We start from the raw sequence: 114,966 nt of genomic DNA on the forward strand, positions 1-114,966 counted from the left end.
GTGGCCGGAGATCCCGACCTGGGTCACGGCGGCGGGCTTCTTCCTGCTCATCAACTTCATCAACCTGATGAACGTGAAAGTCTTCGGTGAAGCCGAATTCTGGTTCGCCATCATCAAGGTGGCGGCCATTGTCGGCATGATCGGCCTGGGTGCCTACCTGCTGACCAGCGGCAACGGCGGCCCGGATGCATCGGTGACCAACCTGTGGTCGCATGGCGGCTTCTTCCCGAACGGCGTCAGCGGGCTGGTGATGGCCCTGGCCTTCATCATGTTCTCCTTCGGTGGCCTGGAAATGCTCGGTTTTACCGCAGCCGAGGCCGACAAGCCGAAAACCGTGATCCCCAAGGCGATCAACCAGGTGATCTACCGCATCCTGATCTTCTACATCGGCGCGCTGGTCGTGCTGCTGTCGCTGACCCCGTGGGACAACCTGGTCGCCAGCATCGATGCTTCGGGTGGCAGCTACGGCAGCAGCCCGTTCGTGCAGGTGTTCTCGCTGCTGGGCAGCGATGTGGCCGCGCACTTGCTGAACTTCGTGGTGTTGACCGCGGCGCTGTCGGTGTACAACAGCGGCACCTACTGCAACGCCCGCATGCTGCTGGGCATGGCCGAGCAGGGTGATGCGCCGGCGGCGCTGGCCAAGGTCGACAAGCGTGGCGTGCCGGTGCGCTCGATCCTGGTGTCGGCAGCGGTGACCGTGATTGCCGTGCTGCTGAACTACTTCATCCCGCACGATGCGCTGGAGCTGCTCATGTCGCTGGTGGTGGCGACCCTGGTGATCAACTGGGCGATGATCAGCTACTCGCACCTGAAGTTCCGCCAGCACCTGGACCAGACTGGCCAGAAGCCGCTGTTCAAGGCGCTGTGGTACCCCTATGGCAACTACCTGTGCCTGGCCTTCGTGGTGCTGATTCTGGGCATCATGCTGATGATTCCGGGCATTCAGGTGTCGGTGTATGCGATCCCGGTTTGGTTGGCGGTGATGTTCGTGGCGTATGTGCTGAAAGGGCGCCGTCGTCCGCTGGCCAAGGATGTTGTGGCCAGGTAATTTGCGAAGCCTGTGCCGGCCCTATCGCGGATAAATCCGCTCCTACACGCCCCCTGTAGGAGCGGATTTATCCGCGATGAGGCCGGCACAGGCTTAAATTTGCTCCAGCAACCACCCCCGAAACGCCCGCAATGACGGCAGCGCCTCATTCCTCGGCGGATAGATCAGGTAGTAACTCCGCTGGCTGGCAAACGCCTCGCCTGGGCTGAACAACTCCCCCTTGGCCAGCTCTTCCTCTACCAGAATGCGCGGCACCAGCCCGATCCCGATGCCGGCGCGCACCGCCTGAATCAGGTGCGAAGTCAATTCGAAGCTTGGCCCCAGGCGCATCGCCCGATGCGGCAAACCCTGGTGCGAAAACCACTCGCCCCACGCGTGCGGGTTGTTGGCCACATTCAACAACACCTCTTCACTGATCCGCGTCGGCGGCCAGCCGTGCGCATCGCTGCCCGCTTCCGATGGCAGGATCACCACCAGTTCCTCGGCATGCAGGCGATGGCAGACCAGCCCCGGCAGGTCATGGCTGGCCACGCCGATGGCGGCATCGATCTCGCTGGCGTCGAAGTTGATCGCTTCGATGCGTGAATGAATGTGCACCAGCATGCCGGGGTGGGCGCTGTAGAACGCGTTCAGCCGGGGCAGCAGCCATTTGGAACCGAACGTAGGCAACGTTGCCAGGCGCAGGGTGCCGACGCCGGACTGGTAGGCCAGCGCCTGCAGGGTGGCACTGCGTATGCGCCCCAGGGCTTCGCTCAACTCGCGCTGGTACAGCCTGCCGACATCGGTCAGTTGTACCTGCCGGCCCTCGCGGCGGAACAAGGTCAGGCCCAACTGCTGCTCCAGCGCTTGCACCTGCCGGCTGACCGCACTCTGGGTCAACGACAGTTCGGCAGCGGCGCGTGTGTAGCTTTCATGCCGGGCCGCAGCTTCGAAGGCCAGTAGCAGCGACATGGACGGGGTCAGATGGCGATAATTCATTCATAAAAGTCATTGATAGCGGCAGGATTATCCGTTTGCCCCTGAAGCGAAACTACAGGAACATTGGCCTGTACGTCATCCCCGCATGCTTAGACACATGCGGCGAAGACAGCAATCCCGTGAATTAGCCCATATCAAGAGGCCATCCTTCGATGATCGCCCAGCTGCCGACCCGTGCGCCTGACGCCAACTACCCCGAATTCCTTGAAGCCCTGCGCAACAGCGGCTTCCGTGGCCAGATCAGCGCCGACTACGGCACCCGTACGGTGCTGGCCACCGACAACTCGATTTACCAGCGCTTGCCCCAGGCGGCAGTGTTCCCGCTGGATGCCGACGATGTGGCGCGCGTGGCCGCGCTGATGGGGGAGGCGCGTTTCCAGCAGGTCAAGCTGACGCCGCGCGGCGGTGGTACCGGCACCAACGGCCAGTCGCTGACCGACGGTATCGTCGTCGACCTGTCGCGGCACATGAACACCATCCTCGAAATCAACGTCGAGGAGCGCTGGGTGCGTGTGCAGGCCGGTGTGGTCAAAGACCAGCTCAACGCCGCACTCAAGCCCCACGGGCTGTTCTTCGCCCCGGAGCTGTCCACCTCCAACCGCGCCACCGTTGGCGGCATGATCAACACCGATGCCAGCGGGCAGGGCAGCTGCACCTACGGCAAAACCCGTGACCACGTGCTTGAACTGCACAGCGTGCTGCTGGGTGGCGAGCGCCTGCACAGCCTGCCGCTCGACGATGCCGCGCTGGAGCAGGCCTGCGCCGCGCCAGGCAGGGTGGGCGAGGTGTACCGCATGGCGCGGGAGATTCAGGAAACCCAGGCCGACCTGATCGAAAGTACTTTCCCCAAGCTCAACCGCTGCCTGACTGGTTACGACCTGGCTCACCTGCGTGACGAGCAAGGCCGCTTCAACCTCAACAGCGTGCTGTGCGGTGCCGAGGGGTCGCTGGGTTATGTGGTCGAAGCCAAGCTCAACGTGCTGCCGATTCCGAAGTACGCCGTGCTGGTCAACGTGCGCTACACCAGCTTCATGGATGCCCTGCGCGATGCCAATGCGCTGATGGCGCTCAAGCCGCTGTCGATCGAGACAGTGGACTCCAAGGTGTTGATGCTGGCGATGAAGGACATCGTGTGGCACAGCGTCGCCGAATACTTCCCGGCCGACCCCGAGCGCCCGACGCTGGGCATCAACCTGGTGGAGTTCTGCGGTGATGAGCCGGCCGAGGTCAGCGCACGGGTCGAGGCCTTCATCCAGCACCTGCAAACCGACACCAGCGTCGAGCGCCTGGGCCATACCCTGGCGGAAGGTGCCGAGGCGGTGACCCGCGTTTACACCATGCGCAAGCGCTCGGTGGGGCTGCTGGGCAACGTTGAAGGCGAAGTGCGCCCGCAGCCGTTCGTAGAAGACACTGCCGTGCCGCCAGAGCAACTGGCCGACTACATCGCCGACTTCCGCGCGCTGCTCGACGGGTATGGCCTGGCCTACGGCATGTTCGGCCACGTCGATGCCGGCGTGTTGCACGTACGCCCGGCGCTGGACATGAAAGACCCGGCCCAGGCCGCATTGGTCAAGCCGATTTCCGATGCTGTGGCGGCGTTGACCAAAAGCTACGGCGGCCTGCTGTGGGGTGAGCACGGCAAAGGCTTGCGTTCGGAATACGTGCCGGAGTATTTCGGCGAGCTGTACCCAGCGCTGCAGCGTCTGAAGGGCGCGTTCGACCCGAACAACCAGCTCAACCCCGGCAAGATCTGTACGCCGCCCGATAGCGTCGAAGGCCTGACCAAGGTCGATGGCGTGACCCTGCGCGGCGACCTGGATCGAACCATCAATGAGCGCGTGTGGCAGGACTTCCCCAGCGCCGTGCACTGCAATGGCAACGGTGCCTGCTACAACTACGACCCCAACGACGCCATGTGCCCGTCGTGGAAGGCCACCCGCGAGCGCCAGCATTCGCCCAAGGGCCGCGCCTCGCTGATGCGCGAATGGCTGCGCCTGCAAGGCGAGGCAGACATCGACGTGCTGGCGGCGGCGCGCAACAAGGTGTCCTGGCTCAAAGGCTTGCCGGCTCGCCTGCGCAACAACCGTGCGCGCCAGCAGGGGCAGGAGGACTTTTCCCATGAAGTCTATGACGCCATGGCCGGCTGCCTGGCGTGCAAGTCGTGCGCTGGCCAGTGCCCGATCAAGGTCAACGTGCCGGATTTCCGCTCGCGCTTCCTCGAGCTGTACCACGGCCGCTACCAGCGCCCACTGCGTGATTACCTGATTGGTTCGCTGGAATTCACCATCCCGTACCTGGCCCACGCGCCGGGGCTGTACAACGCGGTGATGGGCTCGAAGTGGGTAAGCAAGCTGCTGGCCAACCAGGTGGGCATGGTCGATAGCCCGCTGATCAGCCGCTACAACTTCCAGGCCACGCTAACCCGCTGCCGCGTCGGCGTGGCCAGCGTGCCGGCGCTGCGCGAGCTGACCCCGGCCCAGCGCGAGCGCAGCATCGTGGTGGTGCAGGATGCCTTCACCCGCTACTTCGAGACACCATTGCTGGCTGCGTTCATCGAGCTCGCCCACCGCCTTGGCCATCGTGTATTCCTGGCGCCGTACAGCGCCAACGGCAAGCCGCTGCATGTGCAAGGCTTCCTGGGGGCGTTCGCCAAGGCGGCCATTCGCAATGCCACCCAGCTCAAGGCCCTGGCCGACTGCGGTGTGCCACTGGTAGGCCTGGACCCTGCGATGACGCTGGTGTATCGCCAGGAATACCAGAAGGTGCCGGGCCTTGAGGAATGCCCCAAGGTGCTGTTGCCGCAAGAGTGGTTGATGGACGTGCTGCCGGAGCAGGCGCCGACCGCGCCGGGCAATTTCCGCCTGATGGCGCATTGCACCGAGAAGACCAACGTGCCGGCCAGCACCAAGCAATGGGAACAGGTGTTTGCGCGGCTGGGGCTGAAGCTGGTGACCGAGGCCACTGGTTGCTGTGGCATGTCGGGTACTTATGGGCACGAAGCGCGTAACCAGGAAACGTCCCGGACCATCTTCGAGCAGTCGTGGGCGACCAAGCTGGACAAGGAGGGCGAGGCGCTGGCGACCGGTTACTCGTGCCGCAGCCAGGTCAAGCGCATGACCGAGCGGCAGATGCGCCACCCGTTGGAAGTGGTGTTGCAGTACGCGCAGCGTTAGGCTTGAGATCTTTGGGGCTGCTTTGCAGCCCTATCGCGACACAAGGCCGCTCCCACACCGAGATCGCATTTCCCTGTGGGAGCAACTGTCTTGTGCAAAACCTGAAGACTGGCGCGATCATTGTGAGAGCGGCCTTGTGTCGCGAAAGGGGCGCAAAGCGCCCCCAGTCCTCAGTCACCCCTGCCAAGGCGCGCCTGCCTGTACAAATACAAACTCAACACCAATCCACAACACGATGCCGCAGCAGCAAACAAAAACATCGAAGCAAACCCGAACCCCGACGCCACCGCGCCCACCAGCGGCCCGGTAATCCCCAGCGACAAATCAATGAACAGCGAATACGCGCCCACCGCGGCCCCGCGGTTGGCCGCCGACACCTGGTTCACCGCCTCCACGCCCAATGCCGGGAACACCAGCGAAAACCCGAAACCGCTCAACGCCGCGCCGGCCAGGGCCATTTCCGCGCTGGGCGCCAGCCAGAGCATCAGCAGGCCCAAGGTTTCCACCGTCAAGCAGGCGATCGCCACGCGGAACCCGCCAATGCGGTTGATCAGGTTGCCGAACAACAAGCGCGCACTGATGAAGCTGGCACCGAACAGGCTCAGGGTCAGCGCTGCGTTGGCCCAGCCCTGGCTGGCGTAATACAGGGTGATGAAGGTGGCGATGGTGCCGAAGCCAATCGAGCCCAGTGCCAGCCCGGAGCCATGCGGGAACACTTTACCCAGCACCTGCATGAACGGCAGGCGCACGCCACTGACAATCGGCGCTGCCCGTTTCGGCCAAGCCAGCAGCAGGCCGACCCCACATAGCAGGATGATGCTCGCACCCATGCTCCACAGCCCGAGGTGCTTGACCATCAACACGCCCAGTGGCGCGCCGACGGCCAGCGCACCATAGCTAGCGATGCCATTCCATGAGATGACCTTGGCGGTGTTCTCGGCGCCGACCCGCCCAATGCCCCAGCCAATCGAGCCCGAGCCCACCAGGCTTTCGGCACTGCCCAGCACCAGGCGCCCGACAAACAGGCACGCCAGGCTTGCCCACGGCAGGTGGGTGAGAAACGCACAGGCCAGCATGAACACGCCGCTCAGGCCGCAGCCGAACAGGCCGTACATGACCGCCTTCTTGCTGCCCAGGTTGTCGATGATGCGGCTGGCAGTGGGGCGGCTGAGCAGGGTGGCCAGGTACTGCACGCTGATCACCAGGCCCGCGATCACGGCGCTGAAGCCCAGGTCGTTGTGTACATAGCCGGGCAGCACGGCCAGGGGGATGCCGATGTTCAGGTAGCCGATGAAGGTGAAGAGGACGATGGAAACAACTTGCAGGGTGACCGCAAGGGGGCGCGGTGAGTCGGGCATGGGGGCCTTCATGGCAAAGAGTCAGGACGGTGTGAAAACGTGTTGACGGGAGGTGGGCCGCAGGTCAGCCGTTTTCACACTGTCGGAGGGGTGCGCGGTTAATCCTGGTCAGCGCTGGAGGTGTCGTCGCTGTCCTCGACGGCAGGCGTCGGTTCGGAGTGGGCAGCTACGGTGGGCTCTTCGGGGTTCAGGCTTGGGAAGGGAAGATTCGGGATTTCGTGCATCTCGTCGTTCCTCGCAAGTGTGAGTGAAAAGACTGCGCCAGGCGCGTTTGGAGCTTCGCAAAGCTGGGGCAGGATACACAAGTCTGGATGACAGTTTGGATTTTTTAGCGGTCGCTGGTCGGTTTTGCGGGCGGATACCGGACAACATGTGGGGTGTAGGAGCGGATTTATCCGCGATGCAGCCAGCGCGGTGGATGGCACCGGCTAGGCTGGTGATCGCGGCTGGAGCCGCTCCTACAAGGGTTGTGTTTACTTGCGGCCTTCGGCGGTTTTGGCAACTTTGTCGGTGCGCGCACACATGATGAAATCGTTGCGGTGCAGCCCTTTGATCGAGTGGCTCCACCAGGTCACGGTCACTTTGCCCCACTCGGTCAGCAGGCCCGGGTGGTGGCCTTCGGCTTCGGCAATTTCGCCCACGGCATTGGTGAAGGCCAGGGCGTGCTTGAAGTTTTTGAACAGGAACACGCGCTCCAGCTCCATGTGGCCGTCGCGTGTTTCGATGTTCCATTCCGGGATTTCGCGGATCAGCGTGGCCAGCTCTTCGTCGGTGACTTTCGGCGCGTCGGCGCGGCAGGCTTCGCAATGGGCTTGGTTCAAGGCGGTCATGGGTGTTTTCCGGTTGGAGTTGTTATCGGCAAGGCGGCTCAGGCGGCCGCCTTGGGTGGAAATTTCGGTGCATGCAGCCCCAGCTGCATGGCCTGCTGGACCATGCCCATGATGTCTTCGTGGGCCAGATCGAACAGGCGCTTGAGGTTGGGCAGCACGAAATACAGTGGCTGCAGGATGTCGATGCGGTACGGGGTGCGCATGGCTTCGATCGGGTCGAAGGCTTGGTGCTCCGGCTCGCCAGACAAACTGTAGACGGTCTCCTTCGGCGAGGAGAGGATGCCGCCGCCATAGATCTTGCGACCTTGCGGGGTCTCCATCAGGCCGAACTCGATGGTCATCCAGTACAGGCGGGCCAGGTAAACCCGTTGTTCCTTGGTCGCTGCCAGGCCGAGTTTGCCGTAAGTGTGGGTAAATTCGGCGAACCACGGGTTGGTCAGCAGTGGGCAGTGGCCGAAGATCTCGTGGAAGATGTCCGGCTCTTGCAGGTAGTCCAGTTCTTCCGGGGTGCGGATGAAGGTGGCGACCGGGAAGCGCTTGCTGGCCAGTAATTCAAAGAAGGTCTGGAAGGGGATCAGCGCCGGCACTCGGGCGACTTGCCAGCCGGTGGTGGCGCCCAGCACTTTGTTGATTTCGCCCAGTTGCGGAATGCGGTCATGGGGCAGCTTGAGCTGGTCGATGCCGTCGAGATATTCCTGGCAGGCGCGGCCTTCAACCACTTTCAACTGGCGGGTGATCAGGGTGTTCCAAACCGCATGCTCTTGCTGCGGGTAGTCGATAAAACCATGCGCATCGGGCTCGCGTGCCACGTAGTGCGTCTGTTTCATGTGGCTCTCCTGGTGAGGGCTTTCTTGTTATGTCCACGACATGAACAAGAAATATCCCGCCTCTTGCCGGTTTGCACGGGGTAAGCGGGCCGCTTGAATGGCTTCTGATCATGGCTTTGTAACGATAGTTTTACAAAATGACTCGCGTGCCGGAAAATCTGGGTGTTTCGGCTGGCCTTGCACCGCGCTTTGTCAGCTTTTCTTTACGACTTTTCCGCGCGGATTTGAAAAACTTCGCGTCTCGAGAGCTCACATGCGCATCAAAGTCCATTGCCAGAACCGCATCGGCATTCTTCGCGACATCCTCAACTTGCTGGTGGAGTACGGCATCAACGTGCTGCGCGGCGAGGTGGGTGGCGACCATGGCAATGCCATCTACCTGCACTGCCCTAACCTGGTGAACCTGCAATTTCAGGCGTTGCGGCCGAAATTCGAGTCGATTGCCGGGGTGTTCGGGGTCAAGCGGGTTGGCCTGATGCCCAGCGAGCGGCGGCACATGGAGCTCAATGCCCTGCTGGGGGCGCTGGACTTTCCGGTGTTATCGGTGGACATGGGCGGTAGCATCGTCGCGGCCAACCGCACGGCGGCGCAGCTGCTCGGGGTGCGGGTCGATGAGGTGCCTGGCATGCCGCTGGCGCGTTATGTGGAGGATTTTGACCTGCCGGAGCTGGTGCGAGCCAACAAGTCGCGCATCAACGGCTTGCGGGTAAAGGTCAGGGGCGATGTGTTCCTGGCCGATATTGCGCCGCTGCAGTCCGAGCACGATGACAGCGAGGCGCTGGCTGGTGCTGTGCTGACCTTGCATCGCGCCGATCGTATCGGTGAGCGCATCTACAACGTACGCAAGCAGGAGCTGCGCGGTTTTGACAGCATCTTCCAGAGTTCGCGGGTGATGGCGGCGGTGGTGCGCGAGGCGCGGCGCATGGCGCCGCTGGATGCGCCGCTGTTGATCGAGGGTGAAACCGGCACCGGCAAGGAGTTGCTGGCCCGGGCCTGCCACCTGGCGAGCCCGCGTGGCCAGGCACCGCTGATGGCGCTCAACTGTGCCGGCCTGCCGGAGTCCATGGCGGAAACCGAACTGTTCGGCTATGGCCCCGGGGCATTCGAAGGCGCGCGGGCCGAAGGCAAGCTGGGCCTGCTGGAGCTGACCGCTGGCGGTACCTTGTTCCTGGACGGGGTGGGGGAGATGAGCCCGCGCCTGCAGGTGAAGCTGCTGCGCTTTTTGCAGGACGGTTGCTTCCGCCGCGTGGGTAGCGATGAAGAGGTTTATCTGGACGTGCGTGTGATTTGCGCCACGCAGGTGGATTTGTCGGAGCTGTGCGCCCGTGGCGAGTTCCGCCAGGACCTGTATCACCGGCTCAACGTGCTGTCGCTGCACATTCCGCCTTTGCGTGAGTGCATGGATGGCCTGGAAGGGTTGGTTCAGCACTTTCTCGATCAGGCCAGTCGCCAGATTGGCTGCGCCTTGCCACGGTTGGCGCCGGCGGCGATGGATAAACTCGCACACTATCACTGGCCGGGTAATGTGCGGCAACTGGAGAACGTGTTGTTCCAGGCCGTATCGTTGTGTGAGGGTGGGGTAGTTAAAGGCGAACATATACGTTTGCCAGATTATGGTGTGCGCCAGCCATTGGGTGAGTTTTCGCTGGAAGGCGAACTTTCGGATATTGTCGGGCGGTTTGAAAAGGCGGTGCTGGAAAGTTTGATGGGGGAATACACCAGCAGTCGCGCATTAGGCAAAAGATTGGGTGTTTCGCATACTACGATTGCCAATAAGTTGCGTGACTATTCGCTTGGGAAGTCGGTGGAATGATTCAAGGGGCCTCTGTAGGAGCGGCCTTGCCGGGACGCCGGACCGGTCGGAAAGGGCCCCGGCGGGGCCCCGAACGATCACCCGTTGGAGCAGCCGTTCCCCATCACGCGGTATTCGAGAATGTGCCGTTGGCCCTTGGAGTCTTCATAGGTCATGCGGGCAGGCACTACTTCGCACACGTTGGGCACTTCGCTCATGGAGATGACGCGGGCAATGTCCAGGTGCTGCGAGTAGCTGTACTGTTCAACCGGAATCTGCCCGGCATCGTTTGCCTCGCCGGCAAGTGCCGCACCGCAAACACTGCCAAGTACCAATACCAGTAACGCTTTCATTTTCTATTTACCTGTCTAAGGTCGTGAGGGGGCACGCGGCGCTCGTGGCGCCGCGAGTACAGCCTAAGTTCAACTATCGGGATTAGAGGGGGATTAACGTGTTGCCTTCGTGGGGGCTGTTACTGTTACCAGTTGTTAATCGCCTTGCCGTTGTTGGCGGAATGAATTTTAGGCCTCGGTAATTAAGGGAAACAGGGGGTGTTTTGATAAAGTTTTTTCGCCTTTTGACAGAATCTGTAACAATCCCCCGGCAAAATCCCCTGCATTTTCCCTTCGCCAGGCCGCCGGCCGCGGGCTAGAGCCTTCCCCGCGAAATTCGCCAAGTCTGGCTGGCTGCGCTACTACCATCGTCGTATGGTTTTTGCCGCTCTGGTACAGTTACAAACGGTTCCATACAAAAACAACTATTACACCGAGGTAACACAGATGAGTGCGGCTCCACTGTATCCCGTTCGTCCCGAGGTTGCGGCCACTACCCTGACCGACGAGGCCACCTACAAGGCCATGTACCAGCAATCGGTGATCAACCCGGACGGCTTCTGGCGCGAGCAGGCCCAGCGTATCGACTGGATAAAGCCGTTCACCAAGGTCAAACAGACTTCATTTGATGACCATCACGTCGACATCAAGTGGTTTGCCGACGGCACTCTGAACGTTTCCTCCAACTGCCTGGACCGCCACCTTGAAGAGCGCGGTGACCAACTGGCAATCATCTGGGAGGGCGATGACCCTTCCGAGCACCGCAACATCACCTACCGTGAGCTGCACGAACAAGTGTGCAAGTTCGCCAACGCCCTGCGTGGCCAGGACGTGCACCGCGGCGATGTGGTGACCATCTACATGCCAATGATCCCGGAGGCCGTGGTGGCCATGCTGGCCTGTGCCCGCATCGGCGCCATTCACTCCGTGGTATTCGGTGGTTTCTCGCCGGAGGCTTTGGCTGGCCGCATCATCGACTGCAAGTCCAAGGTAGTGATCACCGCCGACGAGGGCGTGCGTGGTGGCCGTCGTACACCACTCAAGGCCAACGTCGACCTGGCGCTGACCAACCCGGAAACCAACAGCGTACAGAAGATCATCGTGTGCAAGCGCACCGGTGGCGACATCGCCTGGCACCAGCACCGCGACATCTGGTACGAGGACCTGATGAAGGTCGCCTCCAGCCACTGCGCGCCAAAAGAGATGGGCGCTGAAGAGGCGCTGTTCATCCTTTATACCTCCGGCTCCACCGGCAAGCCCAAGGGCGTATTGCACACCACCGGCGGTTATCTGGTGTATGCCGCGCTCACCCACGAGCGTGTATTCGACTACCGCCCGGGCGAAGTGTACTGGTGCACCGCCGACGTGGGCTGGGTCACCGGCCACAGCTACATCGTCTACGGCCCGCTGGCCAATGGCGCTACCACGCTGCTGTTCGAAGGCGTGCCGAACTACCCGGACATCACCCGCGTGTCGAAGATCGTCGACAAGCACAAGGTCAACATTCTTTACACCGCCCCGACCGCCATCCGCGCCATGATGGCCGAAGGGCAGGCGGCGGTTGCCGGTGCCGACGGCTCCAGCCTGCGCTTGCTGGGCTCGGTAGGCGAGCCGATCAACCCGGAAGCCTGGAACTGGTACTACAAGACTGTGGGCAAAGAGCGTTGCCCGATTGTTGACACCTGGTGGCAGACCGAAACCGGCGGCATCCTGATCAGCCCGCTGCCAGGCGCCACCGGCCTCAAGCCGGGTTCGGCAACCCGCCCGTTCTTCGGTGTGGTGCCGGCGTTGGTGGACAACCTGGGCAACCTGATCGAAGGCGCGGCCGAAGGCAACCTGGTCATTCTGGATTCCTGGCCGGGGCAGTCGCGCTCGCTGTATGGCGACCACGACCGCTTTGTCGATACCTACTTCAAGACCTTCCGTGGCATGTACTTCACCGGTGACGGCGCGCGCCGGGATGAGGATGGTTACTTCTGGATCACCGGCCGCGTGGACGACGTGCTGAACGTGTCCGGGCACCGCATGGGCACTGCCGAAATCGAAAGCGCCATGGTCGCCCACGCAAAAGTGGCCGAGGCAGCGGTGGTGGGTGTGCCGCATGACATCAAAGGGCAGGGCATCTATGTGTATGTCACCCTCAATGCGGGTGTTGAAGCCAGTGAGCAGCTGCGCCTGGAGCTGAAAAACTGGGTGCGCAAGGAAATTGGCCCGATTGCCTCGCCGGATGTCATCCAGTGGGCGCCAGGCCTGCCGAAGACGCGCTCGGGCAAGATCATGCGGCGGATCCTGCGCAAGATCGCTACCGCCGAGTACGATGCGCTGGGTGACATTTCCACCTTGGCCGACCCAGGCGTGGTGCAGCACCTGATCGATACGCACAAGGCGATGCACCTGGCATCTGCCTGACGATTGCGGCCTGCCGGCCTGATTGAAACCCCGCCCGGGCAACCCGGCGGGGTTTTTGCTTTACTGTTACCCGACATTCATCCGTAACTGATGTGCTACCGGGCGTGCACCGGGGCGGGGCAGAAAGAAACGTTTTTGTGCGTTACTGGTGCGATTTTGTTGGCATTTTTTGCAAGGCAGCACGCTGCGCTTGCCGTATTACAAGGGTTTGCCAATAATAGGCCCGCTAATTGCTAGTTCAATAGGTTCTATTCCTTGCGCTTTTGCATATTTTGCATTGGCTGTCAACATTGCCCGTTGCCGTTTCAAGCGCTTCTGTAAGTAGTTGTCGCTTTGAAGAAATATCGACTACCGGGCTGTCGTTAAAATGCCACTCACTCGCTCGTGGTCTGCGACCTAGGTCGAACCCTGCGCGGCTCGCGTTGTACCCATTCGCATATCGGGCAGTTGTTACCCCTGCCTTGTATTGCCCCGTACCGATGGAGTTACCTGATGAAGAAGCTCGCACTGCTTGGCGCCCTGGCGCTTTCCGTGTTTTCCCTGGTGTCGCAGGCCGATGAAAAACCGTTGAAAATCGGTATCGAAGCCGCCTACCCACCCTTCGCCTTCAAGCAGCCTGACGGCAGCATCGCCGGTTTCGACTACGACATCGGCAATGCCCTGTGTGAAGAAATGAAAGCCAAGTGCACCTGGGTCGAGCAGGAATTCGATGGCCTGATCCCGGCGCTGAAAGTGCGCAAGATCGACGCCATCCTGTCGTCGATGTCCATCACCGAAGACCGCAAGAAGTCCGTCGACTTCACCAAGCGCTACTACCTGACCCCTGCCCGCCTGGTCATGAAGGAAGGCACCGCCGTCTCCGAAAGCCTGGATGAACTCAAAGGCAAGAAGATCGGCGTGCAGCGCGGCTCGATCCACGACCGCTTCGCCAAGGAAGTGCTGGCACCGAAAGGCGCCACCGTCGTGCCATACGGCACCCAGAACGAAATCTACCTGGACGTCGCCGCCGGCCGCCTGGACGGCACCGTTGCCGACGCCACGCTGCTGGAAGACGGCTTCCTGAAAACCGACGCCGGCAAGGGCTTCGCCTTCGTTGGCCCATCGTTCACCGACGTGAAGTACTTCGGTGACGGCGTGGGCATTGCCGTACGTAAAGGCGACAAGGCCAACGCCGACCGCATCAACGCGGCCATCGACGCCATTCGCGCCAACGGCAAGTACAAGCAAATTCAAGACAAGTACTTCAATTTCGACATCTACGGTCCAGACTCGAAGTAAGACGTCGAGTTTCACCTGTGCAATGGTGCAAACAGCAGAGGCTCTGAGGTTTGCACCATTTTTCATTCTCTAGGTCGAGGACCTCATCATGTTGAAAGGCTACGGGGCAGTCATCCTCGACGGGGCGTGGCTGACGCTGCAGCTCGCCCTGTCGTCGATGGCCCTGGCCATCGTGCTCGGCCTGATCGGTGTGGCGCTGCGCTTGTCGCCGGTGCGCTGGCTGGCCTGGCTGGGCGATATGTATTCCACCGTGATCCGCGGCATTCCGGACCTGGTGCTGATCCTGCTGATCTTCTACGGCGGCCAGGACATCATCAACCGTGTGGCCCCGCTGGTGGGCTATGACGACTACATCGACCTGAACCCACTGGCTGCCGGTATCGGCACCCTGGGCTTCATCTTTGGCGCCTACCTGTCGGAAACCTTCCGCGGCGCCTTCCTCGGTATTCCCAAGGGCCAGGCCGAAGCCGGCGTGGCCTATGGCATGAGCAACCGCCAGGTATTCTTCCGCATCCAGGTGCCGCAGATGATTCGCCTGGCGATCCCGGGCTTCACCAACAACTGGCTGGTGCTGACCAAGGCCACGGCACTGATTTCGGTGGTGGGCCTGCAGGACATGATGTTCAAGGCCAAGCAGGCGGCAGACGCCACCCGCGAACCCTTTACCTTCTTCCTGGCGGTGGCGGCGTTGTACCTGGTGCTGACCAGTGTCTCGCTGCTGGCCCTGAAGTATCTCGAAAGGCGCTACTCGGTGGGCGTGAAGGTGGCTGAACTATGATTTTCGACTACAACGTCGTCTGGGAGGCCATGCCGCTTTACATCGGCGGCCTGCTGACCACCCTCAAGTTGCTGGCGATTTCGCTGTTCTTTGGCCTGCTCGCGGCGATTCCGCTGGCGCTGATGCGGGTGTCGAAACAGCCGGTGGTTAACATGGCTGCGTGGCTGTACACCTACGTCATCCGTGGCACGCCGATGCTGGTGCAGCTGTTTCTGATCTACTACGGCCTGGCGCAGTTCGAGGCGGTGCGCGAGAGCATCTTCTGGCCATGGCTGTCCAGTGCCACCTTCTGTGCGTGCCTGGCGTTTGGCATCAATACCAGCGCCTATACCGCAGAGATCATCGCCGGCAGCCTCAAGGCCACGCCTCATGGCGAGATCGAGGCGGCCAAGGCCATGGGCATGTCGCGCGCGAAAATGTACCGCCGCATCCTGCTGCCATCGGCCATGCGCCGGGCGCTGCCGCAGTACAGCAACGAAGTGATCATGATGCTGCAGACCACCAGTCTGGCCTCGATCGTGACCCTGATCGACATCACCGGTGCCGCGCGCACGGTCAATGCCCAGTATTACCTGCCTTTCGAGGCCTACATCACGGCGGGCGTGTTCTACCTGTGCCTGACCTTCATTCTGGTGCGCCTGTTCAAGTTGGCCGAACGCCGCTGGCTCGGCTACCTGGCGCCGCGCAAGCACTGAACGCTCTGTGAGAACCGACAGCATGTACAAACTCGAAGTCCAAGACCTGCACAAGCGCTACGGCAGCCATGAAGTGCTCAAGGGCGTGTCCCTGGCGGCGAAAGCGGGCGATGTGATCAGCATCATCGGCTCCAGCGGCTCGGGCAAGTCCACCTTCCTGCGCTGCATCAACCTGCTTGAACAGCCGCACGCGGGCAAGATCCTGCTCAACAACGAAGAGCTCAAGTTGCAGCCCGGCAAGGACGGCGCGCTCAAGGCTGCCGACCCGCGCCAGTTGCAGCGCATGCGTTCGCGCTTGTCGATGGTGTTCCAGCACTTCAACCTGTGGTCGCACATGACCGCGCTGGAAAACATCATCGAAGCCCCGGTGCACGTGCTGGGCGTGAACAGGAAAGAAGCCCTGGAAAAGGCCGAGCATTACCTGGCCAAGGTGGGCGTGGCTCATCGCAAGGATGCTTTCCCCGGCCACATGTCCGGTGGTGAGCAACAACGTGTGGCAATTGCCCGGGCCCTGGCCATGGAGCCGGAGGTTATGCTGTTCGACGAACCCACCTCGGCGCTCGACCCCGAGCTGGTGGGCGATGTGCTCAAGGTGATGCAGGCGCTGGCCCAGGAAGGCCGGACCATGGTGGTGGTAACCCACGAAATGGGCTTCGCCCGCGAGGTATCCAACCAACTGGTATTCCTGCACAAAGGCCTGGTGGAAGAAACCGGCTGCCCACGCGAAGTGCTGGCCAACCCGCAATCGGAGCGGCTCAAGCAGTTTCTCTCGGGCAGCCTGAAGTAAAAGGCTGCACCTTTGCACCAGAATAGGGCATGCTGCGTTACGCGCGGGGTGCCCTGGCGCCACAGACTCGAACGACCTCAGGTTTCGGACCGCACTTTATGACCACCCAGCGAATCGGTTTTCTCATCTGGCCCAGCACCAAGCCATTGACTTTGGCGCTGGCGGAGGAAGTGTTGCAGGTGGCCCAGCGGGTGCATCCGGATGTGGTCTACGAGCTGTCGTTTCTGCAGGCTGAGCCTGCTGAAGAAGGTAGCTGGCGCCTGCCAGGCGAGCCGTGGAATGGTCGCCTCGAAGGCTGCCACAAACTGTTTTTGTTGGCGGATGACTTGCCACAGGCGATCGGTTCGGCGCTGTCGGCTGCGCTCAAGCAGCTGGCTCGCAGTGGTTGCATGATTGGCGGGCTTTCGGCGGGCGTGTACCCGTTGGCCATGCTGGGTTTGCTGGATGGCTACCGCGCCGCGGTGCATTGGCGCTGGCAGGATGATTTTGCCGAGCGCTTCCCCAAGGTAATTGCCACCAGCCACCTGTTCGATTGGGACCGTGACCGCCTGACGGCCTGTGGCGGCATGGCGGTGACCGACTTGCTGCTTGCGGTGCTGGCCCGTGATCACGGGGCGGAGCTGGCTGGGGCGGTGTCAGAGGAATTGGTGGTGGAGCGCATTCGCGAGGGTGGCGAGCGCCAGCGCATTCCGCTGCAGAACCGCCTGGGTTCGAGCCACCCCAAGTTGACCCAGGCTGTGTTGCTGATGGAAGCCAACATTGAAGAGCCGCTGACCACCGACGAAATCGCCCAGCACGTGTGCGTGTCGCGTCGGCAGTTGGAGCGGATCTTCAAGCAGTACCTCAACCGTGTGCCGAGCCAGTATTACCTGGAGCTGCGCCTGAACAAGGCGCGGCAGATGCTGATGCAGACCAGCAAGTCGATCATCCAGATCGGGTTGTCGTGCGGGTTCAGCTCGGGGCCGCATTTTTCCAGTGCGTATCGTAATTTCTTTGGTGCGACGCCACGGGAAGACCGGAACCAGCGGCGTAGCAGCAGCCCGTTCGAGTTGAGTTCGGCGCCGGCTGAGAAGGGCTGAGGTTCGCGTGAGAATTGAGGTGTGGCTGAGGTCGAGCGCCGCCCTTGCGGCGCATCGCGGATAAATCCGCTCCTACAACGGCCGCGTAGGAGCGGATTTATCCGCGATGCGCCGCAAGAGCGGCGCTCGATTTGCGCCACACTGCAAAAACATCGCCCTACATTCACCCAGCCCCCTCTCTCCCGTACACTGCGCGATTGCGACAGTGTTTGTCGCATTGCCGTAAGCCCGGCCAAAACCGGGTTTTGCGCTGTAACAAGTTGTCGCTTGGCCGCAAGGACAGGCGCGGATCAGTCCTTACAATCCCCCAATCGCTCGCCACTTCCAGGCCAGCGTTCCTCTTCAGGAGACTCAGATGTCCGTTGAGCAAGCCCCGGTGCAACGTGCCGATTTCGACCAGGTCATGGTCCCCAACTATTCTCCGGCGGCCTTCATTCCTGTGCGAGGCGAGGGTTCCCGCGTGTGGGACCAGTCCGGACGCGAGCTCATTGACTTTGCAGGCGGTATTGCGGTGAACGCCCTGGGCCACTGCCACCCGGCACTGGTCAAGGCCCTGACCGAACAGGCCAACACCCTCTGGCACGTATCCAACGTCTTCACCAACGAGCCGGCCCTGCGCCTGGCCCACAAGCTGGTCGACGCCACCTTTGCCGACCGTGCGTTTTTCTGCAACTCCGGCGCCGAGTCCAACGAGGCCGCCTTCAAACTGGCACGCCGTGTTGCCCATGACCGCTTCGGCCCCGAGAAGCACGAAATCATCGCTACCGTGAACAGCTTCCACGGTCGCACCCTGTTCACCGTCAGCGTGGGTGGCCAGCCGAAGTACTCCGATGGCTTTGGCCCGAAGATCACCGGCATCAGCCATGTACCGTACAACGACCTGGAAGCGCTGAAGGCTCAGATTTCCGACAAAACCTGCGCCGTGGTGATCGAGCCGATCCAGGGCGAGAGCGGTGTGGTGCCGGCCGACAAGGCCTACCTGGAAGGCGCGCGCAAGCTGTGTGACGAGCACAACGCCCTGCTGATCTTCGACGAAGTGCAAACCGGCGTCGGCCGTACCGGTTCGCTGTACGCCTACCAGCACTACGGCGTGACCCCGGACATCCTCACCAGCGCCAAGAGCCTGGGCGGCGGCTTCCCGATCGGCGCCATGCTGACCACCAGCGAAATCGCCAAGCACCTGGCCGTTGGCACCCACGGCACCACCTACGGCGGCAACCCGCTGGGCTGCGCCGTTGCCTGCGCCGTGCTGGACGTGGTCAACACCCCGGAAACCCTGGCGGGCATCAAGGCCAAGCATGAGCGTTTCAAAACCCGCCTGGAACAAATCGGCAACGACACTGGCCTGTTCACCCAGGTGCGTGGTGTTGGCCTGTTGATCGGCTGCGTGCTGAGCGATGCCTGGAAGGGCAAGGCCAAGGACATCCTCAATGCCGCCGAGAAGGAAGGCGTGATGGTGCTGCAGGCCGGCCCGGACGTGGTGCGTTTTGCCCCAAGCCTGGTGGTGGAAGACGCCGACATCGACGAAGGCCTGGCCCGCTTCGAGCGTGGTGTTGCGCAACTGATCAAGGGCTGATTCGCCTGCGACCCTTTCGCCGGCCCGAGGGTGGGCCGGCGAAACCTGATTACAAGCGCGGGCGCGTGATTGCAGGCGCCCGCCGTTTTTTCGTGCCGTCGTGTACGGCCAGTATTCCAAAGGAGTGACACCATGCTGGTGATGCGCCCCGCGCAAATGGCTGATCTGAACGAAGTGCAGCGCATGGCTGCAGACAGCCCCGTTGGTGTCACCTCGCTGCCGGATGACAGCGCCCGCCTGGGCGACAAGATTGCCGCCTCGGAAACCTCGTTTGCCGCTGAGGTGAGCTTCAACGGTGAAGAGAGCTACTTCTTCGTGCTGGAAGACAGCCAGACCGGCAAGCTGGCTGGCTGCTCGGCCATCGTCGCGTCGGCAGGGTATTCCGAGCCGTTTTACAGCTTTCGTAACGAGACCTTCGTGCATGCCTCGCGCGAGCTGAAAATTCACAACAAGATTCACGTGCTGTCGCTGTGCCACGACCTCACCGGCAATAGCCTGCTAACCAGCTTCTATGTGCTGCCTGAGCTGGTCAACAGCGGCTGGGCCGAGCTCAATTCCCGGGGGCGGCTGCTGTTCATGGCCTCGCACCCGGAGCGCTTTGCCGATTCGGTGGTGACCGAAATTGTCGGCCACAGCGACGAGCAGGGCGAATCGCCGTTCTGGGATGCCATCGGGCGCAATTTCTTCGACCTCAACTATGCCGAAGCCGAGCGCCTGTGCGGCCTGAAGAGCCGGACCTTTTTGGCCGAGCTGATGCCGCATTACCCCATCTACGTGCCGCTGCTGCCTGACGAGGCTCAGGAGGCCATGGGCCAGGTGCACCCGCGCGCGCAGATCACCTTCGACATCCTCATGCGCGAAGGCTTCGAAACCGAGCACTACATCGACATCTTCGACGGTGGCCCGACCCTGCATGCGCGCACCTCGGGCATCCGCTCGATTGCCCAGAGCCGCGTGGTGCCGGTGAAGCTGGAAGACGCACCAGCCAAAGGCGGGCGCCCCTACCTGGTGTGCAATGGCCAGTTGCAGGATTACCGCGCCGTACTGCTGGAGCTGGACTGGGTGCCGGGCAAGCCCGTTGGCCTGAGTGCCGAGGCGGCGGACGCCTTGGGTGTGGGTGAGGGTGCCAGCGTGCGCCTGGTTGCAGTCTGAAGCCTCGGCATAGCGAGTTTCGTGGCGGCCACAGCCGCCACACAAGGAGATAGCATGATCGTTCGTCCTGTACGCAGCAGCGATTTACCCGCGCTGATCGAACTGGCCCGCAGCACCGGCACCACCGGGCTGACCACGTTGCCGGCCAACGAGGAGCGCCTTGGCCACCGCGTGGGCTGGGCTGAAAAAAGCTTCCGTGGCGAAGCCGAGCGTGGCGACACCGACTACCTGTTCGTGCTGGAAAACGATGAAGGCCTGGTGGTTGGCATCAGTGCCATCGCCGGTGCCGTCGGCCTGCGCGAACCCTGGTACAACTACCGGGTCGGCCTGACGGTCAGCGCCTCTCAGGAACTGAACATCTACCGGGAAATCCCCACCCTGTTCCTGGCCAACGACCTGACCGGCAACTCCGAACTGTGCTCGTTGTTCCTGCGCAGTGACCACCGCTCTGGCCTTAATGGCCGCCTGCTGTCGCGGGCGCGCATGTTGTTTATCGCCGAGTTCCCGGAGCTGTTCGGCAAGAAAATCATCGCCGAGATGCGCGGCATGTCCGACGAACATGGCCGTTCGCCGTTCTGGGAATGCCTGGGCCGGCACTTCTTCAAGATGGAGTTCAGCCAGGCGGACTACCTGACCGGCGTGGGCAACAAGTCGTTCATCGCCGAGCTGATGCCCAAGTTCCCCTTGTACACCTGCTTCCTGTCCGAAGCGGCGCGCAGCGTGATCGGCCGTGTACACACCGACACCGAGCCTGCGCTGGCCATGCTCAAGCAGGAAGGCTTCAACTATCAGGGTTATGTCGACATCTTCGACGCAGGCCCGGCCATCGAGTGTGAAACCTCGAAAATCCGCGCCGTGCGCGAAAGCCAGACGCTGGTTTTGGCCGTGGGCACACCGGGCGATGACGCCACCCCTTACATCATCCACAACCGCAAGCGCGACGATTGCCGCATCACCGCCGCGCCAGCGCGCCTGGCCGCCGGCACGCTGGTGGTCGACCCCATGACCGCCAAGCGCTTGCGCATGGGCGCGGGCGACAACGTGCGTGCGGTGCCGTTGTCGGCAAGCCGGGAGGCCCAGTAAATGACTACGCATTACATCGCAGGCAACTGGCAGGCTGGCCAGGGTGATGCCCTCAAATCGCTGAACCCGGTCACGCAGGCCGTGGTATGGGAAGGGCAGGGTGCCGATGCTACCCAGGTGGAGGCTGCCGTGAAGGCGGCGCGTCAGGCGTTTCCTGCCTGGGCGCAATTGAGCCTTGAGGCGCGCATTGATGTGCTGGAGAAATTCGCCGAGCAATTGAAGCTGCACGCCGAAGCACTGGCGCACTGCATTGGCGAAGAAACCGGCAAGCCGCTGTGGGAATCGGCAACAGAAGTGACCAGCATGGTCAACAAAGTGGCGATCTCGGTGCAGAGCTACCGCGAACGTACCGGCGAAAAAAGCGGCCCTCTGGCCGACGCCACCGCCGTGCTGCGGCACAAGCCCCATGGCGTGGTAGCCGTGTTTGGCCCGTACAACTTCCCCGGCCACCTGCCTAACGGGCATATTGTCCCGGCATTGCTGGCAGGTAACTGCGTGGTGTTCAAGCCCAGCGAGCTGACCCCCAAGGTGGCCGAGCTGACGGTTAACTGCTGGGTTGCCGCGGGCTTGCCGGCCGGCGTGCTCAACCTGGTGCAGGGTGCCCGTGAAACGGGTGTGGCCCTGGCGGCCAACCCAGGCATCGACGGCCTGTTCTTCACCGGCTCCAGCCGCACCGGCAACCTGCTGCATCAGCAGTTCGCCGGGCGCCCGGACAAGATTCTGGCCCTGGAAATGGGCGGTAACAATCCACTGGTGGTGGACGAGGTCAAGGACCTGGATGCCGCTGTGTACACCATCATCCAGTCGGCCTTCATTTCCGCCGGCCAACGCTGCACCTGTGCCCGCCGCCTGCTGGTGCCGCAAGGCGCGTGGGGCGATGCGCTGATTGCCCGGCTGGTTGAAGTGTGCAAAAGCATCACGGTCGGCGCGTTCGACCAGCAGCCAGCCCCGTTCATGGGGTCGGTGATTTCGCTGCAGGCTGCCCAGGCACTGATGGCGGCGCAAGCCGAGTTGGCAGGCAAGGGCGCCGTGAAACTGCTGGCAATGACCCAGCCGCAAGCCGACGCCGCGTTGCTCACCCCTGGCATTCTGGATGTCACAGCGGTGGCCAATCGCCCGGACGAGGAGTTCTTCGGCCCATTGCTGCAGGTGATCCGCTACGCCGACTTCGATGCCGCCATCGACGAGGCCAACAACACCCAGTACGGCCTGGCCGCCGGCCTGCTGTCTGATTCGCGCGCACGTTACCAGTACTTCTGGCTGCGCAGCCGCGCCGGTATCGTCAACTGGAACAAGCAGCTCACCGGCGCCGCCAGCAGTGCACCGTTCGGCGGCGTGGGCGCCAGTGGCAACCACCGTGCCAGCGCCTATTACGCAGCCGATTACTGCGCTTACCCCGTGGCTTCGCTGGAGACCGCCAGCCTTGCCTTGCCGGCCACCCTGACGCCGGGCGTCACCCTATAACAACAGGTCACGGAGTTAGCCGATGAAATCCTATGAAGTGAATTTTGATGGCCTGGTGGGGCCTACCCACAACTACGGCGGCCTGTCGTACGGCAACGTGGCTTCGCAGAGCAACAGCCAGCAGGCGTCCAACCCTCGTGAAGCGGCGCGTCAGGGCCTGGCCAAGATGAAAGCGCTGGCCGACATGGGCTTCAAGCAGGGCGTGCTGGCGCCACAGGAGCGCCCGGACGTGGCGGCGCTGCGGCGCTTGGGTTTCACCGGTAGTGATGCCGAGGTGATCCAGCGCGCCGCCAAAGAGGCCATGCCGCTGCTGGTTGCCAGTTGCTCGGCTTCGAGCATGTGGGTGGCCAACGCTGCCACTGTCAGCCCCAGCGCCGACACCGCTGACGGGCGTGTGCATTTCACCGCCGCCAACCTGAACTGCAAGTACCACCGCAGCATCGAGCACCCGACCACCAGCCGTGTGCTGGGCGCGATGTTCGCTGACGAAAAACACTTTGCTCACCACGCCGCGCTGCCGGCAGTGACGCAGTTTGGTGACGAAGGCGCGGCCAACCACACGCGCTTCTGCCACAGCTACGGTGAAGCGGGTGTCGAGTTCTTCGTCTATGGGCGCAGCGCTTTCGACAGCCGTTACCCGGCGCCGCAAAAGTACCCGGCCCGCCAGACCCTCGAAGCGTCCCAAGCGGTTGCCAGGCTGCACGGCCTGAGCGACGACGGCGTGGTCTACGCTCAACAGAACCCTGCCGTGATCGACCAAGGTGTGTTCCACAACGACGTGATTTCGGTGGGCAATGGCGAAGTGCTGTTCTACCACGAAGACGCCTTTCTGGAGACGGACGCGGTACTTGGCCAACTGCAGGCTAAACTGGCCAGCAAGGGCGGCAACTTCCAGGCCATCCGTGTGCCACGTGCGGCAGTGACGGTAGAGGACGCGGTGCGTTCTTACCTGTTCAACAGCCAGTTGCTGAGCCGTGAAGATGGTTCGATGCTGCTGGTGGTGCCGGAAGAGTGCCGTAACAATGAGCGGGTCTGGGCTTACCTCAGCCAGCTGACCACTCAGAGCGGCGCGGTGAAGGAGGTCAAGGTGTTTGACCTCAAGCAGAGCATGCAGAATGGCGGCGGCCCCGCTTGCCTGCGCTTGCGCGTGGCACTGAAAGAATCGGAACTGATGGCGGTCAACCAAGGCGTTATCATGACCCCGTCGCTGTACGACACCTTGGTGCAGTGGGTCGACAAGCACTACCGCGATCGCCTGGGCGAAGCGGACCTTGCCGACCCGCAATTGCTGGTCGAGTGCCGTACGGCGCTGGATGAGCTGACCCAAATCCTGAAGTTGGGTTCGGTCTACCCGTTCCAACGCCAACCTTGAAGAGAGAATTTGCAATGACCGATGCCCTGCGCCTGATCCTGGAAGATGAAGACGGCACCCAGCTGGAAACCTCCTGCACCCGTTTTGCCGTGGTTTGGCAAGGCAAGGAAGTGTGGATCCAGCAGGATGGCCGTGGCCAGTTGCTGATCGGTGTGGATGTCGACGAAAACGACACCGAGTACGCCAACCTGCTGCTGCGCCCGATGGCCACCAACCTGGTCAGCCTGCAGCTGGAAATGGAGCCGGCGGAAGTTGGCGAAGATGACGATCACGTGCATGGCCCGGATTGCGGCCACCACCACTAAGGAAGCGCCCATGCTCGCCCTTGGCAAACTGCTTGAGCTGACCCTGACCGATCACGAACCGGCCGAGAAGACCCAAGTGACACCCAAGGGCGCACGTTTGCGCTGGCTGGGGGAGGGCGCGCTTGAAGTGCGCCCGCCCGAGGCCGAGGATTGCGGGCTGGACTTGCTGTTGTCGGCAGGCATCCATGGCAACGAAACCGCACCGATCGAATTGCTCGAACGGCTGCTGCATGGCGTGGCCAATGGCAAGATCAAGCCACGTGCGCGGGTGCTGTTCCTGTTTGGTAACCCGGTGGCGATCCGCAAGGGCGAACGCTTCGTCGAACAGGACATCAACCGGCTGTTCAATGGTCGGCATGAACTTTCCAGTGGTTTTGAGGCATTGCGCGCCGCCGAGCTGGAACAGTTTGCGCGGGTTTTCTTCAGCAAGCCTGAGCGCAACCGCTTGCATTACGACCTGCACACGGCGATCCGTGGCTCGAAGATCGAGCAGTTTGCGCTTTACCCTTATAAAGAAGGGCGCAAGCACTCTCGCCGCGAGCTGGCACGGCTGGCCGCTGCCGGCATGGAAGCGGTGCTGCTGCAAAGCAAGTCATCCATCACCTTCAGCGCTTTCACCTATGAGCAACTCGAAGCCGAGGCGTTTACGCTGGAGCTGGGCAAGGCGCGGCCGTTCGGCCAGAACGAACAGGTCAATCTCGACAAGCTTGAAGAGCGGCTGATCCAGATTATCGAGAACGCCGAGCCGCAAACCCCTGAATCGCTGGACGGGCTTAAGCTTTTCAGTGTGTCCCGCGAAATCATCAAACACAGCGACAGCTTCCACCTGCACTTGCCGGCGGACATCGAGAACTTCTCCGAGTTGACCAAGGGCTATCTGCTGGCCGAAGACCTGGCGGAAACGCGCTGGGTGGTCGAAGAGGAAGGCGCGCGGATCATTTTCCCCAACCCCAAGGTCAAGAACGGCCTGCGGGCGGGGATTCTGATCGTGCCGGATTCCGGGCAACGCCTGGGTTGAGGTTGCACATTCCCTTGTAGGAGCGGCCTTTTGTGGGAGCGGCCTTGTGTCGCGAAAGGGCTGTGTAGCAGACCCGGGATTTATGTTGCTTCAAAGATTTTGGGGCCGCTGCGCGACCCTTTCGCGACACAAGGCCGCTCCTACAAAGGCCGGTTGTCGCTGAAAATTGTCCATGAAAACCATTTAATTCACCGCCTGTTCCATTTTCCCTTCCCTTCAGCGGTAATGGGCTTGCCAGTGGCGAAAGGCTGCATTTAGCATCCGGCTATGCCATTTTCGATTGCAAGCGCCTTAAAAGCCGTCCAATCGACGCTTTCTATCGCATAAACACACTGCACCGAGATTGCAGGACCGATATAATGCGGCCCTTTGCCGTCGTTTCGTCGACGCGTTTGCCCCCAAAGGGCCGCCGTTTCCGTGGAAGAACCTATGAAAAGCGCAGAAATCCGTGAAGCCTTCCTTCGCTTCTTCGAAGAGCAGGGCCATACCCGAGTCGCCTCCAGTTCGCTGATCCCGAACAACGACCCGACCCTGCTGTTCACCAACGCAGGCATGAACCAGTTCAAGGACTGCTTCCTCGGTGCGGAGAAGCGGGCCTACACCCGTGCGGTCAGCAGCCAGAAGTGCGTGCGCGCCGGTGGCAAGCACAACGACCTGGAAAACGTCGGTTACACCGCCCGTCACCACACCTTCTTCGAAATGCTGGGCAACTTCAGCTTTGGTGACTACTTCAAGCGCGATGCCATCACCTTCGCCTGGACCTTCCTGACCTCCGACAAGTGGCTGAACCTGCCCAAGGAAAAGCTCTGGGTTACCGTTTACGCGAGCGATGACGAAGCGTACGACATCTGGACCAAGGAAGTCGGCGTGCCGGCCGAGCGCATGGTGCGCATCGGCGACAATAAAGGCGCCCCGTACGCCTCCGACAACTTCTGGACCATGGGCGACACCGGCCCGTGCGGCCCGTGCACCGAGATCTTCTATGACCACGGCGCCGACATCTGGGGCGGCCCACCCGGCTCGCCGGAAGAAGACGGCGACCGTTACATCGAGATCTGGAACAACGTCTTCATGCAGTTCAACCGCACGGCCGATGGCGTGCTGCACCCGCTGCCCGCCCCGTCGGTCGACACCGGCATGGGCCTGGAGCGCATCAGTGCGGTCATGCAGCACGTGCACTCGAACTACGAGATCGATCTGTTCCAGAACCTGCTGAGCGCGGCAGCCAAAGCCATTGGTTGCAGCAACGATGGCCAGGCCTCGCTGAAAGTGGTGGCCGACCACATCCGTTCGTGCGGCTTCCTGATTGCCGATGGCGTACTGCCGTCCAACGAAGGCCGTGGCTACGTGCTGCGCCGCATCATTCGCCGTGCATGCCGCCATGGCAACAAGCTGGGCGCCAAGGGCAGCTTCTTCTATCAGATCGTTGCAGCCCTTGCCGCCGAAATGGGCGAGGCCTTCCCTGAGCTGAAGAGCCAGCAGGCGCACATCGAGCGCGTGCTCAAGGCTGAAGAGGAGCAATTCGCCAAGACCCTGGAGCAGGGCCTGCGCATCCTCGAGCAGGACCTTGCTCAGCTCAAGGGCGACGTAGTGCCGGGCGACGTGGTGTTCAAGCTGTACGACACCTACGGCTTCCCCATGGACCTGACTGCCGACATCGCCCGCGAACGCGAGCTGACCATCGACGAAGCCGGCTTCGAGCGCGAAATGGAAGCCCAGCGTGAGCGCGCCCGTTCGGCCAGTGCCTTCGGCATGGACTACAACAGTGTGGTCAAGGTCGACAGTGCCACCGAATTCCTGGGTTACGAAGCAACCGAAGGCCAGGGCAAGATCATCGCCCTGTACAAGGATGGCCAGGCCGTTGACCAGCTGGGTGAAGGCGAGCAGGGCGTCGTGGTGCTCGACCGTACGCCGTTCTATGCCGAGTCCGGTGGCCAGATTGGCGATACCGGTTTCCTGCAGTCGGGCGCTGCGCGCTTCGATGTGCGTGACACCACCAAGACCGGCGGTGCCTTCCTGCACCACGGTGTGGTTGCCAGCGGTGCGCTGGTTATCGGCTCTCCTGTAGAAGCCAGGGTCGATGCCGATGTACAGCACGCCACTTCGCTGAACCACTCTGCCACCCACCTGCTGCACGAAGCGCTGCGTCAGGTACTGGGCGAGCACGTTCAGCAGAAGGGCTCGCTGGTCGACAGCCAGCGCCTGCGCTTTGACTTCAGCCACTTCGAGGCCGTCAAGCCAGAGCAGATCAAGGCTTTGGAAGACATCGTCAACCGCGAAGTGCGCAAGAATACCCCGGTGCAAACCGAGCTGACCGATATCGAAACCGCCAAGGCCAAGGGCGCCATGGCCCTGTTCGGCGAGAAGTACGGTGACACCGTGCGTGTGCTGAGCATGGGCGGCGATTTCTCCGTCGAACTGTGCGGTGGTATTCATGCCAAGCGCACCGGCGATATCAGCCTGTTCAAGATCATCAGCGAAGGCGGCGTGGCCTCTGGCGTGCGCCGTATCGAAGCGGTCACCGGCGAAGCGGCGCTGGCTTACCTGAACGCTGCCGAAGAGCAGGTCAAGGAAGCTGCGCAACTGGTCAAAGGTAACCGCGACAACCTGATCGACAAGCTGTCGGCTGTGCTTGAGCGCAACCGCCAGCTGGAGAAGCAGCTGGAGCAGCTGCAGGCCAAGGCCGCCAGCGCCGCCGGGGACGATCTCTCCAATGCGGCCGTTGAGGTCAAGGGCGCCAAGGTGCTTGCCGCTCGCCTGGATGGGCAAGACGGCAAGGCCCTGCTGGCCCTGGTCGATCAGTTGAAGAACAAGCTCGGCCACGCAGTGATCCTGCTGGGCAGCGAGCATGAGGGCAAGGTTGTGCTGGTGGCCGGCGTGACCAAAGACCTCTCCAGCCAACTCAAGGCTGGTGACCTGATGAAACAAGCCGCTGCGGCAGTGGGTGGCAAGGGCGGTGGCCGTCCGGACATGGCTCAGGGTGGTGGCGTCGACGTCGCCGCACTGGACCAGGCCCTGGCGCTGGCCGTGCCGTTCGCAGAGCAGGGACTTTGAGATGTGGGGGCGGGTGGTCTAGTCCACCCGTCCCTGCATGTTGGATGGTTTTTTTGAGGCCCTGTATGGGCTGAGGCACCATTGAAATGGCGTTGATCGTACAGAAATTTGGCGGCACCTCTGTCGGTTCCATCGAGCGGATCGAGCAGGTTGCCGACAAGGTCAAGAAACACCGTGAAGCGGGCGACGACCTGGTGGTTGTGCTGTCGGCCATGAGCGGAGAAACCAATCGCCTGATCGACCTGGCCAAGCAGATCAGCGATCAGCCAGACCCGCGTGAGCTGGACGTGATCGTCTCCACCGGCGAGCAGGTCACCATTGCCCTGCTGGTGATGGCCCTGATCAAGCGTGGCGTGCCGGCGGTATCGTATACCGGCAACCAGGTGCGCATTCTCACCGACAGCGCGCACAACAAGGCGCGCATCCTGCAGATCGATGACCAGAAGATTCGCGCCGACCTCAAGGAAGGCCGCGTAGTCGTGGTTGCCGGTTTCCAGGGGGTCGATGAGCACGGCAGCATCACCACCCTCGGTCGTGGTGGCTCCGACACCACCGGCGTAGCCCTGGCTGCAGCGCTCAAGGCTGACGAGTGCCAGATCTATACCGACGTGGATGGCGTCTACACCACTGACCCGCGTGTTGTGCCCCAGGCCCAGCGCCTGGAGAAGATCACCTTCGAAGAGATGCTGGAAATGGCCAGCCTCGGTTCCAAGGTGCTGCAGATTCGTTCGGTGGAGTTCGCCGGCAAGTACAACGTCCCGCTGCGCGTGCTGCACAGCTTCAAGGAGGGTCCAGGTACCCTCATTACCATTGATGAAGAGGAATCCATGGAACAGCCGATCATTTCCGGTATCGCCTTCAACCGTGATGAAGCCAAGCTGACCATTCGCGGCGTACCGGACACTCCGGGCGTTGCTTTCAAGATCCTCGGCCCGATCAGCGCTTCGAACATCGAAGTGGACATGATCGTGCAGAACGTATCCCACGATAACACCACCGACTTCACCTTCACCGTGCACCGCAACGAGTACGAGAAGGCTCACAGCGTGCTGGAAAACACCGCGCGTGAAATCGGTGCCCGTGAAGTGATCGGCGACACCAAGATCGCCAAGGTGTCGATCGTCGGCGTCGGCATGCGCTCCCACGCGGGCGTGGCCAGCCGCATGTTCGAAGCCCTGGCCAAGGAGAGCATCAACATCCAGATGATCTCCACTTCCGAAATCAAGGTTTCGGTAGTGATTGAAGAGAAGTACCTGGAGCTGGCCGTTCGCGCGCTGCACACCGCGTTCGAACTCGACGCTCCTGCCCGACAGGGCGAGTAAGGCGTTGCCGGGAGGGCGCGGCTAGGCCGCGCCCTTCGCGTTTCTGGTTGCCGCACAGGCCTTGTCCTGCCTGTATGGCAACCACTCAAGGCCCTGGCCGCCGTCCACGGCCAGGGCCTGTCATTACAAGACTGTTACCCCTGAATGTTTTGCGTAAGGAGAAAGCTATGTTGATTTTGACTCGTCGGTGCGCCGAGAGCCTGATCATTGGAGATGGCGAGATCACCGTGACGGTGCTCGGCGTCAAAGGCAACCAGGTGCGTATTGGCGTCAGCGCCCCGAAAGAAGTGGCCGTTCACCGCGAGGAAATCTACCTGCGGATCAAGAAGGAGAAGGATGAAGAGCCAAGCCTTTAATTTTTTTGAAGTTTTTTTCAAAAAAAGGGTTGCAAAGGTGAAAGAGGTTCTTTAATATTCGCCTCGTGTTGCGGTGAGGTGGCCGAGTGGCCGAAGGCGCTCCCCTGCTAAGGGAGTATACCTCATAAGGGTATCGGGGGTTCGAATCCCCCCTTCACCGCCATTATTTGCGTAGGGCGCTGTAAGCAGCAAGTTCGCTAAGTCGTTGAAGTTAAACGAAAAGTTCTTGCAAAAATGTTTCAGCGAACTATCATGTGCAGCAAGACACGGACTCATAGCTCAGCTGGATAGAGTACTCGGCTACGAACCGAGCGGTCGCAGGTTCGAATCCTGCTGAGTCCGCCACTTTTGAAGTGGCTTTGCTTACAAAGCTGCTTCAAATCACCAGTGGTAATCTGGTCTAAAACTACCAACCACGGACTCATAGCTCAGCTGGATAGAGTACTCGGCTACGAACCGAGCGGTCGCAGGTTCGAATCCTGCTGAGTCCGCCATTTTTGAATTGGCTTTGTTTGCAAGGTCACTTCAACCCACCAGTGGTAACCTGGTCTAAAACTACCAACCACGGACTCATAGCTCAGCTGGATAGAGTACTCGGCTACGAACCGAGCGGTCGCAGGTTCGAATCCTGCTGAGTCCGCCACTTTTGAAGTGGCTTTGCTTGCAAGGTCGTTTCAACCCACCAGTGGTAACCTGGTCTAAAACTACCAACCACGGACTCATAGCTCAGCTGGATAGAGTACTCGGCTACGAACCGAGCGGTCGCAGGTTCGAATCCTGCTGAGTCCGCCATACATCAAGAAGCCCGCTCATTTGAGCGGGCTTTTTGTTTTCTAGCGTTCACTGATTTGTCAGTAACGCCCGTCTAGACTTCACGTAAACCGGCCCGGCAATCTTTTGTGCGGCAGATGTGTTCTTTGCTTTGCGCGTGCCGTCGCACTGATGGCTTCGAGCGTTGTCATAGCTTTGACTCGCAAACGATTGTTCTGGCCAAAAAATTAAGCGATCTGACAGCTTAGGCAGTGTATGATTGCGCCCGTCAGCCCCGCCGGGGCTTGTGGAAAACCACCATGGACTTACCCAGTAGTTACTCCTTAACACGTTTCATACGACTAGATCTGCCCGATTGATCTCCCCGGCGTGCTCCGCTGCTGGGAGTGGAGTTCGCCTATGACCGAAGTAGAAGTAAAAAAAGCGCAAGATAGCCTGCAGGATCGCCTGGCTCAGGTGGTCGACCTGCTGCAGCGTCAACGTGTGGTGGAAGACCTGACCCATCGTCAGGAAGGCCCGCATCACGATTTGGTGGAGAACCTCGTCCACCGGCAGAACCTGGTTGAGCTGCAACGCAAGCTCGACGATCTGCACCCCGCCGACATCGCTTACATTCTGGAAGCCTTGCCTCTGGAAGACCGCCTGACGGTCTGGCAATTGGTGCGTTCGGACCGTGACGGCGACATCCTGCTCGAAGTGTCCGATTCGGTTCGCCAGTCGCTGATCGCCGACATGGACGATCACGAAATCCTGGCGGCCGCCAAGGAAATGGACGCCGACGAACTGGCCGACCTGGCCCCGGAGCTGCCACGCGACGTTGTTCACGAGCTGATGGACAGCCTCGATGCCCAGCAGCGCGAGCGCGTGCGCTCGGCCTTGAGCTACGACGAAGAGCAGGTCGGTGCGTTGATGGACTTCGAGATGGTCACCATCCGCGAAGACGTCAGCCTGGAAGTTGTCTTGCGTTACCTGCGCCGCTTGAAAGAGCTGCCCAACCACACCGACAAACTGTTCGTGGTGGATTACGACGGCATTCTCAAAGGTGTGCTGCCCATCAAACGCCTGCTGGTCAACGACCCGGAGAAGAAGGTGGCGGAGGTCATGGCGACCGACCCGGTTTCCTTCCACCCTGAGGAAGATGCCTATGACGCGGCGCAGGCCTTTGAGCGTTACGACCTGGTTTCCGCACCGGTGGTGGACAAGAGTGAGCGGCTGATTGGCCGTTTGACCATCGACGAAATGGTCGACCTCATTCGTGAAGAAAGTGAAAGCGAAGTCCTCAACATGGCCGGCTTGCGCGAAGAGGAAGATATCTTCGCTTCGGTGTGGCGCTCGCTGCGTAACCGCTGGGCCTGGCTGGCTATCAACCTGATCACTGCTTTCCTGGCATCGCGGGTGATCGGCCTGTTCGAAGGTTCGATCGAGAAGCTGGTGGCCTTGGCAGCGTTGATGCCGATTGTGGCAGGTATTGGCGGCAACTCCGGTAACCAGACCATTACCATGATCGTTCGCGCCATGGCGCTTGACCAGGTGTCGCCCGGCAACACTAGCCGCCTGATGCGCAAGGAGCTGGCCGTGTCGCTGCTCAATGGCCTGATCTGGGGGGGGGTGATTGGTGTTGTGGCGTTCATGCTGTACGGCAGCTGGTCGCTGGGCCTGGTGATGACGGCTGCAATGACCCTGAACTTGCTGTTGGCGGCGCTGATGGGGGTGTTGATCCCGATGACGCTGACTCGCTTGGGACGGGACCCGGCCATGGGATCGAGCGTGATGATCACTGCCGTGACGGACAGTGGCGGCTTCTTCATCTTCCTGGGGTTGGCCACACTCTTCCTGCTATAACGCGCCCTTTGTAGGAGCGGCTTTAGCCGCGAACACCGGCATAGCCGGTGCCATCCACCGCGTCGCCTGCTTCGCGGCTAAAGCCGCTCCTACAAGAGCTGCACAAGCTTCCGGCACAACAAAAAAAGCCAGCTTACGCTGGCTTTTTCATGCTCGCTTCACATCTCAGGAGGCGTCGGCGGCCATTTCCACATCGTGAGCGATGAGGGCCACCAGCGCGTTCTGCTGGCGATGGGAGAGTTGGCGGAAGCGCTGCAGCAACTCGCGCTCGTGCAGGGAAAGTTCAGGGCTGTCCAGGCGCATGCTCAGCTCGTCACCCAACGCACCTTCCTGAATAAGGCTCTGCTCCAGGCGGGCGATGATCTCGGAGTTCATGCTGCGGTGATGGTTGCGCGCTACCTCGGCAATGCGCTCACGCATCCCGTCTGGCAGGCGGACGACAAACTTGTCAGCGGTGCGGCTCGAATAAATAGCCTGTTTCATTGGGCGCATATAAATTGACCGGATTTTGGTTCAGGGGAAGCGGTTCTCAAATTGGCCGCACGGGGTGCAACTACGACCGTGGCGACAACAAAATGTTCAACCGGCATGAAAATTTGGGAGCTCATCTTGCCTCATGGTCGCCGTTTCCTTGGCGTCAATTCTGTGACAAATAGTGAGCCGGCTGAAGGCTTTTTGCCAGTACCAATTATCAGAAATGAGTACTGGTTTGAAAAGTTTTGCACCATCCGGCTTGCCGCACCGTCAGACCTTTGCCGTCAAAAACCTGTAAAACGCAGTAAAGGTCGAAGAAAACACCTAGAATGCGCGGGTTTCCTTTCTTAGAGCATAGTGGCTATGCAACATGACGCAAGCGCCCAAGCCAATACCTCAGGCCGCCTGATATTTTTGGTAGGACCGTCGGGTTCGGGAAAAGATTCCCTGATCGATGCAGCGCGCGCAATTAATTGCCGCCGGGGTGAAAATCGCCCGCCGCGTGATCACCCGGTCGCCGGAAGCCAAGGGGGAGGCGGCCCACGGCGTTAACCCAGAGCGCTTCGAAGCGATGCGTAAGGCCGGGGCGTTTGCCATGCACTGGCGGGCCAACGGGTTGAGCTACGGTATTCCTGCTCAGGTGGACGACTGGTTGGCGCAAGGGCATTCGGTACTGGTCAACGGCTCGCGGGCTTATTTGCCCGAAGCGCGCATGCAGTACCCGGAGCTGTTGGCTGTTTGCCTGATGGTCAAGCCTGAGGTGCTGCGTGCGCGCCTGCTGGCTCGCGGGCGGGAGACTGAGGAGCAGATCGACCAGCGCCTGGCCCGCAATGACGTTCTGCAATCAGAAGCCGGCCCCTCGACCCATTGGCTGGACAATTCGGGTGAATTGTCCGCCGCAACTGATGCATTGATGTCATTGCTGCGGCGGGAGAAGCTGATCGCATGACAAGCGTGGAATAAACCTACATGCAAAAAGCCCGATTGACGCATGACAAACGGCAGCTCGCTGGTTAACATGCTCGCCATCCAGCCGTGCAACGCTCGCTGCCGGTTCTTGTGTCTCAGTAGCTCAATTGGATAGAGCATCCCCCTCCTAAGGGGAAGGTTGCAGGTTCAATTCCTGCCTGGGACGCCATTTCTTGTCGCGCTGCTTTTTGCTGACTCAAGCTGCGCATCGCGGATAAATCCGCTCCTACTTGCAATTCCCCGCTTTGCGATACCCCGCAGCCAACGCTTCAGCTTCAGTGCCAAACGCCACCTGATTCTTCTGCGCCACCTGTGCATACCCCGGGCACCCGCTGGCCAGGTGATAGACATGGCTGTTGCGGTTGCCAATTACCGACCCGCCTTCCACGGCACTGGCCAGCGTTGGCTTGGGTACGGTTTTAACTGGCACATTCGATGCCACGGCACCAGCGCCCTGCGGTGCATACCCCAGCGTCCATTTGCGCTCGCCTGTTACGAACGGGTTGTGGTGCCCCATGATCGCGGCAATACGCTGGTCACGTTGCTTCTCCCACGCCGACACGGGGTACTGCTTGTCCCAGGCCATCAGCACCTGTTGCTGCTGGCGCGACATGTTGAGCTTGTAGCGATCGAACATGTAGAAGGTGGTGCGCGCGACCAGGCCTTTCACTTCATTGCGTGGCTCTGCCGTCTTCTGCTGGAAATCGACCTTTGTGGTGCATTGGCCATACTGCGGCGAAACACCCGACACCATGCCGTAATTGAAATTGCTGCGGTCGCCGTTCACTTCACCCACGGAAGGGTAAAGATTGAACAGGTTGGCCTCCATGGCGCGGAAGGTCGGGTCGGCATCCACGCACTGCTCGCGGCCGCCGTTCTGCCAGCACTGGCGTTGGTGCCCGAAGGTCCAGGCCGGCACGATGTGTTCCCACTCCGTGCGCTCGGCGCGGGTTTGCAGCTTGCGGGTTTCATAACCGCAGGATTTCGGGTCGACGCGCCCGCCGGATTTGCCCACCCACGTCCACTTGCAGCCACAGTAAAGCTCGCCCATGGCGCTGCTGGCCTGGTCTTGGTAGATCTTCTGCTTGGCAACGACTTTGGCTTCGGTAAAGGTCGCGGGAGGTGAGGCAAAAGCGGCAGGGATGGCGGCAATGGAGAGGGCGAAGGCGTAAAGCAATTTCATCATGAAAAATTATCTTTGGCTTACAAAAGCGTCGGATTATACGACTTGGGCCGCCAGATAGAAGAGCGGGAAAGCTTGCGCTTGAGCGCCACGGCGCTATCGTTGGCGGTTAGGATTTCTGCCGAGCGAACCGACATGCAGATCGCCCCGTCACCCCTCAATGAAGCGGCCAGGCTGTGTTTTCTCGAGAGCCTGAATATTCTCGATACGCCTGCCGAAGAAACGTTCGACCGCATCACCCGCCTGGCCAGCGCCTTGCTCGATGTGCCCATGGCACTGGTTTCGCTGGTGGACATGAACCGTCAGTGGTTCAAGTCGCGCCAGGGGGTGGATGTGACCCACACCTCGCGGGATGTCGCATTCTGTGCCCATGCGCTGCATGTGGAGGATGCGCTGGTTATCCCGGATGCCCGTAACGATGCGCGCTTCGAAGATAACCCGTTGGTGGTCGGCGGGCCTTGCATACGCTTTTATGCCGGCATTCCGCTACGTTTTGCCGGCGAGCTGACCGTGGGCACGCTGTGCGTGCTGGACACCCGGCCCAGGCACATTTCGGATGCCGAACTGGCCCATCTGCGGGACCTGGCCAGGATGGTGGAGGATGAAATGCTTCACCGCAGCCTGGCCATCGATTCCGAAGCGGTGCCGGGTGCGCAGCACAGTGCGTTGCTGTCTTCGGAGGCGCGCTTCCAGCGGGTGTTCGACAACAGCCTGATCAGCAAGGCGATTGTCGGCCTGGACGGGCGCATACTCGAGCCCAACCGCGAGTTTTGCCAACTGCTGGGGCAGGGGCGCGAACTGCTGGTATTGACCCATTTGCAGCAACTGGTGGATGCCAACGACGCTCAAAACCTAGCAACCGCCTGGCAGCAGGTTATCGAAGGCGCGATGGAGTCGATGGTCGTAGAGCTCAAGCTCATCACTCAGGCCGGTGCGCGCTGGTGTGAGCTGAGCCTGTCGGCCCTGCGCAATGAGTACGGTGATGCCGAGCAGATGGTGGTGTTTGCCCGCGATATCAGTGAGCGCAAACGCCGGCAACTGCAGTTGCAACGTTACCAGGCTACGTTGGAGCAACAGGTGGCCGAGCGCACTGATGAGCTCGCACGCAGCCAGGAAACGCTGCAGGCCATCGCCGACAACCTGCCCGTGTTGATTGCGCACATCGGCAATGATCTGGAGTATCGGTTCAACAATGCGGTGTACCGGCAGATTTTCGGCATGGAGCCGACCCTGCTGAAAGGGCGCAAGGTGGCCGACGTACTGCCTGACGATGTGTACCAGCAATTGCTTCCATGCTTCCTCAAAGCCTTGGCGGGTGAGCGAGTGGAAGCCGACAACGTGCGTTACAGCTTCGATGACCCAAGGGTGTGGCATGCGTCCTACGTGCCGGATATCCGCAATGGCAAGGTTGAGGGCTTTTTCGTCATGTCGCTGGACGTGACCGAGCGCAAGCGCAAGGAAAAGACCCTGCTCGACCAGGCCCTGCTCGACCCCCTGACCGGCTTGCCCAACCGCGCGGCGCTGCATCAGGAATTGACGCTGACCCTTCACGAGCGGGCGCCGTTCGCGCTGTTCTTCATCGACCTGGACGGCTTCAAGCAGGTCAATGACAAGCACGGCCACGAGGCCGGCGACCTGGTGCTGCAGGCTGCGGCGGGGCGGATGCTTGCGGTGATGCGCGCCGATGACACGGTGGCCAGGCTGGCCGGCGACGAGTTCGTGGTGATCGCCCAGTCAGTGGCCAACCAGGCGTCTGCCAAAGACATCGCGCGCAAGCTGTGCGAAGTGCTGTCAGCACCGGTTGACATCGGCGGCGGGCAAGTCACCGTAGGTGCCAGCATCGGTGTCTACGTCAACCACGCCGGGCATGAGGCCCCCTCTGCGGAGGAAGCCCTTGCCCGTGCCGACAAGGCGATGTACGAGGCCAAGCGCAACGGCCGCAATCAATTCAGCGTGGTGCCGGACTGACGCTACAGGCCGCAGTACTTGAGCAGCCACAACGCACCCATGCCGGCCGCCAAGGTCAGCAGGGTGCTGCGCGTGCGCCACGCCACCAACCCGGCAACAATCGCTGCCGGGATTTGCGGGTTGCTCCAGTCAATGGCCGGTTGCTTGTCTGCAAACACCACGGCCGGCAATACCAGTGCGGCCAGCACGCTGGCCGGTACGTAAACCAGTGCACGCCTGAGCAGTGGCGGAATGCGCAGCGCGCCATAGAACTCGATGAAGGAAAGGCGAATGGCAAAGGTGCCTGCACCAATCAGCAGGAAAGTGATCCACTGGGCCGAGTCGCTCACGGGGCCTCCGCTTCAGCATCGTTGCTGGTGGCAACAGGTGCAGGCTTGCGCAGGGTTTCAATTACCAGGCCGGTGCTGACACCTCCCACCGAGGCGACCAGCAAACCCAGGTTGTAGGGCAAATCGTGAGCCAGCACTGCGAGGGCGCCACCGACAATCGCGGCGCCCAGCGTTGCGGGGTTGCGAATGCTGGGCACCAGCAAGGCCAGGAATGACAGCGGGATGGCAAAACCCAGCGACCAGGATTCCGGAATGCCTGCGCCCAGCAGCACACCCGCGAGCACCGACAGGTTCCAGCCGAGCCACATCACCACCGCTGTGCCGGCAAAGTAGGCAAACGCGAACGGCCCTGGCCCCTGTGCGCCGAACTTCAGGCTGAACAAGGCAAAGCACTGGTCTGCCAGCATGTACGACATGGGCCAGGTGCGGCGCCTCGGTTGATCGCTCAGGTGCGGCGCCAGTGCGGCGCTGTACATCAGAAAGCGCAGGTTGATGACCAGCGCCGTGACCACCATGGTCACCGGCAGGGCGCCGTTCTGCATCAGTTGCATCACAGCCATCTGCGCTGAACCGGAGTAGAACAGCAGGGTCATGCCCATGGCCTCCAGTGGCGACAGGCCCATGCCGATGGCCGTCACGCCGGTAATCAAGCCGAACGGCAGCACACCGGTGGTTAATGGGAGTACAGCACGGGCACCGTCCGCGAACGCGTGCAGCCCGTTTCGATATTGCATGGGAAATCCTTGGAAGTACGGTTGAAGCCTTTGTCTGATGCGTGCACGTTAAATTGCATACAATTACCCCGCAACACAGATTTCTGAAATATTAGGCCTAGGAAAAATAGGGCTCGAATCATGTTTCTTGACGCACCCTCACGGCATACTTTGCAACTCAACGCCCTTCGCGCATTCGAGGCGTCGGCGCGCCTCGGTGGCTTTGCAAGGGCCGCGAATGAGCTCAAGGTGACCCCCGGCGCGATTGCCGCACTGATCAAGACACTGGAAACCCAGTACGGCGCTGCCCTGTTCGAGCGGCACGCCAAAGGCGTGCGGCTTACGCCGTTGGGCGAAAGTGTGAAGGATCGGTTCACCGAGGCGTTTGATGCCGTTGAGGACGCTGCACGTCAGCTGCGCAGGCTGGCCGCGCCTCAGCGCGTGCATATCGTCACTTCCCCCGCCCTGGCGCAGTTGTGGATCGGGCCGCGCTTGCCACAGCTGACCGAGATGCTGTCGCCCATCGAAATCTCGGTAACGGCAGTGGATGAGCCGCCCAACCTCAAACGCAGCCCGTTCGACCTGTGCCTGTACTACACCGAAAAGCTGGAGCGAGGGCAGCACGCATTGGCACAGGAAGAAGTGCTCCCGGTGTGTATTCCGTCGCTGGCACAGCAGATAAGCGTGGCCGAAGACCTTGCCAATGCGCGCTGCATCCAGGATGTGGTGTGGCGAGACTGGGAGGTATGGGCGGGGGAGGCCATGCCAGGTCAGCGCTTCACCGCACGTGGCCCCGGCTTCTCGCTGTATTCGATTGCCGTGCAACAGGCATTGCTGGGCGCGGGCGTGCTGATTGGGCGCAAGAGCCTGGTGCAGCCTTATCTGGACAGCGGTGAACTGGTCGCACCGATCGCAAACCCGGTGCCGTTGGGGGTGACGATCGCTGCCTGGCGGTTACCCGGTGCAAGCGGCAATCAGAAAGTGGCGGCGGTGGAGGCTGCGTTGATGAAACTGGCATGAAGGCGGGTGGCTTGGTGGCCACCCTGAACGCTTACACCTGCCCGGATTCCAGCGCCTCCTCGCGCTCGTCGGTGTTTTGCGAGGCAGCTATGTCTGCACCCTGGCGCACCTGGTCGGCGCGTATTGCCTGCAGTTCCATCTTCGCCTGGGTTTTCATTTCGACGTCTTCCTTCATGCGCTGGGCAATCTGTTCGTCGACCTTGGCTTTTTGCTCCGGCGGCAGGGCGTTGTACTCATCCACGGTCATGCCCAGTTCCTGGAGGATCTTCTCCTGGATCTTTTCCTCCGGTGACTTGGCCATGTAGTCACGGAACTGCTCCACGGCATCGCTGCTCACCTGGGTACTGGCGCTTGCCTGCTCGCGGGCGGCCACGTCAGGGTTCTGCAGCATCACCTTGAGCTTGGCGAACGCTTCCTCGCGGGCTTCGTCAGCGTTTTGCTGCGAGGTGCTGCCCTGGCTGTTCTGCTGCGCGGCGGTGTTGCTGGTGGCCAACGGCGCGCGGAAGGCAACGACGTCGGCCAATGCCTGCTCGTGGTTGACGCGGTTCTGTTGTTGCACGGTGGCCTGCCAGCCCAGGCCGTTGAGGGTAATTGCCATGTTCTCCTCCTTGGACGTTGCAAAGCCCCGGTAAAGGGGCAAGAGCCATGCCAGCCATCAGCGGCGGCGAGAACAGGGCGTCTGGCCTGTTTTCTCGCCCCTTGGCCGGAATGTGCTTGCCACCTGGAGGTAAACCCTTGCCGCCTGCGGCAAGACTGGAAGTCCCTCAAATATGCAGCGCGTGCCCCAATGCCCGCAGTGCGGCCTCTTGCACAGCCTCGCCCAGCGTCGGGTGGGCATGAATGGTGCCTGCCACATCCTCCAGCCGTGCGCCCATTTCCAGCGATTGGGCAAACGCCGTGGACAGCTCCGACACCGCCACCCCCACCGCCTGCCAACCCACGATCAGGTGGTTGTCACGCCGCGCGACCACGCGCACAAAGCCGCTTTTCGACTCCAGGCTCATCGCCCGCCCGTTGGCCGCGAACGGGAACTGCGCAACGATGCAGTCCAAGCCTTGTTGGCTGGCCTGTTCCGGCGTCTTGCCGACCACGACCACTTCCGGGTCGGTGAAGCACACAGCCGCAATTGCAGCCGGCTCAAAGCGCCGCGCCTTGCCCGCGATGATTTCCGCGACCATTTCACCCTGGGCCATGGCCCGGTGCGCCAGCATCGGCTCGCCGGCCACGTCGCCTATCGCCCAGACGTTGCGCATGCTGGTCTGGCAGCGTTCGTCGATGTCGATGGCGGCACCGTTCATCTTCAGGTCCAGGCATTCCAGGTTGAAGCCCTGCGTGCGTGGCCTGCGGCCCACCGCTACCAGTACCTGGTCAGCCTCCAGGCGCAACTGCCCGCCCTGGCCATCGCGGGCCAGCAGGCAACCGTTGTCAAAGCCTTCGACGCTGTGGCCCAGGTGCAACGCGATGCCGAGCTTTTTCAGCGACTCGGCCACTGGCGCGGTCAGTTCGCTGTCGTAGGTCGGCAGGATGCGCTCGCGTGCCTCCACCACACTGACCTGTGCCCCCAGCTTGCGATAGGCAATGCCCAGTTCCAGCCCGATGTAACCGCCGCCCACTACCACCAAATGGCGGGGCAGGGCTTTGGGCGCCAAGGCTTCGGTGGACGAAATCACCGGCCCGCCCAGCGGCAGCATCGGCAATTCGACGCTGCTGGAGCCAGTGGCCAGTAACAGGTGCTCGCACTGGATGCGTTGGCCATCCACCTCGACGTGCTTGCCGTCGAGAATTTTTGCCCAACCATGAATGACTTTGACGCCGTGCTTTTTCATCAGCGCCGCCACCCCGGTTGTCAGGCGGTCGACAATGCCGTCTTTCCAGGCCACGCTCTGGCCGATGTCCAGGCGTGGCGCATCCACACGGATGCCCAGCGCCGACTCGCCGGCAAAGCGCGTGGTCTGGTGAAACTGCTCGGCCACATGGATCAACGCCTTGGACGGAATGCAGCCGATGTTAAGGCAGGTGCCGCCCAGGGCCTGGCCTTCCACCAGCACGGTGGGGATGCCCAGTTGCCCGGCGCGGATGGCGGCCACGTAGCCGCCGGGGCCGCCGCCGATGATCAGCAGCGTGGTATCGATAGTCTGTTGCATGCTCACTCCACGAACAGGCAGGCGGGTTGTTCGAGCAGGCCGCGCACGGCCTGAATGAACAGCGCGGCATCCATGCCATCGACCACGCGGTGGTCGAACGAGCTGGACAGGTTCATCATCTTGCGCACGACAATCTGGCCGTCGATCACCATGGGCCGTTCGACAATGCGGTTGACGCCGACGATCGCCACTTCCGGGGTGTTCACCACCGGCGTGCTGACGATGCCGCCCAATGCGCCAAGGCTGGTCAGGGTGATGGTCGAGCCAGACAGCTCTTCGCGGCTGGCCTTGTTGTTGCGGGCGGCCGTGGCCAGGCGGGTGATCTCGCTGGCGTTGCCCCACAGGTTGCCGGCTTCGGCATGACGCAGTACGGGCACCATCAGGCCGTTGTCGCCCTGGGTGGCGATGCCCACGTGCACGGCGCCATGGCGGGTGATGACCTGGGCTTCGTCATCGTAGGTGGCGTTGATCTGCGGGAAGTCGCGCAAGGCCACGACCAGGGCGCGCACCAGGAATGGCAGCAGGGTCAGCTTGCCACGGCTGTCGCCATATTTGCTGTTGAGTTGCTGGCGCAACGCTTCCAGTGCGGTGACGTCGATTTCTTCTACATAACTGAAATGCGCCACCCGGCGTTTGGCGTCCTGCATACGCTGGGCGATCTTGCGGCGCAGGCCGATCACCTGCACCTGCTCGCTGTCGGTGCGCCTGGCATAACCGCCAGGTGCCTGGCCAGCGCTGTTGTGCGGTTTACTCATGAATACATCGAGGTCTTCGTGCAGGATGCGCCCGGCCGGGCCGCTGCCATGTACGTAACGCAGTTCGATACCCGCATCCAGCGCGCGCTTGCGCACGGCTGGCGAGGCCAGCGGCTTGTCGCCTGGCTGGCGCGGCACGATGGGGGCTGCCTCGGGGTTGGCATGCGCCGCGCATGCCGCCGGTTTGGCTGCTTGCCGAGGCTCAGGCTGGGCTGCCACGGGCGCAGTCGGCGCTTCTACAGGCTTGGCCTGCGGCACATCCACATGGTTGCCGCTGCCCTCGACCTCAATGCGGATCAGCTCGCTGCCGACCGCCATCACTTCACCCGGCTGGCCGCCGAGGGCCAATACCTTGCCGCTGACTGGCGACGGGATTTCCACGGTCGCCTTGTCGGTCATGACGTCGGCCACCACCTGGTCTTCGGCGATCACATCGCCCACCTTGACGAACCACTCCACCAACTCGACCTGCGCGATGCCTTCGCCAATGTCCGGCATCTTGATGACGTGCGTGCCCATTCAGACCTCCATGACCCGTTTCAATGCCGCACCCACCCGCGAAGGCCCTGGGAAGTAAGCCCATTCCTGTGCGTGGGGGTAGGGGGTGTCCCAGCCGGTGACGCGCTCGATGGGGGCTTCGAGGTGGTGGAAGCAGTGCTCCTGCACCAGCGACACCAGTTCCGCACCAAAGCCGCAGGTGCGGGTGGCTTCGTGCACCACCACGCAGCGGCCGGTCTTTTTCACCGACTCGACAATGGTGTCCAGGTCCAGTGGCCACAGGCTGCGCAGGTCGATCACTTCGGCGTCGACGCCGGTTTCTTCCGCCGCCATCTGTGCGACGTAAACGGTGGTGCCGTAAGTCAGCACGGTCACGTCGTTGCCGGGGCGGGTGATGGCAGCCTTGTCCAATGGCACCGTGTAGTAGCCATCGGGTACCGCGCTTTGCGGGTGCTTGGACCACGGCGTCACCGGGCGGTCGTGGTGGCCGTCGAACGGGCCGTTGTACAGGCGCTTGGGCTCCAGGAAGATCACCGGGTCATCGCACTCGATCGAGGCAATCAGCAGGCCTTTGGCGTCATACGGGTTGGATGGCATGACCGTGCGCAGGCCGCACACCTGGGTGAACATGGCCTCCGGGCTCTGACTGTGGGTCTGGCCGCCGTAGATGCCGCCGCCGCAGGGCATGCGCAGGGTCAGCGGGGCAATGAACTCGCCGGCCGAGCGGTAACGCAGGCGGGCCATCTCGGAGACGATCTGGTCGGAGGCGGGGTAGAAGTAGTCGGCGAACTGGATTTCCACCACTGGGCGCAGGCCGTAGGCGCCCATGCCGACGGCTGTGCCGACGATGCCGCTTTCCGAAATGGGCGCGTCGAATACCCGCGATTTGCCGTATTTGGCCTGCAGGCCTTCGGTGCAGCGGAACACGCCGCCGAAGTAGCCCACGTCCTGGCCGTAGATCACCACGTTGTCGTCGCGCTCGAGCATGACGTCCATGGCCGAGCGCAGGGCCTGGATCATGGTCAGGGTGGAGGTAGCCATGGCGGTTTCCGGGTTGATGCTGTTGTTGTGGTCGTTCATGTCAAACCCCCAGTTCCTGGCGCTGGCGACGCAGGTGGTCGGGCATGTCCTTGTACACGTCCTCGAACATCGAGGCGGCGCTCGGGATATGGCCGTTGGCCAGGGTGCCGTACTGTTCGGCTTCCTTCTGCGCGGCAATCACGGCGGCTTCGAATTCGGCGGTGGTGGCCTGGTGCTCTTCTTCGGACCAGTGGCCGATCTTGATCAGGTGCTGCTTCAAGCGGGCAATCGGGTCGCCCAACGGGAAGTGGCTCCAGTCGTCGGCGGGGCGGTACTTGGACGGGTCGTCCGAAGTCGAGTGCGGGCCGGCGCGGTAGGTGACCCATTCGATCAGGCTTGGGCCCAAGCCGCGGCGGGCACGTTCGGCAGCCCAGCGGGAGGCAGCGTAAACGGCCACGAAGTCGTTGCCGTCCACCCGCAACGAAGCGATGCCGCAACCCACGCCACGGCCGGCGAAGGTGGTTTGCTCACCGCCGGCGATGGCCTGGAAGGTGGAGATCGCCCATTGGTTGTTGACCACATTGAGGATTACCGGGGCGCGGTACACGTGGGCGAAGGTGAGGGCGGTGTGGAAGTCGGATTCTGCCGTGGCGCCGTCACCGATCCAGGCCGAGGCGATCTTGGTATCACCCTTGATGGCCGAGGCCATGGCCCAGCCGACTGCCTGCACGAACTGCGTCGCGAGGTTGCCGCTGATGGTGAAGAAGCCGGCTTCACGTACCGAGTACATGATCGGCAGTTGGCGGCCCTTGAGCGGGTCGCGCTCATTGGACAGCAACTGGCAGATCATTTCCACCAGCGAAACGTCGCGGGCCATCAGGATGCTTTGCTGGCGGTAGGTGGGGAAGCACATGTCGGTGCGGTTGAGCGCCAGGGCCTGGGCGCTGCCGATGGCTTCCTCGCCCAAGCTCTGCATATAGAAGGACATCTTCTTCTGGCGCTGGGCAACCACCATGCGGCTGTCGAAGATGCGCGTCTTGAGCATGGCGCGCATGCCTTGGCGCAAAATCTGCGGGTCGATGCCTTCAGCCCAGGGGCCTTGAGCGTTGCCGTGCTCGTCGAGCACGCGTATCAGGCTGTAGGACAGGTCGGCAGTGTCGGTTGCCTCGACATCGATGGCGGGCTTACGAACAGAACCTGCGTCGTTCAGGCGCAGGTAGGAAAAATCGGTCTGGCAGCCTGGCCGGCCGGTAGGCTCGGGCACATGCAAACGCAGGGGGGCGTACTCGTTCATGCTTTTTACGCTCGCTCGGATATTGTTTTTGTGAGCTTTGAAGCGGCCGCCGCTGAGTGCCGGCTTGTGACTGGCAGGTCAGCGTCAGTTACATAGTAGTGACACCCCGGGAGAATTTTTCTCTCAAGTTGATTGCCTTTGCCGGGCGGGGGAGATAAACATTCCGGATAAACACAAAAAACCGGTGATTTTGTCTCATGCGCAAACTGGATCGTACGGATATCGGCATTCTCAACAGCCTGCAGGACAACGCCCGCATCACCAACGCCGAGCTGGCGCGTTCGGTGAACCTGTCGCCCACGCCGTGTTTCAACCGGGTCAAGGCCATGGAGGAACTGGGGGTGATTCGTCAGCAGGTGACGTTGCTGTCGCCGGAGGTGCTGGGGCTGGATGTGAACGTGTTTATCCACGTGAGCCTGGAAAAGCAGGTGGAGCAGGCGCTGCATCGTTTTGAGGAAGAGATCGCCGAGCGGCCAGAGGTGATGGAGTGCTACCTGATGACGGGGGACCCGGATTACCTGCTTAGGGTGTTGCTGCCGAGCATCCAGGCGCTGGAGCGGTTTCTGGATTACCTGACGCGGTTGCCGGGGGTGGCGAACATCCGGTCGAGTTTTGCCTTGAAGCAGGTGCGGTACAAGACGGCGTTGCCGTTGCCTGCCAATGGCATGACGTTGAGGGAGTAGTGTTTGCCTGTGCGGGCCTCTCGCGGATAAATCCGCTCCTACAGGGATATCACGCGCCTGTAGGAGCGGATTTATCCGCGATGAGGCCCAAAGGGGGTGCTTGATATTTTAAACACCCCCAGCCTATGTTGTTGCCAGCCTATAACAACAAGGACAAGCGTCATGACCACCGCAGCCCAGCATTCCCTGGCCGAGCAGCTCAAAGGCATCGACCAGATCGAATGCGTCACCCCCGACCTCAACGGCGTCCCCCGCGGCAAGGTGATGACCGCCGAAGGCTTCCTCGAAGGCCGCCGCCTGCAAATGGCCCGGGGCGTCTTGCTGCAATGCATCATGGGTGGCTACCCACCGGCCAGGTTCTACGGCAGCGACGACGGCGACCTGGCGCTGGTGGCAGAACACACGCAAACCCACCGGTTGCCGTGGAGCGAAGAGGGCCTTGCGCTGGCCATCTGCGATGCCAATGAACTTGATGGCAGGCCATCGGCGCTTTCCACCCGTGGCCAGCTCAAGGCCGTGATTGCCCGCTACGCTGCGTTGGGCCTGGCCCCCGTGGTCGCCACCGAACTCGAATTTTTCGTCTTCTCGCCCAACAGCGACCCGCTCCAGCCGTTCCAGCCGCCGCTGGGCAAGGATGGCCGCCGCGAACTGGGCCATTCGGCCTTCAGTGTCAGCTCCAACAATGGCCTGCGGCCTTTCTTTCAGGAGGTGTACCAGTGCATGGCGGCGCTGGGCCTGCCGCGTGACACCTTCATGCACGAAATGGGCGTCAGCCAGTTCGAGATCAACCTGTTGCATGGCGACCCACTGCTGCTGGCCGATCAGACGTTCCTGTTCAAGCACCTGCTCAAGGAAGTGGCGCTCAAGCATGGTCTGACCGTGGTATGCATGGCCAAGCCGCTGGCGCACACGCCTGGCAGTTCGATGCACATCCACCAGAGCGTGGTGGATGTCGCCAGCGGGCGTAACGTGTTCAGCGACGAACACGGCCATCCGACTGACACGTTCCATCACTTCATCGGTGGCCAGCAGGCATGCATGGCCGACTTCACCGCGCTGTTCGCGCCCAACGTCAATTCCTACCAGCGCCTGTGCCACCCTTACGCCTCGCCAAACAATGCCTGCTGGTCCGAGGACAACCGCGCTGCCGGCCTGCGCATCCCGGCCAGTGCGCCGGTGGCGCGGCGTGTCGAAAACCGCTTGCCCGGCGCCGATGCCAACCCTTATCTGGCCATTGCCGCCAGCCTCGCCGCCGGCCTGCACGGTATCGAACAACGCCTGCAGCCTGCGCCAGCCATTCAGGGCGAGTTCGAGGTGCCCGAGCACCTGAGCCTGCCGTGCACCCTGCATGCCGCGCTTGATCGCCTCAAGCGCAGTGCGCTGGCACGGGAACTGTTCGGCACCGAGTTCATCGAAGGCTACGTTGCCACCAAGACCCTGGAACTGACCGATTTCTTCAATGAGATCACGCCGTGGGAGCGGCGCGTGCTGGCCGCGCAGGCCTGATCGCGACACAAGCGCCACTGGACACGCCCCCAAACCTTAATTTCGCCTTCAGGGGCCTGCACTGCGGCGCGTTTGCTTTTATGCTTGCCAGCAAGCCAACGCCACCTGACCAAGGAGCCCGAGGGGACGTATGCGAAACATCTGGAAGCCGTTTCAGTCGCTGTATTTCGCCGCCTTGATGATGCTCATCGGCTCGGGCTTGCTCAGTACCTACCTGGCGCTGCGCCTGGCGGCCGATCATGTCGACAGCCTGTGGGTAGGTGCGCTGATGGCGGCCAACTACTTTGGCCTGGCCGTGGGCGGCAAGGTGGGCCACCGGCTGATCGGGCGGGTGGGGCACATTCGGGCGTATGCCACGTGTGCGGGGATCGTCGGCGCGGCCGTGCTTGGGCATGGGCTGACCAGTTGGTTGCCCGTGTGGATCGGGCTGCGGATGATCGTCGGCCTGGGCATGATGTGCCAGTACATGGTCATCGAAAGCTGGCTGAACGAGCAGGCCGATGCCAAGCACCGTGGCGCGGTGTTCAGTGGTTACATGATCGCCTCGTACCTGGGGCTGGTGCTTGGCCAGCTGATTCTGGTGGTGCACCCGCAACTGGGGCCGGAACTGCTGATGCTGGTGGCCATGTGCTTTGCCCTGTGCCTGGTGCCGGTGGCCATGACCCGGCGCATTCACCCCGCGCCGTTGCGCCCGGCGCCGATGGAGCCCAAGTTCTTCATCAAGCGCGTGCCGCAGTCGCTTAGCACGGTGCTCGGCTCGGGTCTGATCGTGGGTTCGTTCTACGGCCTGGCACCGTTGTATGCGTCCAGCCAAGGGCTTACGACCGAGCAGATCGGTTTGTTCATGGGCTGCTGTATTTTTGCCGGGTTGCTGGTGCAGTGGCCATTGGGCTGGCTGTCCGACCGCTATGACCGGGCCGTGCTGATTCGCAGCGCGGCGGTTGGGCTGGCGCTGGCTTCTGCGCCGCTGGCGATCATGCCCAGCGTGCCACTGGAATTGCTGTTTGGTATCGGTTTTGTGATTTCCTTGCTGCAGTTCTGCCTCTATCCGTTGGCCGTGGCGTTTTCCAATGACCACGTGGAAAGCGAGCGGCGGGTGTCGCTGACGGCGATGTTGTTGGTCACCTATGGCGTCGGTGCCTGTATCGGGCCGCTGGCGGCAGGGGTGCTGATGAAAGTGCTGGGCGCGCAGATGCTGTATGCCTTCTTCCTGTTCTTTGCACTGGTGCTGGTGTGGCGCATCCGGCCGAAAGCGGTTACCGGGCTGCACCAGGTGCAGGACGCACCGCTGGGCCACGTGGCGATGCCAGCGGCCGGTTCGCCATTGTCGGCGGCACTTGACCCACGGGTGGATGAGCAGACGGTGCAGGAGGTGATGCAGGCGCCGGTGGCGGCTGAGGATACCGAGGACGAGGGGAAGGTGGAGCCGGAGGTAGAGGTCGGCAAGCCGGTTTGAGGCCGACGCATCAGGCCGAAAACAAAAACGCCACCCAATGGGTGTAATCGTTAACTCAAGAACGTCGGGGCTGCTGCGCAGCCCTTTCGCGACACAAGGCCGCTCCCACACGGACCGCGCAAACCCGGCATTTCCAGGATCATGGCGGACTATGTGGGAGCGGCCTTGTGTCGCGAAAGGGCCGCAAAGCGGCCCCGACGATCTTAGTGCGTTTTTAGATCAGCCCGACAATCAATAATCGTCTTTGTCGAACCGCCGCGCTTCACGCTGCAGTTGGTACACAAAACTCTCGATCTTGCGCTGCGCCTGCCCGTTCAGGTTATGGAAGCGCACGCCGGCAAAGGTGGTGTTGATCCGCTCTTCGTAGTGCAGGTGGCGCAGCTCGACCATGGTATCCACCAGGCCCAGCGGGTTGCCTGCCTTGAAGCGCTCATACACCTGGCCCAGCTGCAGGCGGTCTTCGACATTGCCGTCGAAGCGCAGTTTGCAGCCCGTGGCAGAAATGTCGAGCAGTTTGCCACGCAGGGCACCGTTGCCCTTGAGGTGGGTGCCGTCAAGGATGACATCCACCAGCTGCGACAACTTCAGCGCTGCGCGGAAGGCGTTGCGGCGCTGGTGGTAGGTCATTTCTTCCGGCATCGCGCCACGGTACGAACGGTGGCCATCGACTTCAGTGATGCGCAGCTCGTGGTTGCATTCCCAGGCAATACGCACGCCGTCATGGAAGCCTTCGACACGGAAAGGTTCACCGTTTTCGATGAACTTCTCGCCATCACGCGGGATCATTTCGTCCAGCGCCAGCACGTTGCTCTCACGGTCCACATGCACCACGTAGCTCTGGAACCGCTGGCTGCGCTCATGGAAGGTGATGATCAGGGGATCATGGCTGTCCTGCAGCTGGCGCAGGTTGGCCGCGATCTCCAAAGGGGTGTTCAGCACCTTTGGTGGCTGCGGAGCATCGGTTTCATTGAACACGGGTTATCAATCTCCAGGCAAAAACGGCACACGCAAGTAACGGCATTTTGCCAGTATGTTCCGTGCCTTGATAGAAAAAATCACACTTGGCTGATAGCCCGGGGCTTGGCCAGTGGCGAAGTGGCGCCGCGGCTGTCGTAGAGCGACGGAGAATCGCCGCCCATGAGGATTCTGATCTGGTTGGCGGTCACGTGCTGCTGCACCTGGATGATCCGGCCATTGGTCTCGTTGACCTTCTGGCAGGCGTCCATCAACTGGGTCAGCACATTCAGTTGCTGCATGATCACTTCGCCGTTGGGCGACTGCGCGGCCAGCGCCTGAACACCGGCACGGTCGGCGCTCAGGCCGAGGCTGGTGAGCAGGTTGTTGCGGCGAAGGCCTTGCTGCTCGAGCAGGACGATCAGCGACTGCTTGCGGGCCAGAATGCCCTCCAGCGGCGCCATGTCCCGGCCGTGCAGGGCAACGGCTTCCCGCTGCAGCAGGTCGAGCAGTTCCTGGGTCGGGGCGATGTCATCTTCGATCAGTTGCAGCAAAGTGATGTCGTGCATGGCTAACTCTTGGGTTTTAAGCGTCCGTGAAGTCAGCGCGCCGTGCGGTTAGCGCTGGGCTTCAAAATTGAGCAGTTTGCTCGCGACCCGGCCGGCATCGACCTTGTAGCTGCCGTCTGCGATGGCCTGTTTCAACTGCGCCACACGGGCGCTGTCGACCACGGGCTGGTCGCGCAGCTTGTCGCTGATCTTTTGCAACTGCTGGGCCTCTTGGCTGAGGGTTACCGCTTCTCCGCTTGCGGTGGCGCTTTTAGGCGCTTCGCTGGTTTCGCCGGTTTTTTCGGCGCTGGTGGGCGTGGCATTGCTGCGTACGCCGCCCGTGACGGACGGAGAGTTGTTCAAACGACTGAAGTCGATGGCCATGATCAGAAACCTCTGGGTATTTTGGACGCTTGCCTTGTTTTCGACCGGCTTGAAAGAAACTTTAGGCATAAATGCACAGCCGCCTGTCGGCGTGCCCGCGAACCCGGTTTCAGACACAGTTTAGGAAATGCGGTTCCTTGCCGCCACCTCAATCTACATGGCGACCTCGACTTGCCCGGGCCCGGTTACCCGTGCCTTGACCACCCGTTTGGAATTGAGGTTACGCACCCGGATTTGCTCGCCTTGGCCGCCTTTGCTCAAGGCTTCACCGGGCATGCGCACGCTGAGGGTGCCGCTTCGGGCGATGATCACCACCTGGTCGCCCTTGCGAATCACTTCGGCCTGCTCCAGGTGTTGTGGCGTCAAAACCTGATCGAGCACCGTGGGGCGCAGCATCTTCATGCCCACCGCCTGGTCAAGCTCGCTCAAAAAGCCCTGGCCCAAGGTGCCCACGTCACGCTCGCGCAGGGCCACGTCGCCTTCGCCCACGGTGTTGCCGCGCTTGAGCGGGCGGGTGACCACCACCACATCGCGGAACAACTTCACGGTGGCCGGCACGAACACCGTCCAGGGTGCGCTGCCGTCACAGCGTACCCGCACGGTCACGCGGCCCAGTGGCTGCGCCGGGCTTTCCAGCGAGGCGTCCAGCTGTTGGCTGCACAGCGGCATGCGCAGGCGCGGGTCGAGGTTGTTGACCTGGATCTCGTAGCGCCCTGGCGTCTGGGTGGTGGCCAGGTAATCTTCGACGGTGAATTCAAGAAACCCTTGGGTGACACCGATAAGCTGTTCAGGCAAGGTAACCGCATCCGCCAGCGTGCGAGTGCCGGGTGCCAGCAGGCACAGCACGGCCAGCCAGCCGTTAAGCAGGTGCGTCAGTCGTCGGAAAATTGTCGTTTTCGTGTGCATGGCGCTCAAAAAAGCAAAGCCCGTGCCGACTCGGTAGCTGAAGGGCAACGAAACGGCAGAAAGAAAAAGGAGTCAGGCATGGCGGGGGTAATGGATTCAGTCAACCAGCGCACGCAGCTGGTTGGGCAGAATCGTCTGGAATTGCTGCTGTTCCGCCTCAACGGCGAGCAGCTTTACGGGATCAACGTGTTCAAGGTCCGCGAGGTGCTGCAGTGCCCGGCGCTGACCTTGCTGCCCAAGGCGCACTCGGTGGTGCGGGGCGTTGCCAATATTCGCGGGGCGACCATCCCGATCCTTGATCTGTCGATGGCGACCGGCTTGCCGGGCCTCAAGGAAGAGACGCGCAAGAGCTTCGTGATCATCACCGAGTACAACACCAAGACCCAGGGCTTTTTGGTGCACTCGGTGGAGCGCATCGTCAACATGAACTGGGAAGAAATCCACCCGCCACCCAAGGGTACTGGCCGCGATCACTACCTGACCGCTGTTACCCGGGTCGACAACCGCATGGTCGAAATCATCGACGTGGAAAAAGTGCTCGCGGAAGTGGCGCCGTCGTCTGAAACCGTGTCGGCCGGTGTGGTCGATGCCGAGGTGCAGGACAAGGCCGTGACGCTGCGGGTGCTGACTGTCGACGACTCGTCGGTGGCGCGCAAGCAGGTCAGCCGTTGCCTGCAGACGGTGGGTGTGGAAGTGGTGGCGCTCAACGATGGCCGCCAGGCACTGGACTACCTGCGCAAGCTGGTGGACGAGGGCAAGCGCCCGGAAGACGAGTTCCTGATGATGATCTCCGACATTGAAATGCCGGAGATGGACGGCTATACGCTTACAGCGGAGATCCGCAGCGACCCGCGCATGCAAAAGCTGCACATCTGCCTGCATACTTCGCTGTCCGGGGTGTTCAACCAGGCGATGGTCAAGAAGGTTGGGGCGGATGACTTCCTGGCCAAGTTCAAGCCGGACGACCTCGCCCAGCGGGTGGTCGACCGGATCAAGGCAACGCATTGAAGCAGCCGGGGCAAGCTCCCGGCACCAGTGATTGAAGAGAGGCGGCAGTAGTGTCTACGGGTAATTTGGATTTCGAACAGTTCCGGGTATTCCTGGAGAAAGCCTGTGGCATCCTGCTGGGCGAGAATAAGCAGTACCTGGTCTCCAGCCGTCTCAACAAGTTGATGGAGCAACAGGGCATCAAGAGCCTGGGCGAGCTGGTGCAGCGTATCCAGTTGCAGCCGCGAGGCGGGCTGCGCGAGCAGGTGGTCGATGCGATGACCACCAACGAAACCCTGTGGTTTCGCGATACCTACCCATTCGAGGTGTTGAAGAACAAGGTCATTCCCGAGTTCATCAAGAACAACCCGGGCCAGCGTCTGCGCATGTGGTCGGCGGCGTGCTCGTCGGGGCAGGAGCCTTACTCGATTTCGATGGCCATCGACGAGTTCGAGCGCAGCAACCTGGGCCAGTTGAAGATGGGGGCGCAGATCGTCGCTACCGATTTGTCGGGTTCGATGCTCAACAACTGCAAGACCGGCGAATATGACAGCCTGGCGATTGCCCGGGGCCTGTCCCAGGAGCGCCTGCAGCGTTATTTCGACACCAAAGGGCCGGGGCGTTGGGCGGTGAAGCCTGCGATTCGCAGCCGTGTGGAGTTTCGCTCGTTCAACCTGCTCGACAGCTATGCGAGCCTGGGCAAGTTCGACATCGTGTTCTGCCGCAACGTGCTGATCTATTTTTCGGCACAGGTGAAGAAGGACATCTTGCTGCGGATTCACAGCACGCTGAAGCCGGGTGGGTATCTGTTCCTGGGGGCGTCCGAGGCGCTGAACGGGTTGCCGGACCATTACCAGATGGTGCAGTGCAGCCCGGGGATCATTTACCAGGCCAAGTGACTGCGCCTGCAAGATCAAGCGCCGCTTGCGCGCCGCATCGCGGATAAATCCGCTCCTACAGGTTGCGCGTAATCCCTGTAGGAGCGGATTTATCCGCGATGCGCCGCGCAAGCGGCGCCATACCCACCCAACGTCAATTTTTTGTTTTGCCGCTTTTGCCACCCGCCCATTGCCGCTTTCCCATCCCCGAGCGGAAGCACTTTGCCGCTTTTCTGGCATCTCCTGTCGACCGCATCCCGCCAAAACCCAGCATTTCCGGGCTTCCTCAAGCTTGGCACAGCCCTTGCTATACCTTCGCCAACGACATTCCGGTCAACCTTCGAAGGTTTCCCCGACATGAGCATCAGTTTCGACAAGGCACTTGGCATCCACGAAAAGGCATTGGGCTTCCGCGCCCAGCGCGCCGAGGTGCTGGCCAACAACATCGCCAACGCCGACACGCCCAACTACAAGGCGCGTGATATGGACTTTTCGTCGGTGCTCGCCGCCGAAAGCCAGAAACAGCAGCAAGGCGGCCGTTTCACCATGGACCGCACCAACAGCCGTCACATCGAGGCCGAAGGCTTGGCGATGGCTGACGACACGCTGCAATACCGCACGCCGACTCAGCCTTCGATCGACCAGAACACCGTGGACGCCCAGATCGAGCAATCGAACTACACGGAAAACGCCATCGGCTTCCAGGCCAGCTTCACCTTGCTCAACAGTAAATTCAAAGGGCTGGTTTCGGCCCTGCGCGGAGAATAACCATGTCCCTGTCCAGTGTTTTCAACATCGCCGGTAGCGGCATGAGCGCGCAGAACACCCGCCTCAATACCGTGGCCTCCAACATCGCCAACGCCGAGACCGTTTCGTCGAGCATCGATCAGACTTACCGCGCCCGCCACCCGGTGTTTGCCACCACCTTCCAGAACGCGCAAAACGGCACCGGCCAGTCGCTGTTCGAGGACCAGAACGAGGCAGGGCAGGGTGTGCAGGTCAAGGGCATCATCGAAGACCAGAGCAACCTGGAGGCGCGTTACGAACCCAACCACCCGGCGGCGAACAAGGACGGCTACGTCTACTACCCGAACGTCAACGTGGTTGAAGAGATGGCAGACATGATTTCTGCCAGCCGTGCGTTCCAGACCAACGCCGAGCTGATGAACACCGCCAAGAACATGATGCAGAAGGTCCTGACCCTGGGTCAGTGATAAGGAACTCGGACCATGGCAATCGATACTTCCAGCGTAAACCTCAATGATGTCCTCTCGGCGTCCGGCGTCAGCACCGGCACCAAGAAGACCACTACCGACACGGCTTCCAGCACCGGCACCGACAGCCTCGGCAAGGACGCGTTTCTGCAGCTGCTGGTTACCCAGATGCAGCACCAGAACCCGCTCGACCCGCAGGAAAACGGCGAGTTCGTGGCCCAGCTGGCGCAGTTCAGCAGCCTTGAAGGCATCACCTCGCTGAACGAGTCGGTCACCAGTATCACCAACGCCATGGCCTCGTCCCAGGCACTGCAAGCCTCGTCCCTGGTGGGGCGTTCGGTGGTGGTGCAGAACGACAAGGCGATCGTCGATACCGCAGAAAGCTTCAACGCACAGTTTGTCGTGCCGCAAGCGATCAGCGAAGCGAAGGTCACCATCAAGGACTCGGAAGGCAACACCGTCAAGACCATCGAGCTGGGCGAGCAGGCTGCCGGTTACGCCGACTTCATCTGGGACGGAACCAACAGCAGCGGCGAGAAAGTCGACCCGGGTACGTACACCTTCACCGCCACCACCACGGTGGACGGCGAGTCGGTGCAGATGAACACGCTGTTGCCGGCCAAGGTGACCAGCGTCAGCTTCAACGCCACCGGCGAAATGGTCCTCAACCTGGCCGGTGTCGGCAAGGTTTCCCTCTCCGACGTACAAACCATCGGTATCTAAGGCCCGCTAGCGCGGCACAAGGAGCGAATTCATGTCTTTCAATATCGGCCTTAGCGGTCTGTACGCAGCCAACAAGCAACTGGACGTTACCGGCAACAACATCGCCAACGTCAACACCACCGGTTTCAAGTCGTCGCGTGCCGAGTTCGCCGACGTTTACGCAGGCGCCAACCGCCTGGGCGTGGGCAAGAACCAGATCGGCAACGGCGTGCGCCTGGCAGCCGTTTCGCAGCAGTTCACCCAGGGTGATGTCAACAACACCGGCAACGTGCTGGACATGGGTATCCAGGGCCAGGGCTTCTTCGTGCTGTCCGATAACGGCTCGCAGGTGTATACCCGTGCCGGCGCCTTCCAGGCCGACAAGGACAACTACGTGGTCACCTCCGACGGCCTTCGCCTGCAAGGTTACGCGGCGGATTCGACCGGCAAGATCCAGAAAGGTGTGCTGACCGATCTGCAGATCGACACCTCGGCACTCAAGCCAAAGGCCACCACCCTGATCGACCAGGGCATCAACCTGAATTCCTCGGCGGCCGACATCCCGCTGACCGTCGATGACGGCACTGGCAACATGGTCCCGAACAAGGTGTTCGACCCCTCTGACGAAACCACCTACACCAAGTCGTTCCCGACCAAGGTTTACGACAGTCAGGGTAACGAGCACACCATGGAGCAGTTCTACCGCAAGACCGGCACCAACGAGTGGACCATGTACACCCTGGTGGACGGCCGCAACCCGTTCGACCCGTCTTCCACCGAGCCGCTGACCGGCACCATCAGCTTCAACAGCGACGGTTCGGTGGCCAGCATGACCGCTGACAACACCGGCCACCCGACTGGCGCGTCGTTCACCGTGACCAACAACGTCTTCACCATGACTGGCTGGGTGCCGGCCGTGGAAGATGCCTCGGGCAACTGGGCGGCCAACGGTGCGGTCGGCAACACCGACGGGATGAAGCTGTCGATGAACAGCACCACCTCGTACAACACCGAGACCGCGCGCATGTCGCAGTCCCAGGACGGCTATGCCACCGGCATCCTGTCGAGCCTGAGCATCGACTCCACCGGCGTGCTGTTTGCCAGCTTCAGCAACCAGCAGTCCCGCGCCATCGGCCAGGTGGCCCTGGCCAGCTTTGCCAACGAGCAGGGCCTGCAGCAGATTGGCGGCACCCGCTGGACTGAAACCTACTCGTCGGGCATTCCGGGTATCGATGCACCGAAAACCGGTACGCTGGGTAGCGTTGAGTCCAACGCGCTGGAAGGTTCGAACGTTAACCTGACCCAGGAGCTGGTCGAGCTGATCAAGGCGCAGAGCAACTACCAGGCGAACGCCAAGACCATTTCGACTGAAAGCACTGTGATGCAGACCATCATTCAGATGACTTGATGGTATGGTGATCCGGGGCTGCTGCGCAGCCCTTTCGCGACACGAGGCCGCTCCCACAGGAGATTGCATACCCCTGTGGGAGCGGCCTCGTGTCGCGAAAGGGCCGCAAAGCGGCCCCGACATTCTGGAGGCCTGATGAAAAAGCTCGCCCTCACACTACTCGCCACATTCGCCCTGCTACAGGCCAATGCCGGCCCCGCCCCGTGGTGGCGCTGGGAAAGCCAGGTGGACGGGCGACTGGTGTGTTTGCAATGGTCGCCGGGGGATGGCTGGAAGCGGTTTGCCGGCCCCTACAACAATGCCGGGTGTCGGGATCGGTGATTCATGGGTCGGCCTCATCGCGGATGAATCCGCTCCTACAGGTATCGTGTAGGAGCGGATTCATCCGCGATGAGGCCGGCCCTGCTTATGCAACCCTTTGCCGCCCCCGGCAACCCCGCGCCGGATAACCGACGTCCACTTCTCTGTCATCCCCCGAAAAGGCCCGTAAATACGGGCCTTTTCGCATTTTAAAAAAGTTGGTTCGGAACTTGCTTTATAGCCTGCACAGCAACGGCAAGCGGCAAACGCTCGCCAGTGCAGCGGAGGATGACTGTGGACAAACTGCTTTATGTGGCCATGACCGGCGCCAGCCAGAACGCGCTGGCGCAAAAGGCCCACGCCAACAACCTGGCGAACATTTCCACCAACGGCTTTCAGCGCGACCTGGAGCAGGCGCGTTCGATGCCGGTGTTCGGTGACAGCTTTCCGTCGCGGGCCTTTGCCATGAGCGAGCGCCCGGGCACCGATTTCAGCGAAGGGCCGATGGTCGAAACCGGCCGCGAGCTGGACGTGACGGTCACCGGCAAAGGCTTCATCGCCGTGCAGGCGCCGGACGGCAGCGAAGCCTACGTGCGCACCGGCAGCCTGAACATCGACGCCCTGGGCGTGCTGCGCGCCGGCAACGGCATGCCGGTGATCGGCAACGGCGGCCCGATCGCCATCCCGCCAGAGCAGAAGGTGGAAGTGGGCTCGGACGGCACCATCAGCATCCGCTCGATGGGCGAAGACCCTCGGGTGATGGCCGAGGTCGACCGCATCAAGCTGGTCAACCCCGACACCCAGGGGCTGACCAAGGGCCTGGACGGTTTGATCCACACCACCAATGGCCAGCCTGCCGCCGCCGACGTCAACGTACGGGTGGTGTCGGGCTTCCTGGAGGGCAGCAACGTCAACGCCGTGGAAGAAATGACCTCGGTGCTGGCGCTGTCCCGCCAATTCGAACTGCACGTCAAAATGATGAACGCGGCCAAGGAAGGCGATGAAGCCATGGCGCGTGTTTTGCAACTCGGCTAACCACACTTGAACGGGTGCCGTAAAACAGGCGCACGAGGAGAAAACTGATGCTTCCGGCTCTTTGGGTCGCTAAAACCGGCCTGTCCGCTCAGGACACCAACCTCACGGTCATTTCCAACAACCTGGCCAACGTTTCGACCACCGGCTTCAAGCGTGATCGTGCCGAGTTCCAGGACTTGCTGTACCAGATCAAACGCCAGCCGGGCGCGCAGTCCACCCAGGACAGCGAACTGCCGTCGGGCCTGCAGGTCGGTACCGGTGTGCGCATTGTCGGCACCCAGAAAAACTTCCAGACCGGTAGCCTGCAAACCACCGAAAACCCGCTGGACCTGGCGGTCAATGGCCGTGGCTTCTTCCAGGTGCTGCAACCGGACGGCACGGTTTCGTACACCCGTGACGGTACCTTCCACCTGAACTCCGACGGCCAGATCGTCACCGCCAACGGCTTCGCCCTGGAGCCTGCGATCGTGGTGCCGAACGACGCCCAGACCTTCACCGTCGGCCAGGACGGCACCGTGTCGATCACCACCGCCGGCAACCCGGCCGCCCAGGTGATCGGCAACTTGCAGACCGCCGACTTCATCAACCCGGCCGGCCTGCAAGCCATTGGTGACAACCTGTTCCTGGAAACCGCCGCCAGCGGCGCGCCACAGGTAGGCACCCCGGGCCTGAACGGCTTCGGCACCACCCTGCAGCAGACCCTGGAAAACTCCAACGTCAGCACCGTTGAAGAGCTGGTGAACATGATCACCACCCAGCGTGCCTACGAGATGAACTCCAAGGTCATTTCCACCGCCGACCAGATGCTGTCGTTCGTTACCCAGCAGCTGTAAGCCTTAAGTTCAGTTACACCGTGAGGTAAGCGTCATGAATCGTCTGTTGTCCGTATTTGCCCTGGGGGGGGCGGTGTTGCTGGCAGGTTGCGTCGCGCCGACGGCCAAGCCCAACGACCCGTACTATGCGCCGGTGTTGCCGCGCACCCCGTTGCCGGCAGCGGCCAACAACGGTTCGATTTACCAGGCGGGTTTCGAGCAGAACCTGTACAGCGACCGCAAGGCGTTCCGCGTGGGTGACATCATCACCATCACCCTCAACGAACGCACCTCGGCCAGCAAGAACGCCGGTTCGCAAATTCAAAAGGACAGCAACGCCAACCTTGGCCTGACGTCCTTGTTCGGCACCACCCCGAGCACCAACAACCCGTTCGGCGGCGGCAACCTGTCGCTGGAGGCAGGTTACAGCGGCGAGCGCGCCACCAAGGGCGACAGCAAGGCCACCCAGGGCAACACCCTGACCGGCTCGATCACCGTGACCGTGGCCGAAGTGCTGCCCAACGGCATCATCGCCGTGCGCGGCGAGAAATGGATGACGCTGAACACCGGCGAAGAGCTGGTGCGCATCGCCGGTCTGATCCGCGCCGACGACATCGCCACCGACAACACCGTGCCGTCCACCCGCGTGGCCGATGCGCGCATCACCTATTCGGGCACCGGGTCGTTCGCCGATGCCAGCCAGCCCGGTTGGCTGGACCGCTTCTTCCTCAGCCCGCTTTGGCCCTTCTGAGTACGGATGAACATGTTCAACGTCAGGCAACTGATTGCCGCCACTTTGCTTCTGTCCTGCGCGTTCGGCGCCCATGCCGAGCGCTTGAAGGACATTGCCAGCATTTCTGGCGTGCGCTCCAACCAGTTGATCGGCTACGGCCTGGTAGTGGGGCTCAACGGCACGGGTGACCAGACCACCCAGACGCCGTTCACCCTGCAAACCTTCAACAACATGCTGTCGCAGTTCGGCATCAAGGTGCCGGAAGGCTCCGGCAACGTGCAGTTGAAAAACGTCGCCGCAGTGTCGGTGCATGCCGACCTGCCGCCGTTCGCCAAGCCGGGCCAGGTGGTGGATATCACCGTGTCCTCGATTGGTAACTCCAAGAGCCTGCGCGGCGGCAGCCTGCTGATGACCCCGCTCAAGGGTATCGATGGCAACGTATACGCCATTGCCCAGGGCAACCTGGTGGTCGGCGGTTTCGACGCCGAAGGTCGTGACGGTTCCAAGATTACCGTCAACGTTCCGTCGGCAGGTCGCATCCCCGGTGGTGCTTCCGTCGAGCGTGCCGTGCCGAGCGGCTTCAACCAGGGCAACAGCCTGACCCTGAACCTCAATCGCCCCGACTTCACCACCGCCAAGCGCATTGTCGACAAGGTCAACGAGCTGCTTGGCCCAGGCGTAGCGCAAGCTGTGGACGGCGGCTCGGTACGCGTCAGTGCGCCGATGGACCCGACCCAGCGCGTGGACTACCTGTCGATCCTCGAGAACCTGGAGATCGACCCGGGCCAGGCCGTGGCCAAGGTCATCATCAACTCGCGTACCGGCACCATCGTGATCGGCCAGAACGTCAAGGTGTCGCCAGCAGCGGTGACCCACGGCAGCCTGACCGTGACCATCACCGAAGACCCGATCGTCAGCCAGCCGGGGCCGTTCTCCAATGGCCAGACCGCGGTGGTGCCACGCTCGCGGGTGAATGCGCAGCAGGAAGCCAAGCCGATGTTCAAGTTCGGCCCGGGTACCACGCTGGATGAAATCGTCCGTGCGGTGAACCAGGTGGGCGCAGCGCCCAGCGACCTGATGGCGATCCTCGAAGCCCTGAAACAGGCCGGCGCCTTGCAGGCCGACCTGATCGTGATCTGAGGACGCAGGGGATGAATTCGAAAAGCCTGGTTTCCAGCACCGCCGACAGCGGCGCCTACACCGACCTCAACCGCCTGAGCTCGCTCAAGCACGGCGACCGCGACAGCGACGCCAACGTGCGCAAGGTGGCCCAGGAGTTCGAGTCGCTGTTCATCAGCGAAATGCTCAAGGCGTCGCGCAAGGCCAGCGACGTGCTGGCCGACGACAACCCGATGAACACCGAGACGGTCAAACAGTACCGCGACATGTACGACCAGCAGCTGGCCGTGAGCATGTCCCGCGAAGGCGGCGGCATTGGCCTGCAGGACGTGCTGGTGCGCCAGTTGTCGAAAAACAAGAGCGCACCGGCCAATACCAGCCCGTTCCCGCGCACCGATGGCAGCGCGCCGACGCTGTGGGGCAACAAGGTTGCCGAGCCGGTGCACGCCGCGCAGAGCACCACGCGCAACGACGTGGCCGCGCTCAATTCGCGGCGCCTGGCGTTGCCGGGCAAGCTTACCGACCGCCTGTTGGCCGGTATCGTGCCATCGGCGGCAACCACCAACAGCGCTGCCGTGCCTGCCCGCGAAGGGCAGCAAACCGCTCAGACCTTTGCCGTGCCCGAGAACGGCCTGCGCATCACCGGCCGTGCCGTGGCCCAGCCGCCGCTGGCGCCGAACAAGGCCTTCAGCGACAGCGACACGTTTGTCGCCACCATGCTGCCGATGGCCGAACAGGCCGCCAAGCGTATCGGCGTCGACCCGCGCTACCTGGTGGCCCAGGCCGCCCTGGAAACCGGTTGGGGCAAGTCGGTCATGCGCAACAGCGACGGCAGCAGCAGCCACAACCTGTTCGGCATCAAGGCCACGGGTAACTGGGAAGGCGATTCGGCGCGGGCCATCACCAGCGAGTTCCGCGATGGCCAGTTCGTCAAGGAAACGGCGGCGTTCCGTTCCTACGATTCGTACCAGGACAGCTTCCATGACCTGGTAAGCCTGCTGCAGAACAATTCCCGCTATCAAGATGCGGTGAAGTCCGCCGATAACCCAGAACAGTTTGTGCGAGAACTGCAAAAGGCCGGGTACGCCACCGACCCGAACTACGCCAGCAAGATCTCGCAGATCGCAAGACAGATGAAGCCGGACCAGAGCTACGCAATGCTCGGTACCACTTCGCAACTATAAGGGCATGGAACCATGGCGAGTCTGATCAATATTGGCATGTCGGGGCTTGGCGCCGCGCAATCGGGGATGTACACCCTCGGTAACAACATCGCCAACGCCGACGTCGAAAGCTACTCGCGCCAGCAGAACGTGCAGAAGACCAAGGGCGGCCAGCAGGTCGGCCAGGTCTTCATCGGCAGCGGTACCACCCTGGCCGACGTGCGCCGGGTGTACAACGCGTTCCTTGAGAACCAGCTACGCACCACCACCTCGCTGAGCAGCGAAGCTTCGTCGTACCTGGACCAGATCACCCCGCTGGACACCGCCCTGTCGAGCAGCGACACCGGCATCACCGCCGCACTGCAAAGTTTCTTCAGCGCCATGCAGGACGCCGCCGCCAAACCGACTGAAGACGCCTCGCGCCAGCTGCTGCTGACCAGCGCCCAGTCCCTGGCCAAGCGCTTCAACACCCTGTCGGCGCAGCTGAACCAGCAGAACAGCAACATCAACAGCAACATGGCGTCGCTGGCTGACCAGGTGAACAACCTGACCAAGACCATCGCCGACCTGAACGACCAGATTTCCCGCGTGAGCGCCGTTTCCGGCCAGCCCAACGACCTGCTCGACCAGCGCGACGGCGCGGTGCGCGAGCTGAACGCGCTGGTGGGCACCGACGTGGTCGAGCGTGACGGCAACTACGACGTCTACCTGAAGAACGGCCAGGCCCTGGTGCTCGGCAAGACCACCCAGACCCTGGGCGTGCAGGCCAGCGCCACCGACCCGACCCGCATGAGCCTGATCCTCAACCGCGGCTCGACCAAGATGGACATCACCAGCAGCACCACCGGTGGCGAGCTGGGCGGCCTGATCCGCTACCGTACCGAAACCCTCGACCCGGCGTTGAACGAGCTGGGCCGCGTGGCGCTGGTGGTGGCGGATGCGATCAACAGTCAGTTGGCCCAGGGTATCGACAAGAACGGCGAGTTTGGCGCCGCCCTGTTTGGCGACATCAACAGCGCGGCTGCGGTAGCCGGGCGTAGCATCGCCAAATCTGGGAACAGCGCAGGCTCGGGTAACCTTGATGTCACCATCAAGGACACCGGCAAGCTGACCACCAGCGACTACCAGGTGACCTTCACCAGCGACAGGCAGTACAGCGTTCGCAAGCTGCCTGAAGGCACCGAGATGGGCAGCTACAGCCTGGACGATGACCCGGCGCCGGTGATCGACGGCTTCAGCCTGTCGCTCAACGGCGGCGCCCTGAGCGCCGGTGACAGCTTCAAGATCACCCCCACGCGCAACGCCGCGGCCAGTATCGAAGCGACCCTGACCGACCCCAAGCGCCTGGCCATGGCCTCGCCGCTGACCGGCACCAGCGCCTCGGGCAACAAGGGCACCGGCACCATTACCCAGCCGACCCTGACCACCGAGCTGGACATCTACGACGCCACCCAGCGCGCCGACCTGCAAACCGGTATCAAGTACTCCACGCCGGTCAAGCTGGTGTTCGGCGACGACACCGCTTCGCCGCAGGCGTACACGATGTACGACTCGCAGGGCAACAACATCGGCAGCGGCACCATCGTGCCGGGCCAGGACAACAAGTTGCAGCTGTCGGTGCCGATGGTCGATGCCAGTGGCAACCCGATCATGGACGGTGCCACCCAGAAGACCTTCACCTTCGAGATGACCGTTGCCGGCTCGCCGAAGAGCGGTGACAGCTTCACCGTGGCAATGACCGCGTCCGGCTCGGCCGACAACCGCAACGCCCAGTCGGTGATCGACCTGCAGACCAAGTCCACCGTCGAAGTCGGTGCCGACGGCAAGGGCATCAGCTTCACCGATGCCTACGCCAAGCTGGTGTCCAGTGTGGGCGGCAAGGCCGGCCAGGCGCAGATGGACAGTGACGCCACCACGGCGCTGCACACCTCTGCGCTGGACAGCCGTAATGGCCTGTCGGGTGTGTCGATCGACGAAGAAACCGGCAACCTGATCAAGTTCCAGCAGTACTACACCGCGTCGTCGCAGATCATCAAGGCGGCCCAGGAAACCTTCGCCACCCTGATCAACAGTCTTTAAGGAGCCGTAGATCGTGAGCGTACGCATCTCCACTTCGCAGTTCTACAACACCAACCAGGCCAACTACGCCAGCAACTTCGCCAAGACGGTGAAGACCCAGCAGGAGGCCAGCGATGGCATCCGCGTGCGTTCGGCCAAGGACGACCCGGTTGGCGCGGCGCGCCTGCTGCAGCTTGAGCAGCAGCAGAACATGCTGGACCAGTACAACACCAACGTCACCAACGTGCGCAACGCCTTGGGCACTGCCGAAAGCACGCTGAATTCGATCGGTACCATCCTGCAGCGTGTCAACGAGCTGGCCGTCAGCTCCGGTAACGCCAGCTTCACCGACGCCGACCGCAAGGCCAATGCTGCGGAACTGGAGTCGCTGGAGCAGCAGCTGTTCACCTTGATGAACAGCAAGGATGAGAACGGCAAGTACCTGTTCTCCGGCTCCAAGGGCGACACCCAGCCTTACGTGCGCAACGCTGATGGTACTTACACCTACCAGGGTGACCAGAGCCAGCTGAAGCTGCAGGTTGGTGACATGATCAGCCTGGCCTCCAACGAGACCGGCTACGATGCCTTCGAGCAGGCGTTGAACACCAGCCGTAGCCAGACCCAACTGACGTCGCCAGCCGTTGACGATGGCCGTGTCAGCTTGTCGAATGGCCAGGTGTCGGGCAGCACCACTTACAACGACCGCTTCCGCAGCGGCGAGCCTTACAGCATCGAATTCACCAGCAGCACCGAGTTCAAGATCACCGATGCCAGCGGCAACGACGTGACCCTGGAAGCCACTCAGGGCGGCAAGTTCGACCCGAACGGCGAGAACACCGCAATCAGCTTCCGCGGTGTGGACCTGCGCCTGGAAATCAGCTTCAAGGCAGGTGACGAGGCTGACCCGGACGCTGCCATTGCCGGGCACACCTTCAGCCTTACCTCCAAGCCTGACGAGATTTCCGGCACCCGCAGCCCGGGCAATGCTTCGTCGACCCAGGTCACTGGCGCAACCATCACCGACCAGGCGGCCTACAAGGCGGCCTTCCCGGAAGGCGCCGTGCTGAAGTTCACCAGCGCCACCGACTTCGAGCTCTACACTGCGCCGTTGAGCGCCAACAGCAGCCCGATTGCTTCCGGCACCCTCAGCGGCACCACCGCCACGGCAATGGGCGTGCAGTTTGAGTTGTCCGGCGCGCCGAGTGCAGGCGACTCGTTCGCCATCAAGGTCGACACTCACCAGACCCAGAACGTGCTCGACACCATCAGCCAGTTGCGCGCCGCGCTCAGCACGCCAGTCGACGGCGACGCGGCGGCGATGCAGAACTTCAAGGCGCAACTGGATTCGGCCATCGGCAACGTCGGCAGTGCGACCAACCAGGTGACCTCGTCGATTGCCTCGATCGGTGGCCGTGGCCAGGCGCTGGATGTGCAGGCAGAAACCAACTCGGCCCTGAGCGCCGAAAACACCAAGACCCAGAGCGCCATTCGTGAAAGCGACCCGGCGGAAGTCATGGTGCGGCTGCAGATGCAAACCAACATGCTGCAGGCCTCGCTGCAGGCCTACGCCAAGGTCGCTGGCCTGTCGCTGGTCAACTACATCTGAATACGCTGCGTGCGTAGTCACTCGTGCGCCGCCACCGTCAGGTGCGGCGCACTTTTTTTTCCAAGGTTGTCATCGTGAACGAAAAGCCCCTCGTCAGTATCGTCATACCCGCCTATAACCCACGGTTCTTTGCAATGGCCTTGCAAAGTGCCTTGGGGCAGACGTACGAGGCGCTGGAAGTCGTGGTGTGCGATGACAGCGAAGGCGAAGAAGTGGCCGCGATCGTCGACGGGCTCGACGGCAGGTTGCGGGCACGGGTGCGCTATGTGCGTAACGTGCAGCGCCTGGGTTTTGTGGCCAACGTCGTGCGTGCTGTCGAGCTGGCCAACGGTGCCTTGGTAAAGGTGCTGTGTGACGATGACCGCCTGTTCCCCAAGTGCGTCGAGCATCAGGCCCAGGCCCTGCTGGCGCATGACGAGGTTGGGCTGGTGCTGTCGCAGCGCGTGCTGTGCGACGAGAACAACTTCATGTTGCCGATGCGCCTGGTCAACGCTCGCTTCGCCAATGTCGACAGCCTGTTCAAGGGTGAGGACATGCTGGCCTTGCTGGACGGCCGACCGGTCAACTTCCTGGGTAACCTGTCTGCCGCCTTGATGCGTCGCGACCAGGCATTGCAGTGGTTGCAGGCGCTGACCGCCGAGGGGCAGACGTTTGTGGCCTTGCTCGACCTGGCGTTGTTCGCCTGCCTGATGCGCCGCGCCAACATGGTGATGCTCAGCGAGCCCGGGCTGGTCGAGCGCCTGCACCCGCAGCGGATGAGCAAGCAGGAACAGGTTGCCCATGGCGCCCCTCAGGAGTGGCGCTGGCTGTTGCAGATGTTGGCCGCGCGCAGCGGTGAGGCGGCGCCGGCCAGCGGCTGGGTGCGTTATGTGCCGCTGGCGCAGGCCCTGCAACCACGGCAATGGCAGGAGTTGTGCGTGGCCCGCATCATCAGCAACTGGCAAACCCGCTTGAACGGGCGGGTGGGCAGTGATTGCGAAAGCTATGCCGAACTGTACGAACAGTGGCTGGCCGCGCGCTGTTTCAGTGAAGTGCAGCGTGGCCTGCTGCCACAAGCCGTGGCCGCCTGGCCGCGACAACCGCGCATCGTGCCGGTGGTGCTGGATGTGGAAGGTGACGGGCAGGCGCTGCAGCACACCCTGGACAGCCTGGCCACGCAACTGTACCCCGTGCACGCCTGCGTGGTGCTGGCCGATGCGGTGCCCGTCAGTGACATTTCGCTGGTGCACCAGCCCCTGCAGGCCAACTGGCCGCAGCAGTTGAACCAGTTGCTGGCCTCGCTGCACGATGCAGACTGGGTCTACCTGCTGCGTGCCGGAGACCGCTTGAGCGAGTCGGCCATCCTGCTGCTGGCCGAACGGGCAGCGGTGTTCCCAAGCCTGGCGTGTGCCTACAGCGATGAAGGCGCCTGGCGTGATGGCAAGGCGAGTGAGCCTGTGTTCAAGCCGGCGTTCAACCTCGACTTGTTGCGCAGCTTCCCTTACGTGGGGCGTACGCTGGCCTTTTCTCGCGAGGCCATGCTTGAGCTGGGTGGGCTGGATGGCGGTTTTGATGAGCTTGCGCCCCATGACTTGCTCTGGCGCCTGGTGGAAACCCGCGGCCCGCAGGTGGTCGAGCACATTGCCGAGATCCAGGTGCAATCGCCTTTCAGTTTTGCCCAGTGGTTGTCACTGCCGCAGGTCATTGCCCAGAGCGAACCGGTGCTGGCTGCGCACTTGCAGCGCCTGGGGGTGGGCTACCGCGTTCGTCACGATGACCTGGCGGTGATTAATCGCGTTGACTACCTGCATACAGGTGCGGCGCAGGTTTCGATCATCCTGCCGACGGGTGATGACCTGATGCAGTTGCAGGCCTGTGTGATGGGGTTGATCGAGCGCACGGCCTGCAACCATTACGAACTGCTGCTGGTGGCGGGGGCTGACGTGGCGCCTGCCACTGACGCCTGGCTGGAGGCGATGGCAGAATTGGGTGCCGGCATGTTGCGTGTGGTGCGCGTGCCGCAGGGCCGACACCGCGACGAGCTGGTGGATGCAGCTGCCGCCGTGGCGCGCGGGGAATACCTGCTGCTGCTCGCCCCCGCGTTGCAGGTGCTTGAGGGCCAATGGCTGGACGAGATGCTCCAGCATGCCCGTCGCCCCGAAGTGGCGGTAGTGGGTGGCCGCTTGATAGATGCCCAGGGGCGTGTGATCGAGGCCGGCAGGGTGCTGGGGGTAGCCAGCGTTTCCGGGCCTGCGTTTGCCGGGGAAGACGCTCATTCGCGCGGCTACTTGCAGCGTCTTCAGGTCGTGCAGAACTGGAGCGTCGTGGGTGGTGATTGCCTGATGGTGCGCAAGGCCGTGTTCGACGAGTTGGGCGGCTTGGGCGCGCAACCCCTGAGCCAAGGCATGGCCGCGCTGGACCTGTGCCTGCGCGCCGGTGCACAGGGTTACCTCGTCGTCAGTACACCGTATGCCGTGCTGGTCAGGCAAGAAGCGCCGGCACTGTGCGGCGGGCTGAGCCAGGAGCAGTTGCTGGAACAGCAGCAGGTGTTCTGCGAGCGCTGGCTGAGCAAGGTGGTGCGCGACCCCGCTTACAACCCGAACCTTGGCCTGGCGGCTGCAGACTTCAGCCTTGAGCCCAGCCTGCGTGGCAGCTGGAGCCCGCTGTGCGCGCGCGCCCTGCCAGCTGTGCTGGGTTTGCCGATCAACGACAGCGCGGTAGGGCATTACCGGGTCGATCAACCGTTCAAGCAGCTGGAGGCGGCTGGGCGAGTGGTCGGCCGGGTGGTCTACGAATCGCCGACAGTGATGCAACTGGCGCGCATGGACCCGGATGTGATCATCCTGCAGTTGCGCCATGCCGATGACTCGGTGCGTGATATCGAGCGCATCAAGCGCTTTTCCAACGCCCGGCGCATCTTTGAAATCGATGATTACGTACTTAGCGCGCCGCAGAAAAACACCCATGCGCGTAACAAGCCCGCCGACATCGAGCAGCACCTGCGCCGTGGTATCGGCCTGTGCGATCGATTGGTGGTGACCACTCAGGCACTGGCCAACGCCCTGTCAGACATGCACCGCGACATACGCGTGGTGCCGAACATGCTGGCGCCGCACCTGTGGGCCAACCTGCCTGCCAGCAGGCGCGGGGCCTCCGGCAAGCCGCGTGTGGGTTGGGGGGGCGGTACCAGCCACAGCGGTGACCTGGAGATCATTGCCGAGGTGGTGCGTGAACTGGCCAACGACGTGGAGTGGGTGTTCTTCGGCATGTGCCCGGAAGCGCTCAAGCCCTACATCCATGAGTTCCATCCGGGCGTACCGCTGGCGCGCTACCCGGCCAAGCTGGCCAGCCTGAACCTTGACCTGGCGCTGGCGCCGCTGGAGTTCCACATCTTCAACGACTGCAAGAGCAACCTGCGCTTGCTGGAATACGGTGCCTGTGGTTACCCGACCATCTGCACCGACACCGAGGCCTACCGTGGCTACTTGCCTTGCACGCGGGTATACAGCAACAGCACCGAAGAATGGTTGCAGGCCATTCGCTCGCACCTGTCCGACCCGGCTGCCAGCTACCGCATGGGCGACGAGTTGCGCGAAGCGGTGATGCGTGATTACGTGCTGCGTGACGACAACCTGCGGCACTGGGAGTGGGGCTGGTTGGCGGATTGAGCCAAAACCCCGATGCTGGTGCAAAACCTGTAGGAGCGGATTCATCCGCGATGCGCCGTGCGCGATCTCCGCTAAATCACATAACTGCAGTCGACAGCGGGGGGGGCGCTTCGCACCCCATCGCGGATAAATCCGCTCCTACAGGAATTGCGGCAGCTGCGTCGGAAAACACAAACATTGGCGCACTTCCTGCAATACCCATCGATATCGCCATAAATCCTTCACCCTGGCGGCTCCGGGGGCGCGAAGTACATGAGGAAATCGATGAAGGCAGTCATTCTGGCGGGTGGGCTCGGCACGCGGATCAGCGAAGAGTCGCACCTCAAGCCCAAACCGATGATCGAGATCGGTGGCAAGCCAATTCTTTGGCACATCATGAAGCAGTACTCGGCGCATGGTATCCATGACTTCGTGATCTGCCTGGGGTACAAGGGCTACGCGATCAAGGACTTCTTCGCCAACTACTTCCTGCACACCTCGGACGTCACCTTCGACATGCGCGCCAACCGCATGGACGTGCACCAGAACTACAGCGAGCCATGGCGCGTGACGCTGGTCGACACCGGCGAGGACACCATGACCGGTGGCCGCCTGCGCCGTGTGGCACGCTACGTCGAGGACGACGAGGCGTTCTGCTTCACCTACGGCGACGGTGTGTCCGACATCAACATCGGCGCGCTGGTCGACTTCCACCTCGGCCACGGCAAGCTGGCCACGGTCACCGCCGTGCAACCGCCGGGGCGTTACGGTGCCTTGCAGCGCGAAGGTAACCTGGTGCGTGGCTTCAGCGAAAAACCACGGGGCGATGGCGGCTGGATCAACGGTGGCTTCTTTGTGCTGTCACCCAAGGTTATCCCCTACATCGCCGCCGACGCCACGCCATGGGAGGCCGAGCCGTTGATGACCCTCGCCGAACAAGGGCACTTGATGTCGTTCGAGCACGACGGCTTCTGGCACCCGATGGATACCCTGCGTGACAAGAACCACCTGGAACAGCTGTGGAGCACCGGGGAGGCCCCATGGAAGCAGTGGGCCTGAGCCCCGCCTTCTGGGCTGGCAAGCGCGTTCTGGTCACCGGCCACACCGGCTTCAAAGGCAGTTGGCTGACGCTGTGGTTGCAGAGCCTTGGCGCGCAGGTCACAGGCTTTGCCCTGAATCCTTCGACCGAGCCGAGCCTGTTCGAACTGGCGCGGGTGGGCGAAGGCATTGATGACCGGCGCGGTGACGTGCGTGACCTGGGCGTGCTGCTGGAACTGGTCGCCGAGACGCAGCCGGAAATCGTCCTGCACCTGGCGGCGCAGCCCTTGGTGCGTGAAGGCTACCGCGACCCACTGGGCACCTACTCGACCAATGTCATGGGCACGCTCAACCTGCTCGAAGCCATCCGCCAGGTAGGTGGTGTGCGCGCCTGCGTGGTGGTCACCACCGACAAGGTGTATGCCAACCAGGAATGGGACTGGCCGTACCGTGAAAATGAAGCGCTGGGCGGGCACGACCCGTACAGCAGCAGCAAGGCGTGCTGCGAAATACTGGCGCAATCCTACGCAGCCTCGTTTTTCCCGCCGGAGCGCTTCGCCGAGCATGGGCTGAGCCTGGCCACGGCGCGCGCTGGCAACGTGCTTGGCGGTGGCGACTTTTCGCCTGAGCGGCTGATCCCGGACGTGCTCAAGGCCTGGTCCGGCGAAGAGCCGGTGACATTGCGCTTCCCGCAGGCCGTACGGCCCTGGCAGCATGCGCTGGAGCCACTGGCAGGTTACCTGCTGCTGGCTGCCGGGTTGTACGAGCAGGGGCAGCGCTTTGCCGGCGCGTGGAACTTCGGCCCCGGTGAAGACGACATGTGCAGCGTGGGTGAAGTGGTGCAGTTGCTGGCCAGCCAATGGCCGCAGGCGCCGGGTGTCAACTTCCAGAAAAGCGACATGCACGAAGCCGGGCTGCTGCGCCTGGACAGCTCGCGGGCCCGCCACTTGTTGGGCTGGCGCCCGCGCTGGACGCTGCACGAATGCCTGGAACGCACCCTCGGCTGGCACCTGGCCTGGCGCAAGGGCATGGACATGCGCGCCGTCAGTCTGACCCAGTTGAGCCTGTATCAGGAGTCTTTGTGAGCCAGTACACCTTGCACCCTTTGCCGCTGCAAGGCCTGGCGCGGGTCGAGCATCGCCGCCAGGCGGATGCCCGTGGCGCCTTCTCGAGGCTGTATTGCGAAGACAGCCTGGAGCGCTTTGGCGCGCCGTTCCATATCCGCCAGATCAACCGTTCGCTGACCCGTGAGCGCGGTAGCGTGCGCGGCCTGCACTACCAGGCCGGGCCGCAGCCGGAAAGCAAGTACATCACCTGCCTGCAAGGCGAGGTGTGGGACGTGGTGGTCGACTTGCGCGCCGGTTCGCCCACGTTCCTGCACTGGCACGCCGAACACCTGAAAGCCGGGGAGGGCAGCAGCTTGCTGGTGCCGGCCGGTTTCGCCCATGGCTTTCAGGCATTGAGCGACGATGCCGAGTTGCTTTACCTGCACAGCGCCGACTACGCACCGGAATACGAAGGAGGCCTGTCGGTGCTCGACCCGCGCCTGGCCATCGAATGGCCGTTGCCTGTCATCAACCTCTCGGCCCGGGACCAGATGCACCCCGGGCTGGACGAACGCTTTACCGGAGTGACCGTATGAATTGCCGAGGTTGCGGCAGTGCCTTGCACCTGCCATTGATCGATCTGGGTACATCGCCACCTTCCAATGCCTATCTGCGCCCCGAGCAACTGGCCGAGGCCGAGCAGTGGGTGCCGCTGAAAGTGGCGGTGTGCGAGCAGTGCTGGCTGGTGCAGACCGAAGACTACACCCGCGCCGAGCAGTTGTTCGATGCCGACTACGCGTACTTCAGTTCTTACTCCAGCACCTGGCTTGCCCACGCCGAGGCGTATGTTGCGCGCATGGTCGCGCGCTTTGGCCTGACCGCGGACAGCCGCGTGGTGGAGATCGCGGCAAACGATGGCTACTTGCTGCAGTACGTGGCCGCGCGCGGTATCCCGTGCCTGGGCGTGGAGCCGACCCGCAGCACCGCCGAGGCCGCGCGCGCCAAAGGCCTGCAGATCCGCGAAGTGTTCTTTGGCCGAGAGGTGGCGCAAGGGCTGGTGGCAGAGGGCTGGAGTGCCGACCTGATGGCGGCCAACAATGTCCTCGCCCACGTGCCGGACATCAACGATTTCCTTGGCGGTTTTGCCACGCTGCTCAAGCCTGAGGGCGTGGCGACATTCGAATTTCCGCACCTGCTCTCACTGATGGCAGACCACCAGTTCGACACGCTTTACCACGAGCACTATTCGTACCTGTCGCTGACTGCAGTGCAGACGCTTTGCCAGCGCAATGGCCTGGAAGTCTTCGATGTCGAGGAACTGACCACCCATGGCGGTTCGCTGCGCGTGTTCGTGCAGCGTGCCGACGGCGAGCGGCGTGCAGTGCAACCTGCTGTCGCCGACCTGTTGGCGCTGGAGGAATCAGTGGGTGTGCGCACCGCTGATTTCTACGCAACCCTTGCTCCCGCCGCCGAGCGCATCAAGCTGCAGTTGCTGCGGTTCCTGCTCGATGCCAAGGCTGCCGGCAAGCGGGTAGTCGGTTATGGTGCCGCCGCCAAAGGCAACACCTTGCTCAACTACGCGGGGGTGAAGGCCGACCTGCTGGCCTGGGTGGCCGACGCCAACCCGCACAAACAAGGCAAGTACTTGCCGGGTAGCCGCATCCCGATCGTGGCGCCCGAGCAATTGCAGCACGAAAAGCCGGACTACGTGCTGGTGCTGCCCTGGAACCTGCTGCGCGAAGTCAGCGAACAGCAGGGTGCCATTCGTGAATGGGGCGGGCAGTTCGTGATCGCGGTACCCGAGTTGACCGTGCTATGACCGCTTTGCATGTGCTGGTGACCGGTGCCAGCGGTTTCGTCGGCCGCCACCTGGTGGCCGAGTTACTGGCCCGTGGTTGCCGCGTGCGCGCCTTGGCGCGTGACATGGCGCGTGCGCGCAACCTGCCATGGTTCGACCAGGTGCAGTGGGTAGCCGGCGACATCCAGCAGGCGGATGCCGGGCAGGTTGCCAGCTGGGCCGACGGCATCGACGCGCTGGCACACCTGGCCTGGCCCGGCTTGCCCAACTATCAGGCGCTGTTTCATCTGGAGCAGAACCTGATGGCCGATTACCACTTCATCAAGCATGCCGTGCAGGCGGGTGTGCCGCAGGTGCTGGTGACCGGCACCTGCTTCGAATATGGCATGCAGAGCGGGCCGCTGGACGAACACTGCCCGGCGCACCCGGCCAACCCATACGGCCTGGCCAAGCACAGCCTGCATCAGTTTCTTCAGGCGCTGCAGCTTCATCACCCCTTCACCCTGCAATGGGCGCGGCTGTTCTACCTGCATGGCGAGGGGCAGAACCCCAACAGCCTGCTGGCAGCACTCGACCGGGCGATTGACAGCGGTGCCGCGGCGTTCGACATGTCTGCCGGCGAACAGCTGCGCGACTTCCAGCCAATTACCGAAGCCGCCAGCCAATTGGCCGGCCTGCTGCACTGCCGGGGCTTCTCCGGGGTGGTGAACTGTGCCAGCGGGCGGCCAACCGCCGTGCGCAGCCTTGTCGAGCAACGGCTGCGCGAGCGCGGCGCCGAGCTGCACCTGAACCTTGGCCATTACGGCTACCCGGCCCACGAACCCATGGCGTTCTGGGCGGTGACCGACCGTTTGCAACACCTGCTGCAATCCACTGCCGAGCCCTCGCGCCAGTAGCGCTGTGGGCCAACACTTTTCAAGAGGCTGCACATGAGCGACAAAACGCCACAACACGCATTCGCCGAAGAATGCCAGGCCGAGATCCTGGCCCAGGGCAACGACGCCGCACTGTGCGAGCTGGCCCAGACCTTTTACAACGAATCGGCCAGGCACAAGTACACCTACCACTTCAGCTGGATGGGCCGCCCGATCATCCAGTTGCCTCAGGACATGGTCGCCATGCAGGAGCTCATCTGGAAGCTCAAGCCTGACCTGATCATCGAATGCGGCATCGCCCACGGCGGCTCGATCATCTACTACGCGTCGATGATGGAGCTGGTAGGGCACGGTGAAGTGCTCGGCATCGATCGGGATATCCGCGCGCACAACCGCGAGGCCATCGAGAGCCACCCGATGTTCAAGCGCATCAGCATGATCGAAGGCTCCAGCATTGACCCTGCCGTCGTCGAGCAGGTGCGTGGCCTGGCTGAAGGTAAAAAAGTCATGGTCGTGCTTGATTCCAACCACACCCACGAGCATGTGCTGGCTGAGCTGCGCGCATACGCGCCACTGGTGTCGAAGGACTGCTATTGCGTGGTGATGGACACCGTGGTCGAAGACATGCCTGCGGATGCCTTCCCGGACCGCCCGTGGGGTGTGGGCGACAACCCGCGTACCGCCGTGTGGGCTTACCTGAAGGAAACCGAGGATTTTGTCATTGATGCCGAAATCCACGACAAACTGCTGATCACCGTCGCGCGTGATGGCTACCTGCGCCGCGTGCGCTGAACCACCGAAACAGCCGGACAACGGGCAGGAATAACTATGCAGGCTCATGCGCAGCACCCGAGCGATACCTCGCTCAAGGATCGTCTCACCCTGGTGGTGATTACCCACAATCGCCCGGCCTTCTTGCGCCGCGCCTTGTATTTTTACCGCAATTACCCGGCGACTATCCTGGTGCTGGACTCGTCGGTCGAGGCGGATGACGCAGTCGCACGCGAATTCCCGCAGGTCGATTACCGCCACCTGCCGCAGTTTTCCTATGCGGGGCTGCAAGACAAGCTGACCTATGGCGTGAACGAAGTGCGCACCCCGTTCATGACCTTTGCGGCGGTGGATGACTTCCTGCTGCACGACGGCATGACCCGTTCGGTGGAGTTCCTCGAACAGAACCCCGACTACGGCGTGTGCCATGGTTACGGCATGATGTACCTGGGGCGCGGTACCCAGGTGGACTTCTACAAGCGTGACAACATCGTCCAGGAAGACTACTGCGCCGAGCAGCCCGAGCAGCGCCTGATCGAATTCATGGGGCAGTTCCTGCCGCCGTTTTACGCGGTGACCCGCACCGACCTGTTGCAGCAGTGGTATGGCCTGCTGCCGCCAGGCACCAACTTCGAATGGCAGGAAATCGGCCATACCTTCTACCTGCTGGCCAATGCCAAGGCGCGGATCCTGCCGATCCCGTACGCTGTGCGCGAGGCCAACTACGGCGGCTCCGAGCACAATACCAACGTGCTGACGGTGCTGGCCCTGCAGGACGAGAAGTCGCGCCAGGGGCGCGAGGCGTTTGCTGAGTTTCTGGCGTCCATCCCCACCGCGCTGAGCGTGCGGGGCGCAGATGAGGTCAAGCGCATTGCCCTGGAGAGCTTCAAGGCAATGGCGGAAGGCCTGCTGACCGGCCGGGCATTGCAGGGCTGCGTGATCGTGCGTTCCCACTGGAAGCTGCCAGAAGCCAAGCCGCGGCGTATTTTTGGCGAACACCAGTTCGTCGAGTTGCCGTTCTACAACAAGCCGATGTTCGACTTGCTGGCCGAATTCGAATTCCTGATTCACACCATGCCGGCGGGCCGTCAGCAACTGATCGAGCTGGAGCCGATCCTGTTGCGCCAATGGCAGCTGATGCAGGTCAACGCCAACGACGATGCCCGTACCCTGCGTAGCCGCTTGTGGGAAGCCTTGACCCTCAGCCCGTTCAACCGCACCGTGGTGCAGCGCCTGCTGGCCTCCCTGGAAGAAGCCGGTGACGAAGCCGAAGCGGCGCCGTTGCGCGGTTGGTTGCAACAGCTCGAGTCGGTACCGTGCTACGACAGCCAGGCACTGCTCGACAGCCTGCCGTCAGGGCAACTGCTCAAATGGCTGAAGGCCCGGGAGCCGGATGCCGGCCAGGCCCGTCAAGCCGCCCAGCGACTGGCGCAGCATCAGGGTGGCCCAAGCTTCGGCATCCTGCTGCTCGACCTTGAGGCCGACATGGCCAAGCTGCAGGATACCTTCGACAGTTTGATGAGCGGTTACGCGCGCGCCTTCAAGGTTGTTGTGCTCACCACTGGCGAGCTGCCAGCGGTGACCCGGCCTCAGCAGACCGTGCATTTTGTGAAGGTGACCCAGCAGGATTACGTTCAGCGCATGAACGAAGCGGCCCGTCAGATGGAAACCGACTGGGTGATGCTGGCCGAAAGCGGCGATCGCTTCACGGCCACCGGTTTGCTGCGCGCGGGCCTGGAGTTGCTGGGCGTGGATGGCGTGCGTGCGGTGGCCATGGACGAACTGCACGTCCAGGCCGATGGCTCGCTGCGTGAAGTGCTGCGCCCGGGCGTGAACCTGGACCTGCTGCAGAGCGTGCCGGGCTGGATGGCGCGCCATTGGCTGGTGCGTCGCGATCTGTGGCTTGAGGTCGGCGGTTTTGACTCGCGTTACCCGCAGGCCCTGGAGTTCGACCTGTTGCTGCGCCTTATCGGCGAGGCTGGTATGGCCGGCCTGGCCCACTTGGCCGAACCGCTGTTGATCAGCAAAGCCCCGGGTAACGATCGGCATGACCAGGAGCGTACGGTGCTGGCCCACCATGTTGCCCAGCGTGGCTACAACGCATCGGTGGGTTCGGCTCACCCGGGTACACTGCAGATCGATTACCGGCACCAGGAGCGGCCGGCCGTGTCGATCGTGCTGCATTGCCAGGACAACTTCGAAGCGTTGCAGGCGTGCATGGTCAGCGTGATCCAGCGCACCCGTTATCAGAACCACGAAATTCTGGTTGCAGACAACGCCAGCCGCTCGCCCGAGCTGCGCGACTGGCTGGGCAGCCTGCAGGCAGCAGGCGACCGGGTGCGGGTGATCCGCAGCGAGCAGCCGCTGGCGCCAGCGGCCATGCTCAACCTGGCCTTTGGGCAGGCCCGTGGCGAGTATCTGGTTATGCTCGACAGCGCCGCCGAAGTGCTCAATGCCAACTGGATCGAGGGCTTGCTAAACCAGGCCCAGCGCCCGGAAGTGGGCGTGGTGGGGGGCAAGCTGCTCGGGGCCGATGGCAAGGTCGTCGAAGCCGGGCTGGTGCTGGCCGGGCGAGCCGGCGTGCGCGCAGCGTTTGCCGGTGAGGCCAAGGATGCGCCTGGCTACCTGCAGCGGTTGCAGGTGGAGCACGGCGTTTCGGCCGTGTCGGGCTGCATCATGCTGCGCGCTGAGCTGTTGCGCAGTGCCGGTGGGCTCGACGAGCAGGCGCCGAGCGTGCGTGCGGCGCAGGTCGACCTGTGCCTGCAGGCGGCCGCCGCTGGCCTGCTGGTGGTCTGGACGCCGCAGGCGCAGGTGGTGCGCCACGGCAGTGTCAGCGATGACGCGATGGCGTGCGCGCAGATGCGCGAGCGCTGGGCGCAGGCTTTGGCGCAAGATGCTTGCTACAACGCCAACCATCGCAGCGACGGCAAGCTGTTCAGCCTTGACCTGGCTGGCCGTGTCGAGTGGCAGGCACTTATCGCCTGACATCGCTGTCAGTTGCGTTCAAAGCCATGACCGCCTCTCGGCGGTCATGGCTTTTTTGCAGGTGCGTTCGGTGGCGTTTGTCGATTCGACAAAAAGAGCGTGACTTGAGAGTCAGAACGCGCATCTTCACTGTATATTGTCGAAACCGGGAACCGCCACGTCGCCCCGGGCAAGCCGTCAGGGATCGGACTTACCGTATCGCCTGGCGTTTTGCCGTTCCGACCGTGGTGGGTATTTCGCTGTTACTGAATTGGGAAGCCATATGATTGGCATTAAAAGCATCGCCAGTTACGTGCCGACTGAAGGCGTGGACAACTACGCCCAGGGCGCGAAATTCGGCAAGGATCAGGATTTCATCTTCGGCAAGATCGGCTCCACCTTCTTGCCGCGCAAGGAAGCTGCCCAGGAAACCTCCGACCTGTGCGTCGAGGCTGCCAGGAACCTGTTCGCTGCCAATCCATCGCTGGACCCGGCATCCATCGATGCCGTGATCGTGGTCACCCAGAACGGTGACGCCGAAGGCTTGCCACACACCGCGGCCATCGTGCAGCACAAGCTGGGCCTGTCGACCGCCATTGCCGCCTTCGATATTTCGCTGGGCTGCTCGGGCTATGTGTACGGGCTTTACGCCATGAAGGGCTTCATGGAAGCCGCCGGCCTGAAAAACGGCCTGCTGATCACTGCCGACCCGTATTCGAAGATCGTCGACCCCGAAGACCGCAACACCACCATGCTGTTCGGCGACGCCGCTACCGCCACCTGGATGGGCGAGGGCGCCACCTGGCAGCTGGGCAAATCGCTGTTCGGCAGTGACGGGGCGGGGGCGGAGCATTTGCGCACCACCGACGGCAAGTTCTTCATGAATGGCCGCCAGGTCTACAACTTTGCCCTGGTGAAGGTGCCGGCGCACCTGCAGCAGCTGCTTGAGACCAGTGAGTTGCAGGCGGATGACATCGACCTGTACTGCCTGCATCAAGGCAGCGCGGCGATTGTCGAAGCCGTTTCGCAGCGCTTCATTGAAGGCGAGCACAAGCAGAAGTTCGTCAAGGACATGGTCGAGACCGGCAATACCGTGTCGTCGAGCATTCCGCTGCTGCTGGAAAAGCACGTGCTCGGTTCGCAGCACAAGCGTGTTGCCCTCAGTGGTTTTGGTGTGGGCCTGTCCTGGGGCTCGGCAATCATCGAGCGCCGTGACTGACCGTTCATCGCCCTGCTGGATAGCGCCGCCTCCGGGCGGCGTTTTCTTTTCTATTCTGCACAGAGCTGGCGCCTGTAATCTGGCGTCAACTCCTTGATTTCATTGGGCTGGCAGGATGCCAGCAAAATTTTTCGAAAAACCGCTAAAGAAACCCGCCCTGACGAAGATAACTATTACGAAGGTTCTCTGTGCCACACCCGGCGAATTGCCAAGGCCGGAAGCCGTAGTACCCAACTTACGAGGAATTCGTCATGGCTTTGACCGTTAACACCAACACCACCTCTCTGGGCGTTCAGAAAAACCTGAACCGTGCTTCCGACGCACTCAGCACTTCGATGACCCGTCTGTCCTCCGGCCTGAAAATCAACAGCGCCAAAGACGACGCCGCCGGCCTGCAGATCGCTACCCGCATGACCTCGCAGATCCGTGGCCAGACCATGGCTATCAAGAACGCCAACGACGGTATCTCCATCGCCCAGACCGCTGAAGGCGCGATGCAAGAGCAGACCAACATCCTGCAGCGTATGCGTGAACTGGCAGTTCAGGCTCGAAACGACTCCAACAGCACCGAAGACCGCGAAGCGCTGAACAAAGAATTCGCGCAAATGTCGGACGAGCTGACTCGTATCGCCAACTCCACTCAGCTGAACGGCAAGAACCTGCTGGACGGTTCTGCTGGTGTCCTGACCTTCCAGGTTGGTTCGAACTCCGGTGCAGACAACCAGATCAGCATCAGCCTGGACAGCGGTTTCGACGCTGCTACCCTGAGCGTTGACTCGGCCACCATCGCCATCACCGGTTCGACTTCCGACGAAGCCGAAGCCAGCATGAACGCTGCTCTGGACGCCATCGACGCCGCTCTGCAAACCATCAACACCACCCGTGCCGACCTGGGTGCTTCGCAGAACCGTCTGACCAGCACCGTCAACAACCTGCAGAACATCAACGAGAACGCCGAAGCCGCTCGTGGCCGTGTACAGGACACCGACTTCGCTGCTGAAACTGCCCAGCTGACCAAGCAGCAGACCCTGCAGCAAGCTTCGACTTCGGTTCTGGCCCAGGCCAACCAGCTGCCATCCGCTGTACTGAAGCTGCTTCAGTAATCGCTGATGGTGACCGGCGGGGGGGTGCACATGAGGCGCTTCCCCGCCTTTTCGTTGCGAGGTGGTAAGCCATGGACATGAGCGTAAAGTTGAATTTGTCCTACCCGACTGCTCGGCCGACCGAACCGGTTGGCGACAAGCCGGTTTCCCGCTCGGCCGACTCCGTGCGTAGCAGTGATACGCTGGAACCTCAGGCGGTCAGCGCTGCCGAAAAAGGTACCGATGCCGAGAAGGTCAAGCAGGCCGTATCGGATATCGAGAAGTTTCTAAGTTCAAGCCGACGCAATCTGGAATTCTCCACGGACGAAGAATCCGGCAAGATTGTCGTCAAGGTCATCGCCAGCGAAACCGGCGAGCTGATCCGGCAACTGCCCTCGGAAGAGGCGTTGCGAATTGCTCACAGCCTGAGCGATGTCAACAGTCTTTTGTTCGACGCCAAGGTCTGACCGGCGGCGAAGTATTCAAAGGTTCATGCCAGCCCTGCAGGAGTGGGGCGGGCGGTCCAAAAAGAGGGATTAACTGATGGCGACCCTAGTTTCCAGTATCGGCCAAGGCACCGGGCTGAATATTACCGACATGGTGTCGGCGTTGGTCACTGCTGACACTGCGGCCAAAAAAGCGCAGATCACTCGGCAGACCAGCAACAACACCGCGATGATTTCGGGCGTGGGTTCGCTGCGCAGTGCCCTCACGGCGTTTCAGGACGCCATGAAAAAACTCAATGACAGCAGCGCGCCGTCGTTCAACGCCTATGCGGCAAAGTCGGCCAACGAAGCGGTTGTCAAAGTCACCTCTGGCAACACGGCCGTGGCGGGTAGCTACAGCATTGTCGTCAACCAGTTGGCCACGGGCTCCAAGGTTGCCAGCCAGGCGTTTGCGGGGGGCTCTACCTCCGCAATCAGTGCAGGCGAGCTGACGGTTTCCCAGGGGGCAAACAGCTGGAAGGTGAATGTCGCCAGCGGCGCCACCCTCGAAAGCGTGCGCGACCAGATCAACAAGGAACTGGGCGTTCAAGGGGTGTCGGCCAACATTATCAATGGTGAGGGTGGGGCACGTCTGGTGCTCAGTTCCACCACCACTGGCGCGGGTTCAGACTTGTCGGTTTCCGGTATCTCCGAATTGGCGATCGATGGTACGACCAAGATGACCGGCACGGGGGCCGGTTACATCACCGACCTGGCCAAAGATGCCGAGCTGACAATTGATGGCCTGACGGTCACCAGCTCGAAGAACACCATCGACAACGCCATCAGCGGCATGAAGCTGGAGCTCACGGGCGTCAGTGCCTCGGCTACCAGTGCTACCCAGATTACAGTGGAGGCAGACAACACCGGGCTGCAAACCTCCATCCAGGCCTTCGTCGATGCCTACAACACCCTGCAGAAGACCATCACGTCGCTGACCACGACCTCGCGCGACAGTGATGACAACCTGGTGCTTGGCCCGCTGACCAACGACCCCACCACGCGTTCGCTGCTGGGTGATATTCGCAAGGTGTTGTCCGAGGTGGGCGCGGGTGATCAGCTGACCAGCTTGAGCCAGTTGGGTATCAACACCACGAAAGACGGCACCCTGGAGTTCAACACCACCAAGTTCACGACGGCGATGAATGACAAGAAGCTGGGTGCCGAGGTGCAGGAGCTGTTCACCGGTACCAACGGCATCTTCGAGCGCATGAACAAGGCCATCGACCCGTATAACGCGACCGATGGCAGCCTGGCCACCCGCAAGGCCAACCTGGACAAGATCGCCAAGAACCTGGCCGACCAGCAGACCGCGCTGGACCGCCGCACCGAGTCGCTCACCGAATCGCTGACCAAGAAATTCGTGGCGATGGACACGGCGGTGGCCAAGCTCAACGCCCAGGCCGACCAGATCAAGTCGGTGTTCGACGCCCTCGAAGCGCAGGCCAAGAACTCCTGATTCGCACGCGGCGACAAAAGCCCGGCGGCGCCCTCTGGACGCCCCGGGCTTTTTGCTTTGCCGCTAAAGTTTTTTGACGTGCCGACGATACACAGGGTACAAGCAACCTTTTTCGCTGCAACGAGGTAGATTCATGAACCCGATGTTGGCCCTTCGGCAGTACCAGAAAGTCAATGGCGTGGCCCAGACGTCCGAGGCCAGCCCGCACCGTCTGGTGCAGATGCTGATGCAGGGCGGCCTTGATCGCATGGCCCAGGCCAAGGGCGCCATTGCGCGCCAGGACGTCGCCCAGAAGGGCATCCTGATCGGCAAGGCGATCGACATCATCGGCGGCCTGCGCGAAGGCCTGGACCTGGAAAACCACGCCGAAAGCCTGGCCGAACTGGACAGCCTGTACACCTACATGAGCCGCCGCCTGGTCGAAGCCAACGTCAAAAGCGACCCGGCCATCATCGATGAAGTGGCGCGCCTGCTGATTACCGTCAAGGAAGGTTGGGACGCCATCGGCGACCCATCGTCGGCTTCCTGAGCCAAGGAGCATGACATGAGCGATGTACTCGTCCGTATCGAGCAGACCCGGCAGTTACTGCTGGATGCGCTTGCAACCCGTAACTGGGATGCAGTGGGCGAACTGGACCTGGAATGCCGCCTGCGCATCAGTGATTTGCTGGCTGATGCCCAGGGTAACGTCGTTGAGGTGCGCGACAGCCTGGAGCAATTGCTGGACGTTTACCGCCAGTTAATCGAGGCTGCAAGTGGCGAGCGTCAAACAATAGTCGACGAGATGACACAAATCCGTCAGGCGAAAAACGCCGCCAAGGTATACCATCTGTTCAGTTGAACCACGAATCTGTAAAGATATGCGCGCCATTAATTTGACTGCGCACATTTTTTTGACTTTACTAGTGGCTGTTTTCGAAATTCAGACGTCCGAACACTGACCATTCAGTCGGAATGATGTCGAGCTCGCCATATGGCGCCGATATGACTAGGGAAGTTGCTATTGCATGTGGCGTGAAACCAAGATTCTCCTGATCGATGACGACAGCGCCCGCCGCCGCGATCTGGCGGTGGTCCTGAACTTTCTCGGCGAAGAAAACCTCCCGTGCTCCAGCCAGGACTGGCAGCAAGCGGTAGAAGGGCTGTCTTCGAGTCGCGAAGTGCTCTGCGTGCTGATCGGTACCGTAAATGCCTCAGGCGGAGTGCTCGGGCTGCTTAAGACAGTGGCTGGGTGGGATGAGTTCCTCCCCGTGCTGATGATTGGTGAAATTTCTTCCGTGGAGTACCCGGAAGAGCTTCGCCGTCGCGTACTGGCCAGCCTGGAAATGCCGCCGAGCTACAGCCAGCTGCTCGATTCGCTGCACCGTGCCCAGGTCTACCGTGAAATGTACGACCAGGCCCGCGAGCGCGGCCGCCAGCGCGAGCCCAACCTGTTCCGCAGCCTGGTGGGCACCAGCCGTGCCATCCAGCATGTGCGGCAGATGATGCAGCAGGTGGCCGATACCGACGCCAGCGTGCTGATTCTGGGTGAGTCCGGCACTGGCAAAGAGGTGGTGGCGCGCAACCTGCACTATCACTCCAAGCGCCGCGAAGCGCCGTTCGTGCCAGTGAACTGCGGCGCGATCCCGGCCGAGCTGCTGGAAAGCGAACTGTTCGGCCATGAAAAGGGCGCCTTCACCGGGGCCATCACCAGCCGTGCCGGGCGTTTCGAGCTGGCCAACGGCGGTACGCTGTTCCTCGACGAGATCGGCGACATGCCGTTGCCGATGCAGGTCAAGCTGCTGCGCGTGCTGCAGGAGCGTACCTTCGAGCGTGTGGGCAGCAACAAGACTCAGAGCATTGATGTGCGCATCATTGCCGCGACCCATAAAAACCTCGAGACCATGATCGAGGACGGCACCTTCCGCGAAGACTTGTACTACCGCCTTAACGTGTTCCCCATCGAAATGGCGCCGCTGCGTGAGCGGGTGGAGGACATTCCGCTGCTGATGAACGAGCTGATTTCGCGCATGGAGCACGAAAAGCGCGGCTCGATCCGCTTCAACTCCGCCGCGATCATGTCGCTGTGCCGCCACGGCTGGCCGGGCAACGTTCGCGAGCTGGCCAACCTGGTGGAGCGCATGGCGATCATGCATCCGTACGGGGTGATCGGCGTTTCCGAGCTGCCGAAGAAATTCCGCTACGTTGACGATGAAGACGAGCAATTGGTCGACAGCCTGCGCAGCGACCTGGAAGAGCGCGTGGCCATCAACGGCCATGCGCCGAACTTCTCCAGCCACGCCATGCTGCCGCCTGAAGGCCTGGACCTGAAGGATTACCTCGGCAGCCTGGAGCAGGGCCTGATCCAGCAGGCGCTGGACGATGCCAACGGTATCGTGGCTCGGGCGGCTGAACGTTTGCGTATTCGCCGTACCACGCTGGTGGAGAAGATGCGCAAGTACGGCATGAGCCGGCAGGGCGGTGAGGATCAGGCCGAGGATTGAGCGCCGCTGTGCGGCGCATCGCGGATAAATCCGCTCCTACAAAGGAATGCGATCCCCTGTAGGAGCGGATTCATCCGCGAGCGGCGCTCGATCTACCAGGCAGCAACAATTCCAACCCAAACCCCGGCACGGCTATTGCTACACCGCTCTCACCACACCGTTTTTATGACGGTCAGCCACGCGAGAGAGCACGATGCCCCAGGCCGCCCATCCGTCCCGAGCCCTTGATCCACAGGGGCGCCTCCCCGTCGAGCAGGAAAGCCGGCAGGGGCTTGAGCAGGCATTCGCCCTGTTCAATCAGGTATCCAGCCAGCTCAACCAGTCCTACAGCATGCTCGAGGCGCGCGTCAGCGAACTCAAGGGCGAGTTGGCGGTGGTCGGCGCCCAGCGCATGGCCGAGCTCAACGAGAAAGAACGCCTGGCCAACCGCCTGCAAAACCTGCTCGACCTGTTGCCCGGCGGCGTTATCGTCATTGATGACCAAGGCTTGGTGCGCGAAGCCAACCCCGCTGCCTGCGAACTGCTCGGCGAGCCCTTGGTCGGCCAGCTATGGCGCCAGGTCATTGCCCGCAGCTTCGCCCCGCGTGAGGATGACGGGCACGAAGTGTCGCTGCGTGACGGCCGCCGCTTGTCCATCGCCACCCGTTCGCTGGATGCCGAGCCCGGCCAGTTGGTGCTGCTCAACGACCTGACTGAAACCCGTCGCCTGCAGGGCCAGCTGGCGCGGCATGAGCGCTTGTCTTCGTTGGGCCGCATGGTCGCGTCGCTGGCGCACCAGATCCGTACGCCGCTGTCCGCGGCCATGCTCTACGCCAGCCATCTGGCTGACGATGAACACGAACTCGCGCCACAAACCCGTCAGCGTTTTGCCAGCAGCCTCAAGGAGCGCTTGCACGAGCTGGAGCACCAGGTGCGCGACATGCTGGTGTTTGCCCGTGGCGAGCTGCCGCTGGGTGACCGGCTGACCCCAAAAGGATTGTTCCAGGCGCTGCAGCAGGCCGCTCAAGCCCATGTTCAGGGGCACGCCGTGCGCTGGCAGTGCGACACCCACCTGGGTGAGTTGCTGTGCAACCGTGACACCTTGGTCGGTGCTTTGCTCAACCTGATCGAAAATGCCCTGCAGGCCAGCGAGGGTGCTGCGCGGGTGAAGGTGCACCTGTACCGCCGTGGCTGCACCCTGCACCTGTGCGTCAGTGATGCTGGCAGTGGCATCGCCCCCGAACTGCTGAGCCGCCTGGGTGAGCCGTTCCTGACGACCAAGGCGACGGGCACCGGGCTTGGCCTTGCAGTGGTCAAGGCGGTGGTGCGTGCCCATCAGGGCCAGATGCGCCTGCGCTCGAAGGTCGGGCGCGGCACCTGTGTCAGCGTGCAGTTGCCGCTGATCGACGGCCAGCCTGCGGAGGTTGTGTGATGGCGATCAAGGTGCTGCTGGTCGAGGACGACCGCGTCTTGCGTCAGGCCTTGGGCGATACCCTGGAGATCGGCGGCTTTGCCTATCACGCGGTCGGCAGTGCCGAAGAGGCGTTGCAGGCGGTGGCAGGCGAGGCGTTCAGCCTGGTTGTCAGTGACGTGAACATGCCGGGCATGGACGGCCACCAGTTGCTGGCGCAGCTGCGCCGCCTCCACCCGCAATTGCCTGTGTTGCTGATGACAGCGCACGCCGCCGTGGAGCGTGCCGTGGAGGCCATGCGCCAAGGCGCGGCGGATTACCTGGTGAAGCCGTTCGAGCCCAAGGCGCTGTTGAGCCTGGTCGAGCGCCATGCCGCCGGGCGTGTGACCGGTGACGAAGGGCCTGTCGCTTGCGAGCCTGCCAGCCGCCAGTTGCTGGAGCTGGCCGCCCGTGTGGCGCGCAGCGATTCCACGGTGCTCATTTCCGGAGAGTCGGGCACGGGCAAGGAAGTGCTGGCGCGTTACATTCACCAGCAATCGTCACGGGCAGCGCAGCCATTCGTGGCAATCAACTGTGCGGCAATCCCTGACAACATGCTCGAAGCCACCTTGTTCGGCCACGAAAAAGGCGCTTTTACCGGCGCCATTGCGGCTCAGGCGGGCAAGTTCGAACAGGCTGAGGGCGGCACTTTGCTGCTCGATGAAATTTCCGAAATGCCGTTGGGCCTGCAAGCCAAGTTGCTGCGGGTGCTGCAGGAGCGTGAAGTGGAGCGCGTGGGTGGTCGCAAGCCGATCCCGCTGGACATTCGCGTGCTGGCCACCACCAACCGCGACATGGCCGGTGAGGTGGCAGCGGGGCGTTTTCGTGAAGACCTGTTCTACCGCCTTTCGGTGTTCCCCCTGGCCTGGCAGCCGTTGCGCGAGCGCAGTGGCGACATTTTGCCGTTGGCCGAGCGCCTGCTGGCGCGCCATGTGGCCAAGATGAAGCATGCCCCGGTGCGCCTTTCTGCCGCTGCCCGTGCCTGCCTGCAGGCGCATGCCTGGCCGGGCAACGTGCGCGAGCTGGACAACGCGCTGCAGCGTGCGCTGATTCTGCAGCAGGGCGGGGTGATCGAAGCGGCGGATTTTTGTCTGGCTGGCGCCATTCCCTTGTCAACTACACCGATAACCACTGCATCGCCAGCATTGGTGGAAGAGGTTGCCGACACTGGCGGCCTGGGCGACGACATGCGTCGCCACGAGTTCCAGATGATCATCGACACCTTGCGTGCCGAGCGTGGGCGCCGCAAGGAGGCCGCCGAACGTTTGGGCATCAGCCCGCGTACGCTGCGTTACAAGCTGGCGCAGATGCGTGACGCGGGGCTTGATGTGGAGGCCAGCCTGTACGGCTGACACATCCTTTTGAATATTGATCGGGCGGGCTGGCACTCTTGTTGCTAGTTCAGGCTATCCGCCGCATGAGTGTCAAAAAAATGCGGCCGCCGGAGAGAGAAGTCCATGAGCCAAGGTGTTGAATTCAATCGTCTGATGTTGGACATGCGTGCCATGCAGGCCGAAGCCATGTCCGTGCCCAAGGCCACTGCCGCGCCCGAGTTGGCGCCGGGCCAGAGCACCTTTGCCGACATGCTCGGCCAGGCCATCGGCAAGGTGCATGAGACCCAGCAGGCGTCCACCCAACTGGCCAACGCCTTCGAAATTGGCAAGAGCGGTGTCGACCTGACCGACGTGATGATTGCTTCGCAAAAAGCCAGCGTGTCCATGCAGGCATTGACCCAGGTGCGCAACAAGGTTGTCCAGGCGTACCAGGACATCATGCAGATGCCGGTGTGAGGACGGACGTAGACCATGGCTGAAGCAGTCGTCGATAACGCCCCCGCCAAGAGTGGCTCGCCCGCGAGCAAGCCACCGCTGTTCGGTATGGCGTTTCTGGAAAACATCTCGCAGATGCCCATGCTGCGTCAGGTTGGCCTGCTGGTCGGCCTGGCCGCGAGCGTGGCAATCGGCTTTGCCGTGGTGCTGTGGTCGCAGCAGCCGGACTACCGCCCGCTGTACCCCAGCCTGACCGGCATGGACACCAAGCAGGTCATGGATACCCTGGCCGCTGCTGATATTCCCTACAACGTTGAGCCCAATTCCGGTGCTCTGCTGGTCAAGGCCGACGACCTCTCCCGTGCGCGCCTTAAACTTGCAGCTGCCGGTGTAGCGCCCAGCGATGGCAACGTAGGTTTCGAACTGCTCGACAAGGAGCAGGGCCTGGGCACCAGCCAGTTCATGGAGGCCACCCGGTACCGTCGCGGCCTGGAAGGTGAGCTGGCGCGTACGGTTTCCAGCCTGAACAACGTCAAGGCCGCCCGCGTGCACCTGGCCATCCCGAAAAGCTCGGTGTTCGTGCGTGATGAGCGCAAGCCCAGCGCCTCGGTACTGGTCGAACTGTACCCGGGCCGTGCGCTGGAAGCTGGCCAGGTGATGGCAATCGTCAACCTGGTGGCCACCAGCGTGCCAGAGCTGGACAAGTCGCAAGTGACCGTGGTCGACCAGAAGGGCAACTTGCTGTCCGACCAGTTGCAGGATTCGGCCATGACCATGGCCGGCAAGCAGTTCGACTACAGCCGCCGCATGGAAAGCCTGCTCACCCAGCGCGTGCACAACATCCTGCAGCCGGTGCTGGGCAACGACCGCTACAAGGCCGAAGTGTCTGCCGACCTGGACTTCAGCGCGGTCGAGTCGACCTCCGAACAGTTCAACCCCGACCAGCCTGCGCTGCGCAGCGAGCAGTCGGTCAACGAGCAGCGCTCCAGCAGCTCGGGCCCGCAAGGTGTGCCAGGTGCCTTGAGCAACCAGCCGCCGGCCGGTGCCGCTGCGCCTGAAAATGCCACCGCTGCCGCCCCGGCCGCCGGTGCCATTCAACCGGGCCAGCCTCTGGTGGATGCCAACGGCCAGCAAATCATGGACCCGGCCACCGGCCAGCCGATGCTTGCGCCGTACCCGGCCGACAAGCGCCAGCAAAGCACCAAGAACTTCGAGCTTGACCGCTCCATCAGCCACACCCGCCAGCAGCAAGGCCGCTTGAGCCGCCTGTCGGTGGCCGTGGTGGTCGATGACCAGGCCAAGGTCGACGCCAACGGCGAAACCACGCGTACCCCGTGGGCTGCCGAAGACCTGGCGCGCTTTACCCGCCTGGTGCAGGACGCGGTGGGCTTCGACGCCAGCCGTGGCGACAGCGTGACGGTCATCAACGTGCCGTTTGCCGCCGACCGTGGCGAAGTCATCGCCGACATCGCCTTCTACCAGCAGCCGTGGTTCTGGGACATCGTCAAGCAAGTGCTGGGTGTGCTGTTCATCCTGGTGCTGGTGTTTGGCGTGCTTCGCCCGGTGCTCAACAACATTACCGGCGGCGGCAAGCAGGCTGCTGCGACAGACAGCGACATGGAGCTGGGCGGGATGATCGGGCTGGATGGCGAAATGGCCAACGACCGTGTCAGCCTGGGTGGCCCGACAAGCATTCTGTTGCCAAGCCCGAGCGAGGGTTACGAGGCGCAGCTCAACGCAATCAAAGGCCTGGTGGCCGAAGACCCGGGCCGCGTGGCTCAGGTCGTGAAAGAGTGGATCAACGCCGATGAGTGACAATCGAGCCATTACCGCCAAGCTCAGCCGCGTCGACAAGGCGGCGATTCTTCTGCTGTCTTTGGGCGAGACCGACGCCGCCCAGGTGCTGCGGCACATGGGCCCGAAAGAAGTGCAGCGGGTGGGTGTGGCCATGGCGCAGATGGGCAATGTGCACCGCGAGCAGGTCGAGCAGGTGATGAGCGAGTTCGTCGAAATCGTCGGCGACCAGACCAGCCTGGGCGTGGGTTCCGATGGCTACATCCGCAAGATGCTCAACCAGGCCCTGGGCGAAGACAAGGCCAACGGCCTGATCGACCGCATTCTGCTCGGTGGCAACACCAGCGGCCTGGACAGCCTCAAGTGGATGGAGCCACGTGCCGTGGCCGACGTTATCCGCTACGAGCACCCGCAGATTCAGGCCATCGTGGTCGCTTACCTCGACCCTGACCAGGCAGGTGAAGTACTGAGCAATTTCGACCACAAAGTGCGCCTGGACATCATCCTGCGCGTGTCGTCGCTCAATACCGTGCAGCCAGCGGCGCTCAAAGAGCTGAACCAGATTCTGGAGAAGCAGTTCTCGGGCAACTCCAACGCCGCGCGCACCACTCTGGGTGGCATCAAGCGCGCAGCCGACATCATGAACTTCCTCGACAGCTCGGTGGAAGGTGCCCTGATGGACTCGATCCGCGAAGTCGACAGCGACCTGTCGGAGCAGATCGAAGACCTGATGTTCGTCTTCAACAACCTCGCCGACGTCGACGACCGCGGTATTCAGGCGCTGTTGCGCGAGGTTTCCTCCGATGTGCTGGTGGTGTCGCTCAAGGGCGCCGACGAGCGGGTCAAGGACAAGATCTTCAAGAACATGTCCAAACGTGCCTCCGAGCTGCTGCGCGACGACCTCGAGGCCAAGGGCCCGGTGCGCGTCAGCGACGTGGAGACCGCGCAGAAGGAAATCCTCACCATCGCTCGCCGCATGGCCGAGGCCGGCGAGATCGTGCTCGGCGGCAAGGGCGCCGAGGAAATGATCTGATCCAGCAGGCGTTCGGGCATGGTTGTGGGAGCGGCCTCGTGTCGCGATAGGGCCGCATGGCGGCCCCGGCAATTCCCACACTACGCGCAGTGCATCGCCTGCAGATGATTTTGAGTGCCAGAGACCATGTCCAGCAAAGAACACCACCCCAGCGACCTGATTCGCGCCCGCGACCTCGAAGGCGTCGACGTCTGGGCCTTGCCCAGCTTCGACCCCGAGCCGGAACCCGAGCCCGAGCCTGAGCCGGAAATCGTCGAGGAAGAGGTTGAGGAAGTGCCGCTGGAAGAAGTCCAGCCACTCACCCTTGAAGAACTCGAAGCCATCCGCCAGGAAGCCTACAACGAGGGTTTTGCCACCGGCGAGCGCGAAGGGTTTCACAGCACCCAGCTCAAGGTTCGCCAGGAGGCCGAGGAGGCGCTTGCCGCCAAGCTCGCCAGCCTTGAGCAGCTGATGGGCCACTTGCTCGACCCGATCGCCGAGCAGGACACGCAAATCGAAAAAACCGTGGTGCACCTGGTGGCGCACATGGCCCGCCAGGTAATTGGCCGCGAACTGCGCAGCGACTCCAGCCAGATCACCCAAGTACTGCGTGAAGCCCTCAAGCTGCTGCCCATGGGCGCAGACAACATTCGCATCCACCTCAACCCGCAGGATTTCGAACTGGCCAAAGCCCTGCGCGAGCGCCACGAAGAAAACTGGAAGCTGCTTGAGGATGACGCCCTGTTGCCCGGCGGTTGCCGCATCGAAACCGCCCACAGTCGCATCGACGCCACCATGGAAACCCGCATCGAAAAAGTCGTGACGCAGCTGTTCGACCAGCTCCACGACCAAGCCTTGCACCCGGCAGCGCCCGACATGACCGTCGAGCTGGAAGCCCAAGATGCGCCTTGACCGTACCAGCTTCGGCAAGCGCCTGGGCAGCTATGCCGAGGCCATCGAGCTGCCCGTGCAACCGGTGGTTGAAGGCCGCCTGCTGCGCATGGTCGGCCTGACCCTGGAAGCCGAAGGCCTGCGCGCCGCCGTGGGTGGGCGCTGCCTGGTGATCAACGACGACACTTACCACCCGGTGCAGGTCGAAGCCGAGGTGATGGGTTTTGCCGGCAATAAAGTGTTCCTGATGCCGGTGGGCAGCATCGCAGGCATCGCGCCGGGTGCGCGGGTGGTGCCGCTGGATGACAGCGGCCGCCTGCCCATGGGCATGAGCATGCTCGGCCGGGTGCTGGACGGCGCCGGGCGCGCGCTGGATGGCAAGGGCGGCATGAAAGCCGAAGACTGGGTGCCGATGGACGGGCCGATCATCAACCCGCTCAACCGCGACCCCATCAGCCAGCCGCTGGACGTGGGCATTCGCAGCATCAACGGCCTGCTCACAGTCGGCCGTGGCCAGCGCCTGGGCCTGTTCGCCGGTACTGGCGTGGGTAAATCGGTGTTGCTGGGCATGATGACGCGCTTTACCGAGGCCGAAATCATCGTGGTGGGGTTGATTGGCGAGCGGGGCCGCGAGGTGAAGGAATTCATCGAGCACATCCTGGGCGAAGAAGGGCTCAAGCGCTCCGTGGTAGTGGCATCGCCCGCGGATGACGCGCCCTTGATGCGTCTGCGCGCGGCCATGTATTGCACGCGCATTGCCGAGTACTTCCGTGACAAGGGCAAGAACGTGTTGCTGCTGATGGATTCGCTCACCCGTTTTGCCCAGGCCCAGCGGGAAATCGCCCTGGCCATCGGCGAACCGCCGGCCACGCGCGGCTACCCGCCTTCGGTGTTCGCCAAGCTGCCCAAGCTGGTGGAGCGTGCCGGTAACGGCGAGCCCGGTGGCGGCTCGATTACCGCGTTCTATACCGTGTTGTCCGAGGGTGACGACCAGCAGGACCCCATCGCCGACTCGGCGCGGGGGGTGCTCGACGGCCACTTCGTGCTGTCCCGGCGCCTGGCCGAAGAGGGTCATTACCCGGCCATCGACATCGAAGCCTCGATCAGCCGGGTCATGCCCCAGGTGGTCGACCCCGACCACCTGCGCCAGGCGCAGAAGTTCAAGCAGCTGTGGTCGCGCCTGTCGCAAAGCCGTGACCTGATCAGCGTTGGCGCCTATGTAGCTGGCGGCGACCCGGAAACCGACCTGGCCATTGCCCTGCAGCCCAAGCTGGTGGACTTCCTGCGCCAGGGGCTGGATGAAAACGTCGGCATGGGCCAGAGCCGACAACAGCTGGGCTCGATTTTCATGCCGCCGGCCAATGGCGGGTAAGCCATGAGCATGCCCAGCCGCGCTGCGCGCCTTGCCCCGGTGGTGGACATGGCCGAAGAGGCCGAACGCAAGGCCGCCCAGCGGCTGGGGCATTTCCAGCAGCTGGTGGCGCAGGCCCAGGCCAAGCTGGCCGAGTTGGAAACGTTCCGCGAGGGTTACCAGGCGCAGTGGATCAGCCGTGGCGGGCAGGGCGTCAACGGCAGCTGGTTGCTGAATTACCAGCGCTTTCTGGCGCAACTTGAAACAGCCATGACCCAGCAGCGCCAGAGCCTGACCTGGCACCAGACCAATTTGCGCAATGCCCGCGGTACCTGGCAGCAGGCCTACGCCCGGGTCGAGGGTTTGCGCAAGCTGGTGCAGCGTTACATGGACGAGGCGCGGCGGGCGGAAGACAAGCGTGAGCAGCGCTTGCTGGATGAATTGTCGCAGCGGTTGCCCAGGCAGGGGCATCTGTAAATACCTGTGCTGGCCTCATCGCGGATAAATCCGCTCCTACACGGCTTCTGTAGGAGCGGATTTATCCGCGATTGGCCAGCACAGGCAAACCTTGCCACCCCACCCACCACCTGCTACACCTTGAAGAGTTGCATTCGCCATCATCGAAGGAATCGCTAGCATGGCAGTCGAAACCGATTATTCGCAGGACAGCAACAAGCTCACGATCAAGATCAAAGGGCGCTTCGATTTCGGCAAGCATCAGGAATTTCGCGATGCCTATGAGCGCCAGCCCAAGCGCCCCGATTCGGTGGTGGTCGACCTGAAAGACACCACCTACCTCGACAGCTCCGCCCTGGGCATGCTGCTGTTGCTGCGTGACCACGCCGGCGGCGACGAGTCGGATGTGCGTGTGGTGCATGCAAGCTCTGACGTGCGCAAGATCCTGGCCATCTCCAACTTCGAAAAACTGTTCGACATCAGTTGAGCGCTGCGATGCCTGCCGAACAGGCTTTGACCGTGCTGGTGGCTGAAGACGGTGCCGTCGACCGGTTGCTGTTGGCGCAGATCGTGAAGCGCCACGGGCACGAGGTGTTTACCGCCGAAAACGGCGAGCAGGCCGTGGCGCTGTTCGCCGAAAAGCGCCCGCAACTGGTGTTGCTCGACGCGATGATGCCGGTGATGGACGGCTTCGAGGCGGCCCGGCAGATCAAGGCGCTGGCCGGCGAGGCGCTGGTGCCGATCATTTTCCTGACCTCGCTGAACGAGGAGGACGCCCTGGTGCGCTGCCTGGAAGCCGGGGGCGACGACTTCATGGCCAAGCCCTACAGCGCGGTGATCCTCGGCGCCAAGATTCGCGCCATGGACCGCCTGCGCCGGCTGCAGGCCACGGTGCTGGAGCAACGAGACCAGATTACCCGCCATCACCACCACCTGCTCAACGAGCAGCGGGTGGCCAAGGCTGTCTTCGACAAAGTGGCGCACTCCGGTTGCATCAATGCGCCGAATATCCGCTACCTGCAGTCGCCTTATGCCCTGTTCAACGGCGACTTGCTGCTGGCGGCGTTCACCCCCTCGGGTGACATGCATGTGCTGCTGGGCGATTTCACCGGTCACGGGTTGCCGGCGGCGGTCGGCGCGATGCCGTTGGCCGAAGTGTTCTACGGCATGACCGCCAAGGGTTATGGCCTGGCGCAGATCCTGCGGGAAATGAATGCCAAGCTCAAACGCATCCTGCCGGTGGACATGTTTTGCTGCGCGCTGCTGCTGAATCTGAGTATGCAGCGCGGTTCGGTGGAGGTGTGGAGTGGCGGCATGCCGGACGGTTACCGGCTCTCCGCAGATGGCCAGGTGCTGGCCAGCCTGCAGTCACGCCATCTACCGCTGGGCATCCTGGCGCCCGAGCAGTTTGACGACAGCACTGAAGTGCTGCCGCTGGCACCTGGGGAGCGGTTGTTGTTGCTGTCGGACGGTGTGGTCGACACGTCGGATGAGCAAGAGCGGTTGTTCGGCGTGGAGCGCCTGCGTGCGGTGCTGGAAGCCAACCGAGTGCCGGAGCGGTTGTTCGACGAAGTGATGCAGGCCCTGGCGCAGTTCGGTGGCGCACCCAGGGACGATATCAGTTTGTGTGATGTGCGCATGTTCACCCCTGAAGAGCGGGTGCCGACGCCTACCCTGTATTCCGACAGCGGGCGCTCCAGCCCGCTTGACTGGTCATTGAGCTTCGAGTTGCGGGGCGAAAGCCTGAAGCGGTTCAACCCGGTGCCTTATCTGGTGCAGCTGCTGCAGGAAATCCATGGCTTGCGCCCGCGAACCGGCGCCTTGCACAGTGTGCTCAGCGAGTTGTACTCCAATGCCCTGGAGCACGGTGTGTTAGGCCTGGATTCACGGCTAAAGCGTGATGTGCACGGGTTTGCCGACTACTATCAGGAGCGCGCCAGGCGTTTGGCGGTGCTCGAGGAAGGCTTTGTGCGTATCGACCTGCGGGTGGAACCGCTGGGTGAAGGTGGGCGTCTGACCATTGAGGTTCGCGACAGTGGTGCCGGCTTTGATGTGCAGCGGGTGTTGACGCGACCGGCACGGGAACAGCGATTGAGTGGCCGTGGCGTGAATCTGGTACAACGCCTGGGCAGCCATGCCCAATGGTGCGAAGGGGGGCGCTGCGCTTGTGTGCAGTTCGACTGGTGAAGCGGCCGAGGCTTAATCCGGCTTGATCAAGGAGTGAACAAGTGACTGACTCGCATATCGACCACAAGGTGCTCGGCGACCTTCGGGAAGTCATGGAAGATGGCTACCTGCAATTGCTGGACACCTTTCTGGAAGACTCCGAGCGGCGTCTAAGCCAATTGCACGGGGCCAAAAGCGCTGATGAGCTGGGCATGGCCGCCCACAGCTTCAAGGGCAGCAGCAGCAACATGGGAGCTGTAGGGCTTGCGCAGTTGTGCCAGCAGCTGGAAGACCGCGTCAAAGAGCGGCCGCTGTATGGCATTGAAGACCTGATCAACCGCATCGACCAGGAATATGTTGAGGTACGGCGCTTCTATGTCGGCGAGCGAGAGCGGGTTTCTGCAAGCTGATTGCTCAGTTGGCGCGAGTTTTGCCTGTCTGTGCCCAGATGATATTCCTGTTTCTGGCGCGGAGACCGTTCAATGCCTGTCGCATCCAACCCTTTGTTGCAAGCCAGCACGGTAAGCAAGCCGTCGCGTGCGGGTGCCTCGCTGTTGGACAAACCACTGCAGGCAGCAGGCGGCAAGGGTGACGGTTTCGATCAGGTCATGGCCAGCCAGGGGCGCGACAAGGTGCCGACGCGCGATGACAAGGTCGCCCAGGCCAAACCCAAGGACAAGCCCGATGCAGCCCAGGGCGGCAAATCGGACGCCAACGAAAAGCCTGCAGTTGCCGATGACGGCAACAAATTGCCATCAGCCGACCCGGCGCAGGCCGATGCCGTAGGCAGCGGTGACACCAGCTCCGTGGACGCCAACCTGGTAGCGGGGCAAGTTACCGATGCCCAGCCGGGCGCGCAGTTGCTGCAGGCCCAGGCCCAGACTGTGGCGCCGGTGTTGCAGGCCGCGGTGCAGCAGCCGGTGACTGAAGCGCTGCCTGAAACGCCTGGCGAAGAGGCATTCGACCCGGATGCCGACCCCTTGGCCAACATGCCGGCCCTGCGTTTGGCGCTGGAGCAGACTGCCCAGGCCAAAGGCACGACCTCCGCTCATGCGGTTGACCCTGCCCAGACCTCCAATGACGATGGCCAGGCCGCCGTCAATCCATTGGCGACCCTGATCGACAAGGTCGAGGCCGAGGCGGGGCAGTCGGAGTCGGGAGACAAAGCCTTCGGTGCCTTGATCGAAGACGGCCTGAAAGACACCAAGAGCGCCAGCAGCGACACCCGCCTCGATGATTTCGCCAACCGCCTGGCCAGCCTGACCCAGGCGGCCACGGCCAAGACCGCCAATGCCGTGCCGGCCAATGCCAGCCCCTTGCATCAGCCACTGCCGATGAACCAGGGGGCCTGGGCTGAAGGTTTGGTCAACCGGGTCATGTACCTGTCCAGCCAGAACCTCAAGTCGGCGGATATCCAGTTGGAGCCGGCTGAGCTGGGGCGCCTGGACATCCGCGTCAATGTGGCGACGGACCAATCCACCCAGGTGACCTTCATCAGTGGCCATGCCGGCGTGCGCGATGCGCTGGACAGCCAGGTGCACCGTTTGCGCGAGTTGTTTGCCCAGCAGGGGTTGGCGCAGCCGGACGTGAACGTGGCTGACCAGTCGCGCGGGCAGCAACAGCAGCAGGGGCAGCAGGACGGGCCGCAGTTGTCCGGGGTGGCCGCGCGCCGGGCGCAGGAAGGTGGGGCAGGGCAGGGCGAGCTGGCCGATGCTTCGCGGGCGGTGGAGCAGCAGGTTGTGGTGGGTGACAGTGCGGTTGATTTTTACGCCTGACGGATTTAGCGCCGCTGGCGCGCCGCATCGCGGATAAATCCGCTCCTACGTAGGAGCGGATTTATCCGCGATGCGGCGCGCCAGCGGCGCTCGATCTCACAGGCAATTGTGAATCTGGCATAACACTTGCTCAAGCCACGTCATCCTCCTTTGAAACCCCGACGGACGACGGATTATTGGCATGGCGAAGAGCGACGCAGTGAAAGACCCCGCCACTAAAGGCAAACTCAAGCTGATCCTGCTGCTGGTGCTGGCCCTGCTGCTGGCGGTCGGCCTTTCGGTGGGCGCCACCTGGTTCTTCATGCACAAGAGCGAGCCGGCCCCGGCTGCCGATGCGGCGGTGACCAGCGTCAAACCGGCGGCCATCTACGAGCCGCTGGCCCCGGCTTTTGTCGTCAACTTCAACCAGAACGGCCGCCAGCGCTACATGCAGGTGAGCATCACCATGCAGGGCCGCAGCCAGGCTGATCTGGACGCGCTGAAAGTGCACATGCCGGTGATCCGCAACAACCTGGTGATGATGTTCTCCGGGCAGGGTTTCGACACCCTGGCGAGCAGCCCGGTGGGCCAGGAGATGCTGCGCCAGAAAGCGACTGCCGTTGTGCAGGAAGTGGCGCAGAAGGAAGTCGGCAAACCGGTGGTCGACCAGTTGCTGTTCACCAATTTCGTATTGCAGTAGGAGCCCGTCATGGCCGTACAGGACCTGCTGTCCCAGGATGAAATCGATGCCCTCTTGCATGGCGTCGACGATGGTCTGGTGCAGACCGAAAGCGCCGGCGAACCCGGCGGTATCAAAAGCTATGACCTGACCAGCCAGGATCGGATCGTGCGGGGTCGCATGCCGACCCTCGAAATGATCAACGAACGCTTCGCCCGCTACACCCGCATCAGCATGTTCAACCTGCTGCGCCGTTCGGCCGATGTGGCCGTGGGCGGCGTGCAGGTGATGAAGTTCGGCGAGTACGTGCACTCGCTGTACGTGCCTACCAGCCTCAACCTGGTGAAGATCAAACCGTTGCGTGGCACTTCGCTGTTCATCCTCGACGCCAAGCTGGTGTTCAAGCTGGTGGACAACTTCTTTGGCGGCGATGGCCGCCACGCCAAGATCGAAGGCCGCGAATTCACCCCCACCGAGCTGCGCGTAGTGCGCATGGTGCTGGACCAGTGCTTCGTCGACCTGAAAGAAGCCTGGCAGGCCATCATGCCGGTCAACTTCGAGTACATGAACTCCGAGGTCAACCCCGCCATGGCCAACATCGTCGGGCCGAGCGAGGCGGTGGTGGTGTCCACCTTCCACATCGAACTGGACGGCGGTGGCGGCGACCTGCATGTCACCATGCCGTACTCGATGATCGAGCCGGTGCGCGAAATGCTCGATGCCGGTTTCCAGTCCGACCTGGACGACCAGGACGAGCGTTGGGTCAAGGCCCTGCGCGAAGACGTGATGGATGTTGCCGTGCCGGTCACCGCCACCGTCGCCCGCCGCCAGCTCAAGTTGCGCGACATCCTGCACATGCAGGCCGGCGACGTGATCCCGGTGGAGCTGCCCGAGCACTTGGTGCTACGCGCCAACGGCGTGCCCTCGTTCAAGGCGCGGCTGGGTTCGCACAAGGGCAACCTGGCCCTGCAGATCATCGACCCGATCGAACGCCGCTGACGGCGCGCCGGTCGCTCACTACGAATTGAATGCCTGTCGAGGACATCATGGCTAACGAAAACGAGATCACCTCCCCCGAGGACCAGGCCCTGGCCGACGAGTGGGCTGCAGCCCTGGAAGAAACCGGCGCTGCTGGCCAGGCCGACATCGATGCGCTGCTGGGTGGCGACGCTGGCAGCAGCGGCGCCGGCCGCCTGCCGATGGAAGAGTTCGCAAGTTCCCCAAAGCCGAAGGAAAACGTCAGCCTCGAAGGCCCTAACCTGGACGTGATCCTGGACATCCCGGTGAGCATTTCCATGGAAGTGGGCAGCACCGAAATCAACATCCGCAACCTGCTGCAGCTCAACCAGGGTTCGGTGATCGAACTCGACCGCCTGGCCGGTGAGCCGCTGGACGTGCTGGTCAACGGCACGTTGATTGCCCACGGCGAAGTGGTGGTGGTCAACGAGAAGTTCGGCATCCGCCTGACCGACGTGATCAGCCCTAGCGAACGCATCAAGAAGCTGCGCTGAGTGAAGGGTTCGATGCGGGCCATGATGGCCCTTGGCACGCTGCTGGCCAGCGAAGTGGCGATTGCCGCCGCTTCCCCGCAGGCTGCGCAAGCGGCACCGCCGGGTAGCCTGGGCGGGCAACTGGCGCAGATGGTGTTTGGTTTGCTGTTGGTGGTCGGCCTGATCTTCTTCCTGGCCTGGCTGCTGCGCCGCATGCAGGGCTCAGCACCCAAGGGCGGTCAGGTGATCGAAATCGTCGGCAGCCGTGCCATCGGCCCGCGCGACCGCTTGTTGCTGGTGCAGGTGGGCAAGGAGCAGGTACTGATCGGCCACACCCCCGGCAGCATCGAAACCCTGCATGTGATGGCCGAGCCCGTCGAGGTACCCGCCAGCGCCCGCCAGGCCACGCCGGAATTCGCCCAGCGCCTGATGGAGCTGATGGGCAAGGACCAGAAGGACAAGAAGTGATGATCGGCGCGCTGCGCGTATTGTTGACGTTGGCGCTGCTGCTGGCTGCGCCACTGGCCCTGGCCGCCGACCCGCTGTCGATCCCGGCCATCACCCTGTCCAACACCCCGGACGGGCAGCAGGAGTATTCGGTCAGCCTGCAGATTCTGCTGATCATGACGGCGCTGAGCTTTATCCCGGCGTTCGTCATCCTGATGACCAGCTTCACCCGCATCATCATTGTGTTCTCGATCCTGCGTCAGGCCCTGGGCCTGCAGCAGACACCGTCGAACCAGGTGCTTACCGGCATGGCGCTGTTCCTGACCATGTTCATCATGGCCCCGGTGTTCGACCGGGTGAACCAGGACGCGCTGCAGCCGTACCTCAACGAGCAGCTGACCGCCCAGCAGGCCATCGACAAGGCCCAGGGGCCGCTCAAGGACTTCATGCTGGCGCAAACCCGCCAGAGCGACCTGGACCTGTTCATGCGCCTGTCCAAGCGCACCGACATCGCCGGGCCGGACGAGGTGCCGCTGACCATTCTTGTGCCGGCGTTCGTCACCTCCGAGCTGAAAACCGCGTTCCAGATCGGCTTCATGATCTTCATCCCGTTCCTGATCATCGACATGGTGGTGGCCAGCGTGCTCATGGCCATGGGTATGATGATGCTGTCACCGCTGATCATTTCGCTGCCGTTCAAGATCATGCTGTTTGTACTGGTCGATGGCTGGGCGCTGATCATGGGCACCCTGGCCAGCAGTTTCGGTGGCGTCTAGCGCCGCCAAGGAGAACCACGGATGACGCCTGAAGTAGCGGTCGACCTGTTTCGCGATGCCCTTTGGCTGACCACCTTGATGGTGGCCGTGCTGGTGATCCCGAGCTTGCTGGTGGGCCTGGTGGTGGCGATGTTCCAGGCCGCCACCCAGATCAACGAACAGACCCTGAGCTTTCTGCCGCGCCTGCTGGTGATGCTGGTGACGCTGATCATCGCCGGGCCGTGGCTGGTGCAGAAGTTCATGGAGTATTTCATTGGCCTGTACACCAGCATCCCGCAGCTGATCGGTTGAGGCCACCATGCTGGAGCTGACCGACGCGCAAATCGGCACCTGGGTGGCCACATTCATGCTGCCGTTGTTCCGGGTGACCGCCGTGCTCATGACCATGCCGATTTTCGGCACGCGCATGTTGCCGGCGCGCATTCGCCTTTACGCCGCGGTGGCCATCACCGTGGTCATCGTGCCGGCATTGCCGCCGCTGCCCGAATTCGACCCGCTGAGCCTGCGCGGCATGCTGCTGTGCGCGGAGCAGGTGATTGTCGGGGCGCTGTTCGGGTTTTCCTTGCAGTTGCTGTTTCAGGCATTCGTGATTGCTGGCCAGATCGTGGCGGTGCAGATGGGTATGGCCTTCGCCTCCATGATGGACCCGGCCAACGGCGTGAACGTGGCAGTGGTCAGCCAGTTCATGACCATGCTGGTGAGCATCCTGTTCCTGGTGATGAACGGCCACCTGGTGGTATTCGAAATCCTCACCGAAAGCTTCACCACCTTGCCGGTGGGCAATGCGCTGGTGGTCAACCATTACTGGGAAATCGCCGGGCGCCTGGGCTGGGTGTTTGGTGCCGGGCTGCTGCTGATTTTGCCGGCCATCGCCGCGTTGCTGGTGGTGAACATCGCTTTCGGCGTGATGACCCGCGCTGCGCCGCAGTTGAACATTTTCTCCATCGGCTTTCCGTTGACGCTGGTGCTGGGCATCGGCATCTTCTGGGTGGGCCTGGCCGATATTCTGTCTCACTACCAGGCATTGGCCAGTGAAGCGCTGCAATGGCTGCGTGAACTGGCGAGGGCGCGCTGAGCATGGCAGAGAGCGAGAGTGGCCAGGACAAGACAGAAGAACCCACCGACAAACGCAAGCGCGACGCGCGCGAAAAAGGTGAGATCGCCCGTTCCAAAGAGCTGAACACTGTGGCGGTGACCCTGGCGGGCGCCGGCGGCCTGCTGGCATTCGGTGGTTACCTGGCGGAATCTTTGATGGCGCTGATGCGCATGAACTTCAGCCTCACCCGCGAGGTTGTCGTTGATGAGCGGTACATGGGCGCCTTCCTGTTGGCGTCGGGCAAGATGGCGATATGGGCCACTCAGCCTATCCTGATTTTGCTGTTCGTCATTTCCTTCGTCGCTCCGATTGCGCTGGGCGGCTTCCTGTTTTCCGGCAGCCTGCTGCAGCCCAAATTCAGCCGCATGAACCCGTTGTCCGGGATCAAGCGCATGTTCTCGATGCATGCCTTGACCGAGCTGCTTAAAGCGCTCGCCAAGTTTTTTGTGATCCTGATCGTGGCGCTGGTGGTGCTGGCCAGCGACCGCAAGGCGCTGCTGGCGATCGCCAACGAGCCGCTGGAAATGGCGATCATCCACAGTGTGCAGGTGGTGGGCTGGAGCACCCTGTGGATGGCGGCGGGGCTGCTGTTGGTGGCGGCGGCGGATGTGCCGTTCCAGCTGTGGCAGACCCACAAGAAGCTGAAAATGACCAAGCAGGAAGTGCGCGACGAGTACAAGGACACCGAGGGTAAGCCCGAGGTCAAGCAGCGTATTCGCCAGTTGCAGCGTGAGGTTTCGCAGCGGCGCATGATGGCGGCGGTGCCGGATGCTGACGTGATCATCACCAACCCCACGCACTATGCGGTGGCCCTGAAATACGACCCGGAGAAGGGCGGGGCGGCGCCGTTGCTGCTGGCCAAGGGGACTGATTTCCTGGCGTTGAAGATTCGCGAAATCGGTGTGGAGCACAAGGTGCAGATTCTAGAGTCGCCGGCGTTGGCGCGGGCGATCTACTACTCCACCGAAGTCGAGGCAGAGATTCCGGCGGGGTTGTATCTGGCGGTGGCGCAGGTGCTGGCGTATGTGTTCCAGATTCGCCAGTACCGGTCCGGCAAGGGCAAGCGGCCGGAGCCGTTGAAGGACGACCTGCCGATTCCGCCGGATTTGCGGCGGGATAGCTGACAGGTGTTCGCCGTTAGGTGTTTGTTGCGTTTGAGGCCGGGCGCCGCGTGTGCGGCGCATCGCGAATGAATTCGCTCCTACACGCGCCGAACCTGTGACGCCATGGCTGCCTGCCTTTGTAGGAGCGGATTTATCCGCGATGCGCCGAGCGGCGGCGCCCGGCCTAACAGGTGGCAAATCCCCGCAGCCATACAAAGTTGGAAGGCTTCTTGCAAAGCCACGCCCAAGCGCCCCTTGGGCGTCAAAGTTTTGCACGAAGAGGAATCGCGGTGGATCGCACTCAGTTAATCAGCAACGCCCGCAACAACCTGGCCGGGCTCGGCCGGGGCAACCTGGGCGTGCCGCTGCTGCTGCTGGTGATGTTGGCAATGATGATGTTGCCGATACCGCCGTTCCTGCTCGACGTGTTCTTCACCTTCAACATCGCCCTGTCGATCGTGGTGCTGCTGGTGTGCGTGTACGCACTGCGCCCACTGGACTTTGCCGCATTCCCCACCATTCTGCTGGTCGCCACGCTGCTGCGCCTGGCGCTTAACGTGGCGTCCACCCGCGTGGTCATGCTCCACGGCCAGGAAGGGCACGGCGCCGCGGGCAAGGTGATCCAGGCCTTCGGTGAAGTGGTCATCGGCGGTAACTACGTGGTCGGTGGCGTGGTGTTCGCCATCCTGATGATCATCAACTTCGTGGTGGTCACCAAGGGTGCCGGGCGTATTTCCGAGGTGAGCGCGCGTTTCACCCTCGATGCCATGCCCGGCAAGCAAATGGCCATTGACGCCGACCTGAACGCCGGCCTGATCGACCAGGCTCAGGCCAAGGCGCGCCGCGCCGAAGTGGCCCAGGAAGCTGAGTTCTACGGCTCGATGGACGGTGCCAGCAAGTTCGTGCGCGGTGACGCCATCGCCGGTTTGCTGATCCTGTTCATCAACCTCATTGGCGGCATGCTGATTGGTATGCTGCAGCATGGCATGACCTTCAGCGATGCCGGCAAGGTCTACGCCCTTTTGACGATCGGTGACGGTTTGGTGGCGCAATTGCCATCACTGTTGCTGTCGACCGCCGCGGCGATCATGGTTACCCGCGCTTCGGGCTCCGAGGACATGGGCAAGCTGATCAACCGCCAGATGTTCGATTCGCCCAAGGCACTGGCTGTGTCGGCTGCCTTGATGATCATCATGGGCCTGGTGCCGGGCATGCCGCACTTCGCCTTCCTTAGCCTGGGTGCGTTGGCCGGTGGCGGCGCCTACCTGGTGTGGAAGAAACAGCAAAAAGCCAAGGTCGTGGCGCTGCAGGAGGCGCAGCGCCAGCAAGACCTGCTGCCATCGCCACAGCGTGCGCTGGAAACCAAAGAACTGGGCTGGGACGACGTAACGCCCATCGACATGATCGGCCTGGAAGTCGGCTACCGCCTGATCCCGCTGGTGGACCGCAACCAGGGTGGCCAGCTGCTGGCGCGGATCAAGGGGGTGCGCAAGAAGCTTTCCCAGGACCTGGGCTTCCTCATGCCCACCGTGCACATCCGCGACAACCTCGACTTGCAGCCCAGCGCCTACCGCCTGACGCTGATGGGCGTGATACTGGCCGAAGCCGAGATCTACCCGGACCGCGAGCTTGCGATCAATCCGGGCCAGGTGTTCGGCACCCTCAACGGCATTGCCGCGCGCGACCCGGCGTTTGGCCTGGAGGCTGTGTGGATCGACATCGGCCAGCGCGCTCAGGCGCAGTCGCTGGGCTACACCGTGGTGGACGCCAGTACCGTGGTGGCCACCCACCTCAACCAGATCCTGCAGAAGCACTGCCACGAGCTGATTGGCCACGAAGAAGTGCAGCAATTGCTGCAGGTGCTGGCCAAGGCATCGCCTAAACTGGCTGAAGAGCTGGTGCCGGGTGTCATTTCCTTGTCGGGGCTGCTCAAGGTGCTGCAAGCGCTGCTGGCCGAGCAAGTGCCGGTGCGTGACATCCGCAGCATCGCCGAGGCAATCGCCAACAATGCCAGCAAGAGTCAAGATACCGCCGCGCTGGTGGCTTCGGTGCGCGTCGGATTGTGTCGCGCCATCGTGCAAAGCATTGTGGGCGTTGAGTCCGAGCTGCCTGTGATCACGCTGGAGCCCAGGTTGGAACAGATTTTGCTCAATAGTCTGCAAAGGGCCGGGCAGGGTCAGGAAGACGGTGTTCTTCTGGAACCGAGCATGGCCGAAAAGCTGCAGCGTTCGTTGATCGAAGCGGCCCAGCGCCAGGAGATGCAAGGCCAACCGGCCATTCTTCTGGTGGCAGGCCCCATCCGCGCCATGCTGTCGCGCTTCGGTCGCCTGGCTGTACCGAATTTGCATGTTCTGGCGTATCAGGAAATACCGGATAACAAGCAAGTCACCATCGTTGCCACCGTGGGCCCCAACGGCTGAGGTAGTGGGTTATGCAAGTTAAGCGTTTTTTCGCCGCCGATATGCGTCAGGCCATGAAGCTGGTCCGTGATGAGCTGGGCTCTGATGCCGCCATCATTGGCAACCGCCGCATTGCCGGCGGTGTCGAACTGACGGCTGCGCTGGACTACAAGCTGTCCGCGCTGGCCCCGCGCGTGCCTAATGCCGAGCTTGAGCAAGAGCTGCGCAAGACCCATTCGCGCATCGCCACCGCCCAGGCCGAAATTGACAACCGCGAAGACGCCAGCGAAGGCAACCGCCAATTGTTTGCCGGGCAGTCGCTGACCGCCTCCGAGCCGTTGATCGAGCCGCACGTCGACGCCCCTGCGCCTGCTGCCGCACCCGCACGGCCGGCAGTCGACCAGCGCCTGTTCGACGCCATGCGCAGCGAGCTGTCGGGCCTGCGTGAGCTGATGGAAGTGCAGCTCGGCTCGCTGGCGTGGAACCAGCTGCAGGGCGCCAAGCCGGCCCAGGCCAACCTGTGGCGCCGCCTGCAGCGCATCGGCCTGTCCGGCCCGATCGCCCGCGAACTGCTCGACCTCACCGCCGAAATCGAAGAGCCGCGCCATGCCTGGCGCATGCTGCTGGCACACCTGGCGCGCATGATCGAAGTGCCGGAAGTGGAGCCGATCGAAGAGGGCGGGGTAATTGCCATGGTCGGCCCGGCCGGCATGGGCAAGACCACCACCCTGGCCAAGCTGGCCGCGCGCTACGTGCTCAAGTACGGCCCGCAGAACCTGGCGCTGGTGAGCATGGACAGCTTCCGTATTGGTGCCCAGGAGCAGCTTAAAACCCTGGGTCGCATCCTCAACGTGCCAGTCACCTACGTGGACCCGGGCCAGTCCCTGGCCCAGGCGCTGGAGCCACTGCTGCGCAAGCGCGTGGTGCTGATCGACACCGCTGGCCTGCAAGCCAGCGACCCGGCTTTGCGCATGCAACTGGAGTCGTTGGCCAGCCGCGGCATTGCCGCCAAGAATTACCTGGTGCTGGCCACCACCAGCCAGAAGCAGGTGCTGACCGCCGCCTACCACAGCTACAAGCGCTGCGGCCTGGCCGGTTGCATCCTGACCAAACTCGATGAAACGGCGAGCCTCGGCGATGTGCTGAGCCTGGCCATCAGTCATGAACTGCCCGTGGCCTACCTCACCGATGGCCCGCGTATTCCTGACGACCTGCACCTGCCGCGGGCGCACCAGTTGGTATCCCGGGCAGTCAACGTGCAGTTGCAAGAAGAGCCCAGCGAAGAGGCCATGGCCGATATGTTCGCTGATCTCTACCACAACCCGCGGCGCGCAGGTTGAGGATGAAGCGTATGCAAAATACCTACACCAAGGGGGCTGGAGCACTGCCCCGAGTGTGGCTTGGGTCCAAGCGAGACAAGGTAAACAACGAACATGGGTAGCATGCATCCCGTACAGGTGATCGCCGTCACCGGTGGTAAAGGTGGCGTCGGCAAGACGAACGTTTCAGTGAACCTGTCCCTGGCACTGGCCGAACTGGGCCGCCGAGTGATGCTTCTGGATGCCGACCTGGGCCTGGCCAATGTCGACGTACTGCTGGGCCTCACGCCAAAACGTACCCTGGCCGATGTGATCGAGGGGCGTTGCGACCTGCGCGACGTGCTGTTGCAGGGGCCGGGTGGTGTGCGCATCGTCCCGGCGGCCTCCGGCACCCAGAGCATGGTGCACCTGGCACCCGCGCAGCATGCTGGCCTGATCCAGGCGTTCAGCGAGATTGGCGACAACCTCGATGTGCTGGTGATCGACACGGCTGCGGGTATTGGTGACTCGGTGGTCAGTTTTGTTCGCGCTGCCCAGGAAGTGTTGCTGGTGGTGTGCGATGAACCCACCTCGATCACTGACGCCTACGCGCTGATCAAGTTGCTGAACCGCGACTACGGCATGAACCGTTTCCGTGTGCTGGCGAACATGGCACAAAGCCCGCAAGAAGGGCGCAACCTGTTCGCCAAGCTGACCAAGGTGACCGACCGCTTCCTGGACGTGGCCCTGCAATACGTGGGCGCGGTGCCGTACGACGAGTGCGTGCGCAAGGCCGTGCAGAAGCAGCGTGCCGTCTACGAAGCCTTCCCGCGCTCCAAGTGCGCCCTGGCGTTCAAGGCCATTGCCCAGAAGGTTGACAGCTGGCCGCTGCCGGCCAACCCGCGCGGGCACCTCGAATTCTTCGTCGAGCGCCTGGTGCAGCCCACCAGCGCAGGGCCAGTGCTATGAACGCAGGCTTCAAGATGTACCGCAAGGCGGCCAAGGATGCCCAGTATGAGCTGGTCGAGCGCTACGCGCCGCTGGTCAAGCGCATCGCTTACCACTTGCTGGCGCGTCTGCCGGCCAACGTGCAGGTCGAAGACCTGATCCAGGCCGGCATGATCGGCCTGCTGGAAGTTGCCAACAAGTATGACGCCAGCAAGGGCGCCAGCTTCGAAACCTACGCCGGCATCCGCATCCGCGGCGCCATGCTGGACGAGGTGCGCAAGGGCGACTGGGCACCGCGTTCGGTGCACCGCAACACGCGCATGGTCAGTGATGCGATGCGTGCAGTTGAAGCAAGAACCGGCCGCGACGCTAAAGATCATGAAGTTGCTGCCGAACTCCAGTTGAGTCTCGATGATTACTACGGGATTTTGAACGATACCCTGGGCAGCCGCCTGTTCAGCTTCGACGACCTGTTGCAGGACGGCGAGCACGAAGGTTTGCACGAGGATGGCGCCAGCGGCCAGATCGAACCCTCGCGGGACCTGGAAGACGAGCGCTTCCAGGCCGCGCTGACCGATGCCATCGCCAACCTGCCGGAGCGTGAGCGGCTGGTACTGGCGCTGTACTACGACGAAGAATTGAACCTCAAGGAAATCGGCGAAGTGCTGGGGGTGAGCGAGTCGCGTGTCAGCCAGTTGCACAGCCAGTGTGCCGCGCGTTTGCGCAGCCGCCTGGGGGAATGGCGGGCGCGTTGAACCCGGTATCGTTGCAGTCGTTTTCTACGTTGTACCGAATTGATTGAATGCGTGCTCGGGGCCGAGCGCGTTTGAGACTGCTTGGAGGTCTACTTGAACAAAGACATGAAAATCCTCATCGTTGACGACTTTTCGACGATGCGGCGGATCATCAAGAACCTGTTGCGTGATCTGGGCTTCACCAACACCGACGAGGCCGATGATGGCACCACGGCGTTGCCGATGCTGGAAAACGGCCACTACGACTTCCTGGTGACCGACTGGAACATGCCTGGCATGTCCGGCATCGACCTGCTGCGCAAAGTACGCGCCCACGACCGCCTCAAGGGCATGCCGGTGCTGATGGTGACTGCCGAAGCCAAGCGCGACCAGATCATCGAAGCGGCCCAGGCCGGCGTGAATGGTTACGTGGTCAAGCCGTTCACCGCTCAGGTGCTCAAAGAAAAGATCGAGAAGATCTTCGAACGCGTCAACGGCTGAGTCAGGTCAGGGGGCGCCGATGGAATCAACACAAACGTCTTTGGGGGAGTTCGAGAGCACCCTGAAGAAGCATGCCCAGGAGTTGGTCGAAAGCCTGGAACGGGGGCGTTTCGGCGAGGCGGTGCAGCTGATCCATCAGCTCAACCAGACCCGCGACCGCGGCCTGTACCAGGAAGTCGGCAAGCTCACCCGCGAACTGCACAGCGCAATCGTGAGCTTCCAGATCGACCCGCGCATGCCGCAGGCCGAGGAAGTGTCGCAGATCACCGACGCCACCGAACGCCTGTCCTACGTGGTCAAGCTCACCGAAGGTGCCGCCAACCGCACCATGGACCTGGTGGAGGAGAGCACCCCGGTGCTCAACGACCTGGCCAGCGAAGCCCAGAGCCTGAGCGTGGACTGGCAGCGCTTCATGCGCCGCGAAGTCGAGGCGCCGGAGTTTCGCGAGCTGGTCAAGCGCGTCGACAGTTTCCTGACGCACAGCGCCGAAGGTAACCGCAAGGTCGCCGGCCACCTCAACGACATTCTCTTGGCCCAGGACTATCAAGACCTGACCGGCCAGGTGATCAAGCGCGTCACCACGCTGGTGACCGAAGTCGAGAGCAACCTGCTCAAGCTCGTGCTGATGGCCAGCCAGGTCGACCGCTTTGCCGGTATCGAACATGACCACCAGCAGCTACGTGCTGAAAAAGATCAAGAAAAACATCCGACTCGGGGTGAAGGTCCGCAGATTCATGCCGATAAGCGTGAAGACGTCGTGTCCGGTCAGGACGATGTCGATGATCTGCTGTCCAGCCTGGGTTTTTAAGGAGCACGTTTGATGAGCTTCGGCGCCGATGAAGAAATCCTCCAGGATTTCCTGGTAGAAGCCGGCGAAATTCTTGAGCAACTGTCCGAGCAACTGGTCGAGCTGGAAAGCCGGCCCGATGATGCCGACCTGCTCAATGCGATCTTTCGCGGTTTCCACACTGTAAAAGGGGGCGCCGGCTTCCTTCAGCTGAACGAGCTGGTGGAGTGCTGCCACATTGCAGAAAACGTGTTCGACATCCTGCGCAAAGGTGAGCGCCGGGTCGACGCAGAACTGATGGACGTGGTGCTTGAAGCACTGGATACCGTCAACAGCATGTTCGGCCAGGTGCGCGAACGCAGCGATGTAACCCCGGCCACCCCCGAGTTGCTGGCGGCCCTGTCGCGCCTGGCCGAACCTGCCAGCGCCGACGCGCCTGCGCCGGTGGTCGAAGCTGCAGCGGTTGAGCAAGCGCCTGCCGCCGAGGCGGACATCACCGACACCGAGTTCGAGCAACTGCTTGATTCGCTCGATGCGGTCAAGGCCGAAGCGGAAGCTGCCGCCCAGCAGATGCAAGGGGAAACCCTGAGCGGCGCGGGTGACGACATCACCGACGCCGAGTTTGAATCGCTGCTCGACCAGTTGCACGGCAAGGGCCAGTTCTCGCCTGAAGTGGCGGCTGCCGAGCCGGTGGTGGCTGCCAGCGCGCCTGTCAGCGACGAAATCACCGACGAAGAATTCGAGTCGTTGCTCGACCAGTTGCATGGCAAGGGCACCTTCCAGGCCGATGCCTTGCCAGCGGTCGCCGCACCGGCGCCAAGTGCCGCACCGGCAGCCACCAGCGACGAAATCAGCGAGCATGAGTTTGAAGCGCTGCTCGACCAGTTGCATGGCAAGGGCAAGTTTTCGGGCGATGCAGTCACTGCCGAGGCACCTGCTGCCGTAGCTGCCCCGGTTGCTGCTGCCAAGCCGCAAGCCCAACCGGTGGCCAAACCGGCTCCGGCTCCGGCGCCTGCCGCTGCCGGCAAGCCTGCCGCCCCGGCGCGCACGCCAGCCCCGGCTGCGGAAAAGCACCCGGCCAGCGAAGCGGAAACCACCGTGCGGGTCGACACCGCGCGGCTGGACGAGATCATGAACATGGTCGGCGAACTGGTGCTGGTGCGTAACCGCCTGGTGCGTCTGGGCCTGAACAGCGGTGACGAGGCCATGTCCAAGGCCGTGTCCAACCTCGACGTGGTCACCGCCGACCTGCAGACCGCGGTGATGAAAACCCGCATGCAGCCGATCAAGAAAGTGTTCGGCCGCTTCCCGCGCCTGGTTCGCGACCTGGCTCGCCAGCTCAAGAAAGAGATCAACCTGGAGCTGGTGGGCGAAGAAACCGACCTGGACAAAAACCTGGTCGAGGCCCTGGCCGATCCGCTGGTGCACTTGGTGCGTAACGCGGTCGACCATGGCGTCGAAATGCCCGAAGAGCGTGAGGCGTCGGGCAAGGCCCGTACCGGGCGGGTGGTGCTGTCGGCCGAACAGGAAGGCGACCACATCCTGCTGTCGATCTCTGACGACGGCAAGGGCATGGACCCGAACATCCTGCGTGCCAAGGCCGTTGAAAAGGGCCTGATGGACAAAGATGCCGCCGAGCGCCTGAGCGAGTCGGACTGCTACAACCTGATCTTCGCCCCGGGCTTCTCGACCAAGACCGAAATCTCTGACGTGTCCGGCCGTGGCGTGGGCATGGACGTGGTGAAGACCAAGATTTCCCAGCTCAACGGCTCGATCAACATCTTCTCGGCCAAGGGCCAGGGCTCGAAGATCGTCATCAAGGTGCCGCTGACCCTGGCGATCATGCCAACCCTGATGGTGATGCTGGGCAACCAGGCGTTCGCCTTCCCGCTGGTCAACGTCAACGAGATCTTCCACCTGGACCTGTCGCGCACCAACGTGGTCGACGGCCAGGAAGTAGTGATCGTGCGCGACAAGGCACTGCCGCTGTTCTACCTCAAGCGCTGGCTGGTTCAGGGCCAGGTGCACGAGGAGCAGCGCGAGGGCCATGTGGTGATTCTGTCGGTCGGCACCCAGCGCATCGGCTTTGTGGTTGACCAACTGGTTGGCCAGGAAGAGGTGGTGATCAAGCCGCTGGGCAAGATGCTGCAGGGCACGCCAGGCATGTCGGGAGCCACCATCACAGGCGACGGTCGCATTGCGCTGATTCTCGACGTTCCGAGCATGCTCAAGCGTTACGCGGCACGGCGTATCTGATTTTCGGCGGCGCACCCTGGCGGGTTGCGCCGCCTAATGGAGTGTTTATGGCAGTCAAGGTCCTGGTGGTGGATGATTCCGGTTTCTTCCGCCGCCGCGTCTCGGAAATCCTCTCGGCAGACCCGACCATTCAGGTGGTGGGTACCGCGACCAATGGCAGGGAAGCAATCGACCAGGCGCTGGCGCTCAAACCCGATGTCATCACCATGGACTACGAAATGCCCATGATGGACGGCATCACGGCGGTGCGGCACATCATGCAGCGCTGCCCGACGCCGGTGTTGATGTTTTCGTCGCTGACCCACGAGGGCGCCCGCGTCACCCTCGACGCGCTGGATGCCGGGGCAGTGGACTACCTGCCGAAAAACTTCGAAGACATTTCGCGAAACCCCGACAAGGTGCGCCAGTTGCTGTGCGAGAAGGTGCACACCATTTCGCGCAGCAACCGCCGCCTTGGCAGCTACGCCAACCCGGCGCCAGCCGCCGCACCGGCACCGGCCAGCCATGCGCCCGCCAGCAGCTTTGCCAGCCCGGCACCGGCGCGTACGCCAGTGCCAAGCCGTGCAGCCGCGCCAGCACCTGCGCCTTCGCACTCGCCGGCCCCCAAACGCAAGCCTTACAAACTGGTGGCCATCGGCACGTCCACCGGCGGCCCGGTGGCCTTGCAGCGGGTGTTGACCCAGCTGCCGGCCAGCTTCCCGGCGCCGATCGTGCTGATCCAGCACATGCCGGCGGCGTTCACCAAAGCCTTTGCCGAACGCCTCGACAAGCTGTGCAAGATCAGCGTGAAGGAAGCCGAGGATGGCGACGTGCTGCGCCCAGGCCTGGCGTTGCTGGCGCCTGGCGGCAAACAGATGATGGTCGACGGCCGTGGCACGGTGAAAATCCTGCCGGGTGACGAACGCCTGAACTACAAGCCCTGCGTGGACATCACCTTCGGTTCGGCCGCCAAGTCATACGGCGACAAAGTGCTTTCGGTGGTGCTGACCGGCATGGGCGCCGACGGCCGTGAAGGTGCGCGCCTGCTCAAGCAGGGCGGTAGCACCGTATGGGCTCAGGACGAAGCCAGTTGCGTGATTTATGGCATGCCAATGGCCATCGTCAAAGCCAACCTGGCCGATGCCGTATACAGCCTGGATGAAATCGGTAAACACCTGGTGGAGGCCTGCGTCTGACATGGATGTGCTAAGCCTGATTGGCCTGATCCTGGCCTTCGTCGCCATCGTTGGCGGCAACTTCCTCGAAGGCGGCCACGTGGGTGCGCTGCTCAACGGCCCCGCCGCGCTGATCGTGCTGGGCGGCACCCTGGCGGCGGCGCTGTTGCAGTCGCCGCTGTCGTCGTTCAAGCGCGCCCTGCAGATTTTGCGCTGGATCATCTTCCCCCCGCGGGTCGACCTGGCCGGCGGCATCGACCGGGTAGTCAACTGGAGCCTGGTGGCGCGCAAGGAAGGTCTGCTGGGCCTGGAAGGCGTTGCCGATGCCGAGCCCGACCCCTACGCGCGCAAGGGCCTGCAACTGCTGGTGGACGGTGCTGAACCCGAGTCGATCCGCAGCATTCTTGAAGTGGACTTCCTGACCCAGGAAAGCCGCGACATCCAGGCCGCCAAGGTGTTCGAGAGCATGGGCGGCTATGCGCCGACCATCGGCATCATCGGTGCGGTAATGGGCCTGATTCATGTGATGGGCAACCTGGCCGACCCCTCGCAACTGGGTAACGGCATTGCCGTGGCCTTTGTTGCCACCATCTATGGCGTGGCCAGTGCCAACCTGATCCTGCTGCCGGTGGCCAGCAAACTCAAGGCCATTGTCATGCGCCAGTCGCGCTACCGCGAAATGCTGCTTGAAGGCCTGTTGTCGATTGCCGAAGGTGAAAACCCACGCTCGATCGAGCTGAAGCTGCAAGGCTTCATGGAGTAAGCCATGCGTCGCCGTCGCCATACCGAAGAACATGAAAACCACGAACGCTGGCTGGTGTCGTACGCCGACTTCATCACCTTGCTGTTCGCCTTTTTCGTGGTCATGTATTCGATATCCTCGATCAACGAGGGTAAGTACAAGGTCATTTCCCAGGCGCTGCTCGGGGTGTTCAACGACCCGGAACGCAGCATGAAGCCGATCCCCATCGGTGACGAGCAGCCGCTGAGCGTGAAGCCGGCCGAGCCACTGATCAAGGACAGCGAGCAGACCGATGCCGGGTTGGCCCAGACGAACGTAGACCCGCTCAAGACCATCAGCGACGACGTGCGCGACGCCTTTGGCGATCTGATCAAGTCTGACCAGATGACCGTGCGCGGCAACGAGCTGTGGGTGGAGATCGAGCTCAATTCGTCGCTGCTGTTCGGCAGTGGCGATGCCATGCCTAGCGACCAGGCGTTCGACATCATCGCCAAGGTGGCGAACATCCTCAAACCGTTCGCCAACCCGGTGCACGTGGAAGGCTTTACCGACAACCTGCCGATTCGCACCGCGCAGTACCCGACCAACTGGGAACTGTCGTCGGCCCGGGCAGCGAGCATCGTGCGCCTGCTGGCGATGGAAGGGGTAAACCCTAGCCGCATGGCATCGGTCGGCTATGGCGAGTACCAGCCCGTGGCCAGCAACGACACCGCCGAGGGCCGCGCGCGCAATCGCCGCGTGGTGCTGGTGATTTCCCGTAACCTTGAGGTACGCCGCAGCCTGACCGGTACCGGCAGCGCCAATGCCACGCCGGACGCCGCCTTGCGCCGCGCTGGCACACAAAGTGCACCGCCACCTGGGGGGCAATAGTCGTCAATTCTCCGCCACACACACGGTCGATGTAGGAGCGGCTTTAGCCGCGAACACCGGCAAAGCCGGTGCCATCCAGCGGTTTGCACCCATAACGAGTCAAGAGTTGTCCTATGAGAGTCTGGGCAGTAGCCAATCAAAAAGGCGGGGTCGGCAAGACCACCACCACCATCGCTCTGGCCGGCCTGCTGGCCGAGGCCGGCAAGCGCGTGGTCGTCGTAGACCTCGACCCGCATGGCTCGATGACCAGTTACTTCGGGCACAACCCCGACGCCCTGGAGCACAGCTGCTACGACCTGTTCCTGCACAAGGGCCAGGTGCCCGATGGCTTGCCCGGGCAATTGCTGCTGCCCACCAGTGACGAGCGCATTTCGCTTTTGCCATCCAGCACCGCGCTGGCCGTGCTGGAACGCCAGTCGCCGGGCCAGAGTGGTTTGGGTTTGGTGATCGCCAAGAGCCTGGCGCAGCTGTGGCAGGACTTCGATTTCGCCCTGATCGACAGCCCGCCGCTGCTGGGCGTGCTGATGGTCAACGCCCTGGCCGCCAGCCAGCAGCTGGTGGTGCCGGTGCAAACCGAATTCCTCGCGGTCAAGGGCCTGGAGCGCATGATCGGCACGTTGGCCATGGTCAACCGTTCGCGCAAGCAGGCGTTGCCGTACCAGATCGTGCCCACGTTGTTCGACCGCCGCACCCAGGCATCACTGGGCACGCTCAAGGTGC

Annotated in this window: 104 protein-coding genes, 6 tRNA genes and 1 pseudogene (2 of these 111 cut by a window edge); 92 read left to right on the plus strand and 19 right to left on the minus strand. The window is 62.4% G+C overall.

The genetic code is table 11. The features are described 5' to 3' along the window. A protein-coding gene (locus PVV54_RS07195; RefSeq protein WP_274909269.1) for an amino acid permease crosses the window boundary here: on the plus strand, positions 1–1,048 show its 3' portion. The gene continues 362 nt to the left of window position 1, outside the view; the window shows 1,048 of its 1,410 coding nt (coding positions 363–1,410); its start codon lies beyond the left edge, outside the window; it ends in the stop codon at positions 1,046–1,048. 93 nt (positions 1,049–1,141) lie between these two features. Here PVV54_RS07195 and PVV54_RS07200 read toward each other — a convergent pair whose 3' ends face one another. Further along, positions 1,142–2,026: a LysR substrate-binding domain-containing protein gene (locus tag PVV54_RS07200; RefSeq protein ID WP_274909270.1), complete on the minus strand. Its 885-nt coding sequence runs from the start codon at positions 2,024–2,026 to the stop codon at positions 1,142–1,144. 152 nt (positions 2,027–2,178) lie between these two features. Here PVV54_RS07200 and ydiJ point away from each other — a divergent pair, with 152 nt between their 5' ends. After that, positions 2,179–5,199 carry a D-2-hydroxyglutarate dehydrogenase YdiJ gene (ydiJ, locus tag PVV54_RS07205; protein WP_274909271.1) on the plus strand — a complete coding sequence of 1,007 codons (3,021 nt, stop codon included), beginning with the start codon at positions 2,179–2,181 and terminating at the stop codon, positions 5,197–5,199. Positions 5,200–5,369: 170 nt separating this feature from the next. Here the strand turns inward: ydiJ and PVV54_RS07210 are convergent, their stop codons facing one another. The 4 genes from PVV54_RS07210 to phhA form a co-directional block, all read right to left on the minus strand. Next, positions 5,370–6,557, minus strand: a complete 1,188-nt coding sequence (locus PVV54_RS07210) for an MFS transporter (RefSeq protein ID WP_274909272.1) — start codon at positions 6,555–6,557, stop codon at positions 5,370–5,372. 98 nt (positions 6,558–6,655) lie between these two features. Then, positions 6,656–6,781 carry a hypothetical protein gene (locus PVV54_RS07215; RefSeq protein WP_274909273.1) on the minus strand — a complete coding sequence of 42 codons (126 nt, stop codon included), beginning with the start codon at positions 6,779–6,781 and terminating at the stop codon, positions 6,656–6,658. 249 nt (positions 6,782–7,030) lie between these two features. Next, a complete protein-coding gene (locus tag PVV54_RS07220; RefSeq protein WP_274909274.1) occupies positions 7,031–7,387 on the minus strand; it encodes a 4a-hydroxytetrahydrobiopterin dehydratase in 357 nt (118 codons plus the stop codon). 38 nt (positions 7,388–7,425) lie between these two features. Further along, positions 7,426–8,214: a phenylalanine 4-monooxygenase gene (phhA, locus tag PVV54_RS07225; RefSeq protein ID WP_274909275.1), complete on the minus strand. Its 789-nt coding sequence runs from the start codon at positions 8,212–8,214 to the stop codon at positions 7,426–7,428. A 253-nt stretch (positions 8,215–8,467) separates the two neighbouring features. Here phhA and PVV54_RS07230 point away from each other — a divergent pair, with 253 nt between their 5' ends. Then, the gene (locus PVV54_RS07230) at positions 8,468–10,027 is read left to right on the plus strand and encodes a sigma-54-dependent transcriptional regulator (protein ID WP_274909276.1); all 1,560 of its coding nucleotides are present in this window, start codon (positions 8,468–8,470) and stop codon (positions 10,025–10,027) included. 77 nt (positions 10,028–10,104) lie between these two features. Here the strand turns inward: PVV54_RS07230 and PVV54_RS07235 are convergent, their stop codons facing one another. Continuing rightward, positions 10,105–10,359: a DUF2790 domain-containing protein gene (locus tag PVV54_RS07235; RefSeq protein ID WP_274909277.1), complete on the minus strand. Its 255-nt coding sequence runs from the start codon at positions 10,357–10,359 to the stop codon at positions 10,105–10,107. A 426-nt stretch (positions 10,360–10,785) separates the two neighbouring features. Between PVV54_RS07235 and acs the strand changes: the two genes are divergently transcribed. The 22 genes from acs (at position 10,786) to mgtE (ending at position 32,679) form a co-directional block, all read left to right on the plus strand. Next, the gene (gene acs / locus PVV54_RS07240) at positions 10,786–12,747 is read left to right on the plus strand and encodes an acetate--CoA ligase (protein WP_274909278.1); all 1,962 of its coding nucleotides are present in this window, start codon (positions 10,786–10,788) and stop codon (positions 12,745–12,747) included. 492 nt (positions 12,748–13,239) lie between these two features. Continuing rightward, positions 13,240–14,025 (plus strand): ABC transporter substrate-binding protein, encoded by a 786-nt coding sequence (locus PVV54_RS07245; RefSeq protein WP_274909279.1) that lies wholly within the window; start codon positions 13,240–13,242, stop codon positions 14,023–14,025. Between the two features lie 88 nt (positions 14,026–14,113). After that, positions 14,114–14,803, plus strand: coding sequence for an ABC transporter permease (locus tag PVV54_RS07250; protein WP_274909280.1), 690 nt, complete (start codon positions 14,114–14,116; stop codon positions 14,801–14,803). After that, entirely contained in the window at positions 14,800–15,498 is a 699-nt protein-coding gene (locus PVV54_RS07255; protein WP_274909281.1) for an ABC transporter permease, read from the plus strand. The genes PVV54_RS07250 and PVV54_RS07255 overlap by 4 nt, the downstream gene beginning before the upstream one ends. A gap of 22 nt (positions 15,499–15,520) precedes the next feature. Continuing rightward, complete coding sequence (locus tag PVV54_RS07260) at positions 15,521–16,285, plus strand: ABC transporter ATP-binding protein (RefSeq protein WP_274909282.1); 765 nt, start codon at positions 15,521–15,523, stop codon at positions 16,283–16,285. Positions 16,286–16,383: 98 nt separating this feature from the next. Next, positions 16,384–17,364 carry a transcriptional regulator ArgR gene (gene argR / locus PVV54_RS07265; protein WP_274909283.1) on the plus strand — a complete coding sequence of 327 codons (981 nt, stop codon included), beginning with the start codon at positions 16,384–16,386 and terminating at the stop codon, positions 17,362–17,364. A 355-nt stretch (positions 17,365–17,719) separates the two neighbouring features. Next, a complete protein-coding gene (locus PVV54_RS07270) occupies positions 17,720–18,940 on the plus strand; it encodes an aspartate aminotransferase family protein (protein ID WP_274909284.1) in 1,221 nt (406 codons plus the stop codon). Positions 18,941–19,072: 132 nt separating this feature from the next. Continuing rightward, entirely contained in the window at positions 19,073–20,092 is a 1,020-nt protein-coding gene (gene aruF, locus PVV54_RS07275) for an arginine/ornithine succinyltransferase subunit alpha (protein ID WP_274909285.1), read from the plus strand. 54 nt (positions 20,093–20,146) lie between these two features. After that, complete coding sequence (gene astA, locus PVV54_RS07280) at positions 20,147–21,175, plus strand: arginine N-succinyltransferase (protein ID WP_274909286.1); 1,029 nt, start codon at positions 20,147–20,149, stop codon at positions 21,173–21,175. Beyond that, the gene (astD, locus tag PVV54_RS07285; RefSeq protein WP_274909287.1) at positions 21,176–22,639 is read left to right on the plus strand and encodes a succinylglutamate-semialdehyde dehydrogenase; all 1,464 of its coding nucleotides are present in this window, start codon (positions 21,176–21,178) and stop codon (positions 22,637–22,639) included. It begins immediately after the preceding gene. Between the two features lie 22 nt (positions 22,640–22,661). Then, positions 22,662–24,011, plus strand: a complete 1,350-nt coding sequence (astB, locus tag PVV54_RS07290) for an N-succinylarginine dihydrolase (RefSeq protein ID WP_274909288.1) — start codon at positions 22,662–22,664, stop codon at positions 24,009–24,011. Between the two features lie 14 nt (positions 24,012–24,025). Next, positions 24,026–24,316 (plus strand): topoisomerase II, encoded by a 291-nt coding sequence (locus tag PVV54_RS07295; RefSeq protein ID WP_274909289.1) that lies wholly within the window; start codon positions 24,026–24,028, stop codon positions 24,314–24,316. 10 nt (positions 24,317–24,326) lie between these two features. Further along, positions 24,327–25,334, plus strand: coding sequence for a succinylglutamate desuccinylase (gene astE, locus PVV54_RS07300; RefSeq protein ID WP_274909290.1), 1,008 nt, complete (start codon positions 24,327–24,329; stop codon positions 25,332–25,334). A gap of 429 nt (positions 25,335–25,763) precedes the next feature. After that, positions 25,764–28,388, plus strand: coding sequence for an alanine--tRNA ligase (gene alaS / locus PVV54_RS07305; RefSeq protein ID WP_274909291.1), 2,625 nt, complete (start codon positions 25,764–25,766; stop codon positions 28,386–28,388). 86 nt (positions 28,389–28,474) lie between these two features. Beyond that, positions 28,475–29,710, plus strand: coding sequence for an aspartate kinase (locus tag PVV54_RS07310; RefSeq protein ID WP_274909292.1), 1,236 nt, complete (start codon positions 28,475–28,477; stop codon positions 29,708–29,710). Positions 29,711–29,877: 167 nt separating this feature from the next. Further along, positions 29,878–30,066, plus strand: a complete 189-nt coding sequence (gene csrA, locus PVV54_RS07315; protein ID WP_003254503.1) for a carbon storage regulator CsrA — start codon at positions 29,878–29,880, stop codon at positions 30,064–30,066. A gap of 72 nt (positions 30,067–30,138) precedes the next feature. Further along, positions 30,139–30,229, plus strand: a tRNA-Ser gene (locus tag PVV54_RS07320). A gap of 105 nt (positions 30,230–30,334) precedes the next feature. Continuing rightward, positions 30,335–30,411, plus strand: a tRNA-Arg gene (locus PVV54_RS07325). 72 nt (positions 30,412–30,483) lie between these two features. Beyond that, positions 30,484–30,560 (plus strand) — tRNA-Arg (locus PVV54_RS07330). Positions 30,561–30,632: 72 nt separating this feature from the next. Continuing rightward, a tRNA-Arg gene (locus tag PVV54_RS07335) sits at positions 30,633–30,709 on the plus strand. Positions 30,710–30,781: 72 nt separating this feature from the next. Then, positions 30,782–30,858: transfer RNA gene (locus PVV54_RS07340), tRNA-Arg, on the plus strand. 378 nt (positions 30,859–31,236) lie between these two features. Then, positions 31,237–32,679 carry a magnesium transporter gene (gene mgtE / locus PVV54_RS07345; RefSeq protein WP_274909293.1) on the plus strand — a complete coding sequence of 481 codons (1,443 nt, stop codon included), beginning with the start codon at positions 31,237–31,239 and terminating at the stop codon, positions 32,677–32,679. Positions 32,680–32,844: 165 nt separating this feature from the next. Here the strand turns inward: mgtE and PVV54_RS07350 are convergent, their stop codons facing one another. Then, on the minus strand, positions 32,845–33,171 hold the full coding sequence (locus tag PVV54_RS07350) for an Arc family DNA-binding protein (RefSeq protein ID WP_003254499.1): 327 nt from the start codon (positions 33,169–33,171) through the stop codon (positions 32,845–32,847). Positions 33,172–33,516: 345 nt separating this feature from the next. Between PVV54_RS07350 and phnN the strand changes: the two are divergent. Both phnN and PVV54_RS07360 read left to right on the plus strand, forming a co-directional pair. Beyond that, positions 33,517–34,102 (plus strand): annotated as a pseudogene (gene phnN / locus PVV54_RS07355) (phosphonate metabolism protein/1,5-bisphosphokinase (PRPP-forming) PhnN). A 112-nt stretch (positions 34,103–34,214) separates the two neighbouring features. After that, positions 34,215–34,291, plus strand: a tRNA-Arg gene (locus tag PVV54_RS07360). Positions 34,292–34,348: 57 nt separating this feature from the next. Here the strand turns inward: PVV54_RS07360 and PVV54_RS07365 are convergent. Further along, positions 34,349–35,308, minus strand: a complete 960-nt coding sequence (locus PVV54_RS07365) for an endonuclease (protein WP_274909294.1) — start codon at positions 35,306–35,308, stop codon at positions 34,349–34,351. A 132-nt stretch (positions 35,309–35,440) separates the two neighbouring features. On the opposite strand from PVV54_RS07365, the gene PVV54_RS07370 reads away from it, so the two are divergent. Continuing rightward, a complete protein-coding gene (locus PVV54_RS07370; protein WP_274909295.1) occupies positions 35,441–37,273 on the plus strand; it encodes a sensor domain-containing diguanylate cyclase in 1,833 nt (610 codons plus the stop codon). 2 nt (positions 37,274–37,275) lie between these two features. Here PVV54_RS07370 and PVV54_RS07375 read toward each other — a convergent pair whose 3' ends face one another. Together PVV54_RS07375 and PVV54_RS07380 are read right to left on the minus strand one after the other, a co-directional pair. Next, a complete protein-coding gene (locus PVV54_RS07375) occupies positions 37,276–37,602 on the minus strand; it encodes an AzlD domain-containing protein (protein ID WP_274909296.1) in 327 nt (108 codons plus the stop codon). Then, positions 37,599–38,336, minus strand: coding sequence for an AzlC family ABC transporter permease (locus tag PVV54_RS07380; protein WP_274909297.1), 738 nt, complete (start codon positions 38,334–38,336; stop codon positions 37,599–37,601). The genes PVV54_RS07375 and PVV54_RS07380 overlap by 4 nt, the downstream gene beginning before the upstream one ends. Positions 38,337–38,456: 120 nt before the next feature. Between PVV54_RS07380 and PVV54_RS07385 the strand changes: the two genes are divergently transcribed. After that, a complete protein-coding gene (locus PVV54_RS07385) occupies positions 38,457–39,335 on the plus strand; it encodes a LysR family transcriptional regulator (RefSeq protein WP_274909298.1) in 879 nt (292 codons plus the stop codon). A 31-nt stretch (positions 39,336–39,366) separates the two neighbouring features. Here PVV54_RS07385 and PVV54_RS07390 read toward each other — a convergent pair whose 3' ends face one another. From PVV54_RS07390 to PVV54_RS07410, 5 genes are all read right to left on the minus strand, one after another. Further along, entirely contained in the window at positions 39,367–39,933 is a 567-nt protein-coding gene (locus PVV54_RS07390) for a hypothetical protein (protein WP_274909299.1), read from the minus strand. Positions 39,934–40,099: 166 nt separating this feature from the next. Beyond that, positions 40,100–41,479, minus strand: coding sequence for a dihydrolipoyl dehydrogenase (gene lpdA / locus PVV54_RS07395; RefSeq protein WP_274909300.1), 1,380 nt, complete (start codon positions 41,477–41,479; stop codon positions 40,100–40,102). 2 nt (positions 41,480–41,481) lie between these two features. Continuing rightward, positions 41,482–42,753 carry a dihydrolipoamide acetyltransferase family protein gene (locus PVV54_RS07400; RefSeq protein WP_274909301.1) on the minus strand — a complete coding sequence of 424 codons (1,272 nt, stop codon included), beginning with the start codon at positions 42,751–42,753 and terminating at the stop codon, positions 41,482–41,484. Then, positions 42,754–43,812 carry an alpha-ketoacid dehydrogenase subunit beta gene (locus tag PVV54_RS07405; RefSeq protein ID WP_274909302.1) on the minus strand — a complete coding sequence of 353 codons (1,059 nt, stop codon included), beginning with the start codon at positions 43,810–43,812 and terminating at the stop codon, positions 42,754–42,756. Between the two features lies 1 nt (position 43,813). Then, positions 43,814–45,046 (minus strand): 3-methyl-2-oxobutanoate dehydrogenase (2-methylpropanoyl-transferring) subunit alpha, encoded by a 1,233-nt coding sequence (locus PVV54_RS07410; protein ID WP_274909303.1) that lies wholly within the window; start codon positions 45,044–45,046, stop codon positions 43,814–43,816. 197 nt (positions 45,047–45,243) lie between these two features. Between PVV54_RS07410 and bkdR the strand changes: the two genes are divergently transcribed. From bkdR to PVV54_RS07425, 3 genes are all read left to right on the plus strand, one after another. After that, the gene (gene bkdR / locus PVV54_RS07415; RefSeq protein WP_008098689.1) at positions 45,244–45,729 is read left to right on the plus strand and encodes a Bkd operon transcriptional regulator BkdR; all 486 of its coding nucleotides are present in this window, start codon (positions 45,244–45,246) and stop codon (positions 45,727–45,729) included. 264 nt (positions 45,730–45,993) lie between these two features. Then, positions 45,994–47,235 (plus strand): glutamine synthetase family protein, encoded by a 1,242-nt coding sequence (locus PVV54_RS07420; RefSeq protein ID WP_274910401.1) that lies wholly within the window; start codon positions 45,994–45,996, stop codon positions 47,233–47,235. 130 nt (positions 47,236–47,365) lie between these two features. Further along, positions 47,366–48,691 (plus strand): MFS transporter, encoded by a 1,326-nt coding sequence (locus tag PVV54_RS07425; protein ID WP_274909304.1) that lies wholly within the window; start codon positions 47,366–47,368, stop codon positions 48,689–48,691. Positions 48,692–48,922: 231 nt separating this feature from the next. On the opposite strand, the gene PVV54_RS07430 is transcribed toward PVV54_RS07425, so the two are convergent. From PVV54_RS07430 to flgA, 4 genes are all read right to left on the minus strand, one after another. Beyond that, complete coding sequence (locus PVV54_RS07430) at positions 48,923–49,666, minus strand: flagellar brake protein (RefSeq protein ID WP_274909305.1); 744 nt, start codon at positions 49,664–49,666, stop codon at positions 48,923–48,925. Positions 49,667–49,746: 80 nt separating this feature from the next. Further along, positions 49,747–50,214 carry a flagella synthesis protein FlgN gene (locus PVV54_RS07435; RefSeq protein WP_274909306.1) on the minus strand — a complete coding sequence of 156 codons (468 nt, stop codon included), beginning with the start codon at positions 50,212–50,214 and terminating at the stop codon, positions 49,747–49,749. 48 nt (positions 50,215–50,262) lie between these two features. Then, positions 50,263–50,577 (minus strand): flagellar biosynthesis anti-sigma factor FlgM, encoded by a 315-nt coding sequence (flgM, locus tag PVV54_RS07440; protein ID WP_274909307.1) that lies wholly within the window; start codon positions 50,575–50,577, stop codon positions 50,263–50,265. A 153-nt stretch (positions 50,578–50,730) separates the two neighbouring features. Next, positions 50,731–51,483 carry a flagellar basal body P-ring formation chaperone FlgA gene (gene flgA, locus PVV54_RS07445; RefSeq protein ID WP_274909308.1) on the minus strand — a complete coding sequence of 251 codons (753 nt, stop codon included), beginning with the start codon at positions 51,481–51,483 and terminating at the stop codon, positions 50,731–50,733. A 78-nt stretch (positions 51,484–51,561) separates the two neighbouring features. Here flgA and PVV54_RS07450 point away from each other — a divergent pair, with 78 nt between their 5' ends. The 60 genes from PVV54_RS07450 to PVV54_RS07745 all read left to right on the plus strand — a co-directional run. Further along, positions 51,562–52,491: a chemotaxis protein CheV gene (locus PVV54_RS07450; protein ID WP_274909309.1), complete on the plus strand. Its 930-nt coding sequence runs from the start codon at positions 51,562–51,564 to the stop codon at positions 52,489–52,491. A 50-nt stretch (positions 52,492–52,541) separates the two neighbouring features. After that, the gene (gene cheR, locus PVV54_RS07455; protein WP_274909310.1) at positions 52,542–53,369 is read left to right on the plus strand and encodes a protein-glutamate O-methyltransferase CheR; all 828 of its coding nucleotides are present in this window, start codon (positions 52,542–52,544) and stop codon (positions 53,367–53,369) included. Between the two features lie 336 nt (positions 53,370–53,705). Continuing rightward, entirely contained in the window at positions 53,706–54,116 is a 411-nt protein-coding gene (gene flgB / locus PVV54_RS07460) for a flagellar basal body rod protein FlgB (protein WP_274909311.1), read from the plus strand. A 2-nt stretch (positions 54,117–54,118) separates the two neighbouring features. Beyond that, on the plus strand, positions 54,119–54,562 hold the full coding sequence (flgC, locus tag PVV54_RS07465; RefSeq protein ID WP_274909312.1) for a flagellar basal body rod protein FlgC: 444 nt from the start codon (positions 54,119–54,121) through the stop codon (positions 54,560–54,562). 15 nt (positions 54,563–54,577) lie between these two features. Continuing rightward, a complete protein-coding gene (flgD, locus tag PVV54_RS07470; RefSeq protein ID WP_274909313.1) occupies positions 54,578–55,285 on the plus strand; it encodes a flagellar hook assembly protein FlgD in 708 nt (235 codons plus the stop codon). Positions 55,286–55,316: 31 nt separating this feature from the next. Next, positions 55,317–56,672, plus strand: a complete 1,356-nt coding sequence (gene flgE, locus PVV54_RS07475; protein WP_274909314.1) for a flagellar hook protein FlgE — start codon at positions 55,317–55,319, stop codon at positions 56,670–56,672. 135 nt (positions 56,673–56,807) lie between these two features. Further along, the gene (locus PVV54_RS07480; RefSeq protein WP_274909315.1) at positions 56,808–56,993 is read left to right on the plus strand and encodes a hypothetical protein; all 186 of its coding nucleotides are present in this window, start codon (positions 56,808–56,810) and stop codon (positions 56,991–56,993) included. A 273-nt stretch (positions 56,994–57,266) separates the two neighbouring features. Beyond that, positions 57,267–58,007 carry a flagellar basal-body rod protein FlgF gene (gene flgF / locus PVV54_RS07485; protein ID WP_274909316.1) on the plus strand — a complete coding sequence of 247 codons (741 nt, stop codon included), beginning with the start codon at positions 57,267–57,269 and terminating at the stop codon, positions 58,005–58,007. Positions 58,008–58,054: 47 nt separating this feature from the next. After that, entirely contained in the window at positions 58,055–58,840 is a 786-nt protein-coding gene (gene flgG, locus PVV54_RS07490) for a flagellar basal-body rod protein FlgG (RefSeq protein ID WP_274909317.1), read from the plus strand. Between the two features lie 34 nt (positions 58,841–58,874). Beyond that, positions 58,875–59,570 (plus strand): flagellar basal body L-ring protein FlgH, encoded by a 696-nt coding sequence (gene flgH / locus PVV54_RS07495; RefSeq protein ID WP_274909318.1) that lies wholly within the window; start codon positions 58,875–58,877, stop codon positions 59,568–59,570. A gap of 12 nt (positions 59,571–59,582) precedes the next feature. Next, complete coding sequence (locus tag PVV54_RS07500) at positions 59,583–60,692, plus strand: flagellar basal body P-ring protein FlgI (protein WP_274910402.1); 1,110 nt, start codon at positions 59,583–59,585, stop codon at positions 60,690–60,692. A gap of 11 nt (positions 60,693–60,703) precedes the next feature. Next, entirely contained in the window at positions 60,704–61,855 is a 1,152-nt protein-coding gene (flgJ, locus tag PVV54_RS07505) for a flagellar assembly peptidoglycan hydrolase FlgJ (RefSeq protein ID WP_274909319.1), read from the plus strand. A gap of 12 nt (positions 61,856–61,867) precedes the next feature. Then, a complete protein-coding gene (gene flgK / locus PVV54_RS07510) occupies positions 61,868–63,913 on the plus strand; it encodes a flagellar hook-associated protein FlgK (protein WP_274909320.1) in 2,046 nt (681 codons plus the stop codon). A 13-nt stretch (positions 63,914–63,926) separates the two neighbouring features. Beyond that, the gene (locus tag PVV54_RS07515; RefSeq protein WP_274909321.1) at positions 63,927–65,498 is read left to right on the plus strand and encodes a flagellar hook-associated protein 3; all 1,572 of its coding nucleotides are present in this window, start codon (positions 63,927–63,929) and stop codon (positions 65,496–65,498) included. Positions 65,499–65,572: 74 nt separating this feature from the next. Then, a complete protein-coding gene (locus tag PVV54_RS07520) occupies positions 65,573–69,145 on the plus strand; it encodes a glycosyltransferase (protein ID WP_274909322.1) in 3,573 nt (1,190 codons plus the stop codon). A 264-nt stretch (positions 69,146–69,409) separates the two neighbouring features. Further along, positions 69,410–70,183 (plus strand): glucose-1-phosphate cytidylyltransferase, encoded by a 774-nt coding sequence (rfbF, locus tag PVV54_RS07525; RefSeq protein ID WP_274909323.1) that lies wholly within the window; start codon positions 69,410–69,412, stop codon positions 70,181–70,183. Then, entirely contained in the window at positions 70,165–71,247 is a 1,083-nt protein-coding gene (gene rfbG, locus PVV54_RS07530) for a CDP-glucose 4,6-dehydratase (RefSeq protein WP_274909324.1), read from the plus strand. Before rfbF ends, rfbG begins: the two co-directional genes overlap by 19 nt. Beyond that, complete coding sequence (locus PVV54_RS07535; protein ID WP_274909325.1) at positions 71,244–71,804, plus strand: dTDP-4-dehydrorhamnose 3,5-epimerase family protein; 561 nt, start codon at positions 71,244–71,246, stop codon at positions 71,802–71,804. The genes rfbG and PVV54_RS07535 overlap by 4 nt, the downstream gene beginning before the upstream one ends. Further along, the gene (locus PVV54_RS07540; protein ID WP_274909326.1) at positions 71,801–73,027 is read left to right on the plus strand and encodes a class I SAM-dependent methyltransferase; all 1,227 of its coding nucleotides are present in this window, start codon (positions 71,801–71,803) and stop codon (positions 73,025–73,027) included. The genes PVV54_RS07535 and PVV54_RS07540 overlap by 4 nt, the downstream gene beginning before the upstream one ends. After that, positions 73,024–73,902 carry an NAD-dependent epimerase/dehydratase family protein gene (locus PVV54_RS07545; protein ID WP_274909327.1) on the plus strand — a complete coding sequence of 293 codons (879 nt, stop codon included), beginning with the start codon at positions 73,024–73,026 and terminating at the stop codon, positions 73,900–73,902. The genes PVV54_RS07540 and PVV54_RS07545 overlap by 4 nt, the downstream gene beginning before the upstream one ends. 33 nt (positions 73,903–73,935) lie before the next feature. Beyond that, positions 73,936–74,673, plus strand: a complete 738-nt coding sequence (locus tag PVV54_RS07550; RefSeq protein ID WP_274909328.1) for a cephalosporin hydroxylase family protein — start codon at positions 73,936–73,938, stop codon at positions 74,671–74,673. Positions 74,674–74,709: 36 nt separating this feature from the next. Beyond that, on the plus strand, positions 74,710–77,637 hold the full coding sequence (locus PVV54_RS07555; protein ID WP_274909329.1) for a TIGR00180 family glycosyltransferase: 2,928 nt from the start codon (positions 74,710–74,712) through the stop codon (positions 77,635–77,637). 262 nt (positions 77,638–77,899) lie between these two features. Next, the gene (locus tag PVV54_RS07560; protein ID WP_274909330.1) at positions 77,900–78,835 is read left to right on the plus strand and encodes a ketoacyl-ACP synthase III; all 936 of its coding nucleotides are present in this window, start codon (positions 77,900–77,902) and stop codon (positions 78,833–78,835) included. 251 nt (positions 78,836–79,086) lie between these two features. Beyond that, entirely contained in the window at positions 79,087–79,938 is an 852-nt protein-coding gene (locus PVV54_RS07565; protein WP_274909331.1) for a flagellin domain-containing protein, read from the plus strand. 71 nt (positions 79,939–80,009) lie between these two features. Then, complete coding sequence (locus PVV54_RS07570; protein ID WP_274909332.1) at positions 80,010–80,384, plus strand: flagellar protein FlaG; 375 nt, start codon at positions 80,010–80,012, stop codon at positions 80,382–80,384. A 73-nt stretch (positions 80,385–80,457) separates the two neighbouring features. Next, complete coding sequence (gene fliD, locus PVV54_RS07575; RefSeq protein ID WP_274910403.1) at positions 80,458–81,861, plus strand: flagellar filament capping protein FliD; 1,404 nt, start codon at positions 80,458–80,460, stop codon at positions 81,859–81,861. 133 nt (positions 81,862–81,994) lie between these two features. Further along, positions 81,995–82,390, plus strand: a complete 396-nt coding sequence (fliS, locus tag PVV54_RS07580; protein ID WP_274909333.1) for a flagellar export chaperone FliS — start codon at positions 81,995–81,997, stop codon at positions 82,388–82,390. Between the two features lie 15 nt (positions 82,391–82,405). Beyond that, positions 82,406–82,702, plus strand: coding sequence for a flagellar protein FliT (locus PVV54_RS07585; RefSeq protein ID WP_274909334.1), 297 nt, complete (start codon positions 82,406–82,408; stop codon positions 82,700–82,702). 166 nt (positions 82,703–82,868) lie between these two features. After that, a complete protein-coding gene (gene fleQ, locus PVV54_RS07590) occupies positions 82,869–84,344 on the plus strand; it encodes a transcriptional regulator FleQ (RefSeq protein ID WP_274909335.1) in 1,476 nt (491 codons plus the stop codon). Positions 84,345–84,537: 193 nt separating this feature from the next. After that, positions 84,538–85,755: a sensor histidine kinase gene (locus PVV54_RS07595; RefSeq protein WP_274909336.1), complete on the plus strand. Its 1,218-nt coding sequence runs from the start codon at positions 84,538–84,540 to the stop codon at positions 85,753–85,755. Further along, entirely contained in the window at positions 85,755–87,125 is a 1,371-nt protein-coding gene (locus PVV54_RS07600; protein ID WP_274909337.1) for a sigma-54-dependent transcriptional regulator, read from the plus strand. Before PVV54_RS07595 ends, PVV54_RS07600 begins: the two co-directional genes overlap by 1 nt. A 105-nt stretch (positions 87,126–87,230) precedes the next feature. Then, positions 87,231–87,563: a flagellar hook-basal body complex protein FliE gene (fliE, locus tag PVV54_RS07605; RefSeq protein WP_274909338.1), complete on the plus strand. Its 333-nt coding sequence runs from the start codon at positions 87,231–87,233 to the stop codon at positions 87,561–87,563. 15 nt (positions 87,564–87,578) lie between these two features. Further along, on the plus strand, positions 87,579–89,357 hold the full coding sequence (fliF, locus tag PVV54_RS07610) for a flagellar basal-body MS-ring/collar protein FliF (RefSeq protein WP_274909339.1): 1,779 nt from the start codon (positions 87,579–87,581) through the stop codon (positions 89,355–89,357). Continuing rightward, entirely contained in the window at positions 89,350–90,369 is a 1,020-nt protein-coding gene (gene fliG / locus PVV54_RS07615; RefSeq protein WP_274909340.1) for a flagellar motor switch protein FliG, read from the plus strand. The genes fliF and fliG overlap by 8 nt, the downstream gene beginning before the upstream one ends. Before the next feature lie 126 nt (positions 90,370–90,495). Further along, positions 90,496–91,260, plus strand: a complete 765-nt coding sequence (fliH, locus tag PVV54_RS07620; protein ID WP_274909341.1) for a flagellar assembly protein FliH — start codon at positions 90,496–90,498, stop codon at positions 91,258–91,260. After that, on the plus strand, positions 91,250–92,611 hold the full coding sequence (gene fliI / locus PVV54_RS07625; RefSeq protein ID WP_274909342.1) for a flagellar protein export ATPase FliI: 1,362 nt from the start codon (positions 91,250–91,252) through the stop codon (positions 92,609–92,611). The genes fliH and fliI overlap by 11 nt, the downstream gene beginning before the upstream one ends. Before the next feature lie 3 nt (positions 92,612–92,614). Then, positions 92,615–93,067, plus strand: a complete 453-nt coding sequence (gene fliJ / locus PVV54_RS07630) for a flagellar export protein FliJ (RefSeq protein WP_274909343.1) — start codon at positions 92,615–92,617, stop codon at positions 93,065–93,067. A gap of 160 nt (positions 93,068–93,227) precedes the next feature. Continuing rightward, positions 93,228–93,533: an STAS domain-containing protein gene (locus tag PVV54_RS07635; RefSeq protein ID WP_274909344.1), complete on the plus strand. Its 306-nt coding sequence runs from the start codon at positions 93,228–93,230 to the stop codon at positions 93,531–93,533. 8 nt (positions 93,534–93,541) lie between these two features. Then, positions 93,542–95,233 (plus strand): fused response regulator/phosphatase, encoded by a 1,692-nt coding sequence (locus PVV54_RS07640; RefSeq protein WP_274909345.1) that lies wholly within the window; start codon positions 93,542–93,544, stop codon positions 95,231–95,233. Between the two features lie 41 nt (positions 95,234–95,274). Beyond that, positions 95,275–95,622, plus strand: coding sequence for an Hpt domain-containing protein (locus PVV54_RS07645; protein WP_274909346.1), 348 nt, complete (start codon positions 95,275–95,277; stop codon positions 95,620–95,622). Positions 95,623–95,694: 72 nt separating this feature from the next. Beyond that, the gene (locus PVV54_RS07650; RefSeq protein ID WP_274909347.1) at positions 95,695–96,987 is read left to right on the plus strand and encodes a flagellar hook-length control protein FliK; all 1,293 of its coding nucleotides are present in this window, start codon (positions 95,695–95,697) and stop codon (positions 96,985–96,987) included. Positions 96,988–97,168: 181 nt separating this feature from the next. Then, positions 97,169–97,666, plus strand: coding sequence for a flagellar basal body-associated protein FliL (fliL, locus tag PVV54_RS07655; protein ID WP_274909348.1), 498 nt, complete (start codon positions 97,169–97,171; stop codon positions 97,664–97,666). A 9-nt stretch (positions 97,667–97,675) separates the two neighbouring features. Then, positions 97,676–98,644: a flagellar motor switch protein FliM gene (fliM, locus tag PVV54_RS07660; protein ID WP_274909349.1), complete on the plus strand. Its 969-nt coding sequence runs from the start codon at positions 97,676–97,678 to the stop codon at positions 98,642–98,644. Between the two features lie 47 nt (positions 98,645–98,691). Further along, complete coding sequence (gene fliN, locus PVV54_RS07665) at positions 98,692–99,156, plus strand: flagellar motor switch protein FliN (protein WP_274909350.1); 465 nt, start codon at positions 98,692–98,694, stop codon at positions 99,154–99,156. 12 nt (positions 99,157–99,168) lie between these two features. Beyond that, positions 99,169–99,603 (plus strand): flagellar biosynthetic protein FliO, encoded by a 435-nt coding sequence (gene fliO, locus PVV54_RS07670; protein ID WP_274910404.1) that lies wholly within the window; start codon positions 99,169–99,171, stop codon positions 99,601–99,603. Further along, complete coding sequence (fliP, locus tag PVV54_RS07675; RefSeq protein ID WP_274909351.1) at positions 99,603–100,358, plus strand: flagellar type III secretion system pore protein FliP; 756 nt, start codon at positions 99,603–99,605, stop codon at positions 100,356–100,358. Before fliO ends, fliP begins: the two co-directional genes overlap by 1 nt. Positions 100,359–100,379: 21 nt before the next feature. Beyond that, positions 100,380–100,649, plus strand: a complete 270-nt coding sequence (fliQ, locus tag PVV54_RS07680) for a flagellar biosynthesis protein FliQ (protein WP_274909352.1) — start codon at positions 100,380–100,382, stop codon at positions 100,647–100,649. 7 nt (positions 100,650–100,656) lie between these two features. Then, entirely contained in the window at positions 100,657–101,433 is a 777-nt protein-coding gene (fliR, locus tag PVV54_RS07685; RefSeq protein WP_274909353.1) for a flagellar biosynthetic protein FliR, read from the plus strand. 2 nt (positions 101,434–101,435) lie between these two features. After that, positions 101,436–102,578, plus strand: a complete 1,143-nt coding sequence (gene flhB / locus PVV54_RS07690) for a flagellar biosynthesis protein FlhB (protein WP_274909354.1) — start codon at positions 101,436–101,438, stop codon at positions 102,576–102,578. Positions 102,579–102,847: 269 nt separating this feature from the next. Further along, on the plus strand, positions 102,848–104,977 hold the full coding sequence (gene flhA / locus PVV54_RS07695; RefSeq protein ID WP_274909355.1) for a flagellar biosynthesis protein FlhA: 2,130 nt from the start codon (positions 102,848–102,850) through the stop codon (positions 104,975–104,977). An 11-nt stretch (positions 104,978–104,988) separates the two neighbouring features. Next, the gene (gene flhF / locus PVV54_RS07700; RefSeq protein ID WP_274909356.1) at positions 104,989–106,296 is read left to right on the plus strand and encodes a flagellar biosynthesis protein FlhF; all 1,308 of its coding nucleotides are present in this window, start codon (positions 104,989–104,991) and stop codon (positions 106,294–106,296) included. Positions 106,297–106,389: 93 nt separating this feature from the next. Beyond that, positions 106,390–107,223, plus strand: a complete 834-nt coding sequence (gene fleN / locus PVV54_RS07705; protein ID WP_274909357.1) for a flagellar synthesis regulator FleN — start codon at positions 106,390–106,392, stop codon at positions 107,221–107,223. Further along, positions 107,220–107,957 carry an RNA polymerase sigma factor FliA gene (fliA, locus tag PVV54_RS07710; protein WP_274909358.1) on the plus strand — a complete coding sequence of 246 codons (738 nt, stop codon included), beginning with the start codon at positions 107,220–107,222 and terminating at the stop codon, positions 107,955–107,957. Before fleN ends, fliA begins: the two co-directional genes overlap by 4 nt. A gap of 105 nt (positions 107,958–108,062) precedes the next feature. Further along, the gene (locus PVV54_RS07715) at positions 108,063–108,437 is read left to right on the plus strand and encodes a chemotaxis response regulator CheY (protein ID WP_274909359.1); all 375 of its coding nucleotides are present in this window, start codon (positions 108,063–108,065) and stop codon (positions 108,435–108,437) included. Between the two features lie 19 nt (positions 108,438–108,456). Then, positions 108,457–109,245: a protein phosphatase CheZ gene (locus tag PVV54_RS07720; protein WP_274909360.1), complete on the plus strand. Its 789-nt coding sequence runs from the start codon at positions 108,457–108,459 to the stop codon at positions 109,243–109,245. Between the two features lie 12 nt (positions 109,246–109,257). Beyond that, on the plus strand, positions 109,258–111,480 hold the full coding sequence (locus tag PVV54_RS07725) for a chemotaxis protein CheA (RefSeq protein WP_274909361.1): 2,223 nt from the start codon (positions 109,258–109,260) through the stop codon (positions 111,478–111,480). A 47-nt stretch (positions 111,481–111,527) separates the two neighbouring features. Then, positions 111,528–112,655, plus strand: coding sequence for a protein-glutamate methylesterase/protein-glutamine glutaminase (locus PVV54_RS07730; RefSeq protein WP_274909362.1), 1,128 nt, complete (start codon positions 111,528–111,530; stop codon positions 112,653–112,655). Position 112,656: 1 nt separating this feature from the next. Next, positions 112,657–113,397: a flagellar motor protein gene (locus tag PVV54_RS07735; protein ID WP_274909363.1), complete on the plus strand. Its 741-nt coding sequence runs from the start codon at positions 112,657–112,659 to the stop codon at positions 113,395–113,397. 3 nt (positions 113,398–113,400) lie between these two features. After that, a complete protein-coding gene (gene motD / locus PVV54_RS07740; RefSeq protein WP_274909364.1) occupies positions 113,401–114,246 on the plus strand; it encodes a flagellar motor protein MotD in 846 nt (281 codons plus the stop codon). Between the two features lie 113 nt (positions 114,247–114,359). After that, on the plus strand, positions 114,360–114,966 hold the 5' portion of the coding sequence (locus PVV54_RS07745) for a ParA family protein (RefSeq protein ID WP_274909365.1). The gene runs 185 nt beyond the window's last position; 607 of the gene's 792 nt are visible here — the first part of the coding sequence; it begins with the start codon at positions 114,360–114,362; its stop codon lies beyond the right edge, outside the window.

This window comes from Pseudomonas sp. PSKL.D1 (assembly GCF_028898945.1).
Lineage (GTDB): Bacteria > Pseudomonadota > Gammaproteobacteria > Pseudomonadales > Pseudomonadaceae > Aquipseudomonas.

What these genes read in the sequence shown, in the direction of transcription:
- PVV54_RS07200 (WP_274909270.1), bottom strand. Translation starts at nt 2,026, where the DNA reads ATGAATTATCGCCATCTGACCCCGTCCATGTCGCTGCTACTGGCCTTC.
- ydiJ (WP_274909271.1), top strand. Translation starts at nt 2,179, where the DNA reads ATGATCGCCCAGCTGCCGACCCGTGCGCCTGACGCCAACTACCCCGAA.
- PVV54_RS07210 (WP_274909272.1), bottom strand. Translation starts at nt 6,557, where the DNA reads ATGCCCGACTCACCGCGCCCCCTTGCGGTCACCCTGCAAGTTGTTTCC.
- PVV54_RS07215 (WP_274909273.1), bottom strand. Translation starts at nt 6,781, where the DNA reads ATGCACGAAATCCCGAATCTTCCCTTCCCAAGCCTGAACCCCGAAGAG.
- PVV54_RS07220 (WP_274909274.1), bottom strand. Translation starts at nt 7,387, where the DNA reads ATGACCGCCTTGAACCAAGCCCATTGCGAAGCCTGCCGCGCCGACGCG.
- phhA (WP_274909275.1), bottom strand. Translation starts at nt 8,214, where the DNA reads ATGAAACAGACGCACTACGTGGCACGCGAGCCCGATGCGCATGGTTTT.
- PVV54_RS07230 (WP_274909276.1), top strand. Translation starts at nt 8,468, where the DNA reads ATGCGCATCAAAGTCCATTGCCAGAACCGCATCGGCATTCTTCGCGAC.
- PVV54_RS07235 (WP_274909277.1), bottom strand. Translation starts at nt 10,359, where the DNA reads ATGAAAGCGTTACTGGTATTGGTACTTGGCAGTGTTTGCGGTGCGGCA.
- acs (WP_274909278.1), top strand. Translation starts at nt 10,786, where the DNA reads ATGAGTGCGGCTCCACTGTATCCCGTTCGTCCCGAGGTTGCGGCCACT.
- PVV54_RS07245 (WP_274909279.1), top strand. Translation starts at nt 13,240, where the DNA reads ATGAAGAAGCTCGCACTGCTTGGCGCCCTGGCGCTTTCCGTGTTTTCC.
- PVV54_RS07250 (WP_274909280.1), top strand. Translation starts at nt 14,114, where the DNA reads ATGTTGAAAGGCTACGGGGCAGTCATCCTCGACGGGGCGTGGCTGACG.
- PVV54_RS07255 (WP_274909281.1), top strand. Translation starts at nt 14,800, where the DNA reads ATGATTTTCGACTACAACGTCGTCTGGGAGGCCATGCCGCTTTACATC.
- PVV54_RS07260 (WP_274909282.1), top strand. Translation starts at nt 15,521, where the DNA reads ATGTACAAACTCGAAGTCCAAGACCTGCACAAGCGCTACGGCAGCCAT.
- argR (WP_274909283.1), top strand. Translation starts at nt 16,384, where the DNA reads ATGACCACCCAGCGAATCGGTTTTCTCATCTGGCCCAGCACCAAGCCA.
- PVV54_RS07270 (WP_274909284.1), top strand. Translation starts at nt 17,720, where the DNA reads ATGTCCGTTGAGCAAGCCCCGGTGCAACGTGCCGATTTCGACCAGGTC.
- aruF (WP_274909285.1), top strand. Translation starts at nt 19,073, where the DNA reads ATGCTGGTGATGCGCCCCGCGCAAATGGCTGATCTGAACGAAGTGCAG.
- astA (WP_274909286.1), top strand. Translation starts at nt 20,147, where the DNA reads ATGATCGTTCGTCCTGTACGCAGCAGCGATTTACCCGCGCTGATCGAA.
- astD (WP_274909287.1), top strand. Translation starts at nt 21,176, where the DNA reads ATGACTACGCATTACATCGCAGGCAACTGGCAGGCTGGCCAGGGTGAT.
- astB (WP_274909288.1), top strand. Translation starts at nt 22,662, where the DNA reads ATGAAATCCTATGAAGTGAATTTTGATGGCCTGGTGGGGCCTACCCAC.
- PVV54_RS07295 (WP_274909289.1), top strand. Translation starts at nt 24,026, where the DNA reads ATGACCGATGCCCTGCGCCTGATCCTGGAAGATGAAGACGGCACCCAG.
- astE (WP_274909290.1), top strand. Translation starts at nt 24,327, where the DNA reads ATGCTCGCCCTTGGCAAACTGCTTGAGCTGACCCTGACCGATCACGAA.
- alaS (WP_274909291.1), top strand. Translation starts at nt 25,764, where the DNA reads ATGAAAAGCGCAGAAATCCGTGAAGCCTTCCTTCGCTTCTTCGAAGAG.
- PVV54_RS07310 (WP_274909292.1), top strand. Translation starts at nt 28,475, where the DNA reads ATGGCGTTGATCGTACAGAAATTTGGCGGCACCTCTGTCGGTTCCATC.
- csrA (WP_003254503.1), top strand. Translation starts at nt 29,878, where the DNA reads ATGTTGATTTTGACTCGTCGGTGCGCCGAGAGCCTGATCATTGGAGAT.
- mgtE (WP_274909293.1), top strand. Translation starts at nt 31,237, where the DNA reads ATGACCGAAGTAGAAGTAAAAAAAGCGCAAGATAGCCTGCAGGATCGC.
- PVV54_RS07350 (WP_003254499.1), bottom strand. Translation starts at nt 33,171, where the DNA reads ATGCGCCCAATGAAACAGGCTATTTATTCGAGCCGCACCGCTGACAAG.
- PVV54_RS07365 (WP_274909294.1), bottom strand. Translation starts at nt 35,308, where the DNA reads ATGATGAAATTGCTTTACGCCTTCGCCCTCTCCATTGCCGCCATCCCT.
- PVV54_RS07370 (WP_274909295.1), top strand. Translation starts at nt 35,441, where the DNA reads ATGCAGATCGCCCCGTCACCCCTCAATGAAGCGGCCAGGCTGTGTTTT.
- PVV54_RS07380 (WP_274909297.1), bottom strand. Translation starts at nt 38,336, where the DNA reads ATGCAATATCGAAACGGGCTGCACGCGTTCGCGGACGGTGCCCGTGCT.
- PVV54_RS07385 (WP_274909298.1), top strand. Translation starts at nt 38,457, where the DNA reads ATGTTTCTTGACGCACCCTCACGGCATACTTTGCAACTCAACGCCCTT.
- PVV54_RS07390 (WP_274909299.1), bottom strand. Translation starts at nt 39,933, where the DNA reads ATGGCAATTACCCTCAACGGCCTGGGCTGGCAGGCCACCGTGCAACAA.
- lpdA (WP_274909300.1), bottom strand. Translation starts at nt 41,479, where the DNA reads ATGCAACAGACTATCGATACCACGCTGCTGATCATCGGCGGCGGCCCC.
- PVV54_RS07400 (WP_274909301.1), bottom strand. Translation starts at nt 42,753, where the DNA reads ATGGGCACGCACGTCATCAAGATGCCGGACATTGGCGAAGGCATCGCG.
- PVV54_RS07405 (WP_274909302.1), bottom strand. Translation starts at nt 43,812, where the DNA reads ATGAACGACCACAACAACAGCATCAACCCGGAAACCGCCATGGCTACC.
- PVV54_RS07410 (WP_274909303.1), bottom strand. Translation starts at nt 45,046, where the DNA reads ATGAACGAGTACGCCCCCCTGCGTTTGCATGTGCCCGAGCCTACCGGC.
- bkdR (WP_008098689.1), top strand. Translation starts at nt 45,244, where the DNA reads ATGCGCAAACTGGATCGTACGGATATCGGCATTCTCAACAGCCTGCAG.
- PVV54_RS07420 (WP_274910401.1), top strand. Translation starts at nt 45,994, where the DNA reads ATGACCGCCGAAGGCTTCCTCGAAGGCCGCCGCCTGCAAATGGCCCGG.
- PVV54_RS07425 (WP_274909304.1), top strand. Translation starts at nt 47,366, where the DNA reads ATGCGAAACATCTGGAAGCCGTTTCAGTCGCTGTATTTCGCCGCCTTG.
- PVV54_RS07435 (WP_274909306.1), bottom strand. Translation starts at nt 50,214, where the DNA reads ATGCACGACATCACTTTGCTGCAACTGATCGAAGATGACATCGCCCCG.
- flgM (WP_274909307.1), bottom strand. Translation starts at nt 50,577, where the DNA reads ATGGCCATCGACTTCAGTCGTTTGAACAACTCTCCGTCCGTCACGGGC.
- flgA (WP_274909308.1), bottom strand. Translation starts at nt 51,483, where the DNA reads ATGCACACGAAAACGACAATTTTCCGACGACTGACGCACCTGCTTAAC.
- PVV54_RS07450 (WP_274909309.1), top strand. Translation starts at nt 51,562, where the DNA reads ATGGCGGGGGTAATGGATTCAGTCAACCAGCGCACGCAGCTGGTTGGG.
- flgB (WP_274909311.1), top strand. Translation starts at nt 53,706, where the DNA reads ATGAGCATCAGTTTCGACAAGGCACTTGGCATCCACGAAAAGGCATTG.
- flgC (WP_274909312.1), top strand. Translation starts at nt 54,119, where the DNA reads ATGTCCCTGTCCAGTGTTTTCAACATCGCCGGTAGCGGCATGAGCGCG.
- flgD (WP_274909313.1), top strand. Translation starts at nt 54,578, where the DNA reads ATGGCAATCGATACTTCCAGCGTAAACCTCAATGATGTCCTCTCGGCG.
- flgE (WP_274909314.1), top strand. Translation starts at nt 55,317, where the DNA reads ATGTCTTTCAATATCGGCCTTAGCGGTCTGTACGCAGCCAACAAGCAA.
- PVV54_RS07480 (WP_274909315.1), top strand. Translation starts at nt 56,808, where the DNA reads ATGAAAAAGCTCGCCCTCACACTACTCGCCACATTCGCCCTGCTACAG.
- flgG (WP_274909317.1), top strand. Translation starts at nt 58,055, where the DNA reads ATGCTTCCGGCTCTTTGGGTCGCTAAAACCGGCCTGTCCGCTCAGGAC.
- flgH (WP_274909318.1), top strand. Translation starts at nt 58,875, where the DNA reads ATGAATCGTCTGTTGTCCGTATTTGCCCTGGGGGGGGCGGTGTTGCTG.
- PVV54_RS07500 (WP_274910402.1), top strand. Translation starts at nt 59,583, where the DNA reads ATGTTCAACGTCAGGCAACTGATTGCCGCCACTTTGCTTCTGTCCTGC.
- flgJ (WP_274909319.1), top strand. Translation starts at nt 60,704, where the DNA reads ATGAATTCGAAAAGCCTGGTTTCCAGCACCGCCGACAGCGGCGCCTAC.
- flgK (WP_274909320.1), top strand. Translation starts at nt 61,868, where the DNA reads ATGGCGAGTCTGATCAATATTGGCATGTCGGGGCTTGGCGCCGCGCAA.
- rfbF (WP_274909323.1), top strand. Translation starts at nt 69,410, where the DNA reads ATGAAGGCAGTCATTCTGGCGGGTGGGCTCGGCACGCGGATCAGCGAA.
- rfbG (WP_274909324.1), top strand. Translation starts at nt 70,165, where the DNA reads ATGGAAGCAGTGGGCCTGAGCCCCGCCTTCTGGGCTGGCAAGCGCGTT.
- PVV54_RS07540 (WP_274909326.1), top strand. Translation starts at nt 71,801, where the DNA reads ATGAATTGCCGAGGTTGCGGCAGTGCCTTGCACCTGCCATTGATCGAT.
- PVV54_RS07545 (WP_274909327.1), top strand. Translation starts at nt 73,024, where the DNA reads ATGACCGCTTTGCATGTGCTGGTGACCGGTGCCAGCGGTTTCGTCGGC.
- PVV54_RS07550 (WP_274909328.1), top strand. Translation starts at nt 73,936, where the DNA reads ATGAGCGACAAAACGCCACAACACGCATTCGCCGAAGAATGCCAGGCC.
- PVV54_RS07555 (WP_274909329.1), top strand. Translation starts at nt 74,710, where the DNA reads ATGCAGGCTCATGCGCAGCACCCGAGCGATACCTCGCTCAAGGATCGT.
- PVV54_RS07560 (WP_274909330.1), top strand. Translation starts at nt 77,900, where the DNA reads ATGATTGGCATTAAAAGCATCGCCAGTTACGTGCCGACTGAAGGCGTG.
- PVV54_RS07565 (WP_274909331.1), top strand. Translation starts at nt 79,087, where the DNA reads ATGGCTTTGACCGTTAACACCAACACCACCTCTCTGGGCGTTCAGAAA.
- PVV54_RS07570 (WP_274909332.1), top strand. Translation starts at nt 80,010, where the DNA reads ATGGACATGAGCGTAAAGTTGAATTTGTCCTACCCGACTGCTCGGCCG.
- fliS (WP_274909333.1), top strand. Translation starts at nt 81,995, where the DNA reads ATGAACCCGATGTTGGCCCTTCGGCAGTACCAGAAAGTCAATGGCGTG.
- PVV54_RS07585 (WP_274909334.1), top strand. Translation starts at nt 82,406, where the DNA reads ATGAGCGATGTACTCGTCCGTATCGAGCAGACCCGGCAGTTACTGCTG.
- fleQ (WP_274909335.1), top strand. Translation starts at nt 82,869, where the DNA reads ATGTGGCGTGAAACCAAGATTCTCCTGATCGATGACGACAGCGCCCGC.
- PVV54_RS07595 (WP_274909336.1), top strand. Translation starts at nt 84,538, where the DNA reads ATGCCCCAGGCCGCCCATCCGTCCCGAGCCCTTGATCCACAGGGGCGC.
- PVV54_RS07600 (WP_274909337.1), top strand. Translation starts at nt 85,755, where the DNA reads ATGGCGATCAAGGTGCTGCTGGTCGAGGACGACCGCGTCTTGCGTCAG.
- fliE (WP_274909338.1), top strand. Translation starts at nt 87,231, where the DNA reads ATGAGCCAAGGTGTTGAATTCAATCGTCTGATGTTGGACATGCGTGCC.
- fliF (WP_274909339.1), top strand. Translation starts at nt 87,579, where the DNA reads ATGGCTGAAGCAGTCGTCGATAACGCCCCCGCCAAGAGTGGCTCGCCC.
- fliG (WP_274909340.1), top strand. Translation starts at nt 89,350, where the DNA reads ATGAGTGACAATCGAGCCATTACCGCCAAGCTCAGCCGCGTCGACAAG.
- fliH (WP_274909341.1), top strand. Translation starts at nt 90,496, where the DNA reads ATGTCCAGCAAAGAACACCACCCCAGCGACCTGATTCGCGCCCGCGAC.
- fliI (WP_274909342.1), top strand. Translation starts at nt 91,250, where the DNA reads ATGCGCCTTGACCGTACCAGCTTCGGCAAGCGCCTGGGCAGCTATGCC.
- fliJ (WP_274909343.1), top strand. Translation starts at nt 92,615, where the DNA reads ATGAGCATGCCCAGCCGCGCTGCGCGCCTTGCCCCGGTGGTGGACATG.
- PVV54_RS07635 (WP_274909344.1), top strand. Translation starts at nt 93,228, where the DNA reads ATGGCAGTCGAAACCGATTATTCGCAGGACAGCAACAAGCTCACGATC.
- PVV54_RS07640 (WP_274909345.1), top strand. Translation starts at nt 93,542, where the DNA reads ATGCCTGCCGAACAGGCTTTGACCGTGCTGGTGGCTGAAGACGGTGCC.
- PVV54_RS07650 (WP_274909347.1), top strand. Translation starts at nt 95,695, where the DNA reads ATGCCTGTCGCATCCAACCCTTTGTTGCAAGCCAGCACGGTAAGCAAG.
- fliL (WP_274909348.1), top strand. Translation starts at nt 97,169, where the DNA reads ATGGCGAAGAGCGACGCAGTGAAAGACCCCGCCACTAAAGGCAAACTC.
- fliM (WP_274909349.1), top strand. Translation starts at nt 97,676, where the DNA reads ATGGCCGTACAGGACCTGCTGTCCCAGGATGAAATCGATGCCCTCTTG.
- fliN (WP_274909350.1), top strand. Translation starts at nt 98,692, where the DNA reads ATGGCTAACGAAAACGAGATCACCTCCCCCGAGGACCAGGCCCTGGCC.
- fliO (WP_274910404.1), top strand. Translation starts at nt 99,169, where the DNA reads ATGCGGGCCATGATGGCCCTTGGCACGCTGCTGGCCAGCGAAGTGGCG.
- fliP (WP_274909351.1), top strand. Translation starts at nt 99,603, where the DNA reads ATGATCGGCGCGCTGCGCGTATTGTTGACGTTGGCGCTGCTGCTGGCT.
- fliQ (WP_274909352.1), top strand. Translation starts at nt 100,380, where the DNA reads ATGACGCCTGAAGTAGCGGTCGACCTGTTTCGCGATGCCCTTTGGCTG.
- fliR (WP_274909353.1), top strand. Translation starts at nt 100,657, where the DNA reads ATGCTGGAGCTGACCGACGCGCAAATCGGCACCTGGGTGGCCACATTC.
- flhB (WP_274909354.1), top strand. Translation starts at nt 101,436, where the DNA reads ATGGCAGAGAGCGAGAGTGGCCAGGACAAGACAGAAGAACCCACCGAC.
- flhF (WP_274909356.1), top strand. Translation starts at nt 104,989, where the DNA reads ATGCAAGTTAAGCGTTTTTTCGCCGCCGATATGCGTCAGGCCATGAAG.
- fleN (WP_274909357.1), top strand. Translation starts at nt 106,390, where the DNA reads ATGGGTAGCATGCATCCCGTACAGGTGATCGCCGTCACCGGTGGTAAA.
- fliA (WP_274909358.1), top strand. Translation starts at nt 107,220, where the DNA reads ATGAACGCAGGCTTCAAGATGTACCGCAAGGCGGCCAAGGATGCCCAG.
- PVV54_RS07715 (WP_274909359.1), top strand. Translation starts at nt 108,063, where the DNA reads ATGAAAATCCTCATCGTTGACGACTTTTCGACGATGCGGCGGATCATC.
- PVV54_RS07720 (WP_274909360.1), top strand. Translation starts at nt 108,457, where the DNA reads ATGGAATCAACACAAACGTCTTTGGGGGAGTTCGAGAGCACCCTGAAG.
- PVV54_RS07725 (WP_274909361.1), top strand. Translation starts at nt 109,258, where the DNA reads ATGAGCTTCGGCGCCGATGAAGAAATCCTCCAGGATTTCCTGGTAGAA.
- PVV54_RS07730 (WP_274909362.1), top strand. Translation starts at nt 111,528, where the DNA reads ATGGCAGTCAAGGTCCTGGTGGTGGATGATTCCGGTTTCTTCCGCCGC.
- PVV54_RS07735 (WP_274909363.1), top strand. Translation starts at nt 112,657, where the DNA reads ATGGATGTGCTAAGCCTGATTGGCCTGATCCTGGCCTTCGTCGCCATC.
- motD (WP_274909364.1), top strand. Translation starts at nt 113,401, where the DNA reads ATGCGTCGCCGTCGCCATACCGAAGAACATGAAAACCACGAACGCTGG.